Source organism: Exiguobacterium sp. s28 (genome assembly GCF_018618135.1).
GTDB classification, from domain to species: domain Bacteria; phylum Bacillota; class Bacilli; order Exiguobacteriales; family Exiguobacteriaceae; genus Exiguobacterium; species Exiguobacterium mexicanum_A.
The window spans coordinates 1-115,343 of record NZ_JACSLL010000002.1 but is presented as its reverse complement, the minus strand read 5'-3'; the positions used below and the strand labels follow the sequence as shown (position 1 = coordinate 115,343).

General features: G+C 53.4%; 120 protein-coding genes and 1 riboswitch (1 of these 121 running past the window's edge). Of the genes, 115 read left to right on the top strand and 5 right to left on the bottom strand.

Annotated elements, in window-relative coordinates:
* The 5 genes from pknB to KNP78_RS02940 all read left to right on the top strand — a co-directional run.
* A protein-coding gene (pknB, locus tag KNP78_RS02960) for a Stk1 family PASTA domain-containing Ser/Thr kinase (protein WP_214752682.1) crosses the window boundary here: on the top strand, window positions 1-308 show its end. 1,630 nt of this gene lie to the left of the window's left edge; 308 of the gene's 1,938 nt are visible here — the last part of the coding sequence; the start codon falls outside the window, past its left edge; it ends in the stop codon at window positions 306-308.
* 44 nt (window positions 309-352) lie between these two features.
* Window positions 353-1,237 carry a ribosome small subunit-dependent GTPase A gene (gene rsgA, locus KNP78_RS02955; RefSeq protein ID WP_214752684.1) on the top strand — a complete coding sequence of 295 codons (885 nt, stop codon included), beginning with the start codon at window positions 353-355 and terminating at the stop codon, window positions 1,235-1,237.
* Between the two features lies 1 nt (window position 1,238).
* Window positions 1,239-1,895: a ribulose-phosphate 3-epimerase gene (gene rpe / locus KNP78_RS02950; protein ID WP_034777139.1), complete on the top strand. Its 657-nt coding sequence runs from the start codon at window positions 1,239-1,241 to the stop codon at window positions 1,893-1,895.
* A gap of 19 nt (window positions 1,896-1,914) precedes the next feature.
* A riboswitch (TPP riboswitch) is annotated at window positions 1,915-2,015 on the top strand.
* Between the two features lie 76 nt (window positions 2,016-2,091).
* On the top strand, window positions 2,092-2,664 hold the full coding sequence (gene thiT / locus KNP78_RS02945) for an energy-coupled thiamine transporter ThiT (RefSeq protein WP_034777141.1): 573 nt from the start codon (window positions 2,092-2,094) through the stop codon (window positions 2,662-2,664).
* Complete coding sequence (locus tag KNP78_RS02940; protein ID WP_214823255.1) at window positions 2,664-3,251, top strand: thiamine diphosphokinase; 588 nt, start codon at window positions 2,664-2,666, stop codon at window positions 3,249-3,251. The genes thiT and KNP78_RS02940 overlap by 1 nt, the downstream gene beginning before the upstream one ends.
* Window positions 3,252-3,309: 58 nt before the next feature.
* On the opposite strand, the gene rpmB is transcribed toward KNP78_RS02940, so the two are convergent.
* Entirely contained in the window at window positions 3,310-3,498 is a 189-nt protein-coding gene (gene rpmB, locus KNP78_RS02935) for a 50S ribosomal protein L28 (RefSeq protein ID WP_015881349.1), read from the bottom strand.
* A gap of 253 nt (window positions 3,499-3,751) precedes the next feature.
* Between rpmB and KNP78_RS02930 the strand changes: the two genes are divergently transcribed.
* From KNP78_RS02930 to rnc, 11 genes are all read left to right on the top strand, one after another.
* On the top strand, window positions 3,752-4,114 hold the full coding sequence (locus tag KNP78_RS02930) for an Asp23/Gls24 family envelope stress response protein (protein WP_016509701.1): 363 nt from the start codon (window positions 3,752-3,754) through the stop codon (window positions 4,112-4,114).
* Window positions 4,115-4,136: 22 nt separating this feature from the next.
* The gene (locus KNP78_RS02925) at window positions 4,137-5,819 is read left to right on the top strand and encodes a DAK2 domain-containing protein (RefSeq protein ID WP_034777143.1); all 1,683 of its coding nucleotides are present in this window, start codon (window positions 4,137-4,139) and stop codon (window positions 5,817-5,819) included.
* Between the two features lie 63 nt (window positions 5,820-5,882).
* Window positions 5,883-6,545 (top strand): L-serine ammonia-lyase, iron-sulfur-dependent subunit beta, encoded by a 663-nt coding sequence (gene sdaAB, locus KNP78_RS02920; protein ID WP_034777144.1) that lies wholly within the window; start codon window positions 5,883-5,885, stop codon window positions 6,543-6,545.
* Window positions 6,546-6,557: 12 nt separating this feature from the next.
* Window positions 6,558-7,445, top strand: a complete 888-nt coding sequence (gene sdaAA, locus KNP78_RS02915) for an L-serine ammonia-lyase, iron-sulfur-dependent, subunit alpha (protein WP_034777145.1) — start codon at window positions 6,558-6,560, stop codon at window positions 7,443-7,445.
* The gene (recG, locus tag KNP78_RS02910) at window positions 7,432-9,462 is read left to right on the top strand and encodes an ATP-dependent DNA helicase RecG (protein ID WP_214823254.1); all 2,031 of its coding nucleotides are present in this window, start codon (window positions 7,432-7,434) and stop codon (window positions 9,460-9,462) included. Before sdaAA ends, recG begins: the two co-directional genes overlap by 14 nt.
* A gap of 92 nt (window positions 9,463-9,554) precedes the next feature.
* Window positions 9,555-10,124 carry a transcription factor FapR gene (gene fapR / locus KNP78_RS02905; RefSeq protein WP_021067087.1) on the top strand — a complete coding sequence of 190 codons (570 nt, stop codon included), beginning with the start codon at window positions 9,555-9,557 and terminating at the stop codon, window positions 10,122-10,124.
* On the top strand, window positions 10,121-11,110 hold the full coding sequence (gene plsX, locus KNP78_RS02900) for a phosphate acyltransferase PlsX (protein ID WP_214823253.1): 990 nt from the start codon (window positions 10,121-10,123) through the stop codon (window positions 11,108-11,110). The genes fapR and plsX overlap by 4 nt, the downstream gene beginning before the upstream one ends.
* 18 nt (window positions 11,111-11,128) lie before the next feature.
* Window positions 11,129-12,049 carry an ACP S-malonyltransferase gene (fabD, locus tag KNP78_RS02895; protein WP_214823252.1) on the top strand — a complete coding sequence of 307 codons (921 nt, stop codon included), beginning with the start codon at window positions 11,129-11,131 and terminating at the stop codon, window positions 12,047-12,049.
* Window positions 12,042-12,782, top strand: a complete 741-nt coding sequence (gene fabG, locus KNP78_RS02890) for a 3-oxoacyl-[acyl-carrier-protein] reductase (protein WP_034777149.1) — start codon at window positions 12,042-12,044, stop codon at window positions 12,780-12,782. Before fabD ends, fabG begins: the two co-directional genes overlap by 8 nt.
* A gap of 59 nt (window positions 12,783-12,841) precedes the next feature.
* Complete coding sequence (gene acpP / locus KNP78_RS02885; RefSeq protein WP_021067091.1) at window positions 12,842-13,081, top strand: acyl carrier protein; 240 nt, start codon at window positions 12,842-12,844, stop codon at window positions 13,079-13,081.
* A gap of 58 nt (window positions 13,082-13,139) precedes the next feature.
* The gene (gene rnc / locus KNP78_RS02880; protein WP_138859619.1) at window positions 13,140-13,919 is read left to right on the top strand and encodes a ribonuclease III; all 780 of its coding nucleotides are present in this window, start codon (window positions 13,140-13,142) and stop codon (window positions 13,917-13,919) included.
* Window positions 13,920-13,965: 46 nt separating this feature from the next.
* Here the strand turns inward: rnc and KNP78_RS02875 are convergent, their stop codons facing one another.
* A complete protein-coding gene (locus KNP78_RS02875; RefSeq protein ID WP_021067093.1) occupies window positions 13,966-14,160 on the bottom strand; it encodes a DUF1128 family protein in 195 nt (64 codons plus the stop codon).
* A 115-nt stretch (window positions 14,161-14,275) separates the two neighbouring features.
* Between KNP78_RS02875 and smc the strand changes: the two genes are divergently transcribed.
* The 85 genes from smc to KNP78_RS02450 all read left to right on the top strand — a co-directional run bounded on the left by smc (window position 14,276) and on the right by KNP78_RS02450 (window position 99,346).
* Window positions 14,276-17,833: a chromosome segregation protein SMC gene (gene smc / locus KNP78_RS02870; protein ID WP_214823251.1), complete on the top strand. Its 3,558-nt coding sequence runs from the start codon at window positions 14,276-14,278 to the stop codon at window positions 17,831-17,833.
* Window positions 17,830-18,831: a signal recognition particle-docking protein FtsY gene (ftsY, locus tag KNP78_RS02865; RefSeq protein WP_034777152.1), complete on the top strand. Its 1,002-nt coding sequence runs from the start codon at window positions 17,830-17,832 to the stop codon at window positions 18,829-18,831. Before smc ends, ftsY begins: the two co-directional genes overlap by 4 nt.
* 96 nt (window positions 18,832-18,927) lie before the next feature.
* Complete coding sequence (locus tag KNP78_RS02860) at window positions 18,928-19,251, top strand: putative DNA-binding protein (protein ID WP_214823250.1); 324 nt, start codon at window positions 18,928-18,930, stop codon at window positions 19,249-19,251.
* 11 nt (window positions 19,252-19,262) lie between these two features.
* Window positions 19,263-20,603 carry a signal recognition particle protein gene (ffh, locus tag KNP78_RS02855; protein WP_214823249.1) on the top strand — a complete coding sequence of 447 codons (1,341 nt, stop codon included), beginning with the start codon at window positions 19,263-19,265 and terminating at the stop codon, window positions 20,601-20,603.
* 81 nt (window positions 20,604-20,684) lie between these two features.
* Complete coding sequence (gene rpsP, locus KNP78_RS02850; RefSeq protein ID WP_021067098.1) at window positions 20,685-20,960, top strand: 30S ribosomal protein S16; 276 nt, start codon at window positions 20,685-20,687, stop codon at window positions 20,958-20,960.
* Window positions 20,961-21,013: 53 nt separating this feature from the next.
* Window positions 21,014-21,529, top strand: coding sequence for a ribosome maturation factor RimM (rimM, locus tag KNP78_RS02845; protein WP_214823248.1), 516 nt, complete (start codon window positions 21,014-21,016; stop codon window positions 21,527-21,529).
* On the top strand, window positions 21,519-22,235 hold the full coding sequence (gene trmD / locus KNP78_RS02840) for a tRNA (guanosine(37)-N1)-methyltransferase TrmD (protein ID WP_214707443.1): 717 nt from the start codon (window positions 21,519-21,521) through the stop codon (window positions 22,233-22,235). Before rimM ends, trmD begins: the two co-directional genes overlap by 11 nt.
* 114 nt (window positions 22,236-22,349) lie before the next feature.
* Window positions 22,350-22,703 carry a 50S ribosomal protein L19 gene (gene rplS / locus KNP78_RS02835; RefSeq protein WP_015881369.1) on the top strand — a complete coding sequence of 118 codons (354 nt, stop codon included), beginning with the start codon at window positions 22,350-22,352 and terminating at the stop codon, window positions 22,701-22,703.
* A gap of 82 nt (window positions 22,704-22,785) precedes the next feature.
* Window positions 22,786-23,328 (top strand): signal peptidase I, encoded by a 543-nt coding sequence (gene lepB / locus KNP78_RS02830; RefSeq protein WP_034777162.1) that lies wholly within the window; start codon window positions 22,786-22,788, stop codon window positions 23,326-23,328.
* Window positions 23,329-23,340: 12 nt separating this feature from the next.
* Window positions 23,341-24,201: a ribosome biogenesis GTPase YlqF gene (gene ylqF / locus KNP78_RS02825; protein ID WP_214823247.1), complete on the top strand. Its 861-nt coding sequence runs from the start codon at window positions 23,341-23,343 to the stop codon at window positions 24,199-24,201.
* Between the two features lie 41 nt (window positions 24,202-24,242).
* A complete protein-coding gene (locus KNP78_RS02820) occupies window positions 24,243-24,995 on the top strand; it encodes a ribonuclease HII (protein WP_214823246.1) in 753 nt (250 codons plus the stop codon).
* Between the two features lie 11 nt (window positions 24,996-25,006).
* Entirely contained in the window at window positions 25,007-25,855 is an 849-nt protein-coding gene (locus KNP78_RS02815) for a hypothetical protein (protein WP_214752704.1), read from the top strand.
* Window positions 25,852-26,121: an EscU/YscU/HrcU family type III secretion system export apparatus switch protein gene (locus KNP78_RS02810; protein ID WP_034777170.1), complete on the top strand. Its 270-nt coding sequence runs from the start codon at window positions 25,852-25,854 to the stop codon at window positions 26,119-26,121. Before KNP78_RS02815 ends, KNP78_RS02810 begins: the two co-directional genes overlap by 4 nt.
* Window positions 26,122-26,232: 111 nt before the next feature.
* Window positions 26,233-27,393 (top strand): ADP-forming succinate--CoA ligase subunit beta, encoded by a 1,161-nt coding sequence (gene sucC, locus KNP78_RS02805; RefSeq protein WP_034777171.1) that lies wholly within the window; start codon window positions 26,233-26,235, stop codon window positions 27,391-27,393.
* A 12-nt stretch (window positions 27,394-27,405) separates the two neighbouring features.
* The gene (gene sucD, locus KNP78_RS02800; protein ID WP_034777173.1) at window positions 27,406-28,323 is read left to right on the top strand and encodes a succinate--CoA ligase subunit alpha; all 918 of its coding nucleotides are present in this window, start codon (window positions 27,406-27,408) and stop codon (window positions 28,321-28,323) included.
* 55 nt (window positions 28,324-28,378) lie between these two features.
* Window positions 28,379-29,170 (top strand): DNA-processing protein DprA, encoded by a 792-nt coding sequence (dprA, locus tag KNP78_RS02795; RefSeq protein ID WP_214707451.1) that lies wholly within the window; start codon window positions 28,379-28,381, stop codon window positions 29,168-29,170.
* A gap of 66 nt (window positions 29,171-29,236) precedes the next feature.
* Window positions 29,237-31,333 carry a type I DNA topoisomerase gene (topA, locus tag KNP78_RS02790; protein WP_034777177.1) on the top strand — a complete coding sequence of 699 codons (2,097 nt, stop codon included), beginning with the start codon at window positions 29,237-29,239 and terminating at the stop codon, window positions 31,331-31,333.
* 2 nt (window positions 31,334-31,335) lie between these two features.
* A complete protein-coding gene (gene trmFO / locus KNP78_RS02785) occupies window positions 31,336-32,643 on the top strand; it encodes an FADH(2)-oxidizing methylenetetrahydrofolate--tRNA-(uracil(54)-C(5))-methyltransferase TrmFO (RefSeq protein ID WP_251128219.1) in 1,308 nt (435 codons plus the stop codon).
* A gap of 186 nt (window positions 32,644-32,829) precedes the next feature.
* Window positions 32,830-33,711, top strand: coding sequence for a tyrosine-type recombinase/integrase (locus KNP78_RS02780; RefSeq protein WP_214823245.1), 882 nt, complete (start codon window positions 32,830-32,832; stop codon window positions 33,709-33,711).
* Window positions 33,712-33,722: 11 nt separating this feature from the next.
* Window positions 33,723-34,271 (top strand): ATP-dependent protease subunit HslV, encoded by a 549-nt coding sequence (hslV, locus tag KNP78_RS02775; protein ID WP_214752711.1) that lies wholly within the window; start codon window positions 33,723-33,725, stop codon window positions 34,269-34,271.
* Window positions 34,268-35,638 (top strand): ATP-dependent protease ATPase subunit HslU, encoded by a 1,371-nt coding sequence (hslU, locus tag KNP78_RS02770; RefSeq protein WP_138859608.1) that lies wholly within the window; start codon window positions 34,268-34,270, stop codon window positions 35,636-35,638. Before hslV ends, hslU begins: the two co-directional genes overlap by 4 nt.
* A gap of 37 nt (window positions 35,639-35,675) precedes the next feature.
* Complete coding sequence (gene codY / locus KNP78_RS02765; RefSeq protein WP_016508279.1) at window positions 35,676-36,455, top strand: GTP-sensing pleiotropic transcriptional regulator CodY; 780 nt, start codon at window positions 35,676-35,678, stop codon at window positions 36,453-36,455.
* A 274-nt stretch (window positions 36,456-36,729) separates the two neighbouring features.
* Window positions 36,730-37,098 (top strand): flagellar basal body rod protein FlgB, encoded by a 369-nt coding sequence (gene flgB, locus KNP78_RS02760; RefSeq protein ID WP_034777185.1) that lies wholly within the window; start codon window positions 36,730-36,732, stop codon window positions 37,096-37,098.
* A gap of 2 nt (window positions 37,099-37,100) precedes the next feature.
* A complete protein-coding gene (gene flgC, locus KNP78_RS02755) occupies window positions 37,101-37,529 on the top strand; it encodes a flagellar basal body rod protein FlgC (protein ID WP_034777187.1) in 429 nt (142 codons plus the stop codon).
* A 13-nt stretch (window positions 37,530-37,542) separates the two neighbouring features.
* A complete protein-coding gene (gene fliE, locus KNP78_RS02750; protein WP_214823244.1) occupies window positions 37,543-37,827 on the top strand; it encodes a flagellar hook-basal body complex protein FliE in 285 nt (94 codons plus the stop codon).
* Window positions 37,828-37,848: 21 nt separating this feature from the next.
* Entirely contained in the window at window positions 37,849-39,417 is a 1,569-nt protein-coding gene (gene fliF / locus KNP78_RS02745; protein WP_034777191.1) for a flagellar basal-body MS-ring/collar protein FliF, read from the top strand.
* Window positions 39,418-39,422: 5 nt separating this feature from the next.
* Complete coding sequence (gene fliG, locus KNP78_RS02740) at window positions 39,423-40,430, top strand: flagellar motor switch protein FliG (protein ID WP_034777193.1); 1,008 nt, start codon at window positions 39,423-39,425, stop codon at window positions 40,428-40,430.
* The gene (locus KNP78_RS02735; RefSeq protein ID WP_214752717.1) at window positions 40,414-41,136 is read left to right on the top strand and encodes a FliH/SctL family protein; all 723 of its coding nucleotides are present in this window, start codon (window positions 40,414-40,416) and stop codon (window positions 41,134-41,136) included. Before fliG ends, KNP78_RS02735 begins: the two co-directional genes overlap by 17 nt.
* Window positions 41,123-42,442 carry a flagellar protein export ATPase FliI gene (gene fliI / locus KNP78_RS02730; protein WP_214823243.1) on the top strand — a complete coding sequence of 440 codons (1,320 nt, stop codon included), beginning with the start codon at window positions 41,123-41,125 and terminating at the stop codon, window positions 42,440-42,442. The genes KNP78_RS02735 and fliI overlap by 14 nt, the downstream gene beginning before the upstream one ends.
* Window positions 42,439-42,873: a flagellar FliJ family protein gene (locus tag KNP78_RS02725; RefSeq protein WP_034777199.1), complete on the top strand. Its 435-nt coding sequence runs from the start codon at window positions 42,439-42,441 to the stop codon at window positions 42,871-42,873. The genes fliI and KNP78_RS02725 overlap by 4 nt, the downstream gene beginning before the upstream one ends.
* A 4-nt stretch (window positions 42,874-42,877) precedes the next feature.
* Window positions 42,878-43,438 (top strand): MotE family protein, encoded by a 561-nt coding sequence (locus tag KNP78_RS02720; protein ID WP_214797026.1) that lies wholly within the window; start codon window positions 42,878-42,880, stop codon window positions 43,436-43,438.
* 20 nt (window positions 43,439-43,458) lie between these two features.
* On the top strand, window positions 43,459-44,511 hold the full coding sequence (locus tag KNP78_RS02715) for a flagellar hook-length control protein FliK (RefSeq protein WP_251128429.1): 1,053 nt from the start codon (window positions 43,459-43,461) through the stop codon (window positions 44,509-44,511).
* Window positions 44,483-44,914 carry a flagellar hook capping FlgD N-terminal domain-containing protein gene (locus KNP78_RS02710; RefSeq protein WP_034777205.1) on the top strand — a complete coding sequence of 144 codons (432 nt, stop codon included), beginning with the start codon at window positions 44,483-44,485 and terminating at the stop codon, window positions 44,912-44,914. Before KNP78_RS02715 ends, KNP78_RS02710 begins: the two co-directional genes overlap by 29 nt.
* 11 nt (window positions 44,915-44,925) lie before the next feature.
* The gene (gene flgG / locus KNP78_RS02705) at window positions 44,926-45,717 is read left to right on the top strand and encodes a flagellar basal body rod protein FlgG (protein ID WP_034777207.1); all 792 of its coding nucleotides are present in this window, start codon (window positions 44,926-44,928) and stop codon (window positions 45,715-45,717) included.
* Complete coding sequence (locus KNP78_RS02700) at window positions 45,717-45,935, top strand: flagellar FlbD family protein (RefSeq protein WP_034777209.1); 219 nt, start codon at window positions 45,717-45,719, stop codon at window positions 45,933-45,935. The genes flgG and KNP78_RS02700 overlap by 1 nt, the downstream gene beginning before the upstream one ends.
* Window positions 45,928-46,377, top strand: coding sequence for a flagellar basal body-associated FliL family protein (locus KNP78_RS02695; RefSeq protein ID WP_034777211.1), 450 nt, complete (start codon window positions 45,928-45,930; stop codon window positions 46,375-46,377). The genes KNP78_RS02700 and KNP78_RS02695 overlap by 8 nt, the downstream gene beginning before the upstream one ends.
* Window positions 46,378-46,386: 9 nt before the next feature.
* On the top strand, window positions 46,387-47,376 hold the full coding sequence (fliM, locus tag KNP78_RS02690) for a flagellar motor switch protein FliM (RefSeq protein WP_034777213.1): 990 nt from the start codon (window positions 46,387-46,389) through the stop codon (window positions 47,374-47,376).
* Complete coding sequence (fliY, locus tag KNP78_RS02685) at window positions 47,373-48,479, top strand: flagellar motor switch phosphatase FliY (RefSeq protein ID WP_214823242.1); 1,107 nt, start codon at window positions 47,373-47,375, stop codon at window positions 48,477-48,479. The genes fliM and fliY overlap by 4 nt, the downstream gene beginning before the upstream one ends.
* Window positions 48,480-48,491: 12 nt before the next feature.
* Entirely contained in the window at window positions 48,492-48,857 is a 366-nt protein-coding gene (locus tag KNP78_RS02680; RefSeq protein WP_021067131.1) for a response regulator, read from the top strand.
* On the top strand, window positions 48,854-49,348 hold the full coding sequence (locus KNP78_RS02675; protein ID WP_214823241.1) for a flagellar biosynthetic protein FliO: 495 nt from the start codon (window positions 48,854-48,856) through the stop codon (window positions 49,346-49,348). Before KNP78_RS02680 ends, KNP78_RS02675 begins: the two co-directional genes overlap by 4 nt.
* Complete coding sequence (gene fliP / locus KNP78_RS02670) at window positions 49,345-50,010, top strand: flagellar type III secretion system pore protein FliP (protein WP_034777218.1); 666 nt, start codon at window positions 49,345-49,347, stop codon at window positions 50,008-50,010. The genes KNP78_RS02675 and fliP overlap by 4 nt, the downstream gene beginning before the upstream one ends.
* Before the next feature lie 11 nt (window positions 50,011-50,021).
* On the top strand, window positions 50,022-50,294 hold the full coding sequence (fliQ, locus tag KNP78_RS02665) for a flagellar biosynthesis protein FliQ (RefSeq protein WP_034777219.1): 273 nt from the start codon (window positions 50,022-50,024) through the stop codon (window positions 50,292-50,294).
* Window positions 50,291-51,061, top strand: coding sequence for a flagellar biosynthetic protein FliR (fliR, locus tag KNP78_RS02660; protein WP_214752725.1), 771 nt, complete (start codon window positions 50,291-50,293; stop codon window positions 51,059-51,061). The genes fliQ and fliR overlap by 4 nt, the downstream gene beginning before the upstream one ends.
* A complete protein-coding gene (flhB, locus tag KNP78_RS02655; RefSeq protein ID WP_034777221.1) occupies window positions 51,058-52,149 on the top strand; it encodes a flagellar biosynthesis protein FlhB in 1,092 nt (363 codons plus the stop codon). The genes fliR and flhB overlap by 4 nt, the downstream gene beginning before the upstream one ends.
* 58 nt (window positions 52,150-52,207) lie before the next feature.
* Complete coding sequence (gene flhA / locus KNP78_RS02650; protein ID WP_251126271.1) at window positions 52,208-54,181, top strand: flagellar biosynthesis protein FlhA; 1,974 nt, start codon at window positions 52,208-52,210, stop codon at window positions 54,179-54,181.
* Window positions 54,182-55,261, top strand: a complete 1,080-nt coding sequence (locus tag KNP78_RS02645; RefSeq protein ID WP_034777225.1) for a flagellar biosynthesis protein FlhF — start codon at window positions 54,182-54,184, stop codon at window positions 55,259-55,261. It abuts the gene before it with no gap.
* Window positions 55,240-56,079: a MinD/ParA family protein gene (locus tag KNP78_RS02640; protein WP_034777227.1), complete on the top strand. Its 840-nt coding sequence runs from the start codon at window positions 55,240-55,242 to the stop codon at window positions 56,077-56,079. Before KNP78_RS02645 ends, KNP78_RS02640 begins: the two co-directional genes overlap by 22 nt.
* Before the next feature lie 19 nt (window positions 56,080-56,098).
* Window positions 56,099-58,072, top strand: coding sequence for a chemotaxis protein CheA (locus KNP78_RS02635; protein WP_034777229.1), 1,974 nt, complete (start codon window positions 56,099-56,101; stop codon window positions 58,070-58,072).
* A gap of 12 nt (window positions 58,073-58,084) precedes the next feature.
* The gene (locus KNP78_RS02630; RefSeq protein ID WP_034777232.1) at window positions 58,085-58,516 is read left to right on the top strand and encodes a chemotaxis protein CheW; all 432 of its coding nucleotides are present in this window, start codon (window positions 58,085-58,087) and stop codon (window positions 58,514-58,516) included.
* Entirely contained in the window at window positions 58,506-59,105 is a 600-nt protein-coding gene (locus tag KNP78_RS02625; RefSeq protein WP_034777234.1) for a chemotaxis protein CheC, read from the top strand. The genes KNP78_RS02630 and KNP78_RS02625 overlap by 11 nt, the downstream gene beginning before the upstream one ends.
* A complete protein-coding gene (locus KNP78_RS02620) occupies window positions 59,098-59,583 on the top strand; it encodes a chemotaxis protein CheD (RefSeq protein WP_034777237.1) in 486 nt (161 codons plus the stop codon). Before KNP78_RS02625 ends, KNP78_RS02620 begins: the two co-directional genes overlap by 8 nt.
* An 11-nt stretch (window positions 59,584-59,594) precedes the next feature.
* Window positions 59,595-60,365 (top strand): FliA/WhiG family RNA polymerase sigma factor, encoded by a 771-nt coding sequence (locus KNP78_RS02615; RefSeq protein WP_214823240.1) that lies wholly within the window; start codon window positions 59,595-59,597, stop codon window positions 60,363-60,365.
* A gap of 13 nt (window positions 60,366-60,378) precedes the next feature.
* Window positions 60,379-60,747 carry a hypothetical protein gene (locus KNP78_RS02610; RefSeq protein ID WP_034777242.1) on the top strand — a complete coding sequence of 123 codons (369 nt, stop codon included), beginning with the start codon at window positions 60,379-60,381 and terminating at the stop codon, window positions 60,745-60,747.
* Window positions 60,748-60,899: 152 nt separating this feature from the next.
* Window positions 60,900-61,640 carry a 30S ribosomal protein S2 gene (gene rpsB, locus KNP78_RS02605; protein WP_021067146.1) on the top strand — a complete coding sequence of 247 codons (741 nt, stop codon included), beginning with the start codon at window positions 60,900-60,902 and terminating at the stop codon, window positions 61,638-61,640.
* A gap of 117 nt (window positions 61,641-61,757) precedes the next feature.
* The gene (gene tsf, locus KNP78_RS02600) at window positions 61,758-62,639 is read left to right on the top strand and encodes a translation elongation factor Ts (protein WP_214823239.1); all 882 of its coding nucleotides are present in this window, start codon (window positions 61,758-61,760) and stop codon (window positions 62,637-62,639) included.
* 108 nt (window positions 62,640-62,747) lie between these two features.
* Window positions 62,748-63,473 carry a UMP kinase gene (gene pyrH, locus KNP78_RS02595; protein WP_034777246.1) on the top strand — a complete coding sequence of 242 codons (726 nt, stop codon included), beginning with the start codon at window positions 62,748-62,750 and terminating at the stop codon, window positions 63,471-63,473.
* The gene (gene frr / locus KNP78_RS02590) at window positions 63,470-64,030 is read left to right on the top strand and encodes a ribosome recycling factor (protein WP_034777248.1); all 561 of its coding nucleotides are present in this window, start codon (window positions 63,470-63,472) and stop codon (window positions 64,028-64,030) included. The genes pyrH and frr overlap by 4 nt, the downstream gene beginning before the upstream one ends.
* A gap of 83 nt (window positions 64,031-64,113) precedes the next feature.
* Window positions 64,114-64,851: an undecaprenyl pyrophosphate synthase gene (locus KNP78_RS02585; RefSeq protein ID WP_034777251.1), complete on the top strand. Its 738-nt coding sequence runs from the start codon at window positions 64,114-64,116 to the stop codon at window positions 64,849-64,851.
* 1 nt (window position 64,852) lies between these two features.
* Window positions 64,853-65,650, top strand: coding sequence for a phosphatidate cytidylyltransferase (locus KNP78_RS02580; protein WP_034777254.1), 798 nt, complete (start codon window positions 64,853-64,855; stop codon window positions 65,648-65,650).
* A 12-nt stretch (window positions 65,651-65,662) separates the two neighbouring features.
* Entirely contained in the window at window positions 65,663-66,808 is a 1,146-nt protein-coding gene (gene dxr, locus KNP78_RS02575; RefSeq protein ID WP_034777257.1) for a 1-deoxy-D-xylulose-5-phosphate reductoisomerase, read from the top strand.
* 16 nt (window positions 66,809-66,824) lie between these two features.
* Window positions 66,825-68,075 (top strand): RIP metalloprotease RseP, encoded by a 1,251-nt coding sequence (gene rseP, locus KNP78_RS02570; protein WP_034777270.1) that lies wholly within the window; start codon window positions 66,825-66,827, stop codon window positions 68,073-68,075.
* A 46-nt stretch (window positions 68,076-68,121) separates the two neighbouring features.
* Window positions 68,122-69,822 carry a proline--tRNA ligase gene (locus KNP78_RS02565; protein WP_034777271.1) on the top strand — a complete coding sequence of 567 codons (1,701 nt, stop codon included), beginning with the start codon at window positions 68,122-68,124 and terminating at the stop codon, window positions 69,820-69,822.
* Between the two features lie 75 nt (window positions 69,823-69,897).
* Window positions 69,898-74,190, top strand: coding sequence for a PolC-type DNA polymerase III (locus KNP78_RS02560; protein ID WP_214707473.1), 4,293 nt, complete (start codon window positions 69,898-69,900; stop codon window positions 74,188-74,190).
* Between the two features lie 119 nt (window positions 74,191-74,309).
* Complete coding sequence (rimP, locus tag KNP78_RS02555) at window positions 74,310-74,780, top strand: ribosome maturation factor RimP (protein ID WP_034777274.1); 471 nt, start codon at window positions 74,310-74,312, stop codon at window positions 74,778-74,780.
* Between the two features lie 12 nt (window positions 74,781-74,792).
* Entirely contained in the window at window positions 74,793-75,959 is a 1,167-nt protein-coding gene (gene nusA, locus KNP78_RS02550; protein WP_034777276.1) for a transcription termination factor NusA, read from the top strand.
* The gene (rnpM, locus tag KNP78_RS02545) at window positions 75,956-76,234 is read left to right on the top strand and encodes an RNase P modulator RnpM (protein ID WP_200881481.1); all 279 of its coding nucleotides are present in this window, start codon (window positions 75,956-75,958) and stop codon (window positions 76,232-76,234) included. The genes nusA and rnpM overlap by 4 nt, the downstream gene beginning before the upstream one ends.
* On the top strand, window positions 76,231-76,527 hold the full coding sequence (locus KNP78_RS02540; protein ID WP_021067159.1) for a YlxQ family RNA-binding protein: 297 nt from the start codon (window positions 76,231-76,233) through the stop codon (window positions 76,525-76,527). The genes rnpM and KNP78_RS02540 overlap by 4 nt, the downstream gene beginning before the upstream one ends.
* A gap of 21 nt (window positions 76,528-76,548) precedes the next feature.
* Window positions 76,549-78,783 (top strand): translation initiation factor IF-2, encoded by a 2,235-nt coding sequence (gene infB / locus KNP78_RS02535; RefSeq protein ID WP_214710613.1) that lies wholly within the window; start codon window positions 76,549-76,551, stop codon window positions 78,781-78,783.
* 18 nt (window positions 78,784-78,801) lie between these two features.
* The gene (gene rbfA, locus KNP78_RS02530) at window positions 78,802-79,152 is read left to right on the top strand and encodes a 30S ribosome-binding factor RbfA (protein WP_034777282.1); all 351 of its coding nucleotides are present in this window, start codon (window positions 78,802-78,804) and stop codon (window positions 79,150-79,152) included.
* Between the two features lie 48 nt (window positions 79,153-79,200).
* Window positions 79,201-80,109 carry a tRNA pseudouridine(55) synthase TruB gene (gene truB / locus KNP78_RS02525; RefSeq protein ID WP_214823238.1) on the top strand — a complete coding sequence of 303 codons (909 nt, stop codon included), beginning with the start codon at window positions 79,201-79,203 and terminating at the stop codon, window positions 80,107-80,109.
* A gap of 15 nt (window positions 80,110-80,124) precedes the next feature.
* Entirely contained in the window at window positions 80,125-81,051 is a 927-nt protein-coding gene (locus KNP78_RS02520) for a bifunctional riboflavin kinase/FAD synthetase (protein WP_034777286.1), read from the top strand.
* Window positions 81,052-81,175: 124 nt separating this feature from the next.
* Window positions 81,176-81,445, top strand: a complete 270-nt coding sequence (gene rpsO, locus KNP78_RS02515; RefSeq protein WP_015881433.1) for a 30S ribosomal protein S15 — start codon at window positions 81,176-81,178, stop codon at window positions 81,443-81,445.
* Between the two features lie 132 nt (window positions 81,446-81,577).
* A complete protein-coding gene (gene pnp / locus KNP78_RS02510) occupies window positions 81,578-83,794 on the top strand; it encodes a polyribonucleotide nucleotidyltransferase (RefSeq protein WP_214823237.1) in 2,217 nt (738 codons plus the stop codon).
* Between the two features lie 50 nt (window positions 83,795-83,844).
* Window positions 83,845-85,062 (top strand): M16 family metallopeptidase, encoded by a 1,218-nt coding sequence (locus KNP78_RS02505; RefSeq protein ID WP_214823236.1) that lies wholly within the window; start codon window positions 83,845-83,847, stop codon window positions 85,060-85,062.
* A gap of 83 nt (window positions 85,063-85,145) precedes the next feature.
* The gene (locus tag KNP78_RS02500; RefSeq protein WP_232939398.1) at window positions 85,146-86,606 is read left to right on the top strand and encodes a UDP-N-acetylmuramoyl-L-alanyl-D-glutamate--2,6-diaminopimelate ligase; all 1,461 of its coding nucleotides are present in this window, start codon (window positions 85,146-85,148) and stop codon (window positions 86,604-86,606) included.
* Window positions 86,607-86,609: 3 nt separating this feature from the next.
* Window positions 86,610-87,863, top strand: a complete 1,254-nt coding sequence (locus KNP78_RS02495; RefSeq protein ID WP_214752742.1) for a lipid II:glycine glycyltransferase FemX — start codon at window positions 86,610-86,612, stop codon at window positions 87,861-87,863.
* Window positions 87,860-88,513 carry a M15 family metallopeptidase gene (locus KNP78_RS02490; RefSeq protein WP_034777291.1) on the top strand — a complete coding sequence of 218 codons (654 nt, stop codon included), beginning with the start codon at window positions 87,860-87,862 and terminating at the stop codon, window positions 88,511-88,513. Before KNP78_RS02495 ends, KNP78_RS02490 begins: the two co-directional genes overlap by 4 nt.
* A 95-nt stretch (window positions 88,514-88,608) precedes the next feature.
* Window positions 88,609-90,276: a ribonuclease J gene (locus tag KNP78_RS02485; RefSeq protein ID WP_034777292.1), complete on the top strand. Its 1,668-nt coding sequence runs from the start codon at window positions 88,609-88,611 to the stop codon at window positions 90,274-90,276.
* Window positions 90,277-90,338: 62 nt separating this feature from the next.
* The gene (locus KNP78_RS02480; RefSeq protein ID WP_034777293.1) at window positions 90,339-92,516 is read left to right on the top strand and encodes a DNA translocase FtsK; all 2,178 of its coding nucleotides are present in this window, start codon (window positions 90,339-90,341) and stop codon (window positions 92,514-92,516) included.
* Between the two features lie 402 nt (window positions 92,517-92,918).
* Window positions 92,919-93,638 carry a GntR family transcriptional regulator gene (locus KNP78_RS02475; protein ID WP_034777294.1) on the top strand — a complete coding sequence of 240 codons (720 nt, stop codon included), beginning with the start codon at window positions 92,919-92,921 and terminating at the stop codon, window positions 93,636-93,638.
* A 128-nt stretch (window positions 93,639-93,766) separates the two neighbouring features.
* The gene (locus tag KNP78_RS02470) at window positions 93,767-94,852 is read left to right on the top strand and encodes a BMP family lipoprotein (RefSeq protein WP_034777296.1); all 1,086 of its coding nucleotides are present in this window, start codon (window positions 93,767-93,769) and stop codon (window positions 94,850-94,852) included.
* 61 nt (window positions 94,853-94,913) lie between these two features.
* Window positions 94,914-96,440: an ABC transporter ATP-binding protein gene (locus KNP78_RS02465; protein ID WP_034777297.1), complete on the top strand. Its 1,527-nt coding sequence runs from the start codon at window positions 94,914-94,916 to the stop codon at window positions 96,438-96,440.
* A complete protein-coding gene (locus KNP78_RS02460) occupies window positions 96,437-97,501 on the top strand; it encodes an ABC transporter permease (protein ID WP_034777298.1) in 1,065 nt (354 codons plus the stop codon). Before KNP78_RS02465 ends, KNP78_RS02460 begins: the two co-directional genes overlap by 4 nt.
* A complete protein-coding gene (locus tag KNP78_RS02455; RefSeq protein WP_034777299.1) occupies window positions 97,498-98,457 on the top strand; it encodes an ABC transporter permease in 960 nt (319 codons plus the stop codon). Before KNP78_RS02460 ends, KNP78_RS02455 begins: the two co-directional genes overlap by 4 nt.
* 91 nt (window positions 98,458-98,548) lie before the next feature.
* Window positions 98,549-99,346 carry a thermonuclease family protein gene (locus KNP78_RS02450; RefSeq protein ID WP_214823235.1) on the top strand — a complete coding sequence of 266 codons (798 nt, stop codon included), beginning with the start codon at window positions 98,549-98,551 and terminating at the stop codon, window positions 99,344-99,346.
* A 38-nt stretch (window positions 99,347-99,384) separates the two neighbouring features.
* Here the strand turns inward: KNP78_RS02450 and KNP78_RS02445 are convergent, their stop codons facing one another.
* Window positions 99,385-99,633: a ferredoxin gene (locus KNP78_RS02445; protein ID WP_021067177.1), complete on the bottom strand. Its 249-nt coding sequence runs from the start codon at window positions 99,631-99,633 to the stop codon at window positions 99,385-99,387.
* A 143-nt stretch (window positions 99,634-99,776) separates the two neighbouring features.
* Between KNP78_RS02445 and KNP78_RS02440 the strand changes: the two genes are divergently transcribed.
* From KNP78_RS02440 to KNP78_RS02410, 7 genes are all read left to right on the top strand, one after another.
* Window positions 99,777-100,799 (top strand): YpbB family protein, encoded by a 1,023-nt coding sequence (locus tag KNP78_RS02440; protein WP_232939409.1) that lies wholly within the window; start codon window positions 99,777-99,779, stop codon window positions 100,797-100,799.
* Window positions 100,783-102,210 carry a RecQ family ATP-dependent DNA helicase gene (locus KNP78_RS02435; RefSeq protein WP_214823234.1) on the top strand — a complete coding sequence of 476 codons (1,428 nt, stop codon included), beginning with the start codon at window positions 100,783-100,785 and terminating at the stop codon, window positions 102,208-102,210. The genes KNP78_RS02440 and KNP78_RS02435 overlap by 17 nt, the downstream gene beginning before the upstream one ends.
* A gap of 41 nt (window positions 102,211-102,251) precedes the next feature.
* Window positions 102,252-102,455: a hypothetical protein gene (locus tag KNP78_RS02430; protein ID WP_034777302.1), complete on the top strand. Its 204-nt coding sequence runs from the start codon at window positions 102,252-102,254 to the stop codon at window positions 102,453-102,455.
* 164 nt (window positions 102,456-102,619) lie between these two features.
* Window positions 102,620-103,477 carry a MerR family transcriptional regulator gene (locus tag KNP78_RS02425; RefSeq protein ID WP_034777304.1) on the top strand — a complete coding sequence of 286 codons (858 nt, stop codon included), beginning with the start codon at window positions 102,620-102,622 and terminating at the stop codon, window positions 103,475-103,477.
* A 61-nt stretch (window positions 103,478-103,538) separates the two neighbouring features.
* Window positions 103,539-104,120: an adaptor protein MecA gene (locus KNP78_RS02420; RefSeq protein ID WP_034777305.1), complete on the top strand. Its 582-nt coding sequence runs from the start codon at window positions 103,539-103,541 to the stop codon at window positions 104,118-104,120.
* Between the two features lie 96 nt (window positions 104,121-104,216).
* Complete coding sequence (locus KNP78_RS02415; protein ID WP_034777306.1) at window positions 104,217-105,134, top strand: D-alanine--D-alanine ligase; 918 nt, start codon at window positions 104,217-104,219, stop codon at window positions 105,132-105,134.
* 151 nt (window positions 105,135-105,285) lie between these two features.
* Window positions 105,286-106,554, top strand: a complete 1,269-nt coding sequence (locus tag KNP78_RS02410) for a Glu/Leu/Phe/Val family dehydrogenase (RefSeq protein WP_021067184.1) — start codon at window positions 105,286-105,288, stop codon at window positions 106,552-106,554.
* A 54-nt stretch (window positions 106,555-106,608) separates the two neighbouring features.
* Here the strand turns inward: KNP78_RS02410 and KNP78_RS02405 are convergent, their stop codons facing one another.
* Together KNP78_RS02405 and KNP78_RS02400 are read right to left on the bottom strand one after the other, a co-directional pair.
* Complete coding sequence (locus KNP78_RS02405) at window positions 106,609-107,616, bottom strand: YpdA family putative bacillithiol disulfide reductase (RefSeq protein ID WP_214823325.1); 1,008 nt, start codon at window positions 107,614-107,616, stop codon at window positions 106,609-106,611.
* 36 nt (window positions 107,617-107,652) lie between these two features.
* On the bottom strand, window positions 107,653-108,624 hold the full coding sequence (locus KNP78_RS02400) for an asparaginase (RefSeq protein WP_034777308.1): 972 nt from the start codon (window positions 108,622-108,624) through the stop codon (window positions 107,653-107,655).
* 108 nt (window positions 108,625-108,732) lie between these two features.
* Between KNP78_RS02400 and prsW the strand changes: the two genes are divergently transcribed.
* The 7 genes from prsW to KNP78_RS02365 all read left to right on the top strand — a co-directional run bounded on the left by prsW (window position 108,733) and on the right by KNP78_RS02365 (window position 115,237).
* Entirely contained in the window at window positions 108,733-109,389 is a 657-nt protein-coding gene (gene prsW / locus KNP78_RS02395) for a glutamic-type intramembrane protease PrsW (protein WP_034777310.1), read from the top strand.
* Window positions 109,390-109,409: 20 nt separating this feature from the next.
* Entirely contained in the window at window positions 109,410-110,075 is a 666-nt protein-coding gene (locus tag KNP78_RS02390; RefSeq protein WP_214823233.1) for a flagellar brake protein, read from the top strand.
* A gap of 74 nt (window positions 110,076-110,149) precedes the next feature.
* Window positions 110,150-110,827: a (d)CMP kinase gene (gene cmk, locus KNP78_RS02385; RefSeq protein WP_034777312.1), complete on the top strand. Its 678-nt coding sequence runs from the start codon at window positions 110,150-110,152 to the stop codon at window positions 110,825-110,827.
* Window positions 110,824-111,447, top strand: a complete 624-nt coding sequence (locus KNP78_RS02380; RefSeq protein WP_034777314.1) for a lysophospholipid acyltransferase family protein — start codon at window positions 110,824-110,826, stop codon at window positions 111,445-111,447. The genes cmk and KNP78_RS02380 overlap by 4 nt, the downstream gene beginning before the upstream one ends.
* Before the next feature lie 140 nt (window positions 111,448-111,587).
* A complete protein-coding gene (gene rpsA / locus KNP78_RS02375; protein ID WP_034777315.1) occupies window positions 111,588-112,736 on the top strand; it encodes a 30S ribosomal protein S1 in 1,149 nt (382 codons plus the stop codon).
* 129 nt (window positions 112,737-112,865) lie between these two features.
* Window positions 112,866-114,176 (top strand): ribosome biogenesis GTPase Der, encoded by a 1,311-nt coding sequence (der, locus tag KNP78_RS02370; RefSeq protein ID WP_034777316.1) that lies wholly within the window; start codon window positions 112,866-112,868, stop codon window positions 114,174-114,176.
* 17 nt (window positions 114,177-114,193) lie between these two features.
* A complete protein-coding gene (locus KNP78_RS02365; protein ID WP_034777318.1) occupies window positions 114,194-115,237 on the top strand; it encodes an NAD(P)H-dependent glycerol-3-phosphate dehydrogenase in 1,044 nt (347 codons plus the stop codon).
* Window positions 115,238-115,343 lie beyond the last annotated feature (106 nt).

Sequence of the window (115,343 nt, the reverse complement as noted above, 5' to 3'; positions counted from 1 at the left end):
GGACGGAACTGACCGTCATCGTGTCACAAGGGGTAGAACCGACGGACGTCTCGATTGAACGGGAAGTCAACGTCGAAATCGAGCCGCCCGCTGAAGGCGAAGAAGCCGAGGCACTCGAAGTCGTCATTCGGACGGTCGACGCCCGTGGCGAAGTCGAGGTGTTGCGTGATAAGATAACGGAGACAACGACTTACTCGTATACGCTCGTCATCGCACCGGACGAAGTCGGAACCGCGACGATTGAAGTCGACGGCGAAGTCGTTCGCACGGATACGGTGACTTACGCACAAGCAAAAGATTCACAATGAAGAGGTGGCGTGCGCGTCGCCTCTTTTTCTAAGGAGGGAATGGAATGAAAGGTACGATTATTCGATTACAAGGCGGATTTTATGACGTCATGACGGAAGAAAAACAAGAGATCCGTTGTCGCGCCCGCGGCAATTTCCGCAACCGGAACATCTCGCCGGTCGTCGGTGACGATGTCGACATCCAAGACCAAGGGGATGGTACCGGTTATATATTGGCTGTTGACGAGCGGTCGAACCATCTCGTCCGCCCGCCGATTGCCAACATCGATCAAGCGTTCTTGTTATTCTCGGTAAAAGAGCCGGCGTTCTCGTTCCATCTGCTCGACCGTTTCCTCGTCTTGATCGAGTCGAAGCAAGTCCATCCGATTATCGTTTTGACGAAAATGGATTTGTTGACGGAGGCGGAACGGGAGAAGATTCACGAAGCAGCGGCTTTATATCGTTCCATCGGCTATGAGGTCATCGAGACATCGACCGAGGACGGGTCGGGGATCGAAAAAATCCGCGGGTCGTTTAAGGAGAAGACGAGTGTGTTCGCCGGACAGACCGGGGTCGGTAAGAGTTCGCTCTTGAACGCGGTCGCACCGGAACTAGAACTTGCAACCGGGAAGATCTCGAAATCACTTGGGCGCGGTAAGCACACGACGCGTCACGTCACGCTGATCACGCTCGCTGACGGGCTCGTGGCCGATACGCCTGGTTTCTCGAGCCTCGAGTTCCCAGAAGAACTCGAAGTCGAAGAGATGCGCTGGTGTTTCCCTGAGTTCGTCGAGCGGCATGATGACTGTAAATTCCGCGGTTGTGCCCATTTGAACGAACCAGGTTGTGCCGTCAAAGCGGCCGTCGAGGCGGGAGAAATCGCTTCCACCCGCTATGAGAATTATGTTACGTTTATGGCAGAGTTAAACGATAGACAACGGAGGTACTGACATGATTAAAATTGCACCATCGATTTTAGCGGCGGACTTCGCCAATTTAGAGGCAGAAGTGAAGGCGGTCCAAGAGGCCGGAGCGGATTACATCCATTTTGACGTCATGGACGGTCAATTCGTCCCGAACATCTCAATCGGCCTACCGGTGTTAGCGAGCTTACGGAAGAAGTCGGACATGGTGTTAGACGTCCATTTGATGATCGACCAGCCCGAACGGTTCGTCGAAGATTTCATCAAGGCCGGGGCGGATATCGTCACGGTTCACGTTGAAGCGACGAATCATTTGCATCGCGTGTTGCAACAAATCAAAGCGGCCGGCGCCAAGTGTGGTGTCGTCTTGAATCCGCATACGCCGCTGTCATCGATTGAACACGTGCTCGGTGACGTCGACATGGTGCTCCTCATGACGGTGAACCCTGGCTTTGGGGGCCAGGCATTCATCGAATCGGTCGTCCCGAAAATCGCGGCGCTGAGCGAGATGCGCCAAGCGCGTCGTCTCGACTTTGAAATCGAGATTGACGGCGGTGTCAACGCAGAGACGGCGAAATTATGCATCGACGCTGGAGCTGATGTGCTCGTGGCTGGTTCAGCCATCTATAACGAGCCGAGCTATAAAGACGCAATCGATAGCATTCGTCACGCATCTCGTGTATAATCGTCGATAGAACAACAAATATTGTCGCAAGGGGTGTCACATTCTGTGGCTGAGAGGCATTTGCTAACCCTTTGAACCTGTTCCGTTCACACGGACGTAGGGATGTGGCGAAAATGCACGTTGCTACTCGATAGCAGCATGGCGTTTACGTCATGCTGCTTTTTGTCGTTCGCTCATATAATAAGGAGGGAATAAGATGAAACAACGTTTAAAACTACAGGCGCTCATTGAAATCTCATTGTTCGCCGCACTCGGCTTGATCTTTGATTTGCTCATCCCGTTCCGGATGCCGCAGGGCGGATCGATCAGCCTGGCGATGTTGCCGATCTTTGTGATGGCGTACCGCCATGGATTAAAAGGCGGACTGGCGACAGGAGCGCTCGTCGGAACGCTGCAACTGCTGTTCGGGGCTTACATCTTCACACCGGTCCAGTTCCTGCTCGACTACACGTTCGCTTACGGTGTCGTCGGGATGGCCGGACTGTTCGCTGGTCAAGTGAAACGGGCCGCCAAGGACGAGGCGAAAAAGACGCTCGTCGTCTACTTGGTGCTCGGGGCGCTCCTCGGTTCACTGCTTCGCTACGGCGCCCACGTCTTATCAGGGATCGTGTTCTTCGCCGAGTACGCGGAAGGGCCGGTCGTCGCCTATTCGTTCGCTTATAACATGACGTATATGTTGCCGTCCTTCCTCGTGTCGGCCGTCGTCCTCGTTCTCTTGTTCGTCTCGGCACCACGTTTCGCCACGCTCGCGACCCGGGGTCTCCGCTAATGCGGGTGTTGATTGTGGCGGCCAGCCCGGAACCAATCTCGGGACTCCCGCGTGACGTCGATTACATCATCGGCGTCGACGGGGGGTACGAGACACTGTTGAACCAAGGGCTGAACCCGGATCTCGTCGTCGGCGATTTCGATTCCTTCACGGGCGAAGTGCCGATTGACGCCGTCCGTTACCCATCTGAAAAAGACGTGACCGACCTCGAGATTGCGCTCGAGGCGGCCCGTGGACACGGGGCGACGGAGATGCTTGTGTACGGCGCTCTCGGTGGACGCCTCGACATGACGCTCGGCAATATTGGGCTGCTCGAGGCATATCCAGAGATGCGTTTGTTCACGGCCGGGCAAACCGTTCGTCTTGTTGGAGCTGGGCGTCACGAGCTCCCACGTCAAGCCGATCATTATTTGTCGCTCCTCCCGTGGAAGCGGGCGAACGTGTCAATCCGCGGCGTCAAATATCCGCTCGATCGTCACGATGTCGTCAGCCATGAGGCGCTCACGATCTCGAACGAGTGGGCCGGTGAGGCGGCGGACTTGATCGTGCACGAAGGAAAGGTGCTCGTGCTGTATATCAAAAAATGAACACAAAAAAATCCCATCGGCGAATGCCGCTGGGATTTATTTCGTTCGTGTATAAAAATTATACGCGTTCAACGAGACCTGATTTAAGAGCGCGAGCTGAAACCCAAACTCGTTTAGGTTTACCGTCAACGAGAATACGAACTTTTTGTACGTTTACACCCCAAGTGCGTTTTGTCTTGTTGAGTGCGTGCGAACGGTTGTTACCTGATTTAGGTGATTTACCTGTTACGTAGCATTTACGTGCCATGCGTTTCCCCTCCTTTTTTATGTGGGTTCGTCCTAATAGACACTCGTTTATATTAGCACGGGTTTTTTCACGATGCAACTAGAAAATCATAGGATGACAAGAAAAAAACTTGACATTACTGGAAAGGATTTTAATAATGAATGAGGGTTACGGCTACAATTGACCGAGTTTATGGAGCAGGTTCTTTTAATAACTAGGTACTTATTGTAGAATGTAGTGAAGGAATCATTCCGAATGAAGGAGGCTACTCCATATGGCAATTGAAATGAAGACAACATATGGCAATATTGACATCACGAACGACGTGGTCGCAACACTCGCAGGCGGTGCGGCGATGGAATGTTTCGGCGTTGTGGGAATGGCGTCTCAAGCTCAATTGAAAGACGGGATTGCAGAACTATTGAAGCGTGAAAACTACGCCCGAGGCGTGGTCGTACGTCAAGATGGAGAAGACGTACATATCGACATGCACATCATTGTGAGCTACGGGACGAAAGTGTCGGAAGTCGCATATAACGTGCAAAGCCGTGTAAAATACACGCTCGGTGAAACTTTAGGATTAAACGTTTCGTCGGTAAACATATTCGTACAAGGCGTTCGTCTGACGAATGACTGACGAGAACGAAGGAGGATTTGGTGTGGGTTTAAAACGTTTAGATGGATTGGTGTTCGCGAACATGGTCGCGAACGGTGCAGCCAACTTGAGCCAGAATGCGGATTATGTAGATTCGCTTAACGTCTTCCCGGTGCCGGATGGCGACACGGGGACGAACATGAATTTGACGATGACATCGGGTGCGAAGGAAGTGGCCGCACTCAACACGGCAAATATCGCTGACGTCTCATCGAAGTTTGCACGTGGTCTCTTGATGGGGGCACGCGGGAACTCCGGTGTTATTTTAAGCCAATTGTTCCGTGGCTTCGGTAAAGCGATCGAAGGAAAGACCGAAGTGTCGACAGTCGATTTCGCTGAGGCATTGAAACGTGGTGTCGACACGGCATACAAGGCGGTTATGAAACCGGTTGAAGGAACGATTTTGACGGTTGCTCGTGAAGCGGCCGACGAAGCGCTCCGTGCTTCAGAGTCGACGAGCGACTTCAACGAGTTCATGGAACGTGTGATCGTGGAAGCGAAAGCTTCACTCGAGCGGACGCCGGACTTATTGCCGGTCTTGAAAGAAGTCGGCGTCGTCGATTCGGGCGGCCAAGGCTTGCTCGTTATTTATGAAGGGTTCCTTGCGAGCCTCGAAGGAAAAGAGCTCGAGAAGCCACATGCACCGGTCATGGATGCGCTCATCGAAGCCGAACATCATGCCCACGCCGCGCAAGGATTCATGTCGACCGAAGACATCGAGTTCGGTTATTGCACGGAAATCATGGTTCGTTTCCAAGATGCGAAGTTGAAGGATGCCCCGTTCAACGAGGACGCGTTCCGCAACGAACTGTCTGAACTCGGGGACTCACTCCTCGTCGTCGCAGATGAAGAGTTGCTTAAAGTTCACGTTCACGTCGAGACGCCAGGCGACGTCATCACGAAAGGACAGCGTTACGGTGAACTCGTCGCTGTCAAAATCGAGAATATGCGTCAACAGCACTCGACCATCTTAGAAGAAGAGCACGGCGCGAACCAACATGGCGTCCAACCGACGGCTCCGAAGGCGAAAGCACCGTATGCGATCGTCACGGTCGCCATGGGTGAAGGCGTCAGCGACTTGTTCCGTTCACTCGGTGCGGCTCACGTCATCGAAGGCGGTCAGACGATGAACCCGTCGACGGAAGATATCGTCAAGGCGATCGAAGCGGCCAACGCGGACCATGTCTTCATCTTCCCGAACAACTCGAACATCATCATGGCTGCCGAACAAGCGGCATCGGTCGCACCTTGCGGCGTCTCGGTCATTCCGACGAAGACGGTGCCACAAGGACTTGCGGCAGCGATCGCGTTCAACCCGGAAGCCGATGTGGAGACGAACGAAAGCGTCATGAAGACGGCGGCTAGTACCGTCAAGTCTGGTCAAGTGACGTATGCGGTTCGTGATACGAGCATCGACGGTGTCGAGATTCGTAAAGACGACCACATGGCGATCGCCGAGAAGAAAATCGTCGCCTCATCGGCCTCGAGCCTCGAAGCGGCGAAGAAATTAGTCGACGCCCTCGTCGATGCCGACGACGAGATCATCACGATCCTGACGGGCGAAGGTTCGTCAGCAGAAGACGTGGAGGCACTCTCGGCGTACATCGAGTCGAAGAACGACGAGATCGAAATCGAGGTTCATGACGGGAAACAACCGCTCTACTCCTACATTTTTAGTGTGGAATAAGCTGTAACTCAGCCCTACCTTCTGTATAATGAAGGTAGGGTTTTTTTGAAAGGGGGAAATGCGATGAAATATCGCAGTGTGTTTGATATCATCGGACCGGTCATGGTCGGTCCATCGAGTTCGCATACGGCGGGCGCCGCCCGCATCGGTCTCATGGCCGGAAAACTGTTCGGGCGGACGCCACGGCTCGCGCACATCACGTTTTATGGGTCGTTCGCCGATACGTATCGGGGACACGGGACCGATGTGGCCATCGTCGGTGGCATCATGGGCTTCGATACGTTCGACTTACGGATCCCGCAAGCGCTCGATCTCGCGAAAGAACGTGGCATCGAGGTCGTCTTTGAGACGAGCGATGCGCTGACGGATCATCCGAACACGGCCCGCGTCCGCCTAGAAGACGAGGACGGCACGTTTGAGATCGTCGGGATTTCAATCGGCGGCGGGACGATCGAGATCACCGAGTTGAACGGATTCCCGCTCAAATTGTCGGGCGGCGGGCCGGCACTCGTCGTCTTGCACCACGATCGCTTCGGGGCGATCGCGGCCGTGACGGGGATTTTGGCCAGACACGAGCTGAACATCGGCCATATGGAAGTGAGCCGTCATGAGAAAGGCAAGCAAGCGCTCATGGCGATCGAGATTGATGATCATTTGTCAAAAGACGTGTTAGCGGAAATCGAGCGGTTACCTCAAATCGAGCGGGTAGCCATCTTTGGGGAATAAGGAGACACCAATATGTTTAAATCAGTAGAAGAATTAGTCAGAACGGCAACAGAGCGGGGCATCCCGATCTCAGAAGTGATGATCGAGCAAGAAGTGCACGTCAGACGCTCGACGCGTGAAGACGTCGTCGGCATGATGGAACGCAACCTCGAGGTGATGGAAGAGGCGGTTGCGCGGGCACTCGAAGGCGTGACGTCCGTGACGGGGTTGACGGGGAATGACGCCGTGCTCATGACCGACTATATCCGCTCGGGCAAGTCGCTCGCTGGGGATTTGATTTTAGACGCGGTCGCCAAAGCGATCGGGACGAATGAAGTCAACGCGGCGATGGGACGCATCTGTGCAACCCCGACGGCCGGTAGCGCCGGTGTCGTACCGGGTACGTTGTTTGCGGTCAAAGAACGTCTGGAGATGGACCGCGAGGCAATGGTCCGGTACTTGTTCACGTCTGGTGCGTTCGGGTTCGTCGTGGCCAACAACGCCTCGATTTCAGGGGCGGCCGGTGGTTGTCAGGCGGAAGTCGGTTCGGCGACCGGAATGGCCGCGGCGGCCATCGTCGAAGCAGCCGGTGGGACGCCGGAACAATCGGCGACGGCGTTTGCGATCGCCTTGAAAAACATGCTCGGTCTCGTCTGTGACCCGGTGGCGGGTCTCGTCGAAGTGCCGTGTGTCAAACGGAACGCCATGGGTGGAGCGAACGCGATTGTCGCGGCCGATATGGCCCTCGCTGGTATCACGTCTCGCATCCCTTGTGACGAGGTCATCTCGGCGATGCATGAGATCGGCCAGATGATGCCGACCGCGTTGAAAGAGACAGCCCGCGGCGGACTTGCCAATACGCCGACGGCCCGCCGTCTCGAACGAAACATCTTTGGAGAGAAAGAAAATGTCGAGAAGTGAGGCGCTGACGACGCTCAAAGGGGTCGGGCCAGAGATGGCCAAAAAATTAGAGACGATGGGTCTCGAACGAATCGAGGACGTGCTGGAGCACGTCCCGTTTCGTTATGAAAATTATAATAGCGGCACGGTGACGACGGCCATCCACGGCGATCTCGTCAAATGGAGCGGTACCGTCCAAGCGGAACCGCTCGTCCGTTATTACAGTAAAGGCAAGAACCGGCTCCAATTTCGGCTATTGCTCGAGGAACGCTACGTCGTCCACGTGACGATGTTCAACCGGGCGTTCTATAAAGACAAGCTCACGCTCGGCGCCACCGTGACGGTCAAAGGGAAATGGGACATGAACCGGATGACGATCAGCGCGACCGACCTCGAGTTCGGTGAACTGTCGGACGGGCTGCAACCGATTTATTCGCTTCGGGCCGGGTTGACCCAGAAGAACTTCAGCCGGATCGTCAAGCTTGCGTTTGAACAGACGACCTCGTTCGAGGACCGCCTGCCGGAATTGATTCGGCAACGCTATCGTCTCGAGGACCGGGAGGCGATGTTAAAAGGGATGCATTTCCCTGATTCGGTCGAGACGTACAAACAGGCACGCCGCAGTTACGTCTATGAAGAATGTCTGCTCTATCAATTGAAGCTTCAGGCGTTCCGGAAGATGGAACGGTCGGGTAAAGGCCGTGCCCTCACGCTCGATAAGCCTCAATTGAACGAATTCGTCAAACAACTTGCGTTTCCGTTGACCGGGGCGCAGACGCGTGTCATCCGGGAAATCGTCGGGGATTTAGAAGTGCCAGAACGAATGAATCGGTTGCTACAAGGGGATGTCGGGAGCGGAAAGACAGTCGTTGCCGCGATCGCCTTGTATGCGACGGTGAGCGCCGGCTATCAAGGGGCGCTCATGGTCCCGACCGAAATTTTGGCTGAACAGCATCTCGCCTCGCTTCAAGCGCTGTTTGAGCCGTACGGGATTCGAGTCGGTTTATTGACGAGTTCGGTCAAAGGCAAGGCCCGTACTGAGTTGCTTCAGGCCATCAAAGCGGGGGACGTCGATATCATCGTCGGGACGCACGCCTTGATCCAAGGGCCGGTCGAGTTCTCGCGCCTACATTTAGCCATCACCGACGAGCAACACCGGTTCGGAGTCGAACAGCGCAAGATGCTCCGTGACAAGGCGGAGCTCGCCGACGTGCTCTATATGACGGCGACACCGATTCCACGGACGCTCGCTATCAGTGCTTTCGGCGAGATGGACGTTTCGACGATCGATGAGATGCCGGCCGGCCGGAAACCGATCGAGACGTATTGGGCCAAGACCGACCAAATCGATCGGGTCCACGCGATGGTCGACCGTGAACTGACGCTTGGACGCCAAGCTTACGTGATTGCCCCGCTCATCGAGGAATCGGACACGCTCGAGGTCGAGAGTGCGACTGCGCTCTACGAAGTGTTGCGGGAACGTTTCCCAAACTACGCGGTCGGTCTCATGCACGGAAAACTGTCGAGCACCGAGAAAGATGACGTGATGAAGGCGTTCGCCAGCAATGCCCTCCAAATCCTCGTCTCGACGACGGTTGTCGAGGTCGGCGTGAACGTGCCGAACGCCTCGCTGATCATCATCCATGATGCGGAGCGGTTCGGCTTGGCGCAACTACACCAGTTGCGCGGACGCGTCGGTCGAGGCGCCGACCAATCTTATTGTATATTGGTAGGGGACCCGAAGTCCGATGTCGGCAAACTTCGTTTGAAAACGATGACGGAGACGAACGATGGATTCGTCTTGGCCGAGAAAGACTTGGAATTGCGCGGGGCCGGTGATTTCTTTGGGACGGCCCAGAGCGGTCTTCCGAGCTTCCGCGTCGCCGATCCCGTACTTGATTTAAAAGTGATGGAAGTGGCGATGCAAGACGCGGTTCGTCTGCTCGGGAGCGAGGCGTTTTGGAACGAGGCGACGTATGCCCCGCTCCGACACTATTTGAAACGACTCGACTTACTCGTCGGAGAACGATTGGAATGACAAACAACACTTGAAAATAAAATCTAAAGAATATATACTGCTATTAGTACCAGGTATTAAGTTCTTTAGCATAGAGTTTAGGAGGGAACTGAATGCGGGTACCTAAGAAAGAGCGGCAACGCTTATTGCAAGAAACGATTGATCGCAACCCGTTCATCAAAGACGAAGAGCTGTCGAAACAGTTTGCCGTCAGTATTCAAACGATTCGGCTCGACCGGATGGAGTTAAAGATTCCGGAAGTGAGAGAACGGATCAAGCACGTTGCCTCAGAACACCTCGATGAAGTGAAGTCGCTCGCCATGAGCGAGGTCATCGGTGATATGATTGACTTGAAGCTCGATGAATCGGCCATCTCGGTTCTCGACATTGAGAGAGAACACGTCTTTAGCCGCAACGAGATCGCTCGGGGACACGTATTGTTCGCCCAGGCCAACTCGTTAGCGGTGGCGCTCATCAATGATGAATTGGCGTTGACCACTAAAGCGGACATCCGCTTCAGTCGCCAAGTCCATCTTGGAGAGCGAGTCGTTGCCAAGGCTCGTGTGATCAAACTGCGTCGGGACGGAAGAACGGACGTCACAGTGGATAGTTATGTCGGCGAAGAGTGTGTCTTTAGCGGAGACTTCACGATTTATCGTCGCGGTGAGGAGGAACAGGCATGAAATTAGCAATTGATGCAATGGGCGGGGATCACGCCCCGAAAGCGATCGTGGAAGGCGTCAAGCAGTTTGCCGACGCATTCCCGAACGAATCGATGGAACTGTTTTTAGTCGGAGATGAGGTCAAACTCGCTTCGTACGGGTTGACCGACCCGCGAATCAAAATCGTTCCAGCGAGCGAAGTCATCACCGGGGACGACGAACCGGTCCGAGCCGTCCGTCGCAAAAAGGACAGCTCACTCGTCGTGGCGGCCCAACTCGTCAAAGACGGAGAGGCCGACGCACTCGTCTCGGCTGGGAATACCGGTGCTCTCATGGCGGCGTCACTGTTCGTCATCGGACGGATCCCAGGAATCGAGCGCCCCGCGTTGTCACCTACGTTCCCTACATATACGGGTAGCGGTGTCGTCATTTTAGACGTCGGGGCCAACCCGGACGCGAAGGCCGAGCACTTGGTCGACTATGCGATCATGGGCTCGCTCTATGCCGAGCACGTTCGCGGCGTCAAACGTCCGCGGGTCGCGCTACTGAACATCGGGACCGAGGCTGGGAAAGGAAACGCCCTCACGAAAGAGGCGTACCCCCTCCTTGAACAAGCCCCGGTCCACTTTGTCGGCAACGTGGAAGCGCGCGAGGCGATGTCCGGTGATGTCGATGTCATCGTCACGGAAGGGTTCGCCGGAAACATCTTGCTCAAAGGTGTCGAAGGTTCGTCGTCGATGCTCATGAAGATGATGAAAGAGCAGTTCACGAGCGATCTCGTCTCGAAGCTCGCCGCTCTCGTCTTAAAACCGAAGTTGAAGCGATTGAAACAAACATTAGATTATCGGGAACACGGTGGGGCCGGCTTGTTCGGAATCAACGCCCCGGTCATTAAAGCACACGGTTCGAGCGACGCGCTCGCCATCATGAGCGCGCTCAAACAGGCGAAAATCATGGTCGATCACGACGTCGTCGCGAAAATCAAACAAGCAAAAGCCACAAACTAATTCAAAGAAGGTGAGTACATGGGGAAAACAGCATGGGTATTTCCGGGACAAGGGTCACAAGCCGTCGGCATGGGCCAAACGTTCCTCGACAATCCTGAACAACTGCAAGCGATCGGCCGTCGCCTCGGATTTGATTTACTCGACGCCATGGCGGCAGGATCAAAAGAAGAGCTTCAACGGACAGAAGTGGCCCAACCGGCCATCGTGGCGCATTCGGCATCACTCGCACAAGCTCACGCCAAAACGGGGGCCACTCCAGACTTGGTGATCGGTCACAGCGTCGGAGAATATGCGGCACTCGTCGTCGCCGGCGTCATCGACTTGGAAGAAGCGAGCGTGCTCGTCCACGAACGCGGCAAGCTCATGTCAGAAGTGAAGGATGGGACGATGGCAGCCGTCATCGGTATGACCGATGTCGACGAAGCGTTCCATGTGACGGAGAAAATCAGTGCTAGCGGGAACCTTGTACAAATCGCCAACTACAACTGTCCGGGTCAGTTCGTCATCTCGGGTCATGTCGATGCGGTCAAACAGGCCGAAACAGACTTGAAAGAAGCAGGCGCGAAACGCGTCTTGCCGCTGAACGTCTCAGGGGCGTTCCACAGCTCCTACATGATGCCGGCCGCGACGCGGTTCAAAGATGTGCTCGCTTCTTCGCCGTTCAAACCGGCGGCGATTGGGATCATTTCCAACGTCGATGCGGATGTCCATACCGACCCGGAAAAATTGAAAGCACTTCTCACCGAGCAATTGTACGCCTCGGTCCGATTCGAAGCGTGTGTCCGCAAAGCGATCGACGCTGGCGTCGACACGTTCATCGAGTTCGGTCCGACGTCACCACTGTCAGGTCTTATCAAACGGATCGATTCGAAAGTGACGATCAAACAGGCGACGACGCTCGAAGAGGTGGCCGCGTTAGGAGGAGAAGTACGTGCATGACCAAGTAGCAATCGTGACAGGCGCATCTCGAGGAATCGGGGCCGCCATCGCGAAGCGTTTAGGGGAGGACGGCTTTCGGGTCGTCGTGAATTACTCGGGTAGTGTTGAGAAAGCGAACGCCGTCGTCAGCGAGATCGAAGCGAACGGTGGTGAGGCCATCGCCGTCAAAGCCGACGTCTCGAACAGTGATGATGTGAAAGCACTCATCAAGACGGCGGTCGACACGTACGGCCGCATCGATTGTCTCGTCAACAATGCAGGCATCACGCGGGACGGTCTGCTTATGCGCATGAAGGAAGCTGACTTTGACGATGTCCTGTCGACAAACTTGAAAGGTGCGTTCTTGACGTCGCAAGCCGCGACGCGGACGCTCTTGAAATCGAAGGCGGGCCGCATCATCAATATCGCTTCGGTCGTCGGGATCACGGGGAATGCCGGTCAGGCGAACTACGCGGCGGCGAAAGCGGGGCTCATCGGGCTGACGAAGTCGGTCGCGCGTGAACTCGCCGGACGTCACGTGACGGTGAACGCCGTCTGTCCTGGTTTCATCCAGACGGACATGACCGACGCGTTGACAGATGCGCAACGCGAGGCGACGCTCGGTCAAATCCCGTTCAATCGCTTCGGTCAGGTCGAAGATGTGGCGAACCTCGTCTCATTCCTCGCCTCTCACCAAGCGGCTTACGTGACGGGTCAGACGATCGCCGTTGACGGCGGCATGACGATGGCTTAAAATCAGAACTTTACCAATCGAAACACATTTTATATACTTTAATTTGGAGGGATTTTATCATGACAACAGAACAAATCTTAGTAGACGTACAAGCAGCAGTGGCAGAGAAACTCGGGAAAGATGTATCTGAGATCACAGCCGACAAATCATTCAAGGATGACCTCGGTGCGGATTCGCTCGAAGTAATGGAAATGGTCATGGACCTTGAAGACAAGTTCGATATCACAATCGAAGACGAAGATGCTGAGAAGCTCGCGACTGTTGGCGACGTCGTCGCTTACATCGAAACTAAATTGTAATCAAGCCTCCCACCGCTCGTCATGAGCGGTGGGCTTGTGCTTATACACGGAGGGAATTATGACAAAGGACAAGCGACGGTTTGACCGTCAAGGGTCGGCGCAACGGCGTCGGCGAAATGAGCTCGAGCGGTCACGGATTCTCGAGCAGTTTAAAGTACTTGAAGAACGGCTGTCGGTTCGATTCACGAACCAAGACCTATTGATGCAAGCGTTCACCCACTCCTCATACGTCAACGAACAACGCGGTCTGAAAAAAGACAATGAGCGCTTAGAGTTTTTAGGCGACGCGGTGCTCGAGTTGACGGTGTCTCGGTTTTTGTATGAGACGTATCCGGAGCGCTCCGAGGGGGAATTAACGAAGTTGCGGGCGGCCATCGTCTGTGAGCCATCACTCGTCAACTTTGCGGAAGCCTATGCTTTCTCTGATTTTATCTTGCTTGGGAAAGGCGAAGAGTTGACCGGCGGACGCAAGCGTCCGGCGCTACTCGCGGATGTGTTCGAGTCATACATCGGCGCGCTCTATCTGGACCAAGGGATTGAACCAGTCGAACAGTTCCTCGCCGAAGCGGTTTTTCCGAAAGTCTTGGCCGGTGTGTTTGAAGAACAGACCGATTATAAGAGTCAGCTCCAAGAAAGCGTCCAGCGAGAAGGTCTCGGGCCTGTCTCGTACACGATTATCGAAGAGCGTGGTCCGGCCCATAGCCGGGAGTTCGTCGCCCATGCCCGTCTGTCAGACGATATCGTCGGCGAAGGCATCGGCCGATCGAAGAAAGAAGCCGAGCAACTCGCGGCGAAAGAAGCGTTGATCGAATTCAACCGGCAGTACGCCGGCCTATAAGAAAAGGAGTGGACCTCAATGGGTCCACTCCTTTTCTGTCATCTCATCACGTCAATTGTCCGAGTTCTTCGACAATCCCATCCACTTCAGAGATCGACAGCGATGAGCGGTTCATCACGTAGTCGTAAATCTCTTTGACGGCCGAGGCGTCGGCACGGTTATATTCTTCCGCTTTGATGGCGCCGCGGTTGATGATGTTCATTTTGTCGAGAATTTCCTCAATCATTTGTTCGTTAGTCATCGGTCGTACCCCTTTCTACAGTTCTTTTTAGAATAGCATGATTCTAGCATTTTGACGAACTGGCAACTGTGGTAAAATAAACAAATGAATGCTTACTGAGGATAGGATGGTCACGATGCACTTAAAACGAATCGAACTCGCTGGCTTTAAATCGTTTGCCAAGCGGATTGAACTGGATTTTCGTCCCGGCGTCACAGCCGTGGTTGGGCCGAACGGGAGCGGAAAATCAAATATATCGGACGCTGTTCGCTGGGTACTCGGTGAGCAGTCGGCCAAATCGCTCCGCGGAGCGAAAATGGAAGACGTCATCTTTGCCGGCAGTGAAGGTGAGAACCATCGCAACGTCGCCGAAGTGACGCTCGTCCTAGACAACACGGACGCCCATTTGCGGTTGCCGTATGAAGAAGTCAGTGTGACGCGCCGCGTCACGCGGAGCGGCGACAGCGACTACTTCATGAACAAGAAGCCGTGCCGGCTTAAAGATGTGATCGACCTGTTCATGGATACGGGCCTATCACGCGATGCGTTCGCCATCATCGGGCAAGGACGGGTCGAGCAAGTCATCTCCGGGAAACCGGAAGATCGTCGGGCTGTCATCGAAGAAGCGGCCGGGGTGTTGAAGTACCGGCAGCGTAAAAAACAAGCCGAACGGAAGCTCCAAGACACCGAGTTGAACTTGTCTCGGGTCGATGACATTTTGTATGAACTCGCCGATCGGGTCGAACCGCTCCGAGAGCAGGCCGCGCTCGCACGCGAGTATCAAGTCGCCAAAGCGCGCCACGATGAGCTCGAGACGGGTATTCTCGGCGCCGAGATCACAGAACTTGGTACGGGCATCGCTCGTGTGTCCGAGCAACTGCAGACGGCCGAGACGAATCTCGCCGAGCAAGACGGCGCGTTGACCGCGATTTCAGAAGAGCGGACGACGCTTGAGGCGGCACTCGCCAAAGATCGAGAAACGCTCGACACGCTCCATCAAGAAGAACGGTCTCAAGCGACCGAGCTGGAACGGTTGACAGGTGAGATCAAGCTCGCGAAAGCCCGTGAAGAGCACGGGGCGGAGACGAAAGAACGCCTCGAACGCCAACGGGTCGAATTGGCCGAAGAGACCGAACAGTTGACGCAGAAGTTGAACGTGGCAAACGCGGATATGGCGTCAAAAGCTGAGGCGTTACATACCGTGGAAGCGTCACGTGCCGAACTTGACGCGCAATTGACGGCGGCGACGCGTGACTTTAACGCAGAAATCGAACAGCTTCAAGGCGAAGCGTTCGAGTTGGCGACGACACGGGCCACACTGAGCAACCAACAGAAGCGGGAACGGCGCGATATCGAACAAGCGGAAGAAGCGAAAGCTCGTCTGCTTCGTGAAAACAAGGATCGCCTTGACGTGCGGACCGAACAGACGGCATCACTCGAGGCCGAACAAGCTCGTCTCGACGAGGCTCGGGACACGTGGGAGACGCTCATGGCGGAAGAAGCTGATTTGACCGAACGGGAAGCGACGCTTCGAGACAAATTGTCGCGGGCCGAGCAGTCGTACCACGACCTTGACCGCCGGCGTCAGAAGACCGAGGACCGGATCGAGTTGCTCGAACGGATGAAACAGTCGTACGAAGGCTATTTCCATGCGGTCAAATTTGTCTTGAAAGAACGGGGACCGGGCGTGCTCGGTGCCGTCGCAGAATTGATTCGCGTTCTCCCGTCCTATGAGGCCGCCATCGAGACGGCGCTCGGTCAGACGCAACAACATATCGTCGTCGAGACGGAAGAGGTCGGACGCCGAGAGATTGAACGATTACGGAAAGCAAGTGCCGGACGAGCCACGTTCGTACCGATGACGAGCGTGAAGGAACGTTACGTCCCGAGTGAAGTCGCACACCGTCTCGAATCAGTCGACGGATTCGTCGGCATCGCCGCCGACCTCGTCGAGACGGACCCGGCCTACGAGAAGTTGAAACGGTCGCTCCTCGGCGCCGTGATCGTGGCTAATTCCCTCGAGGTGGCCAACCGGATCGCCAAGACGACGGGGTATCGCTATCGCATCGTCACGCTCGAAGGGGATATCGTCAACGTTGGCGGTTCGATGACCGGGGGTAGCCGGAAGCAAGGTGTCGCCTTGTTCACCCAGTCCCGTGAACTCGATGATTTGAAGCAAGGATTGACGCAAGGGTTGGCCATGCTTCACGAGCAACAGTTGCGGGTGTCGACGTACACCGATGAGATGTCCCGACTGCGTGCGTCGCTCCAGACGCTCAGGCTCAAGAAGCGCGAGGCCGAAGAGACGCTCCGTTCGACGGAACAGGCGTTTAGAAACTTGGAACGGGTGTCGCAAGACGCCAAAGCGCAACTCGAACTGTTCGACCATGAGATGGCGCGTTACGCCCAAACAATCGCATCCGCCACAAATGAGTTGACAAGGCTCGCCGAAGAACTCGAGGCGACTGATGCATTGCAAGCCTCGATTCGGACCGAACTCGAGGCGCTCCGCGGCGAGCAAGCCAAAGGCGCCGAGACGACGGGGCAACTTCAGACAGCCATTCGTCAAAATGAACTCGATCGTCAACGCAATATGCTCGACCTCGACCGCGTCCGCGCAGAAGTCGAGCGGCTCGAGGCCGAGGTCGCTAAACAGACGTCCCGTCTCGGACAGATCGAGCGTGAGCTCGAACATGTGGCAAGCGGCCGGGTCGTCTCGTCTGCCGAGCTCGAGCTCGAGCACGTCGAGGCGGTCAAACAGATGGACGGATTGAAAGAGCGGATGGCGTTGCATACGAAACAGCTCCACGCCGAAGAAGAGTCGTATCGCATCCTCAGACAGCGTGAACAACAGGCGTCGGACGTGCGTCGTCGGGTCGAGGCGGATGTCCGCAAGCTCGAGACCGAGGCGAACGAGCTCGAGTTGAAGCGGAAGTGGAAACTCGACGCGCTCGAGGAACGAGGGCTCGTCCTCGATTTGCTTCCGACCCTCACGATACCGCTCGATGAGGCGAAAGAAGAGTTCAAACTGCTCGTTCGTCAAATCGAAGAAATCGGACCGGTCAACTTGAACGCGATCGAGGAGTTCGACCTCGTCAATGAACGCTTCATGTTCTTGTCCGAGCAACGGGACGACCTCGTCAGCGCCAAAGAGGATTTATACGACATCATCACCGAGATGGACCGTGAAGTGACGCGCTTGTTCAAAGAGACGTACACGCTCGTTCGTGGTCACTTTAAACAGACGTTCAACGAGCTGTTCGGCGGGGGGGAGGCCGATTTGAAACTCGTCGACGAGTCCGACCTGCTCAACACGGGCATCGAGATCGTCGCCAAACCGCCCGGGAAGAAGTTGCAGACGCTCAGTCTGTTATCCGGCGGAGAGCGGGCCTTGACGGCGATCGCGCTTCTGTTCGCCATCCTGAAAACGAGACCCGTCCCGTTCTGTGTGCTCGATGAAGTCGAGGCGGCTCTCGACGAGGCGAACGTCCATCGGTTCGGGGAATATATCCGGACGCTCTCAATCGATACACAATTCGTCATCATCACCCACCGTAAAGGGACGATGGAGGCGGCGGACACGCTCTACGGCGTGACGATGCAACAAAACGGTGTCTCCGAGGTGCTTTCGGTCGAACTATCCGAAGCGAAGCGCGTCGTCGAGACGGAACAAGAGATGGAGGAATTAAGTTGAGTTTTTTTAAGAAGTTAAAAGATAAATTGACGACCTCGACACAAGAGGTGTCGCAAAAGTTTACAGACGGATTGACGAAGACACGAGACGGATTTGCCAGTGCCGTCAACGACCTCGTCTATCGGTTCCGCGAAGTCGATGAGGATTTCTTCGATGAACTCGAGGATTTGCTCATCCAGGCGGATGTCGGCGTGACGACGACGATGGACCTCGTCGAAGATTTGAAAGAGGAAGTGAAACGTCGCAATTTGAAAGACCCGGTCGCTGTCCGTGACGCCCTCGTCGAAGTCGTGGCGAACCGTCTCCAAGAAGACGAGGCGGATCGTGAGTTGAACATGCAGGACGGATTGACGGTCATCTTGTTCGTCGGCGTCAATGGTGTCGGCAAAACGACGACGATCGGCAAACTCGCCCATCAATTGAAGTCGGAAGGGCGTTCGGTCATGCTCGCGGCAGGCGACACGTTCCGGGCCGGTGCCATCGATCAGCTCCAAGTCTGGGGCGAACGCGTCGGAGTCCCGGTCATCCGTCAAGCCGAAGGGTCGGACCCGGCCGCGGTCGTGTTCGACGCTGTGCAGGCAGCGAAATCACGCGGCGTCGACGTCTTGATCTGTGACACGGCCGGACGTTTGCAAAACAAGGTCAACTTGATGAAAGAGCTCGAGAAAGTGAAGCGCGTCATCGAACGTGAAGTACCGAACGGGCCGCACGAGGTATTGCTCGCGTTAGATGCCACAACGGGACAAAACGCGATGGTTCAAGCGAAAGCGTTCAAAGAAGCGACGAACGTGAGCGGGATCGTCCTCACGAAGCTCGACGGGACGGCTAAAGGGGGGATCGTGCTCGCGATTCGAAACGAGCTCGATATCCCGGTCAAATATGTCGGTCTCGGTGAGAAAGTTGATGATTTACAGGCGTTCGACCCGGAACAGTTCGTGTACGGATTATTCGGGGACATCTTCGAAGAAAAACAACAGACAAACGATGACCTCGCCTAACTTTCACTGTTAAGAAAAAAACTTGACAAGAGGTGGGGACGGCTGTACTATTGGTAGTTGTAAAGGGATTTCACTTAACATGTGGAGGTGGAGGTCATGTCGCTCGAAAAGACGAATCGAATGAACTATCTGTTCGATTTTTATCAAGCGCTTCTCACACCGAAACAGCGCAACTATATGTCTCTTTATTACCTAGATGACTACTCGCTCGGAGAGATTGCGGAAGAGTTTGAAGTCAGCCGTCAAGCGGTCTACGATAACATAAAGCGTACCGAAGCGATGCTTGAGCAGTATGAGGAGAAGTTGGCCTTGTTCGAGAAATTCGAACAGCGGCAACGACTGCTTCAAACGCTCAAACGTCAAGTCGAGCACTCGCCCGATTTGACGGAAACGATTTCGGCGCTTGAGAATTTAGAGTAGGGGGCTGAAGCATGGCATTTGAAGGATTATCCGAACGGTTGCAATCGACACTGGCGAAAATGCGGGGGAAAGGTAAAATTTCCGAAGCAGATGTCAAAGAGATGATGAGAGAAGTTCGTCTCGCTCTCCTTGAAGCCGATGTCAACTTCAAAGTGGTCAAACAGTTCGTCAACGACGTGAAAGAACGGGCCATCGGCCAAGACGTCATGAAATCGTTGACACCTGGCCAACAAGTTGTCAAAATCGTTCATGAAGAGCTAACGAACTTGATGGGAAGCGACGTCGTCCCAATCACATTTAACCCAAAACCACCGACAGTCGTCATGATGGTCGGGTTACAAGGTGCGGGGAAAACGACGACGACCGGTAAGCTCGCGAATTTGATTCGCAAAAAGCATAACCGGAGTCCACTTCTCGTCGCGGCAGATATTTATCGGCCTGCGGCCATCAAACAGCTCGAGACACTCGGCAAGCAGCTCGATTTACCGGTGTTCTCACTTGGCGACCAAGTGAAGCCGGAAGAAATCGTCACGAAAGCGCTCGAGTACGCCAAAACCAATCATCACGATTTCGTGTTGATCGATACGGCCGGTCGACTTCATATTGACGAGACGCTCATGGGCGAGCTCGAAAACGTGAAGACGATTGCCAAACCAAATGAAATCTTCCTCGTCGTCGATGCGATGACGGGTCAAGATGCGGTCAACGTGGCCGATAGCTTCAATGAGAAACTCGGAATCACCGGCGTCGTGCTCACGAAGCTCGACGGTGACACACGTGGTGGGGCAGCCCTTTCAATCAAGGCAGTCACGGGAGCGCCGATTAAGTTCGTCGGTCTCGGTGAAAAGTTGGATGCCCTCGAACCTTTCCACCCGGAACGCATGGCGTCACGGATTCTTGGAATGGGTGACGTGCTCACGCTCATTGAAAAAGCCGAGTCACAGATGGACCAAGATGCCGCGAAAGAGCTTGAAAGCAAAATTCGCGACGCATCGTTCACGTTCGATGATTTTATCGAGCAATTGGGTCAAGTGAAAAACATGGGCCCGATTGATGAATTGCTCTCGATGTTACCTGGTGCAGGTAAGATGAAAGGGTTGAAGAACGTCCAAATCGACGAGAAGCAACTCGATCATGTCGAGGCGATCATTCGCTCGATGACAAAGTATGAGCGCTCCAATCCTGAAGTGCTCAACGCGAGTCGTCGCAAGCGGATCGCAAAAGGGAGCGGTCGCTCCATCCAGGAAGTGAACCGTCTCATCAAACAGTTCGATGACATGAAGAAGCTCATGAAGCAGATGTCAGGACAAATGAAAGGGAAGAAAAAAGGTCTCGGCCTTCCATTCTTCTAAGAAAACTTTTGTCAGTCGGACAAAAAAGCAGTATACTATTAAAGTTGTCAATTCTTAAACACATGATGGAGGTATATTACCATGGCAGTTAAAATTCGTCTCAAGCGCATGGGCGCAAACAAATCACCTTTCTACCGGATCGTTGTAGCTGATTCACGTTCACCACGTGATGGCCGCTTCATCGAGCAACTCGGTCACTACAACCCGGTTGCAAAACCAGAAGCAGAAGTTCGCATCAACGAAGAACTCGCTCTCAAATGGTTGGCAGACGGCGCGAAGCCATCTGACACAGTACGTAACTTGTTCTCTAAAGCAGGGATCATGGAGAAATTCCACAACGCGAAAAACGCGAAGTAAGGATGTGGCCGACCTTTTATGAGGTCGGCCCATTTTTGTGAGGAGGCATAACAATGGAATGGTTATACGTAGGTAAGATCGCCAACACCCATGGCTTAAAAGGAGAATTGAAGTTGCTCGCCGCGACCGATTTTCCGGCGGAGCGCTTCAAGAAGGGCGAGACGCTCTATTTAGACATCGACGGCAAGAAAGTTCCGTTCGAAGTGACGACGTATCGTCCACACAAGCAGTTCCATCTCGTCACGTTCAAAGGACTCGAGAACATCAATCTCGTCGAGAAATATAAAGGGATGAAGCTATACGTCCACGTCGAGCACGTCCACGAGTTGCCGGAACATGAGTTTTATTACCATGAGATTATCGGCTGTGAGGCTGTCGTCGAGGGTGAGGTCATCGGAGTCGTCGATGACATCTTCGAGACCGGCGCGAACGACGTCTGGGTCATCAAACGTCCTGGCAAGTCGGATGCGCTCATCCCGTACATCGAATCGGTCGTGAGCGACATCGATGTCGAGGCGAAACGTGTCGTCATCACCCCGATTCCGGGAATGATCGACGATGAAGATTGATGTCTTAACCTTATTCCCTGAGATGTTCGCCCCGCTCGATCATTCGATCGTCGGACGGGCGCGCACGCTCGGTCACGTCGAGATGGCGTTCACGAACTTCCGTGACTTCTCGACGAACAAGCACCACAAAGTCGACGATTATCCGTACGGGGGCGGGGCAGGCATGCTGCTCACCCCGCAACCGATTTTTGACGCCTTTGACGCGATCGCGAAGACGCGTCCCCGTGTCATCGTCACGACACCGACCGGACGCCGTTTTGACCAACGAATGGCAGAAGAGTGGGCGTCCGAGGAACACCTCATCTTTTTGTGCGGTCATTATGAAGGGTTCGACCAACGGATCCATGACGAGCTCGCGACGGACGAGGTGTCAATCGGCGATTTCGTCATGACCGGCGGTGAGCTCGCGGCGATGGTCATGATCGATGCGACGGTGCGGCTCATCCCGGAAGTGCTCGGCGATCAAGCGAGCCACGAGGACGACTCGTTTTCGACGGGACTCCTCGAATACCCGCACTATACGCGTCCAGCCGACTTCCGGGGCCTCAAGGTACCGGACGTCCTCTTGTCGGGCAATCATGCCAACATCGAGACGTGGCGCCGTGAACGGTCACTTGAACGCACGTATCGACGGCGGCCGGAACTGCTCGAGCAAATCGACCTGTCGAAGGCGGATAAAAAATTCATTGAATCGTTGCGCGATTGACCAAATTATGCTATGTTTGAGCATGTGGGTTAACCCCCACCGATTACCGATGTTCCGCTGTTGGATGCTTGGGCAGATGAAGATATGAACATTGAAGAAAAAGGAGAACAATTCATGAACACACAAAAACTGTTCCGTGAAATCACAGAAGAACAATTCAAATCGGACGTACCTGCTTTCCGTCCTGGTGACACAGTACGTGTCCACGTTAAAGTCGTAGAGGGAACGCGTGAGCGTATCCAGATCTTCGAAGGCGTTGTCATTAAGCGTAAAGGTGGCGGCATCAGCGAAACATTCACAGTCCGTAAGATCTCTTACGGCGTAGGTGTTGAGCGTGCATTCCCGCTTCACTCACCGCGTGTCGCGCAAATCGAAGTCGTTCGTTACGGTAAAGTCCGTCGTGCGAAACTCTACTACCTCCGCAACCTTCGCGGTAAAGCAGCACGTATTAAAGAAATCCGTCGTTAAGATGGGGATTAAGCTTGTCGCTTGCGACAAGCTTCTTTTTTTCTAGTACAATAAGTTCAAACGGACAGAGGAGTGAGGCAAGTTGAAAGAAGTGTTCAGTTGGCTTAAGGCGATCGTCGTGGCGCTCGTCATCGCGTTCGTGATCCGGACGTTCATCTTTGTACCTGTCATCGTCGAGGGAGAGTCAATGATGCCGACGCTCCAAAATGCCGATCGCATGATCGTCAGCAAAATTTCGAACTACGTCGGTGAGCTCGATCGGGGCGATATTATCGTCTTCCACGCGACGGAATCAAAAGACTATATCAAACGCGTCATCGCCATTCCTGGCGACACGCTCGAATATCGGGACGATACGCTTTACTTGAACGGCGAAGCGGTCGAAGAACCGTATTTAGAGGATTTCCAGGCCCAGATGAACGGCTTTCCTCTTACCGAAAACTTCACGCTCGAACAAGTGACGGGCGAAACAGTCGTCCCGGAAGGTTCGTACTTCGTGATGGGTGACAATCGACAAAACTCGAAAGACAGCCGTGAAATCGGCTTTGTCCCGAAAGAGGACGTCGTCGGCAAAACGAACTTCGTGTTCTGGCCGCTCGGCGATTTCGGGACCGTACAAGAATAAGGTGGTGTTTTTTTGGCAATTCAATGGTTCCCTGGCCACATGGCCAAGGCACGAAGACAAGTAACAGAAAAGTTAAAGCTCATCGATGTCGTCATCGAACTCGTCGATGCACGCGTCCCACAATCGAGCCGTAACCCGATGGTCGATGAGATCACAGAAGGCAAACCGCGTCTCATCGTCTTGAATAAAGCGGATATGGCCGATCCCGTCGTCACCGACGCCTGGCTCCGCGCCTTGAAGCGTGACGACGTCGAGGTCGTCGCCGTCGACGCGAAACATAGCAAAGGCTTGAAGCAGCTCATGTCGGGCGCCGAGAAGCTCATGCAAGAAAAGCATGACCGCATGCGTGAGAAAGGCCGGAATCCCGGTCCGATCCGCGCGCTCATCATCGGTATCCCGAACGTCGGGAAATCGACGCTCATCAACCGCCTCGCTGGACGCAATATCGCTGTCACTGGCGACCGTCCGGGTGTCACGAAGCGTCAGCAATGGATCAAGATGAAGGGCGGCGAGATGGAATTGCTCGATACGCCGGGTATTCTGTGGCCGAAGTTCGAGGACCAGATGGTCGGTTATCGCTTGGCGGCGACCGGTGCCATCAAGGACGATATTTTGAACCTTGATGATATCGCGCTCTATGCGGCCCGTGAGCTATCGGCCCGCTATCCGGTACAGGTGAAAGAGCGATTCAAAATCGATCAACTGCCGGAAGACGCCGTCGAACTGCTCGAATTGATCGGGAAGAAACGTGGACTCGTCAGCGGCGGCTACGTCGATTTCGAGAAGGCGAGCGAATTACTATTGAACGAACTACGTCATGAGAAAATCGGACGGGTCTCTCTTGAGACACCGGCCGACCATGACATGGCGTGAAGTCCTGTGCAAACAGGGCTTTTTTGAATAGGAGGAACAGCATGACGATTCAAGCGATTAAACAACGGCTACAGACGGTCCGATATGAAGAGTGGGAAGCAGTCCGGGCCGAACTGAAGGATGACCCGCGCGCAGGCGTCCAGACGTTGCTCAGGCAGCGTGAGCGCCAGTTCAAGGTCGAACGTGAGCGCCAGGACGATTATGCGGCCCGGAGCGTGTTCGAGGACGAGTTGAAGGCAAACGGTTATGTCCGCATCGGTGGCGTCGATGAGGTCGGTCGAGGACCGCTCGCCGGTCCGGTCGTCGCCGCGGCCGTCATCTTGCCGGACGGATTTTATCATCCGGGCTTGAACGACTCGAAACTGATGTCGCCATCAGCACGTGAAGTCGCGTATCGGGCCCTCATGGACGAGGCCATGGTCGGCGTCGGCATCGTCGACGCCGACGTGATTGACCGCGTCAACATTTACGAGGCGACGAAACTCGCGATGATGGAGGCGGTCCGGCAACTCGGTGAAGTCGATGCGCTCTTGATTGACGCGATGACGCTCGAGCTCGACGTCCCGCAACAATCGCTCATCAAAGGCGACGCCCGGAGCGTATCGATCGCGGCGGCGAGCGTCGTCGCCAAAGTCGTCCGTGACAACATGATGGAAGACTACGCTGTCCTCTATCCCGGCTACGGTTTCGAACAGAACGCCGGTTACGGGACGAAAGCGCACTTGGCCGGACTAGCGGAACATGGGATCACGCCAATCCACCGAAAATCGTTCGCGCCGATTAAACATATGTAGGAGGGGTCATCATGCGGATCGATCATCAAGGCGTCATGCCGTTCAAGGTCACGGAACAGAATTCGCGGCAATTGCTCATCGGCAATACGGTCGTCGGTCGGGTGCTCCAGCTGCTGCCGGGCGGCGAGGCGGTCATGCAACTGCCGCAAGGCTTGTTCCGGGTCGGGGTGAACGCTGACGTCAAAGAGAATGTCACGTACAAGATGGTCGTCACCGAGCTCGAACCGAAGCTCGTCTTGAAAGTCGTGCCGCAACAAGCAGAAGCCCTTGCGCAAGCCGCACGGTCCCCGCTCGCCCTTTTAAGTTCGGAACTCGGACGGCTCGCCCGTCAGCCGCTCGACACGCCTGAATCGCTTCAGGCGCAAGGGCGTCAACTGCTCGAGAGCGGAGCCGGGTCGGATGTGAAGCAACTCATCGGCGAATTGTTCAAAGCGAAAGGGGACCCGAAGTTCGAGCAGTTCGTCCGGGCTCAGGAGACGTTCAACGCCCTTCAGACGCCGCCGTACGTCGCTCAAGCATTTCACATACCGCAATTAGGACCGTTTGAACAAGTCCGATTCCGCCTCGAGGCGCCGAAGGGCGAGATGATTGACGCCGACCACGCACGCATCGTTCTATTTTTGGAGACCCCGAAGTTTGGAGAGACGGGCATCGATCTGCTCGTCCAAAAGCGACACGTCACGATCAAAGTGTTCAATGAACGGCACAATTTGAGCCCGTTCGTCAACGCTTATGAGCCGTCGCTCAGCAAGGCGCTTGAAGCGAGCGGCTATGAACTGTCACGCTTCTCGTTCGAAGAAAAGCGGGAATCCGTGCCAGACACGTTCGCCCCGCTCGGAAAGGTGGACCAACGCATATGACGGACCGTAAGCAAGCGATCGCCTTGTCCTACGAGCAATCGATGGATTCCCCGCGTGTCGTCGCCAAAGGGGGCGGACTCGTCGCCGAGCGCATGCTCGCGCTCGCGCAGGAGAACGGGGTCCCGATCCATGAGGACCCGGCGCTATTGTCACTATTGTCCGCTTTACAGATTGAGGAGCATATCCCGGACGACCTTTATCAGGTCATCGCCGAGCTTTTCGTGTTTCTTTATCAGATGGAACAAGGAAAAATCGAAGATGTCTAGGGGTAGATGTGAAAAAAAGATGAAAACTTAAAGCAAGAACGATAGACAGCGCTTTCAGTTTTTCGTTACAATAGACGTGCCGATATTAAAGGGGACTAAGGGGGAAACGAAATGAATATCCATGAGTATCAGGCGAAAGAATTGCTTCGTGCGTTCGGAGTGGCCGTACCTACGGGCTATCCGGCGTTTAGTGTTGAAGAAGCAGTTACAGCCGCTGCCAAGCTAGACGGTGAACTAAAAGTTGTCAAAGCCCAGATCCACGCAGGGGGCCGCGGGAAAGCCGGCGGTGTCAAACTTGCGAAGACGGATGAGGAAGTCAAACAGTATGCGTCAGAGATTCTCGGCAAGACGCTCGTCACGCACCAGACTGGACCTGAAGGAAAAGTCGTGCAACGCCTTTACATCGAAGAAGGATCTGCGATTGATCAAGAATTTTACTTAGGACTTGTGCTTGACCGTTCGATCGGCCGAATTGTCATCATGGGTTCATCAGAAGGCGGTATGGACATCGAAGAAGTCGCTGAACATACGCCAGAAAAAATTCATAAAGAAGTCGTCGACCCGGTCGTCGGACTCCGTCCGTTCCAAGCGCGCCGTCTTGCCTTCAAGATGGAAGTGCCGACCAAGCTCGTCAACAAGTTCAGTGACATGGTCATGAAACTGTACAAAGTGTATGTCGAGACGGATTGTACGATCGCAGAGATCAACCCGCTCGTCACGACGAAAGACGGAAACGTCATCGCCCTCGATGCGAAGCTCAACTTCGACAGCAACGCGCTCTATCGTCATACAGACATCGTCGATCTTCGTGACACGACGGAAGAAGACCCGCGTGAAGTCGAGGCGTCGAAACACGACCTCAGCTATATCGCGCTCGATGGAAATATCGGTTGCCTCGTCAACGGAGCCGGTCTCGCTATGGCGACGATGGATATCATCAAGCACTACGGCGCCGAACCCGCTAACTTCCTCGATGTAGGCGGCGGTGCGACGAAAGAAAAAGTAACGGAAGCGTTCAAATTGATTTTGTCAGACGACCAAGTCAAAGGCATTTTCGTCAACATCTTCGGTGGCATCATGAAATGTGACATCATCGCTGAAGGTATCGTCGCGGCGACGAAAGAAATCGGTCTCGATTTACCACTCGTCGTCCGTTTAGAAGGCACGAACGTGGATGCGGGACGACGCATTCTCGATGAATCTGGACTTGCGATCACTTCGGCGAGCTCGATGGCTGACGGTGCAGAAAAAATCGCGGCACTCGTTCGATAAGGGGGAAACGACATGAGTATTTGGGCGAATCAAGATACAAAAGTGATCATTCAAGGGATCACGGGGAAACAAGGTCTGTTCCACGGCGAACAGATGCTGGCTTATAACACAAAATTGGTCGGAGGCGTGACACCTGGAAAAGGTGGCACGACCGTACTTGACGGCGTACCAGTCTTCAACACGGTGTCAGAGGCCGTCGAAGCAACGGGCGCGAACGCATCGATCATCTACGTACCACCGGCCTTCGCAGCCGATTCAATCATGGAAGCGGCCGATAGCGGGATTGAACTGATCATCTGTATCACAGAAGGCATCCCGGTCATCGACATGATTCAAGTGAAACGTTACCTCGAGGACAAACCGGCCCGTCTCATCGGACCGAACTGCCCGGGAATCATTACGCCAGGGGAAGCAAAACTTGGCATCATGCCAGGCTATATCCATACGAAAGGCCACGTCGGTATCGTCTCGCGTTCAGGGACGCTCACGTACGAGGCGGTCCATCAGTTGACGACGGCCGGGATTGGACAATCGACAGCGGTCGGAATCGGTGGAGACCCGGTCAACGGGACGAACTTCATCGATACGCTCCAAGCGTTCAACGAAGATGAGGACACGAAAGCGGTCATCATGATCGGTGAAATCGGTGGAACGGCCGAAGAAGAAGCCGCCGAATGGGTGAAGGCGAACATGACGAAGCCAGTCATCGGCTTCATCGGTGGTCAAACCGCTCCTGAAGGGAAACGGATGGGCCATGCGGGCGCCATCATCTCAGGCGGAAAAGGAACGGCCGCCGAGAAAATCAAGACGTTGAACGCCAACGGGATCGAAGTCGCCGAGACGCCTGCCGTCATCGGAGAGACGCTCATCCGGGTGTTGAAGCAAGAAGGATTGTATGAAGCTTGCGTGACGGGTCAACCGACTACGTAAACCATTCGGAAATGAGGGATGCGCGCCATCCCTCATTTTTTTAGAGGTGATTGTGATGAATCAAACAATCGCTCGATTCGCGGCTGAACGGCTGCCTGTCGAGTTCGTCCATCATTACTTATCGCATCCGGGTTCGAGCACTCGTCCCTTCCATCCGAACGTCTGGAACAAAGCAAAACGGGCGCTTCGTTCAACGGTCACGTACGACCGTTTTTTGACGTGGGAAGACGACGCGTTCCCGCGCGCGTTGCTCGACATTCCGAACCCTCCGTATTGTTTGTTTTACCGAGGCGATTTAGAGGTACTACAACAACAAACGACTGCTTTGGTCGGAAGCCGTGAATTGAATCGCATCAGCCATCGTCTCGTCGAGCATTTCTACCCTTTAATAGAAGAAACTGTCTCGGTATCGGGCGGTGCGCTCGGCATCGATGGTCTCGTCCATGAGTTGGCACTCCAGCATAACCGTCCGACGATCGCTGTCCTCGGAGCGGGCTTTTCACACATGTATCCTCAAGCGCATGCGCCACTGTTCGAACGAATTTCGAGACACGGGTTACTCCTCACCGAATACCCACCGGAAACACCTGTCAAAAAATTTCAATTTTTAGAACGTAATCGTCTCGTCAGCGGACTCGGCGATCAGCTCGTCGTCATTCAGGCCCGTCAGAAGAGCGGGACGATGAATACGGTCGGACATGCGCTCGAGCAAGGAAAGACGGTGTTTGCGGTACCTGGAAGCCCGCTTGATCCGCTCGCGGCAGGTCCGAATCGATTGATTGAGGACGGGGCGATTCCATTGACGACTTCCGACCAAATTCTAATGCGTTCAAGGATTGGACGTTGACAAACGAGCGACAACATGAATATTATGGTAGGGATTTAAAACGACCTCTAAAAGGGGAGCAGATGTATGGCAAAATATTTGGTGATCGTCGAATCACCGGCGAAAGCAAAGACAATTAAACGTTATTTAGGATCGAATTACACGGTCAAAGCGTCAATGGGTCACGTTATCGATTTACCGAAAAGTCAACTCGGTGTCGACGTGGAACATGACTTTGAACCGAAGTACATTACGATTCGTGGAAAAGGCCCAGTTTTGAAAGAATTGAAGACGGCAGCCAAAAAAGCGACGAAAATCTTTCTCGCGGCTGACCCGGATCGCGAAGGGGAAGCGATCGCCTGGCATCTAGCGCGTGCCCTCGGTGTCGACGAAACGACAGAATGTCGGGTCGTCTTTAACGAGATCACGAAAGATGCGATCAAGGAGTCATTCAAGCACCCACGTAAAATCAATCACGATCTCGTCGACGCCCAACAAGCGCGGCGAATTTTGGATCGTCTCGTCGGATACGGGATGAGCCCATTATTATGGAAGAAAGTCAAAAAAGGCTTATCGGCCGGACGTGTCCAATCAGTGGCCGTCAAAATGATCATCGACCGGGAGCGGGAGATCAACGCCTTCGACCCAGAAGAGTATTGGACGATCAAACTCATGCTCAACCATGAAGGCGAATTGTTCGAGACATCGTTTTATGGGAAAGACGGGAAGAAACTGGAGCTCAAGAGCGAGGCAGACGCCGACGCGGTGCTCAACGCGATCGACGACTCGTTCAAAGTCATCGATGTCACGAAGAAAGAGCGGAAGCGGAACGCCTCGCTCCCGTTTACGACAAGTTCGCTCCAACAGGATGCGGCCCGTAAGCTCAACTTCCGTGCCAAGAAAACGATGATGCTCGCGCAACAGCTTTACGAAGGGATCGACCTCGGTAAGAAAGAAGGTACCGTCGGTTTGATCACGTATATGCGTACCGATTCGACACGGATCTCAGATTTGGCGAAAGAAGAAGCGAAATCGTATATCGAGTCCACGTTCGGTGAAGAGTATGTCGCATTGCAGAAACAAAAAGAGAAGAAGGCGGCAAACGCCCAGGATGCCCACGAAGCGATTCGTCCGACATCGGCGTTACGTGACCCGGCCTCGGTCAAAGCATACTTGTCACGCGACCAGCTCCGACTGTACAAGTTGATTTGGGAACGTCTCGTGGCGAGCCAAATGGCGCCGGCCATCCTCGACACGGTAAAAATCGACGTCGAATCGAACGGCATGATTTTCCGTGCCAACGGGTCGACCGTCAAATTCCCAGGTTTCATGAAAGTGTATATCGAATCGAAAGATGATGATATCGAAGATACGAATCCAGAAAAAGAAGGGTTGCTCCCACCGCTCGAAGTCGACGACCTCGTCAAGTTCGACACGATCGAGCCGAAACAGCACTTCACCCAACCGCCGCCGCGTTATAGCGAGGCACGGCTCGTCCGGGCGATGGAAGAGCTCGGGATCGGTCGTCCGTCGACATATGCACCGACGCTCGACACGATTCAAAAACGCGGCTACGTCGTCCTCGAAGAGAAGAAGTTCGTCCCGACGGAGCTCGGTGAACTTGTCATCGAGATGATTGACGAGTATTTCAACGATTTCATCACCGTACAGTTCACGGCCGACATGGAGACGCTCCTCGACTCGATTGAGAACGAGGAAGTCCAATGGACCGACGTCGTTGCCCCGATCTATCGCAGTTTCGAGAAACGCTTGAAACGGGCCGAGGCCGAGATCGAGAAGATCGAAGTGAAAGATGAACCGGCTGGCATCGACTGTGAAGTATGCGGTGCGCCGATGGTCATCAAAATGGGCCGCTACGGTAAATTTATGGCGTGCTCGAACTTCCCGAACTGTACGAACACGAAACCGGTACAAGTCGAGATCGGCGTCCCATGTCCGAGCTGCAAAGACGGACAAGTCGTCGAACGACGCAGTAAAAAAGGTCGTCTGTTCTACGGCTGCTCGAACTATCCAGACTGTGAGTTCGTCTCATGGGACAAACCGGTCGCGAAACCGTGTCCGGAATGTGGTAAGATGATGGTCGAGAAAAAAATCAAAGACGGCGTGAAATATCAATGTACGAACTGTACCCATGCCGAGGTACATCAGTTAGAGGAGGATTAACTTTGCAGCAACGTGTAACTGTGATCGGAGCGGGCCTCGCCGGCTCCGAGGCGGCTTGGCAACTCGCGAAGCGCGGGATTCAAGTCGATTTGTATGAAATGAGACCGGTGCGAAAGACGCCGGCACACCATACGGACCAATTCGCGGAATTGGTCTGCTCGAACTCGCTCCGGGCGAACGGGCTCCAAAATGCGGTCGGTGTCTTGAAGGAAGAGATGCGTACGCTCGACTCGCTCATCTTGAAAGCGGCGGATACGGCGAGCGTACCGGCCGGCGGCGCTCTCGCCGTCGACCGTCACGACTTCGCAGGATTCGTGACCGACACGTTGAAAAACCATCCGAACGTGACCGTGCACAACGAAGAGATCACGGCGATTCCGGACGGGATCGTCATCATGGCGACCGGGCCGCTCACATCGCCTGATCTTTCGGCTTCGCTCAAAGCGTTCACTGGTGAAGACTATTTATACTTCTACGACGCAGCCGCTCCAATCTTGGACGGCGAGACGATCGACCGGGACAAGGTTTACTTGAAGTCCCGTTACGATAAGGGCGAAGCGGCCTACCTCAACTGTCCGATGACAGAAGAGGAGTTCGACTTGTTCTATGACGAACTCGTCAAAGCCGAAGTCGTCCCGCTCAAAGAGTTCGAGAAAGAGATTTACTTCGAAGGCTGCATGCCATTTGAAGTACTCGCCCAACGCGGCAAGAAGACGCTCTTGTTCGGACCGATGAAGCCGGTCGGCCTCGAAGATCCGAAGACGGGCAAACGTCCGCATGCGGTCGTGCAATTGCGGCAAGATAACTCGGCCGGGACGCTCTTCAACTTGGTCGGTTTCCAGACGCACCTGAAATGGGGCGAACAGAAACGAATCATTCAATTGATTCCAGGTCTTGAGAACGCCGAGATCGTGCGTTACGGTGTCATGCACCGGAATACGTTCATCAACTCACCGAGCCTCTTGAAACCGACGTATCAGGCCCGCACACGCGACACGTTGTTCTTTGCCGGACAGATGACCGGTGTCGAAGGGTATGTCGAGTCGGCGGCCTCTGGTCTCCTCGCCGGGATCAACGCGGCGAAGCTGATCGCTGGGGAAGAGCTCGTCGTCCTCCCGCGTGAGACGATGCTCGGTTCGATGGCGCACTACATCACGACAACGGACGGGAAACACTTCCAACCGATGAACGCGAACTTCGGTCTCGTGCCGTCGCTTGAAGACGCTCCGAAGAAGATGAAGAAACAAGAACGTTACGAGCGCTACGCGAACCGTGCCCTCGAAACGATTGAACAGTATAAAGAGATTTAAGGGAAAGGAGCCATTTTTTGGCTCCTTTTTGATGAATCTAAATTTCAATTGTGTAATTTGTACAACACTTTGAAAATTTTCAGATTATTGAAGAGGTATCTATTGTCACCTCTGACTGTGTATGCTATGCTAATTTCGATTTGACGGGAACATGCGTTTTTAAGCTGAAAACGAGGAGGCGAGAGGATGAGATTCGTTGACGATCAACAATCGTTTTTGCGCTATTGCCAAGTCGAACGCCGACTGTCTCCTCATACAAAACGCTCTTACGAGCAGACGCTCGACCAGTACGCCGTTTATTGCCAATCGACACATCAAGATCCTTATGATGTGCAGTCGGCGCGGCGTTATTTATATGCTCTTTATGAGGCAGACACCGCCACGACGACGGTCGCCCAAAAAGTATCGTGTCTCAAACAATTCGGGAAATTTGTGGCACGTGAAACGGGCGGTGAACCGTTGTTTCATGGTTTGACGTCACCGAAACGGCGAAAGTCGCTACCGACGTTCGCCGTGCCGAGCGAGGTCGAACAGCTTTTGAAGGCAGCCGAAGGGCAAGACGACCCATTCCTACGGGCACGTGATGTCGCGATCGTCGAGATGTTGTACGGGACAGGCATGCGTGTCGCCGAGTTGTGCGGCATGGACGTGTCGTCTTACGATGCGGGCCTCGCGTTCGTCCATGTCGTTGGGAAAGGGAAGAAAGAACGTTACATCCCAATCGGACAGTTCGCCATCACGGCGCTCGACCGTTACGTAGACATGCGGCAAACGTGCGCGACGACTCAGGAAACGGCATTATTTCTCAGTCAAAAAGGGAATCGGGTGACAACGGACCAAATTCGCTACGTTATGAAGCGACTCCGGAAGCTGGGAGGCCTTCACAAGCCGTTGACGCCACACTCACTCCGTCACAGTTTTGCGACGGACCTGCTCGAGCGCGGGGCGGACCTTCGCGCCGTCCAGGAACTGCTCGGACACGAGTCGCTCTCCACGACCGGACGTTATACCCACGTCTCGACCGAGCGTCTGCGAGCGGTCTATCAAGCTACACATCCGAGAAAGTAGGAGGTCATCAGATGTTTCATGCAACCACGATTTTCGCGGTCCGCCATAACGGACACGGCGCGATGAGCGGAGACGGACAAGTCACGTTCGGGAACGCCGTCATCATGAAAAACAAGGCCAAAAAAGTACGACGTCTTTATGGCGGCAAAGTCGTCGCCGGATTCGCCGGCAGCGTCGCCGACGCGTTCACCCTTTTCGAAAAGTTTGAATCGAAGCTTGAGATGTATAACGGAAACTTGCCGCGTGCGGCCGTCGAGCTGGCCAAGGAGTGGCGTGGGGATAAGATGCTCCGCCAACTTGAGGCGTTGTTGATCGTCATGGACAGCGATCACTTATTGCTCGTGTCTGGGAACGGGGAAGTGATTGAACCGGACGACGGCATCTTGGCCATCGGTTCGGGCGGGAACTACGCCCTCGCCGCCGGACGTGCCCTCGTGCGGCATTCGCCGGAGAAAACAGCAGAAGACATAGCCCGTGCCGCTCTCGAGATTGCCGGGGAGCTGTGCGTCTACACGAACGACCAAGTCATCGTAGAAACGATCGGAGGCGATTCTGAATGAAACGTGAACTGACACCCCGCCAAATCGTAGCGGAGTTAGACCGCTTCGTCATCGGACAGAAAGATGCGAAGCGCGCGGTCGCGATCGCGCTCCGCAATCGCTATCGGCGTCAAAAACTGAGCGCCGACTTGCGCGATGAAGTGACACCGAAGAATATCTTGATGATCGGACCGACCGGTGTCGGGAAAACGGAGATCGCGCGACGGTTAGCCAAACTCGTCGGCGCACCGTTCGTCAAAGTCGAAGCGACGAAGTTCACGGAAGTCGGTTATGTCGGCCGTGACGTCGAGTCGATGGTCCGGGACCTCGTCGAAGATTCGGTCCGTCTCGTGAAGGAAGAGAAGAAAGAGGGCGTGAAAGAACAAGCCGAGGTCGCAGCGACCGAACGCATCCTCGACGCCCTGCAAGGGAAAGCCAAGGTCGAGCCGACCGCATCCAATCCGTTTGAGGCGCTGTTCGGGGGTCAAGGTCAAAAGACCGAGGAACCGACGAGCACACAGTCGTCCGATCGCGCGCAACTGCGCCGCTTGCTTGAACTCGGTGAGCTCGAAGAACGGTTGATTGAGGTCAACCTCGAAGAAAAACAGACCGTCGACCTGTTCCAAGGACAAGGCATGGAAGGGTTATCAAATCTCCAAGACATGCTCGGTCAAATCGTGCCGAAAAAACGGAAAAAGCGCAAACTGCCAGTCCGTGAAGCACGACCGCTCATCATCGCTGAAGAAGCGGAGAACTTGCTCGACATGAACGAGGTTCATGACGAGGCCGTCCGCCGCAGTGAACAGATGGGGATCATCTTCGTCGATGAGATCGACAAGATTGCGACGAAGTCGCAAGATCACGCCGGTGTCTCGCGGGAAGGGGTCCAACGTGACATTCTCCCAATCGTCGAAGGGTCGACCGTCGTGACGAAGTATGGCCCGGTCAAGACGGACCACGTGCTGTTTATCGCCGCCGGCGCATTCCATATGGCCAAACCGTCCGATTTGATTCCTGAACTTCAAGGTCGGTTCCCGATTCGCGTCGAATTGGGCAGCTTGACCGAAGAAGACTTCGTCAAGATCTTGACCGAGCCGTCCCAGGCACTCATCAAGCAGTACACCGCTCTTCTCGAGTCTGAGGAGATCAGTGTCGAGTTCACGCATTCGGCCATCGAAGAGATTGCTCGTATCGCCACGCACGTCAACCGAGAGACGGACGACATCGGTGCCCGCCGCTTGTACACGATCATGGAGCGCGTGCTTGAGGACTTGTCGTTCGAGGCGGCCGATATGCCGCAGACACACGTTCAAATCACACCGGCTTATGTGAAAGAAAAAGTCGGATCGATCGCGGAAGATCGAGACTTGAGCCAATTTATACTATAAGATTCTGTATGCACATACAGGGAGGAAAATAAGAATTATGAACTTACTAGACAAAACACGCCAATTGAACACGATGCTTCAACAAGAGGCAAGCGCACACGTTGATTTTAAAGAAATGGCGGACAAAATGCGCGAAGTACTCGAAGCGAATACGTTCATCGTGAGCCGTCGCGGCCGCTTGCTCGGTTTCGCGATCAAACAACAGATCGAGAACGAACGGATGAAGGCGTTTTTAGTCGACCGCCAATTCCCGGAGCCTTATGCCTCGAACTTGTTCAACGTGAAAGAGACGACAGAAAACATCGGCATCGACAGTGAATATACAGCCTTCCCGGTTGAGAACCGTGAACTGTTCCTCGACTCGATGACGACGATCGTCCCAATCATCGGAGGCGGCGAACGTCTCGGGACACTCGTACTCGGTCGTCTCAACAATGAGTTCACAGAAGACGACCTCGTCTTGGCAGAATATAGCGCGACGGTCGTCGGAATGGAGATTCTGCGTGAGAAAGCGGCTGAAGCCGAGGCGTCGGCCCGTAAGAAGGCGGTCGTTCAAATGGCGATCAACTCGCTCTCTTATTCAGAGCTCGAAGCGATCGAACATATCTTCGAGGAGCTCGGTGGAAACGAAGGGCTGTTAGTTGCTTCCAAAATTGCCGATAGAGTGGGAATCACACGTTCGGTCATCGTCAATGCGCTCCGCAAATTGGAAAGCGCAGGCGTCATCGAATCACGTTCGCTTGGTATGAAAGGAACGTATATTAAGATACTAAATGACAACTTCTTGTTCGAATTACAAAAGTTGAAATCGAATTGAAATAAAGACAATTCAGTATATGAATTATAGGAAAGTCTATTGAATTAGGACTTTCGACTTATAAAGTCGCTTCCGATACGTCGGGGGCGACTTTTTTTAGTGCAAAAGTAATTATTTTCAGAATTCGTCGTAAATTCGACAAAAACAGAAGATAGCATTTACCTGTTTTAACAAAAATATCTTTCAACACTGTTACAGATTTGTTTCAATGTAATAGTAGATTTTCCAAATAAGGTATATACATGCATTCTTTTGGTGAAAGTGAGTGAAACGCATGAATTGGATCGGCACCGACTATCAATTAATGAAGCAAGCGATCAATCATTCGGTCGTAAATCAGAAGGTCATCAGCCATAACCTGTCAAATATCGATACCCCGAACTTCCGGGCGAAACAAGCCGTGTTCGAACAGACGTTGAACAACGAGATGCGTCTCAAATTGGCGGGTGGACGTCCGAGCGAGCGAGCGGCAACGACAATCACGGACCGGGCCGGAGGAGCGATGCGAAGTGACGGGAACAACGTCGACCTCGACTATGAAATGAGCGAGTTGGCCCGGAACCAACTTCAATACGAAGCGATGATGGAACAATTGAACCGCCGGCTCGGCGGACTCAAGACCGTCATTAGAGGAGGACGTTAACGATGGGGATGTTTGATAGTTTTCATATCTCGGCGACGGCATTGACGTCACAGCGGCTTCGGATGGACACGGTATCCGCAAACATCGCGAACGCCCAGACGACACGAGGCAAACTCGTCGACGGAGAGTGGCAACCGTATACGCGGAAAATGACCGTCTTGCAGGAAGCACCGTTTCGACAACAGTTGTCCGCCGTCAGCGGCGGCGTCGAAGTATCACAAATCGTGGAAGATGAAAGCCCGTACAAGCTCGTCTATGACCCGAGCCATCCAGATTCGGATGACCGCGGCTACGTTCAAATGCCGAACGTCGACTTGTTGAAAGAAATGGTCGATTTGATGGGGGCCACCCGGTCATACGAGGCAAACATTGCTGCAATGAACGCCACGAAAGCGATGCTCGTCAAAGCGATGGAAATCGGTAAAGGATAAGGAGTGACAAACGATGCAAATTAAACCGATACAGTTGATCGGTACACAACCGACCGTCACGCCGACGGTAAAAGAGACACCGTCTCAGTTCGGTACGTATTTGAACGAGGCGATGCGCTCGTTGAACGATGTCCAACAAGCGACGAGTTCAGCCCGGGCCGACCTTGCTGTCGGCAAAGCGGATTTACATCAAGTCATGATTCAAAGTGAAGAGTCGTCGATTGCGATGCAACTCGCCATTGAGGTGCGAAACAAAGCGGTCGAGGCCTATCAAGAAATGATGCGAATGCAAGTTTAATGTAGAGGATGACGAGTTGCGATGAATGAAAAGTTAAAAGAACGATTCGGTTCACTGACCGGTTCCCTTCAAACGATGAAGACGAACCGTAAAATCTTTTGGGGCCTCGTCATCGCCGGCGTACTTCTCGTCGCGGTGGTCTTGACCGTCTGGCTGTCGCGCCCGAACATGGCTCCGCTTTATACGAACCTGTCCGCCCAAGAAGCGGGCGAGGTGACGGAGAAGCTGACGGCTGACGGTGTGAAAGCCGAAATTAAAGCGACATCGAACGGCGTGAGTGTATACGTACCGAGCGAACAGGTCGATCAATTGAAAGTCAGCCTCGCGGCAGCGGGCATCCCGAAGTCAGGCGCAATCGACTACAGTTTCTTCAGTGAAAATGCCGGTTTCGGAACGACCGACCGCGAGATGGCCGTCATCGAACGGAGTGCGATGCAGACCGAGCTCGAGCGGTTGATCACACAGATCGAAGGGATCAACCAAGCGAAAGTCATCATCTCGATTCCTGAGAAATCGGTCTTCTTGGCGGAAGACCAGGGCGAGCCGACGGCGTCGATTGTCTTAAATTTAGGAGCAGGTACGAATCTTGAACCGGCGACGGTCAAAGGGCTCTACCATTTGATTAGTAAGAGCGTACCGAACTTGAAACCAGAAAACATCTCGGTCATGGACCAATATTTTACGTATTACGATTTGGACCAAACGACGACGGCAGGAGGATCATCCACCGATCCGCTCGTCTTGAAGCGTCAAGTTGAGAAAGATGTCCGTCAACAGATTCAACAGATGCTTTCCGTCCTCTTAGGAGAGCGGAGCGTCCTCGTCTCGGTTACGGCCGATATCGACACGACGCAAGCGGCAGAAGAGCAGAACCTCGTGACACCTGTCAACGAGGACAGCATGGAAGGGATCGTCACATCGGCCGAACGAATCGCCGAAGCGTACACCGGCGGTACCGGCGCGGCGACCGCGGCGGGCACGGCCGAGAATGACACGGTCAATTTCCCGGCCGCCACCGGCACCGGGGAAGAAGAGAGCGAAAAGAATCATGAAATCATCAATTATGAAGTCAACCGCATCACGAAACAGATTCAAAACGCACCGTACTCGATTCGTGATCTCGGTGTTCAATTGATCGTCGAACCGCCGAACGGGGCGACGACGATTGACCCACAACTCGAAGGTGACCTCGAGACGATGATGTACTCGATTATCCGGACGTCACTCGCCAAGACCGGCGAGGCGCTCACAGAGGCGGAACTTGAACAGAAAGTCGTCGTCGTATCGCGTCCGTTCGCTGAGACGGAAGAAGCGGCTGCGGTCGAACAACCTACCCAGTGGTGGATGTATGCGGCAGCAGCAGGGGCCGTCGTCTTGCTCGCGCTCTTGTTCTTCGCGATGCGTAAACGCAAACGTGAACCGATTGCCGAAACGAACGAATGGGAAGTCCCATATGAAGACGAAGTACCGGACCTCGACCTTGAAGAACGAGGCGAAGGGGCCGTCAAGAAGAAACAGTTGGAGAAATTGGCAGAGAGCAATCCTGAAGAGTTCGCCAAACTTCTCCGTACTTGGATGTCTGAGGAGTGAGTACTGTGAATTACGCAAAACAAGCGAACCGGGAAAAAGCGGCCATGCTCATGATCTCGCTTGGACCTGAGGTGGCTGCGAACGTCTACAAACATCTGTCGGAAGAAGAGATGGAGCAGTTGACGTTACAAATCTCGGCCTTGAAGAAAGTATCGTCCGAACAAAAAGAAGCGATCATGGGCGAGTTCCACGAGCTCGCCATGGCACAAAGTTATATCACGCAAGGCGGGATCGGGTTTGCGAAAACGGTGCTCGAGAAAGCGGTCGGAGAAGAGAAAGCGATGGCCCTCATCCATAGGCTCACATCGACGCTCCAAGTTCGACCGTTCGAGTTTGCCCGTAAGGCCGACCCGAAGCAGTTGCTCAACTTTATCCAGAACGAGCATCCGCAGACGATCGCCTTGATTTTGGCGCATCTCGAACCGGTCAAGTCGGGACAAATCCTATCGGAACTCCCGCCTGAGATTCAATCGGAAGTCGCCAAGCGGATCGCGACGATGGATCGACTCAATCCGGACGTCATTCACGAGATTGAACAGATTCTCGAGAAAAACTTGTCCCAGACCGATATGCAAGACTACGCCCAGTCTGGTGGCATCGAAGCGGTCGTCGAAGTGCTCAACGGGGTCGATCGTACGACCGAGCGCACCATCCTCGATGCGCTTGAAATTGAAGACCCGGAACTGGCCGAGGAAATCAAAAAACGGATGTTCGTCTTCGAAGATATCGTCACGCTCGATTCGCGTGCGATTCAACGAATCATCCGCGAAGTGGCAAACGACGACCTATTGCTTGCCCTCAAAGTGTCGTCCGAAGAAGTCAAACAGATCATCTTCAAAAACATGTCACAGCGAATGGTCGAAACGTTCAAAGAAGACATGGAATTCATGGGGCCTGTCCGGTTGCGTGACGTCGAAGAAGCGCAAAGCCGTATCGTCGGCATCATCCGTCGCTTAGAAGACGTCGGAGAGATCGTGATCAGCCGCGGCGGAGGAGATGACATCGTTGTCTAACGTGATTAAACGCTATTATGCGACACCGCTCGAACCGCAACGGATCGACTCGAAACCGTTTCTTGAGCCGGTATCGGTGGAGCATGACGACCAAGAAAATGAGCAGTTGGAACAAAAGCGTGAACAACTCCGGTTAGACGAAGAAGCGCTTCAGAGTCGCCGTGCCTCGATGGAACAAGAACTCGCGGTGCTGAGAGAGGAAGTGTTGACGTCAGCCCGACAAGAAGGGTTTGACGCAGGGTTTGACCACGGTAGACGGGAAGGCAAGGCGGAGTACGACGAGTTGACGACGCGGCTGAACACCGTCGCCGTCGAACTTGAACAACTGTTCGATACGAAGTGGCGGGACGCGGAGCGGCAACTCGTCGCCCTCGCCCTCGAGGTCAGCGCCCGCGTCACAACAGAGCTTGTCCGGAAAGATGAGGCGTTGTTCGCCGACCGGATTCGAGAACAGTTGCTCCGTCAGCTAGATGCCGAGTCGTTGACGGTGTACGTCCATCCGACCCGTCTCGCTTCGATTCAACGTTTCGATTCGGAGTGGGCGACACCAGACGGTCCGCCTTTGAAATATCGGGCGGATGCCGGTTTGAGTGAGACGAGCGTCCGGATCGAGACACCGCACCACGGTGACGAACTCGATTTGACTTACAGCTTTGAACGCATCCAATCCAAAATCGAGGAGGTTTTGGCCGATGGTGCTTATTGACCACGTCCTTCAGTCGATCACGGCATCCGCCGAGGACGAATACGTCCGGAAAGTCGGCCGGGTCTGCCGAGTCGTCGGATTGATGATTGAATCGACGGGGCCGAGCGCTTTTATCGGAGAGCGCTGTCTGATCGAACTCCCGTCCGGCCAACATGTCGAGGCGGAAGTCGTGGGATTCAATGAGGCCCGCGTGCTCCTCATGCCTTACGGGGAGACGACCCAAATCGCTCCGGGCTGTATGGTCAAAGGGACGGGTCGGATGCTCCAAGTCCCGGTCGGTGACGAACTGATCGGACAAGTGCTCGATGGTCTCGGCCGTCCCTTGTCCGGTGAAGCAGTCACACCGGGAAAACGCTACGATGTCCTTCGGAAGCCACCGAACCCGCTCGAGCGACCGCGGATTTTAGATGTCTTGTCGACCGGCGTCCGCGTCATCGACGGTCTGTTAACGGTCGGTAAAGGGCAACGGGTCGGGTTGTTCGCGGGTTCAGGAGTCGGGAAGTCGACTCTGCTCGGGATGATCGCCAAACGCTCATCGGCCGACATAAACGTCATCGCTTTAATCGGTGAACGTGGCCGTGAAGTGAAAGAGTTCATCGAGAAAGAGCTCGGACCAGAAGGGATGGCCCGCTCGGTCGTCATCGTGGCGACGAGCGACCAACCGCCTCTCGTTCGATTGAAAGGGGCTTATACGGCGACAGCCATCGCTGAATACTTCCGGGACCATGGCAAGGAAGTCGTCCTCATGATGGACTCGGTGACCCGCTTTGCCATGGCGCAACGGGAAATCGGTCTTGCGACCGGTGAACCTCCGACGTCAAAAGGGTATACCCCATCCGTGTTCGCGATGTTGCCGCAACTGTTGGAACGAAGCGGTACCGCTGTGACGGGCTCGATCACCGCTTTTTACACCGTCCTTGTCGACGGGGATGATATGAATGAACCAATCGCAGACGCGGTGCGAGGCATACTGGACGGCCACTTCGTCATGGACCGTTCGCTCGCGAACCGTGGCCAGTTCCCGGCGATCCACGTCTTAAAGTCGATTAGCCGTGTCATGAACCAAATTGCGGGGCCGATGCACCGTGAGGCCGCCCAAACGTTCCGCGGCTGGTTGGCGACGTACTTGGACGCCGAGGACTTGATCAATATCGGGGCCTATAAAAAAGGGACGAACCCGGCAATCGATACGGCGATCGAGCAATACCCTGAGTTATTGACTTTTTTAAAGCAATCCATCGAAGAAGAGGCCCCGCTCGAGCAATCGCTCGAACGTTTGGCCAAGATCGTGCGAGGTGAACCATGAACAGACTATTGTTAGAACGCATCATGCCGATCGCGGAACATGAGAAAGAAGAGTCCGCGACGGAGATGAGACAACAGAAAGCACGGTTCGAGACGGAGATGGAGGCGCTCTATCGGCTCGTGTTGACGTACGAGTCGCTCATGAAGAGTCAAGATGAACAGGATGGCGTCATCGACCTGCTCATGTCGCAATATCGTGAGCAGACACGCGAACGGCTGAAACGTCAAATCGAGACGCAACAGCTCGTCGTCCAGCAGGCGCGCAATCGGTACCATCTGTCACAAGAGCGCTTGCTCGGAAAAGTCGTTGAGGAAAAGAAATATGTAACGTTGCATGAAAAAGTCAGTCAACATGAAGTGGCTGCGACGAAGCTCATCGAGCAACATTTCATCGATGAGCTGGCAGTGATTCATCACGGGAAAGGGAAGTAAACCGATGGAAAAAGACAACTCGAAGCGGGGAAGACAGCTACTGGTCGCGCTCGTTCTCGTCCCGGCCATCTTTCTACTCGTTGGAGGGATCGTCGTCATGAACTATGCGATGGACCGTCCGTTGTTATCGGTCCCGTTTCTAGAGATCGGTGCGAAACAAGAGCCGGAAGAAAAAGTGAAGACGGACGTGAACGTGACCGGGATCGACAACGATACCGCGAATCGTTTGAAAGTGGCGAACGCCGAGATTGAGAAGCTTCGGGCGGACAATGTCGAGTTGACGAACGAAGTGAAGGCGCGCCAAGAGGAAGTATCGAAGTTGATCAAAGAGCGTGACCGGCTCGTCGCGGAATTGGCGACGGCAAGTGCGGCGGAAGAAGAAACATCGGACGTCTCTCGCGTCTATGAAGAGATGTCCGCGAAACAAGCTGCTGCCATCATGAATGAACTCGAGAGCCCGCAAGTGGCCAACTTATTGAAAGAATTGTCACCGAAGCAACAAGCCGACATTTTAGGACGGATGGATGCCCAACAGGCCGCCGTCGTGACCCAGTTGCTCCAATGACAGGAAAGGAGGACGTGATGATGAATATCGCCTTACTCGCCCAATCGCTACAAGGGACGACCCAAAAAGGCGGGGAAGCGGCTGCGACCCCGACCGGACAGTTTTTGGAGTTACTCTCGGCGATGCTCGGGACCTCGACGCCATCTACAGAGGTGGCGGTCGCCACGGAAGACGAGGAATCGCTTCCGCTCGAGAATGTATCGAACCGATTGGAGCAATGGCTCCAACAGCCCGACAGCCTGCAATGGTTGAAATCACTGCCGGCAGATGCTTACCGAAAGTTTATGGATGCTTATATTGGGATTTTAAATCAAGTCGCCCCGGATCAGTCAGCGGCAACTCTTGAGACGACATCGGCCGTGACGCCCGCACTCCTAGCTGGACAAATGGCGGCGCCGACAATCTCGTTCACGCTGACGAAAAAGGAAACGGAAGCACTCGTTACACCCGTGCCGACCGATCAAGTGGAAGAGAACGTGCGCATCATCCAACAAGTCGTTGCGCAGTTTAAAGGGACGCTCGGACAGACCCCTAAATCTATACCCGGACTTACTCAAACCGAAACACAAGTTGCGCAATTGCAACCCTCGGTAAAAGAGACCGAATGGATGCCCAAAGGGATGACCTGGTCGAAACCGCAAATTGATTCGGAAATGGTGATGTATGCCTCAAAAGGTTCACTGCCGGAGAATTTGCAGGCCCGAATCGAAGCCGCTTTGCAACGTGCACCGTTCAAGAGCGGAGCCGACGGATCTAAAGTGTTCACGGTCCGCCTCTATCCTGAACAGTTAGGCGAGCTCGTCGTCAAACTCGAACGTCAAAATGGGGAACTCGTCGTCAAACTGTTTGCGAGCAACCAAGAAGCGAAGCAGTTGCTTCAGTCACAGGTCCAACAGTTGCAACAGACGCTTCAACCGTTGACGCAAAACGTCCGTGTCGAGATCAACTTGACCCAACAGGCGCTCGAGACGAAAGGATCCGGATTCAACGAGTTCGACCAACCGGAACCGGAGCAGCAGGAACAACCGAAAGGAGAACCAGAAGATGACGACCATCCAGCCGAAGACGAGTGACTATACGTTACCGGATCAATCGATGCCGAAAGCAACGAACCAATATGATCAAAGCATGTTCTTGAAGCTGTTGCTCGCGCAACTCGCCAACCAAGACCCGATGTCACCGATGGAAGACCGTGAGTTCATCTCCCAGATGGCCCAGTTCTCTTCTCTCGAACAGATGCAGACGATTTCGAAACAACTCGATTCGGCCCTTGTCGATCGGCAAATGGCTTCGATTTCGGAGTTCAGCAATATGATCGGTCAAACGGTCGATTATATGACGGAGACGGAAACCGAGACGATTGAAGGCTCGGGTCGTGTCCTCTCGATTTCGAAGACCGAAGCCGGCTATGTCGCCGACCTTGAGGACGGGACGTCCATCAACGTGTATAACATCACTTCCATCAAACAAGCATAGGAGGATTCATCATGTTAAGAGCAATGTACTCAGGAATCAGTGGTTTAAAGAACTTCCAATCCAAGCTTGACGTCGTCGGGAACAACATCGCCAACGTCAACACGTTCGGCTATAAAAAAGGTCGGGTCACGTTCAAGGACCTCGTCAGTCAGCAAGTCGGTAGTGCGACCGCGGCGAACGGAGTCAGCGGCGGGGTCAACCCGAAAGAAGTCGGTCTCGGGGGCACGATGGCGACCGTCGACAACGTCTATAACCAAGGAGCCATGCAAAACTCAGGGCGAGCACTTGACGTCGGGATCTCAGGAGAAGGATTCTTCGCCTTGGATGTGAACGGTCAAACGCAATACACGCGGGCCGGTAACTTCTATACAGATAACACGGGCGACCTCGTCAATGGAGATGGAGCCTACGTCCTCAGTACGACGGGTGACCGCCTCAACATCCCAGCCGGTGCGAAATCACTCTCGATTGGTAAAGACGGACAAGTCAGCTACGTGAACAATGCCGGGGAATCGACGGTCGTCGGTCAAATCCAAGTCGTCACGTTCGCCAACAATGCCGGACTCTCGAAAGTCGGAGCAAACAACTTCATTCAATCGCAAAACTCAGGTGAACCGAACGTCGGCATCCCTGGACAAGATGGACGTGGAGAACTCGTCTCGGGCGCGCTCGAGATGTCGAACGTCGACTTGTCGGAAGAGTTCACAGAAATGATTGTCGCTCAACGTGGTTTCCAAGCGAACACTCGTATCATCACAACATCGGACGAGATCCTCCAAGAACTCGTCAACTTGAAACGCTGATGATTCGCGTCACGACACTCCGGGGTGAAGAACTCGTATTGAACGCCTTGTTCATCGAGACGGTCAAGGCCGAACCGGATACGATCATTCACTTGTATAACGGAAAAACGTATATCGTCAGCGAGACGAAACAACAAATCATCGACCGGACGACGGCATTTTATGCCTCGATTGGTCTGATTGGAACGACAGGCATACGAGGTGAAGAAGATGAGTGAAGAAAAACAAAAAGGTGGCGCCATGAAGATGGTGCTCATCTTGCTAGTCGTCCTGCTCGTCATGGGCGGGGCCGGATTCATGACTTATAAATATTTGTTCGGAGACAACGTGACGGCGAAAACGAAACCGGTCACCGCCGAAGAGTTGGCCGAACGTAGCTTCACGACAGACGACATGACAACGAACATTCAAGATGAGCGTTTCATCAACGTCCAGTTCACGATCGTGACCGATGCCGCTGAAACGAAAGAAGATCTCGAACTTCGCAAGTTTCAAGTGCATAACGTCATCCTTGGTGATTTGGCCGGCATGACGAAAGCCCAGTTGACGACGAAGGAAGACATGCAGAAATTTGAGCAGTCGCTCCGTAAACAATTAAACGGACTGTTGGAGTCAGGTGAGGTCCAACGAGTCTATATGACGAAGAAAATCATACAGTGAGGTGGCATCATGGGAGAAGTCTTATCTCAACAAGAAATTGATGCCTTGCTATCGGCGTTAAGCAGTGGCGACGTCGAAGCCGACTCCTTTTTAAATCAAGAAGAAGAGCGGAAGGTTCGGCAATATGACTTTAAACGGGCGGTCCGCTTCTCGAAAGACCAAATCCGAAGTCTGACCCGAATCCATGAACATTTCACGCGCATGTTGACGACGTTCTTTTCGGCTCAGCTCCGGACGTACGTGCAGTTCACGGTCAATTCGGTCGAGCAGCTCCCGTACGATGAATTCATTCATTCCATCCCAAGTATGACGATGATCAACTTGATTGAGGCTCCGCCGCTCAACGGCCGCTTCATCATCGAGGTCAACCCGAACATCTCATATGCGATGCTCGACCGTCTGCTTGGTGGTCCAGGGGTCGAAATCGAAAAAGTCGAGAGCTTCACAGAAATCGAGATGCGCATCTTGACCCAGTTATATAAACGAGCGTTTGCCGGATACGGGGAGGCGTGGGAGTCGATTGCCGAGATTAAGTCAGAGATGACCGCGGTCGAGGTCAATCCGCAGTTTCTTCAACTCGTCTCGCCAAACGAGACGGTCGTCCTTATCTCGATCGGTGTCACCATCGGCGAAGTGAGCGGCACGATCAACGTCTGCTTGCCGTTCGTGACGATCGAGCCGGTGTTATCCAAACTGTCGAGCCATTACTGGATGCAGGAGGCCAACCGCCGCAATGCGAGCGGCAACAGCAAGGAACCGCTCAAAGCCCAATTGATGAACTCGACGGTTGAGGTCGTTTCTCTGCTCGGAGAGACGACGATCACGTTCGGTGACTTGTTACATTTAGAGGTCGGGGATTGTTTGACACTCGACCAATTGGTGAAAGACCCATTATCCATCATGGTAGGGGAAAATAAAGTGTTCAAAGGGCAAGTCGGTGTGAGCGGGAAGCGGATGGCCGTCCAAGTGCTCCACCGGGTGAAGGAGGAAGAGCAATGAGTGAGATGTTGTCACAAGATGAAATAGACGCGTTATTACGAGGGACGAGCGACTCGTCAAAACCAGAGGCGAAGCCCGAAGAGCATCTTGACTCGATGGAGAGCGACGCCTTAGGAGAGATCGGGAATATCTCGTTCGGTAACTCGGCGACGGCACTATCGACGTTACTGCAACAAAAAGTAGAAATCACGACCCCAATCGTCAGTGAAGTCACAATCGATGCGCTCCGTGAGCGTTATCCAACACCGCACGTGGCGCTTCGCGTCGGTTACACAGAAGGTTTGAAAGGCGAAAACGTCCTCGTGTTGACACGTGAGGATGCGGCCATCATCTCGGATTTGATGCTCGGCGGGAACGGGATCGATGTCGATCCGGAAGGGTTGGACGAAATTCGACTCTCGGCCGTGCAAGAAGCGATGAACCAAATGATGGGGGCAGCGGCGACATCTTTGTCGACGGTGTTCTCAAAAAAAATTGACATTTCACCGCCGCTCGTCGAAGTGTTCGATGCGACGAAGACCCAAACGATCATTGATCGTCTCGAACTTTGGGAGACGATGGTGTTGATCGAGTTCAATTTGAAAGTCGGTACGTTGATCGACTCAAAAATCGTTCAAATCGCACCGATTCAATTCGGGAAACAGCTCGTCAATGAATTGATGACGGCCACATCCCCTCAGCCGGTCGTACCTGCTGCGGCCGCCCCGAAGCAAGAAGCGCCAAAAGCACCAGCCGCACAGGCTCCCCAACAACCTGTACGTCAGGAAGTGAAGTCGGCACCGGAAGTCGCTGTCAGTCAAGCGGAATTCATGCCGCTGCATGCGCCTGCGACGAACGATTCGATTCCAGCAAACCTCGGTCTGCTGTATGACGTGCCGCTCAGCGTGACGGTCGAGCTCGGGCGGACGAAACGTTCGGTCCGCGAAGTGCTTGAGTTGTCGCAAGGCTCGATCATCGAACTCGATAAACTTGCCGGTGAGCCGGTCGATATTTATGTGAACCAACAACGGATTGCCCGCGGCGAAGTCGTCGTCATCGAAGAGAACTTCGGGGTCCGTGTAACAGAAATTATCCAACCGCACGAGCGGATTGGCATCGTTTAAGGAGGAAGAACAATGAGTGCAAAAATTTTGGTGGTAGATGATGCGGCGTTCATGCGCATGATGATTAAGGATATCTTGACAAAGAATGGATTTGAAGTCGTAGGGGAAGCGGAGAACGGCGTGGATGCGGTCGCAAAATATCGTGAACTCATGCCGGACCTCGTCACGCTCGACATCACGATGCCAGAGATGGACGGTTTGGCCGCTTTGAAAGAAATTCGTGGCTTTGATTCAAACGCGAAAGTAATCATGTGTTCTGCGATGGGACAACAAGCGATGGTTATCGACGCAATTCAAGCTGGGGCGAAAGACTTCATCGTCAAGCCGTTCAATGCGGAACGGGTCGTCGAAGCGGTTTCGAAAACGGTCGCACAATGAACAAGTGGTGGTTGATTATCCTTCTCGTGGTCGGGCTAAGCGCCCCGACCACGGTCGAGGCCGCCACCGTCGATCAACAGTTCGAGCAACAACAGCCAGACGCTGAAGACCAGCCGGTGAAATCGGCCGTCTCATCGGTCGGGACAGCGATCAAGCTCATCTTGAGCATGGTCGTTGTCATCGGCGGTTTTCTCGTCCTCGTGCGTTGGTTGAACGCACGCACGCAAGGCGTCAAAACGGCACAGCATTTGACACATCTCGGCGGGGTACCGCTCGGCAAAGACCGATCGGTGCAACTCGTCAAGCTCGGCGAACAAGTTTACGTGCTCGGAGTCGGTGACTCGATTCAACTGCTTGATCGGGTCGATGCCGAAGCGATGGATGAAGCGGTCCACGACGCGCCAGCCTTGAACAACTCGAACACATCGGCCTTTCTCGACACGTTTAAACAGCAATTGGCCCAGATTGAAGAAGTGAGGAAGAAACGATGACGACGATTGAACAACTGATCAACCTAGAGACGCCAGACAGCACATCGACTTCGATCAAATTGTTAGTCGTGTTGACACTGCTCACGCTCGCGCCATCTTTCTTAATCTTGATGACTTGTTTCACGCGCGTCGTCGTCGTACTTTCCTTTATCCGTCCGGCGCTCGGTACGCAGCAAACACCGCCGAACCAACTGATTATCGGGCTCGCCCTGTTCATCACGTTGTTCGTCATGTCACCGGTGCTATCGGAGTTGAATGACAAGGCACTCTCGCCATACATGGACGACCGAATCAGTCAAGACGAGGCGTTCGAAGAGGCGGGGAATACGATGAAGCGGTTCATGGCCCAATACACGCGCCAAGAAGATTTGCAATTATTCATTAAATATGGGAACTATGAGCAACCTGAGTCGGTCGAAGACGTCCCACTCCTCGCGATGGTCCCGGCCTATGCGATTAGTGAGCTGAAAACGGCGTTTCAAATCGGATTCATGATCTTCTTGCCGTTCTTAATTATCGATATGGTTGTGGCGAGTGTCCTCATGTCGATGGGGATGATGATGCTTCCACCGGTCATGATCGCCTTGCCGTTCAAACTGTTATTGTTTGTGTTGGTGGATGGATGGCACTTGATTGTGGAGTCCTTGCTTAGAAGTATGTAGGAGGAACGAATATGACGCAGGAAATGGTCATCTATTTGGCGACGGAGAGTGTGTGGACGTTATTAAAAATCTCGATGCCGCTCTTGTTGATTTCACTCGTCGTCGGTCTCGTCATTTCGATTTTACAGGCGACGACACAGATTCAAGAGCAGACGTTATCGTTCGTCCCAAAAATCGTCTCGGTGTTTATCGGGCTCGTCATCTTTGGGCCTTGGATGCTGCAACAGATCGAAGGGTTCACCCGATTGATTTTTGAACTGATGGTCGAGGTCGCCTCGAAATGAACGCGGTCGATTTTATCAGTCTATACGGTTTGACGTTCGCACGTCTGTCCGGTTTCTTCGTGAGCGTCCCGTTGTTTTCATCCCGACAGCTACCTGTCATGCATCGCGTCGCCTTCAGTGCTTTTTTAGCCTACTATGCGATGTTCACGGTGACGGAGCCGCTCGAGCTCGGGCAAGCCTATATCTTGCAAGTGTTATACGAAGTGCTGATCGGCTTGGTGCTCGGCATATTGATCAATATTTTGTTCTTTGCGCCCCAGATTGCGGGAGGGGTCATCGATTTGCAGCTCGGACTCGCGATGGCATCGGCCTATGACCCGATGTTCGGAGGCCAGTCGCCATTGATCGGACGTTTTTATTACATCTTCACATTGTTTATCATGCTGTCGAGCAATTTACATTTACTGCTGATCGATGGCATCTATTATAGCTTTCAAATATATCCACCGGGCCAGCCGATCATCAACTTTAGTGAAGCGTCGCTCATGATGGCCGTGAAGGTCGTCACGATGACGATGATGGTCGCTTTACAGCTCGCCTTTCCGCTCATGGCATCGCTCTTGCTTGTCGACATGGCGCTTGGGTTCTTGGCGAAATCGGCCCCGCAGTTCAATATTTTTGCGATCGGATTCTCATTCAAACTGATTGCAGGTTTCTCGGTCATGGTCGTCATGATGGGGTTGACCTTGAACGGCATCAGCCAGTTCATCCCGATTTTACAAGAAGTGTTGCGTGATTTTATGAAATTGCTAGGAGACGCCTCATGAAGCCTCTATATACCTTATCGGTCGATCTTCAATTTTTTGCAGGAGAAAAAACCGAAAAAGCGACCCCGCGTAAGCGGGAGGACTCGCGCAAGAAAGGACAAGTCGCCAAGTCGGCCGATTTGACCGGCGCGTTCGCCTTGTTCGCGATGTTTCTCATGTTATCGTTTTTAGGTCCGTATCTCGGCAAGCAACTGTTCGGGTTGACGAAAGATTTGCTCGGTACGAGTTACTTGTTGTTCGACTTATCGAATGGATTGTCCGGGATGCTTACCGACTTGTTGCTTCGTGTCGGTTTGATTGTGGGACCGTTCTTCGTCGTCGCGGTCGTGTTCGGGATCTTAATCAACTATCTTCAAATCGGGACGTTGTTCTCGGCAGAGGCGATCCAACCGAAACTCGAACGCATCGACCCGATCAAAGGGGTCAAGCGGATTATCAGTATGAAAGCGGTCGTCGAATTTTTAAAGTCCTTATTCAAATTATTGATTATCCTGACGACTGCTGTTGCCGTGCTCTGGCAAAACCAAAAAGAGCTGTCCCGGATGGCTGTCGAACATGTCCGTGAATCGGTTATCGCGCTCGCGAGCATCACGATCGAACTTGGACTATGGGTGAGCGTCGCCTTGCTCGCACTCGCGTTGCTCGACTTTTTCTATCAACGATTCGATTTTGAGAAATCGATTCGCATGTCGAAACAAGATGTGAAGGACGAGTATAAAAACAGTGAAGGTGACCCGCTCATCAAGTCTAAAATCAAACAACAACAACGGGAGATGGCGATGCGCCGCATGATGCAAGAGATTCCGAACGCGGACGTCGTCATCACGAACCCGACCCATTATGCCGTCGTCATTCGCTATGACGACACGAAAGACTTTGCGCCGCTCGTCGTCGCCAAAGGCGTCGACCAAGTCGCCTTCAACATCCGCGACGTGGCCAAAGAACATGACATCCCGATTGTGGAAAATAAACCGTTGGCCCGCGCACTTTACGCCCAAATGGATATCGGGGAAGTCGTTGACGAGTCGTTTTATCAGGCGATCGCTGAAGTGCTCGCGTTCGTCTATCAATTGAAACAACCGTCTTGAGGAGGAGTATGTGTTGGCTGTAAAAGCGAAAGATTTCGCGGTATTGATCGGCGTTCTTATGATCGTCGTCATGCTCGTCATCCCGTTACCGGGGTTCATATTAGATTTTTTAATCATTGTTAATATACTGATCGCCTTGCTGATTTTGCTCGTCGCGATGAACGCCCGCGAAGCGCTCGACTTCTCAGTCTTTCCTTCGCTCTTGTTGATCGTGACGCTGTTCCGGCTCGGATTGAACGTGTCGACGACGCGGTCGATTCTTTCGACCGGGTACGGGGGAGAAGTTATTGCGACGTTCGGGAACTTCGTCGTCGGAGGAAACGTGCTCGTCGGGTTCGTCGTCTTCCTCATCCTCGTCATCATCCAGTTCGTCGTCATCACGAAAGGGGCGGAACGCGTGTCGGAAGTATCGGCTCGCTTCACGCTCGACGCCATGCCTGGTAAACAGATGGCGATTGATGCCGACTTGAACTCAGGATTGATTGACGACAAGGACGCTCAAATCCGTCGGAAAAAAATTCAAAGTGAAGCCGACTTTTACGGATCGATGGACGGGGCCTCGAAGTTCGTCAAAGGGGACGCCATCGCCGGGATCATTATCGTCGTCATCAACTTGATTTTTGGAATCATCATCGGGACCGTCCAAATGGGCCTCCCGGTCGGTGAAGCGTTCCAGACGTTCTCACTCATGACAATCGGGGACGGGCTTGTCGGTCAAATCCCGGCGCTCCTCATCTCGACGGCGACCGGCATCATCGTCACCCGTGCCGTGTCGGATGGGAATTTAGGAGAAGACGTCGTCGACCAGCTCGGTCAAAATCCGACGCTCCTCTATATCGCCGGCTCGATTGTGATCATGCTCGGGTTTATCTCACCGAGTCTGCTCCCGGTGACGGTCATCATCGCCGGTGTCGCTTTCTATGGGGCGTATGCGATGCGCCGCAACATGAAACGAGTCATCGATACACCGCTACCGGAAGAAGAACCAATGGCACCGACCGAGACCGTCGTGTCGCTGTTACAAATCGATGCCATCGAGTTCGAGTTCGGTTACGGACTCATCCCGCTCGCCGATGAGTCGCAGGGCGGCGACCTGCTTGACCGGGTCGTCATGATTCGTCGTCAGCTCGCGCTCGAACTCGGCTTCATCTTGCCGACGGTCCGAATTCGAGATCATTTGCAACTGTCTCCGAACGCGTACCGCATCAAAGTGAAAGGCAACGTCGTCGCTGAAGGGGAGCTGTTGCTCGATCATTACTTGGCGATGAGCCCTGGCATTGAAGACCCGGAAGTATACGGCATCGAAACGACGGAACCGGCGTTCGGCCTCCCGGCTCTCTGGATTGACGAAGAGACGCGGACCCGCGCTGAAATGAGCGGGTACACCGTCGTCGATCCGCCATCGGTCGTCGCGACGCATTTGACGGAGACGCTCAAGAAACATTCGGCAGACCTTCTCGGCCGTGAAGAGACGAAACAACTCGTCGAACACTTGAAAGAGACGCACCCGGTGCTCGTCGAAGACGTGACACCATCCGTCCTATCGATTGGCGACATTCAAAAAGTGCTCCGTCATCTATTGAAAGAACACGTCTCGATTCGCAATTTACCGCTCTTGTTCGAGACGATGGCCGACTATGGAAAAGTGACGAAAGATGCCGATATCCTCGGCGAATATTGCCGCCAAGGCCTGTCCCGTCAATTGACGGACCAAGTCAGCCCGCCGGACGGACCGCTCTACGTCGTCACACTCGGTGGCCAGACCGAACAGCTTATTCAAGACGCCGTTCAAAAAACCGAGTTCGGGAACTATTTGGCGCTCGACCCGGAACAGGCGCGCGAGATTATCGAACGCTCGGGTGAGCAACTGTCGATGTTCGAACGCTACGGGGCTTCGGCCGTCATTTTATGCTCGCCGACGATCCGTTTGTTCGTGAGACAACTGCTCGAACGATATTATCCGGACGTGCCGGTTCTCGCCTACAACGAGCTGCTCAGCTCGATTGAAGTGAAAAGTATTGGGGTGATTTAAATGCAAATCAAAAAATATACCGGCAAGACGATGGCGGAAGCGATGGCGAAAGTCAAACAGGAGTTTGGTGACGACGCCGTGATTTTGAACTCCCGTCAAGTGAAGAAAGGCTGGCTCGGCCTGTTCGCATCGCAACACGTCGAGGTCATCGCCGCGCTCGAGAAAGCACCGCTCGCTGTCAAACCGCGTGCCGCGACGAAACCCGTCGCACCATCGAAGCCCGTGAAGGCTCCGACGCGTCCACCGCAACAAACGAACGAATCAAGTCAGGCGGCGACCGTGTCGACGTCGAGACGGTTGCCCGCAGCGCTGGCGCATGTCGAATCACTGCTCGCCTCCGAGTCGTTCCGTGGTGAGACGTGGGACGAAGCGATCAACGAGCTGTATTACACGACAAAATCGGTGGAAGTCGTCGAACGCTACGTGCGTGATCAAATCCGGAGTTCCTTCTTGGCTGTCCCTGAACCGAAACGGTATATGATGCTCGTTGGTCCGACCGGGGTTGGCAAGACGACGACGCTCGCCAAACTTGCCGCTCACTACAAACTCGAGCATGGGCTCTCGGTCGGTCTCATCACGACGGACACGTACCGGATTGCGGCAATCGAACAATTGAAAACGTACGCCGAGATTTTAGACATCCCGGTCGAGGTCGCCTACGACTTCAATGACTTCAAACGAGCGAAACAACTGTTCGCACGGAAAGACATCATCTTGATTGATACGGCCGGTCGCAACTTCCGCGACGAGGCGTACGTCGAACAGTTCGAGCGACATCACGATTTCTCGGAAACGAGCTTGTCGCTCGTCCTCAGCTTGACGTCGAAGATGCGGGATATGGACATGATCTATCGCCAATTCGAACCGTTGCCGCTCCAGTCGCTCATCTTCACGAAAGCCGATGAGACGAGTGACATTCACGCGATGTATCGGATGGTTCGCGAGAGCGGACTGCCGGTCGCTTGGCTGACGGATGGACAAGAAGTGCCGGACGACCTTGTCGCCGGAGAGCCGGACCGATTGACGGATCGTTTACTTGAGAAAGAAGGGTGGACCCAATGGACCAAGCAAGACGTCTGAGGGCGAAAACGGAGACCGCACCGACGACAATCGCTTTTGCGAGCGGGAAAGGCGGGGTCGGTAAAACGAACGTCTGCGTCAATACGGCCATCGGTCTCGTCGAGCTCGGGAAACGTGTTTTGATCGTCGACCTCGACATCGGGATGGCAAACGTGCACATCTTATTGAACGCGTCGCGGTCACGAACGATGATGGATTCGGTAAAAGCGCGAATTCCGCTCGCCGCCTCGGTTCAGAAAGACGTGCATGGTGTCGATATATTACATGGGGGAAGTGGGCTCGACGAACTAGTCCAATTCTCACATGCAGATATGCAATTTTTTATGCGTGAACTCGAAGTGCTGACCGAATACGATTATGTGTTATTCGACATGGGGGCCGGTGCGACAGACACGTCGCTCCAGTTCATCGAAGGATGCGATGAGATGTTCCTTATCTTGACGCCTGAACCGACCTCGCTCATGGATGGATATGCCTATACGAAGCTCGTTCATCGTCAAAGTCCGGACTTACCGCTCGGTGTGATCGTCAATCGGGCCCAATCGGGTGAAGAAGCGCTGCAATGTTTTGAACGAATGGAAGTTGCATGTGAGCAGTTTTTAAAGAAATCGATTCGATTCCTCGGGTATTTACCAGATGACGCCACGGTCAGACGAGCGGTCATCGCCCAAGTCCCGTTTTATCATCTGGACCGGAAGAGTGACATCAGTTGGCGGCTTGAACGGATTTTAACGACATTGACCGGGACACCGCCGAAGCCGCGTCATTTTATGGAACGCTTGATGGGGAACTTGAAACGTCAGTGGAACCGAGTCTAACGACAGGGAGGCATTATAGATGGACGTGAACGAATACTTAGGATTGTTTTTAGACGAATCTCAAGAACATATCCAATCGGTTAACACCCAGCTGTTGAAACTAGAACAGACGGGCAGTCAGGAAGCGATTCAAGAGATTTTCCGCTCGGCACACACGCTCAAAGGGATGTCGGCGACGATGGGATACGAGAGTGTCGCCAACTTGACGCATGAGATGGAGAGCGCGCTCGATTTGGTTCGAGCCGGAAAGAAAGAGAGCAACCAGTTGTTGCTCGATACGATGTTCTCGGCAATGGAACAAATCGAAGAGATGATCGCTGATATCGAGACGGGAGGCAGAGGCGCAAACATCGATGTGACGGCGACAGTGTCCGCGTTCCAGTCATTTATCGGTAGCACTCCGAAAGCAGTCGAGGTGGTCGATGAGACGGTCTTCACGGCCGACCTATATACCGATTCGGTCATCACGCAAGCGAAAGAGACCGGCTTCGAAGCGTTCCAACTTCATGTGAAGCTATCGGATGCCGTCGTGTTGAAAGCGGCGCGCGCCTACATGGTGTTCGATCGCCTCCAAGAACTCGGCGAAGTCGTCCGGACGGTTCCTGAGACCGAGGCGATCGAGCAAGAACAGTTCGATCTCTCATTTGACGTCTTGTTCGTGTCTCAGGAGTCAGCGGACGTGATTGAGCATGCCGTGTCCCAAGTGTCGGAAGTCGAGCACGTCCAAGTGACACCTTACACGAGTGCGGCGGCCGGTGCGCCGGAAGTCGCTGTCAGTGCCGAGAGCGTCGCCGTGGCCGAAGTGAAACCGAAAGCGGTGGAGACGGACGAACCGAAAGAACAGGCCGTCGCACAAGCGAAGACGATTCGTGTCAACTTAGAGCGGATCGATCGTCTGATGAACTTGTTCGAAGAATTCATCATCGATCGCGGTCGTCTTGAGCGGCTCGCCGACGAAGTCGGTCAACCTGAACTGAACGAAACGGTCGAGAAAATCAAACGCGGTACGAACGAACTTCAATCGCTCGTCTTGACCCTCCGCATGATGCCGATCGAGCAAGTGTTCAATCGCTTCCCGCGCATGGTGCGTTCGGTCGCGAAAGATATCCATAAAAAAGTCCAACTCGAGATCACCGGTGCTGAGACCGAGCTCGATCGGACAGTCATCGATGAGATCGGTGACCCGCTCGTCCATTTGATTCGTAACGCCATCGACCACGGCATCGAGTTGCCGGAAGTCCGCCTCGAAGCCGGGAAGCCGGAGCAAGGTCGACTCGCGCTTCGCGCTTACCATGGCGGCAACCGTGTCTTCATTGAAATCGAGGATGACGGGGCAGGAATCAATGTCGATAAAGTCCGCTCAAAAGCACTCGAACGAGGCGTCATCACGCCTGAAGAAGCGACGGCGATGACGGACAACGAAGTAGCCATGCTCATCTTCGCACCTGGATTCTCGACGGCAGACGTCGTCACCGATCTTTCAGGTCGCGGCGTCGGACTAGACGTCGTCAAAAACAAGATCGAATCGCTCGGCGGGGTCGTCACGCTCGAGACGGTCGTCGGACAAGGGACGAAATTCCAAGTCAGCTTGCCACTCACGCTCTCGATCATCTCGGCGATGCTCGTACAAGTCGGCGATGAGACGTACGCCGTTCCGCTGTCATCGATTCTCGAGACGACGCTCCTCGACGAGGCCGACATATTGACGGCCCATCGCGAACGCGTCTTCGACTTCAGAGGTCAGCTCGTCCCGCTCGTTTACTTGAAAGAAATGTTCGCGATCGAAACGGAAACGAAGACGCAATTCCCGGTCGTCGTCGTCCGCAAAGGAAACAAGCTCGTCGGTGTGGTCGTCAATGACTTGATTGGCCAACAAGAGATCGTCATGAAGCCGCTCGGAACTTATCTCGAGGGCATTCCGGCCATCTCTGGTGCGACGATACTCGGAGACGGGCGTGTCGCCTTGATTGTCGACAGCAACGATCTGTTCTAAGGAGGAAGAAGGATGGAACAAAAATGGGTAGTCTTTTCATTGGGATCGAACACATACGGAATCGATGTCCAGTCAGTTCGCTCGATTGAACGGGTACAACCGGTCACACGCGTCCCGAACGCACCGGCTCACGTCAAAGGTGTCATCAATCTGCGCGGGGTCGTCACACCGGTCATCGACCTTCGGCTCCGTCTCGGTTACGAGGCAGTCGAACCGACCGAAGAAACACGGATTTTGATCGCTTCACTCAATCAAGGCGATGCCGGCTTTATCGTCGACCGGGCCAACGAGGTCGTGGAAAGTGAAGACGTTCGCATCGAGCCGATTCCGGAGTCGAGCCGAGACATGTTGTCGGCTCACTTGACGGCGATCGCCAAAGGTGAGGACAAATTGTTCTCGCTCCTCGATGCCAACGCATTATTCGAGGAACAGCATGCTGAGTGAGTTCGAGCAAGATTTATTGAAAGAACTCGGCAATATCGGTTCTGGTCATGCCGCGACGGCATTGTCGACGCTCTTGGGCAAGCCGGTCACGATCACCGTCTCCTCGGCGGAGATGGAACCGATCACGTATTTGCCGGAACGCGTCGGCGGGCCGGAACGTCACGTGGCGTCCGTCTTGTTGGAGCTCGGCGGTGACATTAGCGGCATGATTCTCATCTTGTTTCCGGTCGATGATGCCGAAACAATGGTCGCTTCCCTCATCGGAAGCACGTTCTCGTTCCAATCGGCGGACGAGCTCGGCCAGTCGGCATGGGAAGAAATCGGAAACATCATGAGCGGGGCTTACGCCCGGGCACTCGGGGATTGGCTCGATACCCCAATCTCCATCCAAGTCCCGGCGACAGCGGTCGACATGGCGGGTTCGATCGTCGAATTCGTCGTCACGTCGGTCCAACCTGAGGAAGATGCGGCACTCTACATCGATACGACGTTCCGCATCGATGAGAAAGTAAGTGCTGGGCATGTGTTGTTCCTACCGACGCATGGCTCGCTCGAACGGATACAACAGCGGTTGATTGGCCATGGCTGAAGTCATCAAAATCGGCATCGCGGAATGGAAGCAGACGACCGCGCCGAACAAATTGCGAACGGCAGGACTCGGTTCGTGCGTCGGCGTCATCTTGTATGACGTCCGGCTCCAAATCGCGGCGATGGCCCATGTCATGTTGCCGGATTCGGCGATTGCCCGGAAACACCAAACGGTTGAAGTAGGAAAATATGCGGATACGGCCATCGATGCGCTCGTCGCGTCGTTGAAACGGGCCGGAGCGGGTCGGCTGCAAGCGAAGATGGCCGGCGGCGCCCAAATGTTTCAATTCAAGTATGAGAACGAGGCGATGCGGATCGGTGAACGAAACGCCGAAGCCGTGCGCAACGCACTGAAAGCGCACCGTATCCCGCTCATCGCAGAAGACTGTGGCGGACATAACGGACGGACGATCGAATTTGATGTGGCGACTTGCGTCCTGTCGATTCGAACGGTCAGCGTAGGAACTAAGGAAATCTAGGGGGGATCGACATGACGACTCAGCTTACCGAGTTGTGGGATCGTTGGAACACTGACCGCGATATGGATACAGCGAATGAACTATTGACGCACTACGAGTTCCTCATCCATTATCACGTGCAACGAATGATCGTGACGCTCCCGAAGAGCGTCGAACGCGACGAATTGAAAAGTTTGGGTTACATGGGATTGTACGATGCCCTCATGAAATATGATCCAGAACACAACAACAAGTTTGACACGTACGCGGCGTTTCGGATCCGTGGCGCCATCATCGATGGGCTGCGGAAAATCGATTGGTTACCGCGTTCGGTGCGCGAACGCGTGAAAAAAATTGATCACATCGCCGAACAACTCGAGCAGAAGTTGCACCGGGCCCCGACGAAAGAAGAACTCGCGAGCGCCTGCGAACTGCCGGTGTCGGAAATCGAGAAGGCGATGGCGGAAGGGTACTTCGCGAACATGTTGTCGATCGATGAAGCGGTGACGCTTCAAGAAGAAGGCAAGGTCATGTCCGTCACGTATTTCGACCCTGACTCTGAGAAACCGGAGGATACGCTATTGCAGCGCGAGCTGCTCGACGTGCTGACGACCGAAATCGAGCACTTGTCCGAGAAAGAACGTCTCGTCGTCTCGTTGTTCTACTTCGACGAGTTGACGTTGACCGAGATTGGCGAAGTGTTGGAACTGTCGACGTCACGTATCTCCCAAATCCATTCCAAGGCGTTAAAGACGTTAAAGCTTGCACTTGGACGTTCGTATTTAGAAGAAAAGACATCGTGAAGGAGGGGTGGAGATGACCATCGTATATATCGCAATCGCCTGTATCGTCGCTTACGGACTGCTGATCTTATTTCGTCAAGTCCAAGCGTTGACCGCTCGCGTCACGCAACTCGAGCACGAGAAACGTGAGACCGAGGCCCTCCTGTTGTCGTTCATGGAATCGATGAACGATGTCGTGAAACAACCAGCGTCCTCAAACGAAGAGGTTACAGGTGCTCAGTCGATCCATGCGGAGCCAAAGCGAGAGACATCGGACGACGATACGCAATCAGCCCCGCACGTGGAGGATGTGTTATTGCACCATTCGGTCCGGGAGACGGCCCGACTCCTCGGAAAAGGCGAAGGAGAAGTCGCCTTATATGCCAAACTTCGTAAAAAGTGAGAGTTGCCGGATTGGCGGACATATGCTATAGTATTTTTTGGTGTTAAACACATCACACACGTCTCGGGATGGTATTCCTCGGTGCCGAAAGGTCGGAATACAACGATGAACGAGGCGGAGGACTTTTTTAAACCACAAGGAGGAAATTTATCATGGCAGTAATTTCAATGAAGCAATTGCTCGAAGCTGGTGTACACTTCGGTCACCAGACACGCCGTTGGAACCCAAAAATGGCGAAATACATCTTCACGGAGCGTAACGGCATCTACATCATCGACCTTCAAAAAACGGTCAAAAAAGTAGACGAGGCGTACAACTTCGTTCGTGAACTCGCGGCAGAAGGCGGAAACGTCCTCTTCGTAGGTACGAAAAAACAAGCTCAAGACACAATCAAAGAAGAAGCACTCCGTTCAGGTATGTACTTCATCAATGAGCGTTGGTTGGGTGGAACACTCACAAACTTCTCAACAATCAAAAAACGTATCAACCGTTTGAAGCAGCTTGAGAAAATGGAAGCTGACGGTACGTTCGAAGTACTTCCTAAGAAAGAAGTCATCATCTTGAAAAAAGAAATGACACGTCTTGAGAAGTTCCTCGGCGGAATCAAGGACATGCCAGGTGTTCCTGATGCCCTCTTCATCGTTGACCCACGTAAAGAGCGGATCGCGATTGCAGAAGCTCACAAATTGAACATCCCAATCGTTGCGATTGTCGACACAAACTGTGATCCAGACGAAATCGACTACGTCATCCCAGCGAACGACGATGCGATTCGTGCGGTTAAATTGCTCACTTCGAAGATGGCAGATGCAATCATCGAAGCGAAACAAGGCGAAGAAGAAGTAGCTGAAGAAGCGGTAGCTCCAGAAGCTGAAGCGACAGAAGCTGAGTAATCAGTCAGACAACAGGTGATAAAGGGAAAGCCTTTTATCACCTTTTTTTAGGACACGTATATAAAGCCTTAGTGCTTTTTCTTAAAAATTCGTAAGTTTTACAAGGAGGAATTTCCGATGGCAGTTACAGCAGCAATGGTAAAAGAACTTCGTGAAAAAACAGGCGCAGGTATGCTCGATTGCAAAAAAGCACTCACTGAAACAAACGGTGACATGCAAGCAGCAATCGACTTCCTTCGTGAAAAAGGGATCGCGAAAGCAGCAGCTAAAGGCGACCGTATCGCAGCAGAAGGTTTGACGGCAGTAGCGGTTGACGGCAACAAAGCTACGCTCGTCGAAGTTAACTCAGAAACAGACTTCGTTGCGAAAAACGAGAAGTTCCAAACACTCGTTTCAGACGTAGCAAAAGCTGTTCTCACTTCAGGCGCAACGACAGTTGAAGCGGCACTCGCTTCTGAATTCGTAGCTGGTAAAACGCTTGAAACACACATTCAAGAAGAAGCTTCGACAATCGGAGAGAAAATCTCACTCCGTCGCATCGCTGTCCTTGAAAAAGCGGACGATGCAGTCTTCGGCACGTACCTCCACATGGGCGGCCGCATCGGTTCAGTCGTTGTCCTCGACGGTACAACAGACGAAACAGTTGCAAAAGACGTAGCCATGCACGTAGCAGCAGCACGCCCACTTTACGCGACACGCGACGAAGTATCGGCTGAAGAAGCAGATCGTGAGAAGAAAGTCTTGACTGAGCAAGCCCTCAACGAAGGCAAGCCTTCCAACATCGTCGAGAAGATGATTGCGGGACGTATGAACAAGTACTTCGAGGAAATCTGCCTCGTCGACCAAACATTCGTTAAAGACGCTGACTTCAAAGTTGGGAAATACGTAGAGTCTAAAGGCGGCCGTATCAACTCATTCGTACGTTACGAAGTTGGAGAAGGTATGGAAAAACGCGAAGAAAACTTTGCTGAAGAAGTAATGAACCAACTTAAAAAATAATCTGCATCATTCACATGGTGCTATCAAAATTGGGAACACGTCTGTATAACCTTGAGTTAGTTCGTTAAGGGAGCGTGTTCCCTTTTTTCAAGCAAGAGGAGGCAAAGTATGGAACCGAAATATAAGCGAATTGTGTTAAAATTGAGTGGGGAAGCGCTCGCTGGAGATCAAGGGTACGGGATCGACCCGGCCATCGTCAATTCGATCTCTGGGCAAATTAAAGAATTGGTCGCCATGGGCGTCGAAGTTGCCGTCGTCGTAGGCGCCGGCAACATCTGGCGCGGCAAGACCGGTAGCGAGCTCGGCATGGACCGAGCGAATGCGGATTACATGGGCATGCTCGCCACGGTATTGAACTCGCTCGCGCTACAAGATAGCCTTGAAACGAACGGTGTCCAAACACGCGTCCAAACCTCAATCGAAATGCGCCAAGTGGCTGAACCGTACATTCGTCGCCGGGCGATGCGTCACCTTGAAAAAGGTCGCGTCGTCATCTTCGCGGCAGGGACGGGGAACCCGTACTTCTCAACAGACACGACAGCGGCACTCCGCGCAGCGGAGATTGAAGCTGACGTCATCTTGATGGGAAAAAACAACGTCGACGGCGTCTATTCGGCCGATCCGAAACTCGTTCCGGATGCAGTCAAATACGACACGCTCACGTACTTGGACGTCTTAAAGGACGGTCTCCAAGTGATGGATTCGACAGCCACGTCACTATGTATGGACAACCATATCCCACTGATTGTATTCTCATTGCTTGAAGAAGGAAACATCAAACGTGTCGTACTCGGGGAACATATCGGGACGGTAGTAGGAGGAATCAATTCATGAGTGTAAATGACGTATTGAAAACTGCTGAAGAGAAAATGGAGAAAGCCGTTTCCGCGCTGAAGCGTGACTTCGGGACACTTCGGACGGGACGTGCGAGCGCGTCGATCTTGGACCCGGTTCAAGTCGATTACTACGGCGTACCGACACCGCTCAATCAAGTAGCGAACATCAATACACCGGAAGCACGCCTTCTCTTGATTCAACCATGGGACAAGTCGATGGTGTCTGACGTTGAAAAAGCGATCCAAAAAGCCGACCTTGGTCTCTCGCCGTCGTCGGACGGGACCGTCATTCGTCTCGCCATCCCAGCTTTGACGGAAGAGCGTCGCAAAGAGCTCGTGAAAGTGACGAAGAAATATGCGGAAGAAGCGAAAGTCGCTGTCCGTAACGTTCGTCGTGACGCCAACGAAAACTTGAAGAAGCTTGAAAAAGATGGGGACTTGACTGAGGACGACCTTCGCGGTTACGCGGATGACGTTCAATCGTTAACGGATTCGTATATCAAAAAGATTGATGAATCTGCAGCGACGAAAGAAAAAGAAATCATGGAAGTGTAATCACGGAAGTGGTATACCAAAAAGCTGTGTGGGGACCCTTTTACTGAGAGGGTCCCTCTTTCATACAATCAGGAGGATAGAGTATGTTTAAATGGGTGAATCCTAAAACGAAGACCGAGGCGGAACTGAGCATCCCCGAACACGTCGCCATCATTATGGACGGCAACGGCCGTTGGGCGAAGAAGCGTGGACTCCCTCGCATCATGGGTCACCGGGAAGGGATGAAATCGGTCCGGGAAGCGGTTCGCACCGCCCAAGAACTCGGGATCCGTTCGTTGACGCTCTATGCGTTCTCGACGGAGAACTGGACGCGTCCGGAAGAAGAAGTCAACTTCTTGATGAAATTGCCGAAACAATTTTTAGAGACGGACTTAAAAGAACTGGACGAACAAAACGTTCGCGTCCTCGTCGCAGGTGATGTGTCAAAATTACCGCGCGGCACGCGGGATGCAGTCGATGAGGCTCGTACGCGCACGGCGACGAACACAGGTCTGGATCTCGTCTTTGCCTTAAACTATGGTGGCCGCGACGAGCTCGTACAAGCGATGCGCCACATCGCCAGCGATGTAGCGGCAGGAAAAATCCAACCGGACGACATCGATGACGCCATGATCGGACAGCGTCTCATGACAAATATGCAAGACGTCGATTTGATTATCCGGACGAGCGGGGAACAGCGTCTCTCGAACTTCTTGCTCTGGCAAGGGGCGTACGCTGAACTCCATTTCACAGACGTGTTATGGCCTGAGTTCAAACGAGACCACTTCGTCGAGGCAATCGAAGCGTATAACGCGCGGACGCGCCGGTTTGGTGGGGTGTGACATGAAGACTCGAATTATTACCGGTCTTTGGGCCGGTGCCATTTTTGTCAGCTTGATCGCCCTCGGGGGCAGTCCGTTCGTCATCTTGATGGGTGTGCTCGCCTTGATTGGACTGAGCGAGTTCACGATGATGCGCAATCACAAGTTGACGGCGTTTCCGTTCCTTGTGACGTCGCTCCTTGTAGCCTTCCCGTTCGTATTGATGTTGCTTGAGCGACAGCTTGTCATGGGCGAGATGCCGATGTCGACGAATCAATGGATGGTGCTCGGTTTAATGCTCCTCCTGTTTTGGACGGTCGTCACAAAAAACCGTTTCACGTATGAAGACGCGAGTTTTTATTTTGTATCTGCTGTCTATCTCGTCATCGGTTTCTCTAGTTTTGCGCTCGTCCGTCTTTCAGAGGATGGGCTCGTCAAAGTACTTCTCGTCCTGTTCATGATTTGGGCGACCGACTCGGGTGCTTACTTCACGGGCAAAGCAATCGGTAAGACAAAACTGTGGCCCTCGATCAGTCCGAACAAGACGATTGAAGGGGCGGTCGGTGGGATCATCTCGTCTATCGTCGTCGGTCTCGTCTACGTCCTCGTCGAACCGGTGTTGCCGATTCTCGAAGTATTGGTTCTCGCGGTCGTCGTATCCGTCGTCGGGCAACTCGGGGACTTGGTGCAGTCGGCGTATAAACGTCAATTCAACGTAAAAGATTCGGGTCATCTGTTACCGGGACACGGTGGCATTTTGGACCGCTTTGATAGTATGATCGCGGTATTCACCGTCATCTGGGTATTTAATTTGTTATAAAGGAGTGTCAAGATGAAGCGAATCAGCTTAATCGGGGCGACTGGTTCGATTGGCGTACAGACATGTGACGTCATCGAACAGCACCCCGACTTGTTTGAACTTGAGGCCTATGCCTTCGGAACGAATGTAGATGTAGCCGAGGAATGGATCAACCGCCTGCGGCCGAAATACGTGTCCGCCAAAGACATCGAAGTGCTCGAACAACTCAAACCACGACTTACATACGAACCACTCTTTTTTATCGGACTTGAAGGGTTGATCGAATGTGCGACCGCAGAGCGGGCTGACATCGTCGTCACAGCCGTCGTCGGGGCTGTCGGTCTTGAGCCGACGCTCGCTGCCATCGAGGCAGGTAAAGACATCGCTTTGGCGAACAAGGAGACGCTCGTCACGGCGGGCCATCTCGTCACGGCAGCCGTCAAGAAGCATGGGGTCAGCCTGCTTCCAGTCGATAGTGAACATTCAGCCATCTATCAATGTTTGAACGGTGAACGCCGAGAGGACGTCTCGAAAATCATCTTAACGGCATCAGGCGGGAGTTTCCGTGACAAGTCGCGGGATGAATTAGACGGCGTGACCGTCGCAGAGGCGCTCGCACATCCAAACTGGTCGATGGGGGCGAAAATCACGATCGATTCGGCGACGATGTTCAATAAAGGACTCGAAGTCATCGAAGCGCACTGGTTGTTCGATATCGATTATAATGATATTGAAGTGGTGCTACATCGTGAGTCCATCATCCACTCGATGGTCGAATTCAAAGACGCCGCCGTCATGGCGCAGCTTGGAAATCCGGATATGCGGGGACCGATCCTCTATGCGCTCTCAGGCCCGAAACGTCTTGAAATCGACGGGAACAAGCGGTTAAACTTGAGAGAAATCGGAACGCTTCACTTCGCAGAAGCCGACTTGACGCGTTATCCGGCCTTACGCCTCGCGTATGAGGCCGGGCGCGCCGGTGGTTCGATGCCGACGGTGCTTAATGCGGCCAACGAGGCGGCTGTCGAGCTGTTCTTGAACGGGGAGATCGCTTTCCTCGATATCGAACGGATCGTTGAACAAGCGATGGAGACACATACGGTAATTGCAGAACCGACGCTCGAACAGATCCTTCAAGTCGACCGAGCGGTTCGAGAACAAATTCAGCAAGGAAAGTGAAGGTGGGGAATAGACAATGACGACTTTTATCGCCATCGTTTTGATGTTTGGGGTACTCATATCGGTTCATGAATGGGGACACCTCGTCATGGCGAAACGGGCAGGGATTCTCTGTCATGAATTTGCAATCGGGTTTGGACCGAAAATCCTCTCGTTCAGAAAGAATGAGACGCTGTATACGATTCGCTTATTGCCAATCGGTGGGTATGTCAAAATGGCAGGAGAAGATTTTGAGCCGATCGAAGTGAAAGCCGGTCAACACGTCGGGTTACGCCTGACGAACGCTGGCACGGTCGATCGTGTCTACTTCCAGCCGGACCAGGCAAAAGACGTGCACATCGTCGGGACGGTCGACAAGTTCGATTCGATTCGCGAATTGAAGATCCAGTTACTCGTCGATGATGAGGTCCGTGTCTATTCACTTGAACGGGACACGCTTCTCGTCGACCAAGGCATGGAAATTCAAATTGCCCCATACGACCGCACGTTCGGAGCTCAATCGGTATGGAAACGTGTGCTCGCGATTGCAGCCGGCCCAGCGATGAACTTCGTCCTTGCCTTCATCTTGCTTGTCATCGTCGGTCTCGTCCAAGGGACGCCAACGGACGATGGACGAATCGGTACGGTGCAGCCAGATTCGGCTGCAGATCAAGCAGGTCTTATGGCGGGAGATGAAATTGTCTCCATCGAAGGCGAGACGATTGATGACTGGCTCGACCTTCGGACTGTGCTTGCCGACCGGGCTGACACGCCAACCGAAGTGACGTATATTCGAGATAATGCAGAACAAACGGTGACGCTCACGCCGCAAGCGGTCGAACAAAACGGCGAGACGGTCGGGATATTGGGCGTGACGAACGCGCTCGAGCGTTCACCGACGAAAGCCTTCACGACTGGGGCTGAGACGACGTGGACGATGTCGACGCTCATCTTTTCCGCGGTCGGTGATTTGGTTACCGGTCAAGTCGGCGTCGACCAATTGGCCGGACCGGTCGGGATTGTCCGCATGACCGATGAAGTGGCGGCGAGCGGGCTCATCATGCTCCTCAACTGGACGGCACTTTTATCAGTCAACTTGGCCATCTTTAACTTGTTGCCGCTTCCGGCACTCGATGGAGGACGACTCATCTTCCTCTTGTTCGAAGCGGTGCGCGGACGGCCGATCGATCCGAAAAAGGAAGGATTCGTCCACTTTATCGGGTTCGCTTTGCTCATGCTCCTCATGTTGATCGTCACGTGGAATGATATTCAATCATTCTTTAAATAATAAAAGTAAGATCTAATCGGGTTATAGAAGGGAAACGTTGATACCTATGAAACAATCGAGACTGTTCATGCCTACGCTTCGAGAAGTGCCGGCCGACGCAGAAGCCGTCAGCCATCAACTTCTCGTCCGCGGAGGCTTCATGCGCCAAAACGCCGCTGGAATTTATTCGTATCTTCCACTCGGCCACCGCGTGTTACAAAAGATTCAAACGATCATCCGCGAAGAGATGAACCGGGCCGGTGCCCAAGAATTGCTCATGCCAGCGATTCAACCGGCGGAACTGTGGGAAGAGACGGGTCGCTGGGGTATTTATGGTCCTGAACTTATGCGATTGACCGATCGTCACGATCGTCGCTTCGCCCTCGGTGCGACGCACGAGGAACTCATCACGTCAATCGTGCGCGATGAACTCAACTCCTACAAAAAGTTACCGGTCAACTTGTATCAGATTCAAACGAAATATCGCGACGAGCGTCGTCCACGTTTCGGACTGCTCCGGGGTCGTGAGTTCTTGATGAAAGATTCGTATTCGTTCCACGCCACACAAGATGACTTGGACGACGAATACAAGAACATGTATAACGCCTATTCCAACATCTTTGACCGCATCGGTCTAAAATATCGCCCGGTCGTAGCTGACTCGGGTGCCATCGGCGGGAAAGACACGCACGAATTCCAAGCGCTTGCCGATATCGGGGAAGACACGATTGTCTATACGGACACGTCGAACTACGCCGCCAATATCGAGATGGCAGAAACGCTCGACCGCTATGACATGCAAGCGGCCGAAGTGCTTGCCCTCGACAAGGTCGACACGAAAGACAATAAGACGATTGAAGATGTGGCGCGCTTCTTGAACGTCGACACGAAGACGACGATCAAGTCGGTCCTCTTCAACGTCGATGGCGAGACGGTCATGGCCATCGTTCGAGGTGATCACGAGGCGAACGACGTCAAAGTGAAGAACGCCCTCGGCGGACTCGACATCCAAATGGAAGAAGAAGCGACGATCATCGACTTGTTCGGCTGTGAGCCGGGCACGCTCGGACCGATTCATGCACCGGTCAAAGTCGTGGCCGATTACGCCGTCAAATATTTGGTCGACGCGGTATGTGGCGCCAACGAGGCGAACACCCATTATACGCACGTCAACGCCGAACGCGACTTGTCGCATTTGACGTATCATGACCTCCGTTTCGTCGTCGAAGGCGACATGGCACCTGACGAGTCGGGTCCGGTCCGCTTCGCTCGCGGGATTGAAGTCGGGCAAGTGTTCAAGCTCGGCACGCGCTATTCAGAAGCGATGGGTGCGACGTTCTTGAACGAAGAAGGTCGGGCCGAACCGCTCATTATGGGTTGCTACGGCATCGGCGTCTCACGCACATTGTCGGCCGTCATCGAGCAACATCATGACGATCGCGGTATCGTTTGGCCGAAGAGCGTCGCTCCGTTCGATGTGCACTTGATTGCCATCAACACGAAAGACGAAGCGCAAGTCGAACTCGCGAACCGTTTATACGATGAGCTGTCATCGACGTACGATGTGTTGTATGATGACCGTAAAGAACGGGCTGGCGTCAAATTCGCCGATGCTGATTTGATCGGTCTTCCGATTCGTATCAACGTCGGGAAAAAAGCGAGCGAAGGTATCGTCGAAGTGAAAGTACGTGCCACTGGCGAAGTCCTTGAGACGACGGTAGATGAGTTGCCACGTGTGATCACGGCGCAACTGAACGAGGCAAAATGATCGATGAAGGTGACGGTTTCTTGCCGTCACCTTCATTTTTCGACATCGAATGATAAAAGGGGGGACTTCTTACCCGTGGAAGCTAATCAAAAAATGCAATTGCTCTTGACCGATCTCGGCATCACGACCGAGACGGAACAATTCGACGATGCGGAATTGACGCGACTTGTCGTCAACAAGCAGCGCCGGACGTGGACGTTTTATTTCCAGTTGCAGCGCGTGTTGCCGTACGAGGTGTATCAACTGTTCATGAGCCGAATCGAGAGCCGGTACGCGACGTTCGCTGACGAGGTGTACGCGCGTTTCACGACGACCTCAGGCGGTGCCGAACAGGATTATATCGACTATTGGCCGCGTATCGTCAGTGAACTCAGCCAAGTGTCGGGTGCGATGCGCAGTTATTTCGCATCGGTCTCACCGCGCTTTGAGCAGAACAAATTGCTCATCCCGGTGCGCTCGGCCCCTGAGGCGAACTATGTCGATAAAGAGTTATGCCAAGAAGTCCAAGCGCTCTATAGCGCCTATGGCTTTATGAAGAAACCTTGCCAAGCGCTGTTCTCGGAGAATGAAGAAGCAAACCAAGCGCTCCGCGAACAAGTCGTGCAAGAAGATTTGGAACAAGCGAAGCTCGCCCTCGCAGCGCAATTCGCGAAGGCGACCGAGACGAACGACGAACCGGTCACCGAGGTACGGATGGGCGCCTTGATCAAAGACGAGATCGTCCCGATTAAGACAATCATCGAAGAAGAACGACGCGTCGCCATCCGAGGCCTCGTCTTCTCGGCCGAACGGAAAGAACTGAAGAGCGGGAAGAAACTGTTCACGTTCAAGATGACGGACTATACCGATTCACTCATCGTCAAAGTGTTCGCACGTGATGACGATGATGACCGGATGCTCAGCGCCGTCAAAAAAGGCATGTGGATCCAAGCGGCCGGCCGGGTCGAGGATGACAGCTTCATGCGCGAACTGTGCATGATGGCATCGCAACTGCAAGAAGTGAAAGTCGAACCGGCCCGTGACGAGTGGGCCGGTGAGAAACGCGTCGAATTACACGCGCATACGCAAATGAGCCAGATGGACGCGGTCACGAACGTGTCGGCGCTCGTCGCCCGGGCGGCCAAATGGGGCCATCGCGCCATCGCCATCACCGATCACGCCGGAGTCCAGTCGTTCCCGGAAGCCTATTACGCCGGGAAAAAGAATGACATCAAAGTGCTGTTCGGGGTCGAGGCGAACGTCGTCAATGACGGCGTGCCGGTCGCGTATCACCCGACCGATGTCCCGCTCGATGATGCGACATATGTCGTCTTCGACGTCGAGACGACCGGACTTTCGGCCGTCTACAACAAAATCATCGAACTTGCCGGGGTCAAAATTAAAGACGGTGAAATCATCGACCGGTTCGAGGCGTTCGCCGATCCGAAACATCCGCTCTCGGCTACGACAATCGAGCTGACGGGCATCACGGACGACATGGTCCATGGCCAGCCCGATCCCGAAGTCATCGCCAAACAGTTCGTCGATTGGTGCGGGGACGGCATCCTCGTCGCCCATAACGCATCGTTCGATATGGGCTTCTTAGAAGCGACGCTTCGGAGCGGGGGGCACGAGCCGGATGACTATCCCGTCATCGACACGCTCGAACTCGCCCGGACGATTTTACCGACGCTCAAAAACCACCGCCTCAACACGCTCGCGAAGCGATTCGATATCGAGTTGACCCAGCATCACCGGGCCATCTATGATGCGGAGGCGACGGCGTACTTGCTCATGAAACTGCTCGAACTCGCCAAACAGATGTTTGAGATGCAGACGCATCGCTCACTGAACGCGAAAGTCGGAAGCGACGTCTCGAAAATCCGTCCGTTCCATGCGACGATTTATGCGAAAACGAAAAAACCGGGACTTCGTCACTTATACGAACTAATCTCGTTGTCCCACATCGATTACTTGTTCCGGATGGCACGCATGCCGCGCTCGGAAATCGTGAAGCGTCGTGAAGGACTCCTCATCGGTTCGGCGTGTGACAACGGTGAAATTTTTGACGCCGCCCTGAACAAGTCAGACGAAGAGCTTGAGAAGATGATGGCGTTCTACGACTTCATCGAGATTCATCCCCCGGCGCTCTATATGCATTTGATCGATAAAGAGATCGTCGCCAACGAGCTCGAGTTACGGGAAATCATTAAGCGGATCATTCGCGTCGCCGGACAGGCCGGCCTGCCGGTATGTGCGACCGGAAACGTTCATTACCTTGACCGGACAGACCGCTCGTACCGAGAGATCTTGATTCGGACGCAAGGTGGTGCCAACTTCATCAACACGCGGAAAGAACTCCCGCACGCCCATTTCCGGACGACGAAAGAGATGATGGAAGAGTTCAAGTTCCTCGGGGACGAACTCGCCCGCGAAATCGTCATCACGAACCCGAATGCGATCGCCGATCAAATCGAGTCGATTCAAATCATTCCGGACGATTTGTACACGCCGAAGATTGAAGGCGCAGACGATGAGGTCCGGAACATGAGTTACGACATGGCCCGTTCGATTTACGGAGAACAACTGCCGGAAATCGTCGAGGCCCGGCTCGAGAAAGAGCTGAAATCGATTATCGGACACGGCTTTGCGGTCATCTATTTGATTTCGCATAAGCTCGTTAAGAAATCACTCGACGACGGCTATCTCGTCGGTTCACGTGGTTCGGTCGGCTCTAGTTTCGTTGCGACGATGACCGAAATCACCGAGGTCAACCCGTTGCCGCCGCATTACGTCTGTCCGAAGTGTCAACATTCCCACTTCTTTGACGACGGATCGGTCGGGTCCGGGTATGACTTGCCAGACAAACAATGTCCGGAGTGTGGGACTTGGTATACGAAGGACGGGCACGATATCCCGTTCGAGACGTTCCTTGGGTTCAAAGGGGACAAAGTACCGGATATCGATTTGAACTTCTCGGGTGAATATCAACCACACGCCCACGCCTACACGAAAGTGTTGTTCGGTGAAGAGTATGTGTATCGTGCCGGTACAATCGGGACGATTGCCGATAAGACGGCGTATGGATATGTGAAAGGTTATGCGACCGAGAACGATAAGATTTATCGGAACGCCGAAGTCGATCGGCTCGTCTCGGGCGTCACCGGCGTCAAACGGACGTCGGGACAACACCCGGGGGGGATCATCGTCGTCCCGGATTATATGGACATCGCCGAAATTTCGCCGATCCAATATCCGGCCGATGATAAGTCATCCGAGTGGAAAACGACCCACTTTGACTTCCACTCGATTCATGACAACTTGCTCAAACTCGATATTCTCGGTCACGATGACCCGACCGCGATCCGCATGCTGCAAGATTTATCGGGCATTGATCCGAAGACGATTCCGACAGACGATCCGACGGTCATGAAAATCTTTTCATCGCCGGAAGTACTCGGTGTCACGCCGGAGCAAATCGAATCGAAGACGGGTACGCTAGGGATTCCAGAGTTCGGGACGAAGTTCGTCCGGCAGATGCTCGAAGAGACGAAACCGTCGACGTTCTCCGAACTCGTTCAAATTTCGGGACTGTCTCACGGGACAGATGTCTGGATTGGGAACGCCAACGAGCTCATCTATAACGGGACATGCGAACTGAAAGACGTGATCGGTTGTCGTGACGACATCATGGTCTACTTGATTTATGCGGGCCTCGAACCGTCATTCGCCTTCAAAATCATGGAGTCGGTACGGAAAGGGAAAGGCTTGTCGGAAGACATGGAGACGGAGATGCGGGCCAACGATGTCCCGGAATGGTACATCTCGTCTTGTAAGAAGATCAAGTATATGTTCCCGAAAGCGCACGCCACGGCGTACGTGCTCATGGCCGTCCGGATCGCCTACTTCAAAGTGCATCATCCGATTCTGTATTACGCGACGTACTTCACGGTCCGTGCCGGGGACTTCGACTTGTCGGCCATGATCAAAGGGTCACAGGCCGTGCGTAAAGCGATGTCGGATATCCGTGAAAAAGGATTTGAAGCCACGGCGAAAGACAAAGGGCTTCACACCGTGCTCGAGCTCGCACTCGAGATGTTAGAGCGCGGCATGAAGTTCCAGAACATCGATTTGTACCGTTCGAGCGCGACCGAGTTCTTGATTGAAGGGAACACGCTCATCCCGCCGTTCAATGCCGTCGATGGTCTCGGTACGAACGCGGCGAAAGCCATTGTCGAGGCGCGCGCCGAAGGCCAGTTTCTATCGAAAGAGGATTTGCGCAAACGGGCTAAATTATCGAAGACGATTGTCGAGACGCTCGATACGATGAAATGTCTCGAAGGCCTCCCGGATGAGAACCAACTCTCGTTCTTTGATTTTGGGGTGTAAGTTGCGAAAAACCGGGAAAATATGATATATTGGTATCGAACAATGTTGGATACTACGACGGAAAGGAGTAGGGAACCCTACTCCTTTCTTGTATGTAAAAGCCAGAAGGAGGGATGAGAGTGTCCAAAATAACAGAAGTCGTCGAAGCGATCGCGTTGCCGATCGTGGAGCGTGAGAACATGGAATTGGTCGATGTCGAATTCGTGAAAGAAGGGCCAGATTGGTTCTTGCGCGTCTATATCGACAAGCCGGGGGGCGTCGATTTAGATGATTGCGTCAACATCAACGAACAACTCTCGGAAAAACTAAACGATAGCGATCCGATCGAACAAGCCTATTATCTTGACGTCTCGAGTCCCGGTGCCGAGCGACCACTGAAAAAGCCGACCGACTTTGAACGTGCGATTGGGAAGAACGTCTATATCAAGACGTTTGCCCCGATTGAAGGTGCCAAAGAGTTCGAAGGCATTTTGACGGAATATGACGGCGAGACCGCCGTCGTCGAGACGCGCATCAAGACAAGAAAAAAAGCGATATCGCTACCGGTAGACAAAATTGCACAAGCCCGCCTAGCGGTCACGTTTAGTTAAGGAGAGGTAAAGATGGGGCCACAATTACTCACAACAATCGAACAGATTGCTAACGAAAAAGGAATCGAGAAAGAGATTATCATCGATGCGCTCGAGCAGGCGCTCATTTCGGCATATCGTCGAAACGTCGCCAACCCGAATGAAAACGTAAAAGTTGAATTCGACCAAGTGACTGGTGATATTCGTGTCTTCGCACTTCTCGAAGTCGTTGAACGTCTCTCGCATCCGGAGCAACAATTGTCGCTCGAAGAAGCGCATGAGATTGATCCGAACTACGAGTTAGGGGACTTCCATAAAGAAGAAGTCACACCGAGCGACTTCGGTCGCGTCGCGGCGATGACAGCCAAACAAGTCGTCACGCAAAAGATGCGGGAAGCCGAGCGCGAGCGCATTTATAATCACTTCGTCGATAAAGAAGACGAGATCATGACGGGGATTGTGGAACGGTTCGACCCACGCAACTTGTATATCGGTCTTGAAAACAATATCGAAGCGGTGCTCACACCGAACGAACAGATGCCGAATGAATCGTACCAGATTCATGACCGTATCAAAGTTTACGTGACGAAAGTCGATTCGACGACGAAAGGTTCTGGCGCAGCCATTCAAGTCTCGCGGACGCATCCAGGTCTGTTGCGTCGTTTGTTCGAGCTCGAAGTGCCAGAAATCGCGAGCGGTACGGTCGATGTCATGTCGGTCTCACGTGAAGCGGGTGATCGTTCGAAGATTGCCGTCCATTCAGACATCGTCGATCCAGTCGGCGCTTGTGTCGGTCCGAAAGGGCAACGTGTCCAAACGATCGTCGATGAGCTCAACGGTGAGAAAATCGATATCGTTCGTTGGTCGAACGATCCGAAAGAGTTCGTGAAAAACGCACTCAGCCCGGCTCAAGTCGTTGACGTGTACGTCAATGAACCGAATAAGTCGACGACGGTCGTCGTGCCAGACTATCAATTGTCACTCGCCATCGGGAAGCGTGGTCAAAACGCCCGTCTTGCCGCTAAATTGACGGGATGGAAAATTGATATCAAGAGCGAGACGGATGCAGAAGGCATGGACTTGTATGATACGTACGCCGAAAAAGTTGAACCGGAGCCAGAAATTGTTCACAATGAAATGGAACAAACTGACTCGGTTGACGTCGCCCTCGAGCCGACAACGGTGAAAGAAGAGGAATGACCATGAAGCAAAAGAAACTTCCTTTGCGCAAATGTGTGGTCACGCAAGAAATGTTACCGAAACAAGCGTTGATTCGTGTCGTTCGGACGCCGGAAGGCGATGTCGTCATCGATACGTCCGGTAAATTGAACGGGCGTGGAGCGTATTTGTCGAAAGATGCGGATGTGATTCGTTTAGCAGAGAAAAAACGGACACTCGATCATCATTTAAAAGTCAAGACGAGTGACACGCTTTATGAGCAGCTGCTTCAAGCTGTTGCAGGAGCCGAATCATGAGTCAGTGGGAATCATTGTTAGGCCTCGCCGCACGGGCGAGGAAAGTAACGATGGGAGAAGAGTTTGTGTTGAAGGATGTGCGAGCTGGCCGAGCCAAACTCGTCATCCTTGCCGGAGACGCTGGAGCGTCTACGAGAAAACGGGTTACCGACAAATGTACATCGTATGGTGTTCCATTGATTGAAGTGAGCGACCGATATACGATCGGGGCTGCTTTAGGTAAAGACATGCGAGTCGTCGTGTCTGTGACAGAATCCGGATTTGCGAACAAGCTTAAGCAACTTCTCTCTTAACTATTAACGGAGGTGGATGCTTTGGGAAAACGCGTCTATGAATTTGCAAAAGAACAGAATGTAACAAGTAAACAAGTCATTACTCAGCTCGAGAAAATGAACAAGCCAGTGAAAAACCACATGGCTGTCTTAGATGAGGAATCGGTCAAGCAACTCGATCGTGTCTTCAACCCTGAGAAATACCGCTCGGCTGACAAGCAAGAAAAACCAGCTGCAACGAAACCAGCTGAAACGAAGTCTGCCGAGTCAAAACCGGCTGACGCGAAACCTGCTGCCAAGCAAGAAGCACCGAAAGCACGCCCACAAGCGTCTGGCGGTCAAAGCAACCAAGCGGGCAACCGTGGTGGCAACCGCTTCGGCAACAACCGCAACGACAACCGCAACAAGAAACGCGGTGGTAAATTCAAAGGCAAACCTGCGAAAGCAGCCGTGCCATTGGAAGCGGATCCGAATTCGAAAACGAGTCAACGTAAAGCAGCTCGTTTAGCGCAAGAGTCTGAAATGGGCAACGTCATCAAGTACGATGATGTCCTCAGCGTATCGGACCTCGCTGCGAAGATGGATAAAAAGCCAAACGAGATTATCATGAAGTTGATGGGTCTTGGTGTCATGGCGACGATCAACCAAACGCTTGATGACGAGACGATTGAGTTGCTTGCAACTGAATTCGGTTACGAAGTTGAGAAAGAAGTACTCATCGATGAGACAGACTTTGAAGAAGTGGAAATCGACTTCTCTGAGTACGAGCTTGTTGAGCGTCCTGCTGTCGTCACAATCATGGGTCACGTCGACCATGGTAAGACAACACTTCTTGACTCGATCCGCAACACGAAAGTCGTTGCTGGTGAAGCCGGCGGAATCACGCAGCACATCGGTGCTTATCAAGTTGAAGTCAACGATAAAAAGATCACGTTCCTCGACACACCAGGTCACGCCGCCTTTACGACGATGCGTGCCCGTGGAGCCGAAGTGACAGATATCGCGATTATCGTTGTCGCAGCGGATGACGGCGTGATGCCACAGACAGAAGAAGCCATTTCACATGCGAAAGCGGCAAACGTGCCGATCATCGTCGCCGTGAACAAAATGGATAAAGAAGGCGCAAACCCTGACCGCGTCAAACAAGAATTGACAGAGTTCGGTCTCGTACCGGAAGAGTGGGGCGGCGAAACGATTTTCGTACCGATCTCAGCTTTGAAAGACGAGGGGATCGATGAGTTGCTCGAGATGATCTTACTCGTATCAGAAGTCGAAGAGTACAAGTCGACGCCTGAAATGCCAGCTCGCGGTTCGGTCATCGAAGCGAAGCTCGATAAAGGCCGCGGTCCTGTCGCCACGCTTCTCGTTCAACATGGGACACTCCGGATCGGTGACTCAATCGTCGTCGGCAGCACGTTCGGACGCGTCCGGGCCATGGTCAACGATATCGGTCGTCGTGTGAAAGAAGTCGGTCCATCGACGCCAATCGAGATCACAGGATTGAACGATGTCCCACAAGCCGGGGATCAGTTCATCGTGTTCGAAGATGAGAAAAAAGCACGTGCAATCGGAGAAAAACGTTACCAACGTTACCTCGAATCACAGCGTCGCGAATCGGCTAAAGTTAGTCTTGATGACTTGTTCAGCCGCATTCAAGAAGGCGAAGTCAAAGATTTGAACGTCATCATCAAAGCAGACGTTCAAGGTTCGGCTGAAGCACTCGCTGGTTCACTCCGCAAAATCGACGTCGCAGGCGTTAAAATCAACATCGTCCACCAAGGTGTCGGTGCAATCACAGAAGGTGACGTCATTCTCGCTTCGGCGGCAAATGCGATCATCATCGGATTCAACGTTCGCCCAGATGGTAACGCCCGGTCGATGGCCGAGCAAGAGCATGTTGAAATGCGTCTGCACCGCATCATCTATAACGCGATCGATGAAATCGAGAGCGCGATGAAAGGGATGCTCGACCCTGAGTTCGTTGAAGAAATCACAGGACAAGTTGAAGTCCGTGACGTCTTTAAAGTCTCGAAAGTCGGTACGATTGCCGGCTGTTACGTCACAGAAGGTAAAATCTCACGCGACGCCGGCGTCCGCATCATCCGTAACGGGATTGTTGTGTACGAAGGAAAACTCGATACGCTCCGCCGCTTCAAAGACGACGTCAAAGAAGTCGCGACAGGTTACGAGTGTGGGATTAAAGTAGAGAAGTTCGACGACATCAAAGTGGAGGACGTTATCGAAGCGTTCATCATGAAAGAAGTCGAACGTAAATAAAGCGAGGAGGGAACACGTATGAACATTCGTGCCCAACGCGTCGCAGAGCAGATGCGTAAAGAGATTACAGATATCTTGCTCCGTGAAGTCAACGACCCACGTACGAAGAACGCTACAATCACGAGCGTCGATGTGACGGGAGATTTGCAGCAAGCGACAGCCTACTACACGGTGCTCGGAGACGACGCCGAAGTGAAGGCTGAGACGCAAGCTGGTCTCGATAAGGCGAGCGCATTTATTCGCCGCGAGATCGGGAGCCGCATCCGTCTTCGGAAAACGCCAGAATTGTCGTTCGAATACGATTCATCGGTCGCATATGGTAGCCATATCGATTCATTGATTCGTGACTTAAATCGGAACGACCAATAAATTGAAGGGGGGACTCGCGTCTCCCCTTTTTTGATGGGAGGAATCCAGATGGAACCAACAGGTGTATTGATTTTAGATAAAGACAGCGGCATGACGAGCCACGACTGCGTGTTCAAGCTCCGTAAATTGTTCCAAACGAAGAAAGTCGGTCATACCGGCACGCTCGACCCCGAAGTGACCGGTGTCCTGCCGATTTGTCTCGGCCGGGTGACAAAGCTGTCACGTTTTCTGACCGATGAAGGCAAACGGTACGCCGCCGAGATTACAATCGGGACGGCGACGATGACCGAGGATGCCCATGGCGAGGTCGTCGAGACGCGCGAAGTCGGTCCAGAGGCGTTCACTGCTGCAGACATCGATCGCGTTCTCGAGACGTTGACAGGAAAAATCGAGCAAATCCCACCGTACTTCTCTGCCGTCAAAGTGAACGGCAAGAAATTGTACGAATACGCCCGGAAAGGTCAGACGGTGGAACGACCGCGCCGCATCGTCGAGATTCATCGCATCGTCCGGACGAATGACCCGGTCATCGAAGACGGTGTCTGCCGTTTTCGTGTCGACGTCGAGTGTGGCAAAGGCACATTCATCCGGACGCTCGCCGTCCAAATCGGGGAGCGTCTCGGCTATCCGGCCCATATGAGCGACCTGCGGCGGACGCGGTCTGGTTCGTTCGAGGAGACGGCCGCTGTCACGTTGCAACAACTCGCCGACCTCGAGACGGTCGAGGAACGCATGAACCACCTCATCCCGCTCGAAGAGGTCATCAAACGTTGGCCTGCCATGACGATTCCAGCCAATCGGGAGCGGTATATTCGAAACGGGGGACGTTTGAACGACGTCTCGCTCGAATTTGAACTGTTTACTGTCTATAATGAAGAAGGAATTCCACTTGCCCTCTATCGACGGCTTGACGGAACAACAGACGCAAATGTCGAGGTCATGTTGACCATCGACTAAAGGGGAGATTGAAGTATGGAAACGATCCATCTGACGTATCCTGAGACACCAGACCTGGTCCCTTCGGTCATGGTGCTCGGATTTTTCGACGGCGTCCACACCGGACATCAGGCCGTGATTCGGCATGCACAGGCGCAAGCGAAACAGCTCGATGTACCCGTGACCGTAATCACGTTCGACCCGCACCCGAAACAAGTGCTCTCAAACAAACCGGATGCGGTCCGTTATATCACACCGCTCCAGCGGAAATTGAACCGAATTGCCGGACTCGGTGTCGAACGGTGTATCGTCATCACGTTCACGAAAGAGTTGGCGAGCCTGTCACCGCAACAATTCGTGGATGACTATTTGATCGGTGCCGGTGCGGTCCACGTGACGGCAGGTTTTGACTACTCGTACGGTAAATTTGGCGAAGGGACGATGGAGACGCTGCCGTATCATGCGCGCGGTCGCTTCACGACCTCGGTCGTCGCCGAACAGACGAGCGGCGGCGAAAAAGTGTCGTCGACGCGGATTCGTCAATTGCTCGGTGCCGGTGACGTCGATGTGGCGAGCGAGTTGCTCGGTACGCCGTACGTCATCTGCGGGGAAGTCATCCACGGCGACGCCCGTGGCCGGACGATCGGTTACCCGACAGCGAACGTCGTCATGGACGCATCGTATGTCATGCCGCGTCTCGGTGTCTACGCGACGCGTGTACGGCTTCAGGACGGCCGGACGTTCGATGCGATGACGAACGTCGGGCGGCGGCCGACGTTTTATGCGACCGGGGACGTCTCGATCGAGAGCCACTTGTTCGATTTCTCAGAGGATCTATACGGGCAACTGATCGAGATCGAATGGATGCATTACTTGCGTGACGAGCGGGCGTTCGACGGACTCGACGCACTCATCGCTCAACTCAAGCAAGATGAGACAGCCGCCCGGGCAATCCTGTCTTGACTTTGAATGGGTGGTACGGTATCCTAATTTGGTACGCAAAGTACACCGCTTCGCTTGGCTGGACGATTCACCAACGACGGCTCGGCAACGCGGCAATTTTCTATTAAATGGAGGTGGAGAGGCAATGGCACTCTCAAAAGAACGTAAAAACGAAATCATCGCGGAATACGCGACAAAACAAGGTGACACTGGTTCACCGGAAGTTCAAGTTGCAGTATTGACTGAACAAATCAACACTTTGAACGATCATCTTCGTACACACAAGAAAGACCACCACTCACGTCGCGGTCTTTTGAAAATGGTTGGACGTCGCCGTAACTTGCTTACGTACCTTCGTAACAAGGACGTTACACGTTACCGTGAATTGATTCAACGCCTTGGTCTCCGTCGTTAATCCGAACGGACCATGTGACGGACTGGGACACTTGTTCCTAGTCCGTTTCTTCTTTTTTGGGAGGAAAATCATTAGACATTCATATGAATGAGTTACATAATAAACTAGATAAGGTTTGAGAGGAGAATGTTCATGTTAGGTACGAAACAAGTCTTTTCTACTAAATGGGGCGGTCGTCCGCTATCTGTAGAAGTCGGGCAACTTGCGAAACAAGCAAACGGCTCGGCACTCGTCCGTTATGGGGACACGGTCGTGCTCGCCACGGTCACAGCATCGAAAGCGCCGAAGGATTTAGATTTCTTCCCGCTCACGGTCAACTATGAAGAAAAATTATACTCGGTCGGTAAAATCCCAGGAGGTTTCCTCCGTCGGGAAGGACGTCCTGGAGAGAACGCGATTTTGACATCACGTCTCATCGACCGTCCGATCCGTCCGCTTTTCCCTGACGGATTCCGTCACGATATTCAAGTCATGATCTACGTCATGTCGAACGATCCAGACTGCTCGGCTGAAATGGCCGGTATGCTTGGAACGTCGATCGCACTCTCGATTTCGGACATCCCGTTCGACGGGCCGATCGCCGGAGCGACAGTCGGACGTGTCAACGGTGAGTTCGTCGTCAACCCGACGACAGCTCAACTCGAACAGACGGACCTTGAGCTCCAAGTCGCCGGAACAGCAACTGCGATCAACATGGTTGAAGCAGGCGCGAACGAAGTACCGGAAGACGTCATGCTCGAGTCAATCTTGTTCGGTCACGAAGAGATCAAGAAATTGGTCGCGTTCCAAACAGAAATCGTCGAAGCTGTCGGGAAACCGAAGTTCGAATATACGGTATCGAAGTTTGATGACGCTTTGTCGGCTGAGCTCGAAGCAGCACGTCCAGAAATCAACGCCGCGGTTCAAGTCGAAGAGAAGCATGCACGTGACGCAGCAATCAACGAAGTGATTGCCAAATACGTAGCTGCATACGAAGAATCACTCGCTGACGAACCGGCCAAGTTGAAAGAAGTATCTGGCATCTTGAACAAGTTCGTCAAAGACGAAGTCCGCCGTTTGATCACGGTCGACAAAGTTCGTCCGGACGGTCGTCGCCCGGAAGTCATCCGCCCGCTCGCATCAGAAACGGGCTTGTTGCCACGCGCCCACGGTGTCGGTTTATTCACACGTGGACAAACACAAGTCATGTCGGTCGCGACACTCGGCGTCATCGGAGATGCTCAAATCATCGACGGCATCGGGTTAGAAGAGAACAAGCGCTTCATGCACCACTATAACTTCCCGCCGTTCTCGGTCGGAGAAGCTCGTCCGGTGCGTGCGCCAGGTCGTCGTGAAATCGGTCACGGTGCCCTCGGAGAACGTGCACTTCTTCCAATCATCCCGAAAGAAGCCGACTTCCCGTACACGATTCGTCTCGTCTCGGAAGTACTCGAGTCGAACGGTTCGAGTTCACAGGCGTCAATCTGTGGTTCGACACTCGCCCTCATGGACGCAGGTGTGCCGATCAAGGCACCAGTTGCCGGGATCGCAATGGGTCTCATCATGGAAGGCGAACACTATACGGTCCTCACTGACATCCAAGGTCTCGAAGATCATCTCGGAGACATGGACTTCAAAGTAGCAGGAACGAAAGACGGGATCACGGCGCTCCAAATGGACATCAAAATTGCCGGGATCACGCGTGAGATCTTGGAAGAGGCACTCGAACAAGCACGTTCAGGCCGTCTCCATATCTTGAACCATATGCTTGAGACGCTCGACGCACCGCGTCCGCAGTTGTCGAAGTATGCACCGAAAATCGTGACGATGACGATCAATCCGGACAAGATCCGCGACGTGATCGGACCGGGCGGGAAGATGATCAACAGCATCATCGACCAAACGGGTGTCAAAATCGATATCGAGCAAGACGGTACAGTCTTCATCGCGTCGACCGATCAAGAAGGCATCGACATGGCGATGGCGCTTATCGGCGACATCGTCCGCGAAGTCGTCGTCGGCGAAGAGTTCGATGCGACGGTTCGTCGTATTGAGAAATTCGGCGCTTTCGTTGAGTTGTTCAAAGGGAAAGACGCGCTCGTCCACGTCTCTGAGTTCAGTCTTGATCGCGTCGCGAACGTCGAAGACGTCGTTAAACTCGGTGATACAATTAAAGTCCGCGTAACGGAAATCGATGACAAAGGCCGAGTCAATGCCTCGCACAAAGTGCTCATCCTTGAAGGATTGTCACCGGAAGAACGCGAAGCATACGAAGCGAAACGTAAAGCGCAGCGCGAGAGCCGTCCACCACGTGACAGCCGTCCGCCGCGTCGTGACGGAGACCGTCGTCCGCCACGCCCGACAAACTAATCATGATGGCCATCGTCTGGTGCGATGGCCTTTTTCATAGGAGTGATAACATGGAATGGATCACATTAGACAACGGCGTCCGCATCGTGATTGAACCGATGGCGGATGTCCGCAGCACGTCGACCGGTGTCTTTATCAAAGCTGGCACTCGCACCGAAGGCATGACCGAGATTGGCATCAGCCACTTGATTGAACATATGCTATTCAAAGGAACAAAGACGAGAACGGCAAAAGAGATCGCGTCGTTCTTTGATGAACTTGGCGGAAGCGTGAACGCGTTCACGTCAAAAGATCATACGTGCTATTACGTGAAGACGCTTGACGAGCACGCGGTCATCGCCTTCGACGCGCTCGCCGACATGCTATTCGATTCGTTGTTTGATGAGACGGAGCTCGAGAAAGAAAAGCGGGTCGTCTTAGAAGAGATTAAAATGTATGAGGACACCCCGGAAGATCTCGTCCACGAGCTGCTCGCGAAAGCCGTCTATAAAGATGATATTCTCGCCGAACCGATTCTCGGGACGGAAGCGAGCGTCCTCGGACTATCTCGGGAGCAATTGCTCCGCTACGTCGCTTCGACGTATACAGGCAACCGTGTCGTCGTCTCAATCGCCGGCCACGTGCCGCAAGAGTTGGTCGAGGCGGTCACGAGAAGGTTTGCCGACCTTCCATCAGGGGAATCACCGAAAGAATCGACGACGCCGATCTTGTATAGCGACGTGGTGAAAAAACAGAAAGAGACGGAGCAAGCGCACCTGTGCTGGAACTTCGAGGCGATTGCCGCCAAAGACGATCGATTGCCGCATTTGGCCTTGTTGAACAATGCGATCGGGGCGACGATGTCGTCACGGCTGTTCCAGTCGATTCGAGAAGAGGAAGGCCTCGCCTACTCGATTTACTCGTACTATACGACGTTCGACGACCACGGGACGTTCACCATTTATATCGGAACGTCACCAGAAACGCTCGCGCAAGTCGAGACGATCATGACGCGTGAGCTCGAAACGTTAAAAGCGGATGGGCTGTCCGATGAGGAAGTCGAGAAAGGGAAACGACAACTAAAAGGGTCGCTCGTCCTTGGGAACGAGAGCACGAGCGCACGGATGAACCGCAACGGACGCAACCTCGTCCTGCTCGATGAAGTCGAGGATTTGAACGAAGTGCTCGACAAAGTTGATCGCATTGAAACGCGTGACGTCAACACCCTCATCAATGAGGTGCTCGGCCACGCCCCTGCCAAATCATATGTCCTTCCGTCCGAAGACTGACTTGAAACCGAATTGTAAGTTCTCTACACTGATTAAGAGGTATTCTTTACTTTGGACAGGAACAGGTGAAAGAAGGGAAAGACTTGAACTTAACGGATTTAGCTAACCACATACAATTGATTAATCAACCAAACCTACAAGGCATCACGGTGACCCATGTGACGACCGACTCGCGTGAAGTCGTCCCAGGGACGCTGTTCGTCGCCATTAAAGGCTATACGGTCGACGGTCACGACTACGCTGATTTAGCAGTCACTAAAGGCGCAGTCGCCGTCGTCAGTGAACGGCCACTCTCTTTGAGTGTGCCGAACTTGATCGTGCGTGACAGCACACGTACGGTCGGTCTATTGGCGTCCGCGTTCTATCAATATCCGTCTGAGCAGATGCGTCTGTTCGGGATCACGGGAACGAACGGCAAGACGACGACGACGACCATTTTACGTGATGTCCTCACCGAGCTCGGACATAGCACCGGCTTGATCGGCACGGTCGAGGTACGCATTAACGATACGGTCGTCCCGAGCAAAAACACGACACCGCAAAGCTCTGAGCTGCAACAGTTGCTCGCCCGGATGCACGAAGAAGGCGTCACCGATGTGATGATGGAAGTGTCATCGCACGGACTCGAACTCGGTCGCGTCATCGGTACGGACTTCGATATCGTCGGCTTCACGAACTTGACGCATGACCATCTCGATTTCCATGGTACGTTCGAAAACTATGCGCGGGCGAAAGGCTTATTGTTTGCTCAACTCGGACAGATGGCGTCGCGTCACAAAGTTGCCGTGTTGAACGCGGATGATCCGTACAGCAAGCTGTACGAGACGATGACGGGCGCCCGAGTGATCACGTATGCAATCGACGAGATGGCCGATGTGACGGCATCAGATATCGTTCAGACGCTGTCAGAGACGAGTTTTAGCCTCAACTACCAAGGGGAGAGTCATCCGTTGACCGTTCAATTCATCGGAAGGTTCAACGTGTACAACATCTTGCTCGCGACCGGGTGTTTGATCGCTGCCGGCTATCGTTTGCCCGAGATCGTTCAAGCACTCGAGTCGATTCATCCTGCCAAAGGGCGGATGCAACGTCTCGACGTACCAGGGTATAACGTCTATGCGGACTATGCGCATACACCGGACGGCATCGAGCAATGCTTGAAATCACTCGTCGGTGTCCCGAAAGAGAAGATCGTATTCTTGATCGGTACAGGCGGGAACCGTGACGTTACGAAGCGGCCGACGATGGGAGAGATGGCCTCGAAATATGCGGGAACGGTCGTCATCACGACGGATGACCCGCGTTTTGAAGCGTACGACTCGATCACGAGCGGAATCGCCGCCGGGATGACCCACGATAATTTCGTCGAGATTGGGGACCGGGAAGAGGCTGTCCGTTATGCGGCTCGGTTGGCCGAACCGGACAATATCGTCGTCTTGGCCGGAAAAGGGCATGAGAAATATCAAATCATCGGTAATGAGAAAATTCCGCTAGATGAAGAAGCAATCGTCCGAGCGACAATTTTGAAGACGGAGGAAATATGATTTATGGCAGTACAACCGATCACCTTGACAGAGAAAGAGCATGACGATTTCGTCAAAACACACGACCGTGGGGACTTGCTTCAGCTTTCGAGTTGGGCCGACGTCAAACGACAAAACGGCTGGTTCGCCGAGCGGGTCGCCGTCGCGAACGATGGGGTGACGAGCGGGGTGGCATTACTCTTATTCAAACGTGTGCCGAAGCTCCCGTTCACACTCTGCTATGCGCCACGCGGCTTCGTCGTCGACTATGACGACGTGGCTTCTTTACGGGCATTGACCGAGGAGGCGAAGCGGGTCGCCAAGGCGAACAAAGCGATCGTCGTGAAAATCGATCCGAATATCGATCGAGATGAAGTGCCAGGTCTATTGACCGAGATGGCGAGTCTCGGCTTCGCCCATAAAGGATACGGCGGTGGGTTTGATTACGCCCAACCGCGGTTCACGATGGAGACGGATTTACGCCCGAGCGAGAAAGACATCTTCGGCAAATTCCATCATAAATTCCGCTATAACGTTCGCTTGGCCGAACGGAAAGGGATCGTCTGCACGGAAGTCGGGCGCGACGGGCTTAAGACGTTCGCCGACTTGATGAAAGTGACGGGCGAGCGTGACGGTTTTGCCATTCGTGGACTTGACTATTTCGAGAACCTATACGATTGTCTGCAACCTGATGACGCCCGTTTGTTTTTGACGAAACTCGAGCCGAAACTCGCACTCGACCAACAGATGGCCACGCTCAAAAAAGCGGAGCGTGACCTTGGGAAAATCGAACGGTCACTCGAGACGGAAACGGTCGAGAAGAAACGGACGAGCTTGTTGAACCGTCAAAAGCAGACACGTGAGCAAATCGAGAAGATTCAAGCCGCGTTACCTGAACTGACGGAGTTACACGAGAAATACCCGAACGGTCTCGTCTTGTCGGGCGGTCTGTTGACGCTTGCCGGACGACGCTCGTATTATCTGTACGGGGCATCCTCGAACGAGTTTCGTGAGTTCATGCCGAACCACCTCATGCAATGGACGATGATGCAAGCAGCCAAGGCGAGCGGGGCCGAACGCTACGATTTCGGTGGCGTATCGGGTAGCACGGAGCCTGATGACGAGTATGCAGGGCTTTATGCGTTCAAGTCGGGCTGGGGAAGCGATTTGATCGAGAAAGTCGGCGAGTTCGACCTCGTCTTGAATCGTCCGCTCTATTTCGCCCTCGAGACGGGATTACCGCTCGTCAAAGGACTCCGTAAACGGTTGCGCCGATGAAATGGACCGGCGTTTTGACGTTCGCGATGACGGCGTTTTTAGTCGGAATCTTTTTAGCGTACACGTTGTCACGTCCGGGCCCGATGCCATGGGTCGATGAACCGACATTTGAAGCGGGAATGTGTGAACGCAACCCGCGCTCGGAAGATGTCGTCGTCGAGCGGAGTGAACAGGCGTTCGCGAAGCTTCATCCGCACGTCCGCGAACGGAGCGAATCGTTCGTGCGCCTGGCCTACTCTTGCCTCGGCCTCGAGGTCCGTCTGACGTCGGGGTATCGGTCGGCCGATGAGCAGAACGCGCTCTATGCCCAAGGGCGCTCGAAACCGGGACAAGTCGTGACGAACGCCAAGGCGGGACAAAGTTACCATAACTATGGGCTCGCCGTCGATTTCGTCATCATCCACAATAACCGTGCCGATTACAATCTCGAGTCGGACCACAACCGATCGGACGAACCCGATTGGCAAGAGTTAGGAGAACTCGGCAAAGCACTCGGCTTCGAATGGGGCGGGGATTGGAGAAGTTTTCCGGATTACCCGCATTTACAAATGGACTTCGGCTTGTCGATTCGCCAACTCGCTTCCGGGAAACGTCCGGACGACAAAGCGACGATGCCACTCGCCGATGTGATGAAACCTCTCGTCAATTGAACGGAAATGTTGGCATATCAGCAGTTTTCCGATACAATATTCAGTAGCGATAAGTGGACGAAACAGAATATGCAACATCTAGGAGGTTTTTGTTAGTGTCAAAGAAGAAGACAGAGAACGTTAGCGTCTTTGCGCTTGGAGGCGTAGGCGAAATCGGGAAGAACATGTACGTCGTGGAACTAGACGACGACATCTTCGTCATCGATGCCGGCCTTATGTTTCCAGGCGATGAGATGCTCGGGATTGATATTGTCATCCCAGACATTACGTATTTAAAAGAAAATAAAGATCGGGTACGCGCGATTTTCATCACCCATGGTCACGAAGACCATATCGGTGGGCTCAGCTACGTACTCCGTGATTTGAAGCACGTTCCCGTGTATGGGACGAAATTGACGCTCGGTTTAATCGAGCTCAAATTGAAAGAGGCGGGCTTGTTAAAAGAAGTCGACCTCCGATTGATTGACGCCAAAACGAAATTGACTATCGCTGATCATTTCATCACTTTCTTCCGCGTCAACCACTCAATCCCGGATTGTGTCGGTGTCTGCATTCAAACGTCACAAGGCGCCATCGTACACACGGGCGACTTTAAGTTTGATTACACGCCAGTCGATGGGAAACAGTCGGACTTTAACAAGTTGGCAGCCATCGGCCAACGCGGCGTCCTCTGCTTATTGTCAGATTCGACGAATGCGGAACGCCCTGGCCAAACTGGTTCGGAGTCGCTCGTCGGCGCCGAGTTGAACGATGTCATCTATCAAGCTGAGGGCCGCGTCATCGTCGCCTCTTTCGCTTCGAACGTGCACCGTCTTCAACAAGTGTTCGCGGCAGCCGAGGCGAACGACCGCAAAGTCGCCGTCGTCGGTCGCAGCATGGTCAATATCGTCGAAGTGGCGCAGAAGCTCAACTACCTTCGCTTCAAGCCGAAGACGCTCGTCGAGCTGTCGCAAGTGAATCGCTTGCCTGACAACAAAGTCGTCATCTTGACGACCGGTTCGCAAGGCGAGCCGATGGCGGCCTTGACGCGCATGGCGCGCAACGCCCATAAGCAAGTGAACATCCGCTTGAACGACACGGTCGTCATCGCGGCGACACCGATTCCTGGGAACGAGAAGTCCGTCTCGAAGACGATCGACCTTTTGTTCCGCTCAGGAGCGAACGTCATCTATAACCAACGGAAAGTACACGTCTCGGGACACGGTTCGGCCGAAGAGCTCAAGCTCATGCTGAACCTCGTCAAACCGAAGTACTTCCTTCCGATTCACGGAGAATACCGGATGCAGATGGCCCACTCGAAACTCGCCGAGCAAGTCGGTGTGAAATCGAACAACATCTTCATCGTCGAAAAAGGGGATGTCGTCGAGTTCACGGGACGTAAAGCTCGGATGAGCCGGAAAGTACCGGCCGGCAACGTCTTGATCGATGGGATTGGCGTTGGGGACGTCGGGAACATCGTCCTCCGTGACCGTCGTCTCTTGTCACAAGACGGTGTCGTCCTCTGTGTCGTCACGTTGAACCGGAAACAGAAGAAATTGATTTCAGGACCTGAACTCATCTCGCGCGGATTCGTCTATATGCGTGAATCCGAAGAGATGATCTCAGAAGCGAACCGCATCGTCACGAAACAGATCGAGAAGAGTCTCCAGGCTGGAAGTGATTGGACCGAGTTGAAATCAAATATCCGCGAGCGGCTCAGCGTCTACTTGTTCGAACAGACGAAACGTCGTCCGATGATCTTGCCGATCATCATGGAGATTTAAGGAATTGAGATTGAGGCAAAAGTCATCAGACTTTTGCCTCGTTTTTTTAGGAGGAATCTAAGGTGGCACAAAAATCGAGAAAAACTCCGGCGAAGCGGAAGCGACCGACGACAAGGCGTGCGAAAAAACAGCCAATCCCACTACGTACATATGGCTGGGTCATGTTCGTCATGTCGATCACGGCGTTCATCTTCTCCTTGTTCGACTTCGGTTGGGTCGGGAATCAGACGTCACTCCTCGCGACGACGTTATTCGGAGGCTGGGGGGCACTCACGTATTTGGCAATCGCATTCACGTTGCTCGTCTTTTTAAACGAATTTCGTCCGATGCAACGGACGGGCATCCTGTTCCTGTTCGTCTCGTTTCTCATGTTCGGAGATTTGGTATGGGGAGCGGAACGGGGGACGATCAACGGGGCGCTGTATCAGCTCAACCAATACTTGCTCTCCGACTTTGGGATCATCTTTTTAGGCGTGCTATGCATGATCATCGGGATCTCGCTCTTATCGCCGACGATTTGGCGGACGATCGGGTCGCGCCTGCTCGAGACCGGTACGGCCATCAAACAAGAGTGGCGCGACCGGGAGCGGGTCAAACCGGCTCCGGTGTCCAATCGGAAGAAGGCGGTTTCGGCACCGGCAAAAGTTGAATCGAAGCCGGTCGAAGCCGAGCCTGAAGCAGACGCGGTGACGATGCATGACATCCCGATTGTCGGGTTCAGCGAGAAAGTCGTCGCCGAGAAACGTCCGAAAACGGAAGAAGTGGCCTCGACGGAGGAAGTGACGGAGCTACCGACCGAGGACATGATGATGACGGCGTCACAAGACGTGTCGGACACGTATGAATTGCCGACGTTCACCATCCTCAGCGAACCGGTCGTGACCGACCTGTCCGGCGAGAACGCCCGTTTGAAAGCAAATGCGACAAAACTCGTCCAAACGCTCAAATCGTTCGGCGTCGGTGTGAAGGTGTTAAAGATTCATCTTGGTCCGACCGTGACGAAATATGAACTGCAACCGGATATCGGGGTCAAAGTGAGCCGCATCACCTCGCTCAGCGATGACCTTGCCCTTGCGCTTGCCGCCAAAGACATCCGGATCGAGGCGCCGATCCCAGGAAAGGCCGCCATCGGGATTGAAGTGCCGAACCAGGAAGTGGCCCCGGTCTGTCTCCGTGAAGTGCTCGAGGCCGATCCGGTCAAGCGGGAGCAGTCGCCGCTCCTCGTCGCCCTTGGGCGCAGCATCAGTGGCGAGACGGTGACGATCGCCTTGAACAAGATGCCGCACTTGCTCGTCGCTGGTTCGACCGGTTCCGGGAAATCGGTCTGTATCAACGGCATGATCGTGTCGCTCTTGATGCGGACTCGTCCTGATGAAGTCCGGCTCATGATGATTGATCCGAAAATGGTCGAGTTGAACGTCTATAACGGTGTCCCACACTTGCTGACGCCGGTCGTGACGGATCCGAAGAAAGCTGCCCAAGCACTCAAACAAGTTGTCGCCGAGATGGAGCGGCGCTATGAGTTGTTCAGCCGTTATGGTGTGCGGAATATCGAAGGCTATAACGAACTCGTCGATAAATCGGACGATGAGGACGCCAAACGTCTGCCGTTCATCGTCGTCATCGTCGATGAGCTCGCCGATTTGATGATGGTCGCCTCGAACGACGTCGAGGACGCGATCATGCGTCTTGCCCAGATGGCACGGGCGGCCGGCATCCACATGGTGCTCGCCACCCAGCGTCCGTCTGTCGACGTCATTACGGGCGTCATCAAAGCGAACATCCCGTCCCGCATCGCGTTCGCCGTCTCGTCGCAGACGGATTCACGGACGATCCTTGACGGGGGAGGTGCTGAGAAGTTGCTCGGCCGGGGTGACATGCTCATGCTCGCCAACGGGATGAACAAACCGATCCGTGTGCAAGGTGCGTTCGTGTCGGACCAAGAAGTCGAAACGGTCGTCAATCATGTCATCGCCCAGCAACGGGCCCAATACGTCGAGGCGATGATGCCGAAAGAAGAAGAGGTCACGACCATTGATTCGGACGATTCATTGTTCGAAGAAGTCGTTCAATTCATCTTGACGCAAGAGACGGCGTCCACTTCGATGATTCAACGAAGATTCCGCATCGGTTATAACCGGGCAGCCCGCTTGATCGATTCACTCGAACAAGCCGGATATGTCGGGCCGTCAGAAGGCTCGAAGCCGCGGAAAGTGCTCATTAACCAACCAGAGGGTTAATAAATAAAACGAACGATTAGGTATAATCAATCCTAATCGTTCGTTTTTTATCTAATTTCAGATAATCCGGTTCAAACGACACGATCGGGGTCGACGTCATGTTGGGACGAACTAATATAGCACATCTGACCTATTTGATTCATTAGGACATACTACTAAAAATGTTGAACCGCTTTCATTTTTTAATACCGTTTTCATTTTACGATTTCTTTTCAAAGCCTGCCAGAACAGGTAATATAGACTATGAAGTGTACATAATCCCTTCACTTTAAAATATTTCCCTGATTCCGAACAAAAAGTATTGCGTTCTATTTCTCGAATCCCTATACTTAATATTGGCAAGGACATTCATACGTCAGATGTCTGAGCACTGGTAAGAAATAGGTAAAGGTGGTGAGGCCCATGTCGATCAAGCTCGATCATCGCTTGCTCTATCTTCGCGTGATTGAGAAAATCAAGCAAGATATCGACGATGGTGTCTATCGTGAAGGAGAGAAACTTCCTTCAGAATTCGAGTTATCGAAGCAACTAGGAGTCAGTCGAGCGACACTCCGGGAAGCACTTCGTATTCTCGAAGACGAGAAATTTGTCGTGCGGAAACATGGCGTCGGGACATTCATCAGTTCAAAACCCCCGTTTACTTCAGGGATTGAAGAGCTGTTCAGCGTCACGGACATGATCATGCGCGCCAAAATGACACCAGGAACGAAAGTGTTGGTGGCCGAAAAGGTTCTAGCGACCGAGAGAGAAGCCGAGCGTTTAAAAATCGAACCGAACTCACCGATTTATCGGATCGTCCGGATTCGATATGCGGATGAGACACCAGTCGTCTACTGTGTCGATAAAATCCCAGCCCATCTCGTCTCGAATCCGAAGGCGTTGACGGAAGGAAAGTCATTGTTTGATGCGCTCGAAAAAGAGGTAGGACGTCGGGTCGCATATGCGATCACGCACATCGAACCGAGTGTGAACGCTGAAATTTCGACGCAACTTCAAACGGACCAACCGTTACTGGCATTGAAACAATTGCATTACGATGAGAGCGACTTACCGCTGCTCGATTCGGCAAACTTTTTCCGAGCGGACCGCTTCGACTTCCACGTCGTCCGCAAACGCGTTTAAGCACGTTCGTTTTATCCGGAAACGGTTATTTTTGGGGAACAGCGTGAAAGCGCTTTCTTATACCGGTGTAAAGACTACTGATGACATGACAACCTTAATTGTTATGATCCGAAAGGGGAAACACGACGATGAACAAGAAAAAAACAATTCTCTCAGCTTTAGCAGCAGGTCTCACACTCTCGACAGTACTCGCAGCATGTGGCGGGGATGACAATGAAGGGGCATCGAACGGCGAAGGCGGCGGCGAAGGCAGTGACTTCAAAGTAGCGATGGTAACCGATACGGGCGGTGTCGATGATAAGTCGTTCAACCAATCAGCTTGGGAAGGTCTCACGAAGTTCGGGGAAGACAACAACTTGACTGAGAACGAAGGATTCAAATATCTTCAATCATCGAAGCAAGCAGACTACCAGCCAAACTTGCAACAATTGGCACGCGATAACTTCAACTTGATTTACGGAATCGGCTTCTTGATGGGCGAAGACATCCAAAAAGTTGCTGAGCAGTTCCCAGACAACAACTTCGCGATCGTCGACATGGTCGTTGATGCACCGAACGTCGCATCGATCACGTTCAAAGAGCAAGAAGGTTCGTTCCTCGTCGGTGTTGTCGCTGGTCTTACTACGAAAACTGACAAAGTTGGATTCGTCGGCGGCGTTGAGTCTGACTTGATCAAGAAGTTCGAGAACGGTTATAAAGCTGGCGTCATGGCCGTTAACCCGGATGCGACAATCGACGTGAAGTACGCTGAAGATTTCAACTCAGCTGAAAAAGGTACAGCAATCGCTTCAGGTATGTACGGAGCAGGCTCTGATATCGTGTACCACGCAGCAGGCGGTACTGGGGTTGGGGTATTCACAGAAGCGAAAAACCGTAAGAAGAACGGCGAAGATGTATGGGTCATCGGTGTTGACCGTGACCAATACGAAGAAGGTCTTCCAGAAAACGTAACGCTTACTTCAATGGTCAAACGTGTTGACACGGCTACTTACGAAGTATCGAAACTTGCGATGGAAGATAAGTTCCCAGCAGGCGAAATCGTTGAGTTCTCTTTGAAAGACGATGGTGTAGGGATTGCTGAAACATCTGATGAGAACGTTTCAGCTGACGTCCTCGCAAAAGTTGAAGAGTACCGCACACAGTTGATCGACGGAGACATCACGGCTCCAGCGACTGACGCTGAGTTCGAAGAGTTCATGAAAACAGTAAAATAATTCATTGAGTTAGGGGGGACCCATGCGGTCTCCCTTTACTTAAAGTTAGGGGTGGACTTTCTTGGAATATGTAATTGAAATGCTCAATATTCGCAAAGAGTTCGGAACGTTCGTTGCCAACGACAATATCACCCTCCAATTGCGCAAAGGAGAGATTCATGCGTTGCTCGGCGAGAACGGGGCCGGAAAATCGACGCTCATGAACGTCCTGTTCGGTCTTTATCAGCCGGAAGGCGGGGAGATCCGCGTGCGCGGGGAGAAAGTGAACATTGAGAATCCGAACATCGCCAACGACCTTGGGATCGGTATGGTACACCAACACTTCATGCTCGTTGAGAAGTTCACGGTGACCGAGAACATCATCCTCGGCTCAGAGCCGAAGAGTGGACTGACGGTCGACCGGGCGACGGCGCGTAAAAAAGTCATGGACATCTCGGAACAGTATGGTCTTCGGATCGATCCGGATGCGAAAATCGAGGATATCTCGGTCGGGATGCAACAACGGGTCGAAATTTTGAAGACGCTCTATCGCGGGGCCGAAATTTTGATCTTCGATGAGCCAACCGCTGTACTGACGCCGCAAGAGATTCAAGAACTCATTCAAATCATGAAGCGTCTGATTGAAGAAGGTAAATCGATCGTCTTGATCACGCATAAGCTGAAAGAGATCATGCAAGTCGCCGATCGCTGTACGGTCATCCGTCGTGGACGTTATATCGGTACGATTGATATCGATGAGACGGTCAATGAAGATCGTTTGGCAGAAATGATGGTCGGGCGTGAAGTTAACTTTGATGCGGAATATTCCAAGGCAGATCCACAGCAAGTCGTCCTCGACGTCCAAAAACTTGTCGTCAAAGACAGTCGCGGGCTCAAAGCCGTCGACGGCTTGGATTTACAGATTCGTTCAGGGGAAATCCTCGGGATTGCCGGGATTGACGGGAACGGACAAACCGAATTGATTGAAGCCATCTCGGGCTTGAAGAAACCCGAGTCTGGAAAAGTGATGTTGAACGGGAAAGACGTGACCGGGTTCACGCCGCGCAAAGTGACGGAGTCTGGTGTCGGCCACATCCCGCAAGACCGGCATAAACATGGCCTCGTCCTCGATTATACGATTCGCGACAACATGGTGCTCCAAACGTATTATAAAGAGCCGTTCTCGAAGCGCGGTTTGATGAACTATAAAGCCGTGGCTGAGAAAGCGAAAGCGTTGATTGAGAAGTTTGACGTCCGAACTCCATCGGTCGATGTACCTGCCCGTGCCTTGTCGGGTGGTAACCAACAGAAAGCCATCATCGCCCGTGAAGTCGACCGGTCACCTGACTTGTTGATCGCGGCGCAACCGACGCGAGGTCTTGACGTCGGGGCAATCGAATTCATTCATGAACAGCTCATCAAAGAGCGTGAAAAAGGACGCGCCGTCTTGTTGATCTCGTTCGAGCTCGAAGAGATTTTACACGTCGCGGACCGAATCGCCGTTTTGTATGAAGGGAAGATTGTCGGAATCCGTGATCCGAAAGAGACGACGGAGCAAGAACTCGGCTTCTTGATGGCCGGCGGTAAGAGAGGAGAAGAAACAGTATGAATAAACTAGGATTTAATCGACTGCTCATCCCGCTCTTGTCGATCTTGATGGGACTTCTCGTCGGGGCGATCGTCATGCTCATCGGTGGCTATGACCCGATTCGAGGGTTCTCGTCACTGTTTGAAGGCATGGTCGGCAGCCCGTACGCAATTGGTGAGACGCTTCGCGCCGCAGCGCCGCTCATCTTCTCAGGTTTGGCCGTCGCGTTCGCGTTCCGGACCGGCCTCTTCAACATCGGGGTCGAAGGCCAAGTGTTGATTGGCTGGGTGGCAGCGGTGTATGTCGGAATCAACTTTGATTTGCCGATGTTCATCCACTTGCCGCTCGCGCTTCTCGCGGCCATGTTCGCCGCAGCGCTCTGGGCGTTCGTACCTGGTTTCTTGAAAGCCAAGTTCCACGTCCACGAAGTTATCACATCGATCATGATGAACTATATCGCGCTCTACACGACGAACGCGATTTTGCGCAGTGTCATCGGGGTAACGAACGAACGCACCGAATCCATTAAAGATTCGGCGTCGCTCGCGTCACCGATGCTTCAAGAATTGACGACGTTCTCGCGCTTGCATTGGGGTGTCCTCATCGCCGTGCTCGCAGCGATCGTCTATTACTACATCTTGCAACGGACGACGCTCGGTTATGAGCTTCGTGCCGTCGGTTTCAACAAACACGCATCACAGTACGCAGGAATGAGCGTCAACCGGAACATCATTCTCTCATTCGTCATCTCGGGTATGTTCGCAGGACTCGCAGGGGCGATGGAAGGTCTCGGTACGTTCAACGGCATGACGCTCAGCGCCTCGTTCACCGGAGTCGGTTTTGACGGGATCGCCGTCGCGCTCCTCGGTGCGAACACGGCCGTCGGTGTCGTCTTGGCAGCTATCTTGTTCGCTGGACTCAATATCGGCGGACTCGCGATGCAGCTCGGTGCGAACATCCCATCTGAGCTCGTCAAAGTCATCATCGCCGCGATTGTCATCTTCGTGGCTTCAGGTTACGCCTTTAACTACGTGATTGACAAATTCAAAGGAAATCGTAAGAAAGGAGTGGAGAAAAAATGAGCTTCTTAGAAGTCCTCTACATCGTCGTGCCGGTTGCCTTAGCCTATGCGACTCCACTCATCATCGCGGCGCTCGGCGGCATCTTCAGTGAACGTTCGGGTGTCGTCAACATCGCCTTAGAAGGCATCATGGTCATCGGTGCTGCGACAGGAATTATCACGACGCTCACGTTGACAGATATGGGGCTGGGCGGTCTCAGTCCATGGATCTCACTTTTGGTCGCTATGGTCGTCGGTGCGCTCTTCTCGCTCTTCTTGGCGGTGCCGGCCATCCTTTGGCGGGCTGACCAGACGGTACTCGGGGTCGCGATCAACATGCTCGCGATCGGACTCGCCATCTTCGTCGTCCGTGTGCTTTACAACAAAGGGCAGACCGACTTCATCGAGTTTCGGATTGCCAAAGAGAACGTGCCGATTCTATCGGATATCCCGGTGCTTCGCATGTTCTTCATCAACGTGCAGTATACGTCGTTCATCGCGATCATTCTCGCGTTCGTCGTCTGGTTCGTCATCTTCAAGACACCGTTCGGTCTTCGTCTCCGTTCGGTCGGGGAACACCCGATGGCGGCTGACACGATGGGGATCAACGTCACGAAAATGCGCTTCATGGGCGTCATGCTCTCAGGAGCGTTCGGCGGACTCGCTGGTGCAGTGTACGCTGTCACCGTCACGACAAACTTCAGCGGGACGACGATCGTCGGTCAAGGTTTCTTGGCCATCGCCGCCATGATTTTCGGGAAGTGGAATCCGCTCGGCGCGCTCGGTGCCGGTCTGTTCTTCGGATTCGCCCAAGCGTTGTCGATCATCGGTAGCAACTTGCCGGTCATCAGCAATGTGCCGCAAGTGTTGCTCTTGATTGCGCCGTATGCGCTCACGATCCTTGCCCTCGCAGGTGTCGTCGGACGTGCGGATGCACCGAAATCGGTCGGTATCCCATATATTAAAGGGAAACGCTAATCATCAAAAGGACAAATGTCCATTTCATCCAGGTTGTTTGACGCTTAAGTCAAACAACCTTTTTTGTTATACTGGTGTAGAGGTGAGATAATTGAAAAAATGGTGGCAACTGCTGATCGCCGTCGTGCTGAGCGTTTCGCTCGCGGGCTGCTCCGTCGATGACTGGTTCGCCGAACAAATCGACCCGCCGGAATCGCTCGTCGAACTCGAGGCCGATTTTCCGTCGGCGTCGGTCGCGCAACAAGTCGCACGGCCGCTCGGCAAGACCGAGACGGTCACGCTCGACCGCGTCATCGACGGAGATACGCTCAAAGTCGAGTTTGAGAACGGAGCGACCGAATCGATTCGTCTCTTGCTCGTCGATACGCCAGAGACGAGCCATCCGACGCTGCCGGTCCAACCGTTCGGAGAGGATGCGAAATCATTCGTCGAGCGTTGGCTGCCAGAAGGAGATACGATCACACTCGAGTATGACGTCGGGCGCTACGATCGCTATCAACGGACACTCGCCTACGTCTGGTATGACGAAGCGATGTTGAACGAGGAATTGTTGCGCCGCGGGTTGGCGCGTGTCGCCTATGTATACGCGCCGAACACGCAACACGTCGATGCGTTTCGGGAGGTCGAGCAGGCCGCGCGTCAGGAATTGCTCGGGATTTGGAGTCTTGAGGACTACGTGACCGGCAACGGCTTCGACCATGAGGCGACCGAGCCGGCCCAGCCGAAACGTGACACGGATGGATGTGACATTAAAGGGAATATCAATCGGGACGGAGAGAAGATTTATCACGTTCCGGGCGGGGCGAGCTATGAGCGAACGATCCCAGAAGAGATGTTCTGTACAGAGGAAGAGGCGCGTGAAGTGGGTTTCCGGAAAGCGACGCGATAAAAAAAGACATGTGCGCCCTTCAGGCACACATGTCTCTCTTATTCGTACTTGAGTGCGTCGCCATCGAATGATTCGTCCGCGACTTTAATTGAGTCGGTCGGGCATCCTTCGAACGCGTCCATCAAGTCCTCATACAATTCGTCCGGGACTTCGATCGTGCCCGTGTTGTCGTCCATCAAGTTGAACGCGAGGCCTTCGTCGTCATAGTCGAAGATGTCTGGGGCGGCTGCTCCGCAGGCCCCACATGCGATACATGTATCTTTATCAACAATCGTAAATTTTGCCATTTGTAACCCTCCATACGTTTCGTCTCTCTGCATAGAAATGATTTTCTACTGACTATGAGTAATTGTAGTCTACATACCCAAATATTTCAATGAGGAAACGAATAACGTTTTGGAAGCATAATTTTGACCGAGGAGGTGGAACGATGGTTCATTTAGCGGACGGGGTGTTGTTGCTTTCGATTGAGCGCTTGAAAGGGGAGCGCAGCGAGCGCAGTTTGTTTCATGTGTTGAACGGCAAACGTTCGGCGACGACACTGCAAGATGCCTTTTTTTATGACTTGGAACCGATTTTCGGATTGTTCCCCTATACGAAGTACGACTATGAGAAACTGCTCGCCTCGTTCGAGAAGCGAGGCTGGCTCAACCGTTCGAGCTTCACGTTGACCGAGGCCGGCAAGATGCTCGCTTCGCCGGAGGCGGTCAGTGAGCTGTTCGACCGTCTCGGCGGTGAGTATCGGGACTATACGACGATGACGTGGAAGCGGCTCAGTTTGTTCGTCCAGACGTTCATGTCGCTCGAGCATGAGCGGACGTTCTATCCGGTGCAGGCCGATCGGTTGGCCGAACGCTGGGTCAAACAGATCGTCCGGACCGAGCGGGAGTGGCAACCGCTGATCCACAGCTTTCACCAGGAGCTTGAAACGGCGCTTGAAGAAGTGGGGGACCCGTACGCGACCGCCGTCGTCTATCGGTTCACCGGTGCGTTCGAGACAGGATACACGTATGAACAAATCGCCTCGCTTCTCGATGTCGATGCGCGCACGGCGCGGCTCTATTTTTTGGCCGGGTGGAATGCGCTCCTGTGGAAATTGCCAAGGGATGCCAAGTTGCTTGGCTTCGCGCACGGCTTGTCGAGCGAGCGGATGACGTTGTCGGCGCGCGAGTCGTATGAGCAGTTTTCGGCTGGTCGAACGTTCCAACAAGTCCAGTCCCAGCGACGGTTGCGCACGAGTACGATTGAAGACCACGTCGTCGAGATGGCGATGTATTTAGATGAGTTCCCGCTCGACCAATTTGTTCCGTTTGAGCAAATCAAGCAAGTCGAGCAGTTGCGTGACGAGTCGAGCTGGGCGCTCAAGCCGATTTTTGAACAAATCGACGGGATCAGTTACTATCAAATCCGATTGGTGTTCGCGAGATTGAAACGAGGTGAGACATTTGTTTGAGAAGACGTTGAAGCGGGTGTTCGGCTACGACAGCTTCCGTCCCGGTCAACGGGATGTGATCGAAGCGGTCGCCGACGGCCAGGACGTGTTGGCGATCATGCCGACCGGAGCGGGCAAGTCGTTGACGTTCCAACTCCCGTCCTATCTTAAAAATGACGGGCTGACCATCATCGTGTCACCGCTCTTGTCGCTAATCGAAGATCAGATGCTCCACATCCGTGAACGGGGCGAGCGGGGAGTGGCGCGATTGACATCGATGGAGACGCTCGAGGAGAAACAAGACATCTTGAACCATTTGAAGCGTTATCGCTTCTTATATTTATCGCCCGAACAACTCGCCGTGCCGCACGTGACGCGGGCGCTCGCTCGGACGCGGATTCAAATGCTCGTCGTCGACGAGGCCCACTGTATTTCGCAGTGGGGCCATGAGTTTCGACCCGAGTATGCCCGTCTAGGCGAGTTGCGTAAACAACTCGGCAGCCCGCAGTGCATGGCCGTCACCGCGACGGCCCCGGAGACGGTGAAACGGGATATCATCGAGAAGTTGGCGTTGTTCTCGCCGGCGCAGTTCGTCCATTCGGCAAACCGGCCTGAGATTCGACTCATCGTCGAACGTCTCGAGTCCGAGGACAAGATGCGGCGGTTGAGCGAGCTCGTCCATGACGTCCCGAAACCGACCGTCATCTATACGGCGACACGGCGTGAAGCCGAAGCACTCGCGCTTCATCTTGACGACGCCTTGTTTTATCACGGTGGCATGTCGACTGAGGACCGCCGGCTCGTGCAATCGCAATTTTTGCGAGATGAAGTCGCGATCATGGTATGTACGAGTGCGTTCGGGATGGGTGTGAATAAAGACAACGTCCGTTCGGTCATCCATTATCAAATCCCGGCCACGCTCGAGGCGTACATGCAAGAAATCGGGCGTGCCGGACGAGACGGCGAACCCGCATTTGCCGTCTTGCTCTATGCCGAAGGCGACGAACGCATTCAACAGTTTTTAATCGACCAACAATATCCGAAAGACAAAGACATCCGTCTCGCGTATTTGGAACGCGACAACGGCACGAGTCTGGCCCAACTGCCGCGTCTCTTGCGGTTGAACGAGGAAGACCCGGTTTGGGGATTGTTGAACCAGATGCTCGCCGAGCGGACGCTTGCCGAGGCGATTGATTGGGTAAAAGATAGAAAGCGGGCCCGCTATCGCCAGCTCGGACAGATGATGGACTACGCCCTCATCAAGACGTGCCGGCGTGATTACTTGTTGAACTATTTCTCGGAACAACCGGTCAAACAAGCCGATTGTTGCGATGTCTGTGGGGAGATCGTGTTCCCGCCGTCGGTTCAAATTGTGTCTAAAAATGTGACAGATTGGAAACATCGTTTATCTCGTATCTTCTCCTTTGATTGATATCATAGTAAAATGATAAAAAAGGTAAAGGAGGGCACACGTTGCGACATCGGAACCAAGCGGACTCACTTCGTGAACAAGTGGTGGACACGTTGCCGTCTCGCGCTGAACGACAAGAGCATGAGCGGAAAGAAAAATTGAACGACAATTGGCTGAAACGGCCGCTCGCTATGATGCTGACATTGACGATGTTTGCCATTATTCTCGTATTTTTATATATAGGTCGTCATACAATATTTTTCTGACAATACGACGGGGACGTCGTATTTTTTTATGAGCAATCTCTGTTTTGTCGAACCAATCGCACAATCTCACCAATTTCTCACAGGAATTGCACAATAAAACAGGTAAAGCGCTTCAGATGGGTCTATACTAAATAAGAAGAACTTGTAGGAAAGGAGGGGCTGCTGTGCCGAAGTACTCCATTAAGACGGTCGCGTCGCTCACCGGGGTCAACCCGACGACGATTCGAGCGTGGGAACGCCGCTATCAATTCATCGTGCCGAGCCGGACCGAATCCGGCCACCGATTGTATTCCGACCAAGACGTCGAAAAGATTAAATGGGTCGTTGAAAAACAACGGGAAGGCTTGACCGTTTCCCAAGCGATTCAACAACTTCATGAAGCCCCGAAGCCGAAGCCTGCCCGCCTCTATGACGAGGAGCTCATGGACGGGTTGCTCGAGGCGTTACTTTCATTTGACGAACGCAAGGCGCACGATTTGATCAATCGTGCCTTTAATACGTTCAGTTTTGAGAAGGTCACGAAAGATATCATTGGTCCGTTGTTGATGGAGATCGGGACGCGTTGGGAGAATGGGGACATCACGATCGCGCATGAGCATTTTGCGACCGCTTTTTTGCGGGCCCGATTGTCGACCCTCTCGCTGCAGATGCCGATGAACCCATTTTTACCGCGGATCATTTGTGTGTGTGCCCCGGGCGAGATGCACGAGATCGGTCTGTTGTTCGTGACGCTTTACTTGCGTCAATATGGATACGACGTGATTTTCCTTGGTGCGGGCTTCCCGAAAGAGGATTTAAATGAGGCGTTGCACGATATCGACGCCAAGTGCTTGATTTTCTCCTGCACGTTGACGGAACATCTCGAGGACCTGAAAGAGGCGATGCGATTTATCCAAGCGGATCATCCCGATCTCGTCATCGGGGCCGGCGGATATGCCGTCAGCCTTCACGCGACCGAGTTTGAGTCGGCCTTCCTTGGAGATACGCCCGAAGCATGGACCGAGTGGTTGTCAACTATTTGACAGGTTGCACAAACGAGAGTAGCTTATAAAGTAGGATTGATTAATCTTTGGAGGTTTTCGTTTGAGATTTGAAAAGCAAACTAAAGAACATTTAAGGGTATATTTGACGGCGAGTGACCTTTCGATTCGAGGGATTGCCATCGATACGATCGTTGGCGAGAGTGGTCAAGACTTGTGGCGGGAATTGCTCGAGACGGCGGAAGCGGAATTCGGTTTCATGCCCCAAGGCACCGTCGACTTGAACGTGACAATGTTTCCCCGTGATGGGCTCGTCATCGACGTCCAAAAAGTCGAGGCAGCCGTCCCGGATGCGGATCAAGAACAAGTCGAGATCCGTTTGACGATCGATGTGATTCATCATCTGATTTATCAGTTTGATGATATCGAGGACGTCATCAACGCCTCGGTCCGTTTGTTCCCGCACATGCAGGATACGGAGCAGGGCGGGGCGCTCTACCATTATGACGGACACTATTATTTACACTTCGTCGAAGTGCTCAAACCGGACGTCGAAGAGCGGTTGGCCGCCATCTTGTCGGAATACGGCCGCACGACGACCGTCAGCCCTTACGTCATGATGGAGTATGGCAAGACGATTCAAACTGAACAAGCCGTGAAACAGCTGTACGATACGTTCGCGTAAGTACGGCTTTTTTACTGTTCTGTTTCTATTGTTTTCGGCCGACACATGGTATGATAAAACTTGAATTTTTGAGAAGTTAGCCGAAGGAGAGATTTGATGAAAGTCGCGGTATTATATGGTGGTGTATCAGGTGAGCGGGAAGTGTCGCTCACGAGTGGTAAAGGAATGATTGAAGCGCTCGAAGCACGGGGTCACGACGTCGTGGCGATTGATTTTCACCCGGACCGGGCCAATGAGCTGTTGACGCTTCAAGCCGACGTCGTCGTCAGCGCCCTGCATGGCAAATACGGCGAAGATGGCCGTGTTCAGTCGCTCTTAGAGATGGCCGGATTGCCGTACACGGGGTCGGGCGTTTTGGCATCAGCGCTCGCGATGGACAAAGCCCGTGCGAAAATTATTTTCGCCGCTGCCGGCATTCGCATCGCCCGTGACGTCCTCATCGAGTCGGGCGACGACATCGACGCAAAAATCGTCGAGTGGGGCAGTGAGTTTCCATGTGTCGTCAAGCCGGCCCAAGAAGGGTCATCGAACGGATTGACGATCGCGATGGACGAAGCGATGCTCCGTGAAGGGATTGATAAAGCGTTCGCGTGCGATACGGCTGTCTTGGTCGAGCAATATATTAAAGGCCGTGAGTTGACGGTACCCGTCCTTGGGAATCACGGGGCTGAGGCCGCACTCCCGGTCATCGAGATCATCCCGAAAAATGAATTTTATGACTATGAGTCGAAGTATTCAGAAGGTGGATCGATTCACGTTTGTCCGGCCGAGTTGCCGGACGCGTTGACTGAAGAAGTTCAAACGGCTGCCATCAAAGCGCACCGTGCCCTCGGTTGCAGCGGTTATTCTCGTTCGGACTTCCTCGTCTCTGAAGATGGGCTCGCTTATATTTTAGAGACGAACACGCTTCCGGGTATGACACCGCTCAGCTTGTTCCCGGACAGCGCCCGGGCCGTCGGGATCTCGTACGGTGAGCTGTTAGAGCGATTCATCGAACTGGCACTAGAAAAGTAAGAAGGGAACTCCCCCTTCTTTTTTCATTTTAGAAAACGCTTTCATTATTTTTGTAAAAGCCTTTCAAATTGGGCGCGTATCAGCTATACTTTTAAACGAATACGAGGTTGATTCTTGGGGGAGAATTGACAATTTAGGGGAGGAAACCTTCATGATTACGGATCAAGAAAAAGGTCATCAAAAACGAAAAAACATCCTTGAATCGACACAAGAAGTGATACACGAGGCGCTTGATAAGCTCGGGTATCCAGAAGAGATGTATGAGCTCTTGAAAGAGCCACTTCGGATGTTGACCGTCCGCATCCCGGTACGTATGGATGACGGATCGACAAAGATTTTCACAGGATACCGGGCGCAACATAATGACGCGGTCGGACCGACGAAAGGTGGGATTCGCTTCCACCCGAGCGTGACGGAGGTCGAAGTGAAGGCGTTGTCGGTCTGGATGAGCTTGAAGGCCGGAATTGTCGACCTTCCATACGGTGGCGGTAAAGGCGGGATCGTCTGTGATCCGCGTGAGATGAGTTTCCGTGAAATCGAACGATTGAGCCGGGGTTATGTCCGAGCCATCAGTCAAATCGTCGGACCGACGAAAGATATCCCAGCGCCGGACGTGTTCACGAACTCGCAAATCATGGCGTGGATGATGGATGAGTATAGCCGCATCGATGAATTCAATTCGCCGGGCTTCATCACTGGTAAACCGCTCGTGCTCGGTGGCTCGCATGGACGTGAGACGGCGACGGCAAAAGGTGTCGCCATCATGATCCGGGAAGCGGCGCTGCGCCGTGGGATCGAATTGAAAGGGGCGCGTGTCGTCGTCCAAGGGTTCGGGAATGCTGGTAGCTTCTTGTCGAAGTTCATGCATGACGCCGGGGCGAAAGTGATCGCCGTCAGCGATGCATATGGTGCGATCCACGATGAGAACGGGCTCGATATCCCGTATCTTCTCGATCGTCGAGATTCGTTCGGGACGATCTCGACGCTCTTCAAGAACACGATCTCGAACAAAGAAATGTTAGAACTCGACTGCGACATCTTGGTCCCGGCCGCGATCGAGAACCAAATCACCGAAGACAACGCCGACAACATCAAGGCGTCCATCGTCGTCGAGGCCGCCAACGGACCGACGACGAACGAAGCGACCCGCATCTTGACAGAGCGCGGCATCCTGCTTGTCCCGGATGTGCTCGCTTCGAGCGGTGGGGTAACCGTCTCGTATTTCGAATGGGTTCAAAACAATCAAGGATACTATTGGACGGAAGAGGAAGTGGAAGAGAAGCTTGAGAAAGTGCTCGTCCACTCGTTCAATACGGTGTATAACACGTCATCGGCCCGTAAAGTCGACATGCGTCTCGCCGCCTATATGGTCGGTGTACGCAAGATGGCGGAAGCATCGCGTTTCCGCGGTTGGGTATAATTAAACAGCAAAAAGAGGGAGAACCTGGCGCCAGGTTCTCCCTCTTTTTGTCGATTACGTTGTCACACCGTTACGCTCCCGAAGCGTCTCGGCAATCGCTTGGCCATGGAAGCGGCCGTTCTCGATAAAGATCTTATTGGCGTCATTTCCGGCGGCGACGACACCGGCGATGAACAAGCCGTCGACGTTCGTCTCGAACGTCGTCTCGTCAAACGAGGGCACACCGGTCTCCTCATCGACTTGGACCCCGGCATCGGCGAACAGCCCATGGTCGGGCAAGTAGCCCGTCATGGCGAGGACGTGGTCGGTCTCGAGCCGATGTTCTTCACCATGCTGACGATAGACGACGTGATGCGGTTCGATTCGAACGATCTCCGCTTCGAGCTCGAGTCGCACCTTGTCATGACGGACGAGCGAGTCGAACGTCGGCAGGACCCACGGTTTGACAGACGGACTGTAGCCGTCCCCGCGATAGAGTACCGTGACGTGGGCACCGGCCTTCTCGAGCTCGATGGCCGCGTCGACCGCGGAGTTCTTTCCGCCGATGACCGTCACACGTTGTCGGTAAAACGGATGCGCTTCTTTGAAATAATGCGTGACGTGCGGCAACTCTTCACCTGGGACGTCCAACGTACGAGGACGGCCATAATACCCGGTGGCCAAGATGACATAATCGGCTTGGCGTTCTTTGACGCCGTCGCGATCATGGCGTGACCGAACGATGAACCCGTCCTCGGAACGCGCGACCGTTTCGACCGTCTCGAACGGTTGGACGTCGAGACCGGTCCGGCTGACGACTTCCCGATAGTAGACGAGCGCGTCTTGACGACGCGGTTTCAAATCTTTACAGATAAACGGGATATCCCCGATTTCGAGTAAGCTGGCAGAAGAGAAAAATGTTTGATGGGTCGGGTACCGATAGATGGCATCGACGATATTGCCGCGCTCGATGACCGTGCACGAGATGCCGATCCGTTCTAATTCGATCGCAGCCGACAGTCCGCATGGTCCGGCGCCGACGACGATAGCATGTTTATTCAATGAAATCACCTCATCCCTCATTGTATGGAAGGACGAAACGGTTGGCAAGCCGCCAACTCACTGTTGGAAGCTGAAGCTATGTTCCATGACCGCTTGGGACGAACCTGCCTCGAGCTCGACAAGGAGGCGAAGTCTCGCTTTTTGTGAGTTCAGACCGTTCGAGAAGATGATGCCCATCTCTTTCAGTTGCTGGCCGCCGCCGACGTAGCCGTACACGTCTTGCACGATTCCGTTGAAACAACGGCTGACGATGACGACCGGCATCCGTTCGACGAGCATCTCGAGCGCGGGGACGATTGACGGTGGGACATTCCCTTGCCCGAGTACTTCAAGGACGAGCCCGTCATAGCCGAGCGCGAGCACCGCCTCGAGCAGGTCCGGCTCCATCCCGGCGACGACTTTCAGCACCGCGACCCGTTTCGTGATTGATGGAATCATTTTCGGTTGTTTTGTCGTCGGCTGACTATAAATGAGGACGTGATCTTTCGTCACCATACCGACGTTGCCGAAGTGGACCGATTTGAACGTGTCGACCGAGGACGTGTGCGTCTTCGTGACGTTGAACGCGGAGTGGATTTCACCATTGAAGACGACGAGCACGCCTTTGCCGCGTGCCACATCACTTTGGGCGACCCGAAGCGCCGTGATGAGATTGAATTCGCCGTCCGAGCCGACCTCGTTTGACGAGCGCATCGCTCCGGTCAATACGATCGGTACCGGTGCACCAAGCGTGATTTGTAAGAAGTAGGCCGTCTCTTCGAGTGTGTCCGTCCCGTGAGTGATGACGACCCCATCGTACGTGTCTTGTGTCAATTGTTGATTGATGAACTGGGCGAGCTCGAGCATTTTCTCGGGCGTCATGTGCGGCGACGGGATGTTCGAGAAATGTTTCGTTGTGATATTCGCGATGTCCGTCGCTTTCGGTAACGTCGCGTCGATCGGATTGACTTCGCTCGGCATGACATGTCCCGACCCCGATTGAGACATGGCGATTGTGCCGCCGGTGTGGATCAGTAATAAATGGTTCATAAACAGACCTCCAACTTTTTTGTTCGTTTCTTCCAATTTCTAGGTGCGACCTACTTTTTCTTTCCTCTATTTCAGTGTATGCTTAACGTGAGAAAGGAGAGATGCATCATGATTGCAATCGCCTTGTCTGCGGTTGCGCCAGGGTTCGCCCTTCTTTCCTACTTCTATCTCCGGCATGAATTGGAAGCGGAACCGCTCGGCTATGTGATCCGTTCGTTCGTCGCCGGGGCCATTCTCGTCTTTCCGATCATGTTCGTGCAGTATGCGTTCGTGGAAGAAGGGGTGCTCGTGGGCCCGTTTTGGAAGGCGTTCGTGGCCACCGCGCTATTAGAAGAGTTTTTTAAGTGGTTCATGATTTATTATACAATATACATACATAAAGTCTTTGATGATTACTACGACGGGATTCTCTATGCGGTCGCCTGTTCACTCGGCTTTGCCACGTTAGAGAATTTTCTATATTTATGGGTGTACGACTCGATTGAAATCGCCATTTGGCGTGCTGTGTTGCCGGTGAGCGGGCATGCGCTCTTCGCTGTCGTGATGGGGTTTTGCCTCGGCCGGGCCAAACATTCCGCCCATGAGCGCTTCTGGCTGTTCACGGCCGTCATGGCGGCGACATTGTTGCATGGCATGTTCGACTATATCTTGCTCGTCGAACCGATGAACAAAGTGCCGGCTGTCGTCTACATCGTCGTTCTTTGGATGGTCGCGCTTTTGCTCGTGCGGACCGCCAATCGCTCCAACCATCGCCAGTACAAATAGAATAAAAGGGGAATCGTTTCATGTTAAAAGTAGGACAAGAGTTACGGGTAGAAGTCGAAGGGAGAAAAGAAGGAAAGACAAAAATCGCGGCTATCAACGACCAAGTCGTCTGGATCGAGTCCCCGAGTGAGACGGATACGTTAAAGACGTTTTTCTTGCACGAAGATGAATCGATGCGTGTCTATTTCTTCGTAGGAGAAGAGCAGCTCTATGCGTTTGATACGGTCATAACGAGACGGGTGAGCGATGCGCAACTGACGCTTCGCTACGCCTTCGCGTTGCCGGATGAAAAGAAAATCAAGCGCGTGCAGCGCCGTGAATATTTGCGTGTCCCTGAAATGATCAATGTGACCGTATCCGCCGAGGACGGCCAGGCGTTCCCATCGTTTGAGACGACGTCGCTCGACGTGTCGGCCGGCGGTATGCGAATCGTGGCTAACCGAGCTCCGGTCGCGGTCGACGAGTCGATCATCGTCACGTTCCATATTAATGATGACCGGGGCGTGCCGCAGACGTTCCGCGTCAAGAGCCGCCTCGTCCGCATCCATGAACAGACGGCCAAACAAGAGTTGTCGCTTTGCTTTGAAGAGTTATCACACCGGGACCAGGAGACGATTTTACGTTATTGCTTCCGAGCCCAGCTCGAAGCGAGAAAACGGACCGGCTCCGTATTTTCTTCACGATAAAAAACTGGTATGATGTTCTCGGAACAAATGACCGAGAGGAGGCGGGTATCGGGATGAGCCGATACCCAATTTTTATGAATAAACCATTACAAATCGCATTAGATGGACCGGCTGGGGCCGGCAAGAGCACGATCGCGAAAACGCTCGCTAAAAAACTAGGATACGTCTATATCGATACGGGTGCGATTTATCGCGCCGTCACGTATCGCGCGCTTCAAGACGGCGTCGGTCTCGAAGACGGTCCGATGCTCGCTGAGATGATCGACAAGATGGATTTACGTCTCGTCCCGTCTGAGAACGGTCAACGCGTGTTCGATGGCACGGAAGAAGTGACCGATGTCATCCGGACGAGCGAAGTGACGAACAACGTCAGTTTCGTCGCGCGCCAGCCGGAAGTACGGGCTGCCCTTATGGATTTACAGCGTGACCTCGCGAGTAAAGGCGGAATCGTCATGGACGGCCGTGATATCGGCACGCACGTCTTACCAGGCGCCGACTTGAAAGTGTTCATGACGGCGACGGTCGAAGAACGGGCCCGCCGTCGCCACGAAGAGAACGTGGCGAAAGGGTTGCCGAGCGACCTCGGACAGTTACAGCTTGAGATTGCCCTCCGCGACAAGCGCGACTCGGAACGAGAGGTCGCTCCACTTCGCCAAGCGGACGACGCGCACTACCTCGACACGACCGAGCTGTCGATCGACGGGGTCGTCGAGGCGATCGAACAATTGATGAAGCAGGTGATTGAACGATGAGACCACTCAATAATGGGCCGTTCGGCATGTATCGTCTCGCGGTGGGCGTCGTCAACATCATTCGCCGGTTGAGTTTCCGCGTCGAATATATCGGACGGGAAAACGTCCCGCTCGACGGGTCGATGATCGTCTGTTCGAACCATCAATCGAACTGGGACCCGGTACTTCTCGCCGGGGCGATGCCGAAACAACGCCAACTCCGCTTCTTCGCGAAAAAAGAGTTGTTTGAAGTACCGGTATTGAAACATATCTTGAACCGCGCTGGTCAAATCCCTGTATCACGCGGGGAAGGCGACCGCCAGGCACTCCGGGTCGTCTTGCAAAAGTTGAAGGAAGACGAGGTCATCTCGATCTTTCCGGAAGGGACACGCTCGAAAGACGGGACGCTCGGCAAAGCCCAGGCCGGAGTCGGGTTCTTTGCGCTCCGCTCGGACGCCTCGGTGCTTCCGGTAGCCATCATCGGCACATATAAGTTCCGTTCGAAGCTTAAAGTCGTGATCGGCAAGCCAGTCGACTTGAGCGGGCTAAAAGCGGAGAAGGCGAGTGCTCAAACCGCGGCCGATTTGATTATGGCGACGATCGGTGATTTGTACATGCAGCATTCACGGAACGTTCGTTAATTTCAGGTTTAATCTCGCGCCAGGAAAGGAACTAACCTGATAACACCTTGACAAATCTTTCGAATTATAAGAAGTTTATACTAGGTGTAAGCGCCTTAGGGCGTTCCTTTTTGTACTCATCGTGAGGGGGTAGTGTTGGAATGGTCGAAGAAATGAAAGATATGCCTGATTTTGAGATTAATCGAGGTCAAATTGTGACCGGTACTGTCGTCAAAATCGAGGACAAACAAGCGTTGATCGATATCGGTTATAAAACCGAGGCAATTTTACCAATCAGCGAAGTATCAAGCATGCATTTAGACGATTTAAACGAATCACTCCATGTTAACGACGAAATCCGTGTCAAAGTGAAAAAGGTCACGGACGAAGAGGTGGTCGTTTCGAAGAAAGACGTGGATGCCGAGGCAGCTTGGGATCAAATCGTCGAGAAATTCGAATCTGGCGAAGTGTTCGAGGTCATGGTAAAAGACAAGGTCAAAGGTGGTCTTGTCGTTGACATCGGTATCCGTGGATTTATCCCGGCTTCACTCGTAGAAAACCACTTTGTCGAAGACTTCTCATCCTACTTGAATAAACCGATTACGGTTAAAGTCGTCGAGATTGACCGCGAGAAAAATCGCGTCATCTTGTCGCATAAAGCGGTTGCTGAAGCTGAAATGAGCGCGAAGAAAGCGGAGACGCTCGAATCGCTCGAGGTCGGTCAAATCATCGAAGGGACGGTTCAACGTCTCACTGATTTCGGTGCATTCGTCGATATCGGCGGCGTCGACGGACTCGTCCACATTTCGGAAATGGCCCATAGCCGGGTAGAGAAACCGAGCGATGTTGTGACTGAAGGAGACAAAGTCAAAGTGAAAGTGCTTGGACTTGACCTCGACAACGAGAAAGTGAAGTTGTCGATCAAAGAGACGCAACCTGGACCGTGGGAATCGGTGGAAGGTAAAATTCAACCGGGCGACGTGATCGACGGGAAAGTCAAACGTCTCGTCACGTTCGGTGCTTTCGTCGAAGTCGCGCCGCAAGTCGAAGGTTTGCTACACATCTCGCAGATTGCGAACCGACACATCGCGACGCCGTCTGAAGTGTTGTCAGAAGGCCAAGACGTGAAAGTGAAAGTGCTCGATGTCCATCTTGATGAGAAGAAAATCTCACTCTCGATGCGTGCGCTCGAGTCGAGTGATTCGACGCGTGAAGACGCGGACCAATCACTGCTTGACGAGTATAGTGACCAAGGAGGGTTCTCAGTCTCTGAATTGACAGGAGAAGAGACCTCGGACGATTCTAAATAAGACGGTCGTTCAAGCGGGAGCCAGACTCCCGCTTCTTTTTGTATGGTCACGGAAATAGCGCTGTGATATGATAGTACAGTTGCAATTAGAAACGATCAGTTATTGAATGAAAGTTAGAGAGGTGTTTATATGGGAATTCCAGCAGTGGCCATCGTAGGCCGCCCGAATATTGGGAAATCCACGATTTTTAACCGGATTATCGGAGATCGCGTGTCGATCGTCGATGATAAACCGGGGGTAACACGCGACCGCATTTATGGGACGGGTGAGTGGTTGAACCGTAAGTTTCATTTAATCGATACAGGCGGGATCGAGGTCGGTGATGAGCCGCTTCTCGTTCAAATGCGCCACCAGGCCGAGCTTGCGATCGATGAGGCGGACGTCATCATTTTCATGGTGAACGGACGCGAAGGCATTACAGCGGCAGACGAAGAAGTGGCGAACTTGTTGTTCCGTTCGAACAAACCGATCGTCCTCGCCGTCAACAAAGTCGATAACTTCGAGATGCGCGAACTCATGTATGAGTTCTATTCGCTCGGATTCGGCGACCCGTTCCCGATTTCGGGGACACACGGACTCGGGCTTGGAGACTTGCTCGACAAAGTTCTCGATTTGGCGCCAGATAAAGATGACTATGAATACAATGAAGAAGTCATCCAGTTCTCGCTCATCGGACGTCCGAACGTTGGGAAATCGAGCTTGACGAATGCGATTCTCGGTGAAGAACGCGTCATCGTCTCGGATATCGCGGGGACGACTCGTGATGCGATCGATACACCGTTCACACGGGATGGGCAAGAGTACGTCATCATCGATACGGCCGGTATGCGTAAACGCGGAAAAGTGTATGAATCAACCGAGCGTTATAGCGTCATGCGTGCCCAAAAGGCAATCGAACGTTCGAACGTAGTCCTCGTCGTCATCGACGGCGAAGAAGGCATCATCGAGCAAGACAAACGCGTCGCCGGCCTCGCCCACGAAGCGGGGAAAGCCATCGTGCTCGTCGTCAACAAGTGGGATGCCGTCGACAAAGACGATAAGACGATGAAGAAGATGGAAGAGAAGATTCGTAAAGAGTTCTTGTTCCTCGACTACGCGCCGATCGTATTCTTGTCGGCTCTCACGTCGAAACGTCTTCAGACGTTGCTTCCGGTCATCAAGGAAGTGGCCGAGTCGCACCGTCGTCGGATCTCGACGAGCGTGTTGAACGACGTCATCGTCGACGCGGTCGCGATGAACCCGACACCGACGGACAAAGGACAGCGACTCAAGATCAACTACGCGACGCAAGTGGCCATCGAGCCGCCGACGTTCGTGTTGTTCGTCAACGACCCAGAGTTGCTTCACTTCTCGTACAAACGTTATCTAGACAACCAGATTCGCCGCGCATTTGACTTCACTGGTACACCGATTCATATCGTGGCGCGTCAGAAAAACTAGTAATGGGGGTGCCTTCTATGGCAAAAGTTGCTGTCATCGGCGCAGGGAGCTGGGGAACGGCGTTATCACTCGTCCTCGCTGACAACGGACACGACGTCCTGCTCTATGGACGTGAAGAAGAGCATGTGCATGAAATCAATACCGACCACACGAATTCGACGTATTTGAAAGATGCGCCGTTACCGACCTCGATTCGAGCGACGACGGACTTGGCAGAAGCGGTCGCCGGCCGCTCCATCGTGTTCCTCGTCGTCCCGAGCTCGGCGATTCGTCCGGTGTCTCGTGAATTGAACGCACTTCTCACAGAGCCGGCCGTGCTCGTCCATGCCGCTAAAGGGATCGAACCGAAGACGCACAAACGTCTGTCGGAGATCATCGCCGAAGAAATCGATCCGGCGAAACGCCGGGCCATCGGTGTTTTGACCGGCCCGACCCACGCGGAAGAAGTGGCGGTCCGTAAATTGACGACCATCACGATCGCCTGCGAGGACTTGGACGTGGCCGATGAGATTCAAGAGTTGCTCACGAACGATCAGTTCCGGGTGTATTTGAACTCGGACGTCATCGGAGCGGAGTATGGTGGTGCCCTTAAAAACATCATCGCGCTCGCTGCGGGGATGACGGACGGCCTCGGTTACGGCGATAATGCCAAAGCGGCGCTCATGACGCGCGGGATCGTTGAAATCGCGCGACTCGGGGTCAAACTCGGTGCCAACCCGGCCTCGTTCTCGGGATTGACCGGGATTGGTGATTTAATCGTCACGGCCACGTCTCAGCATAGCCGTAACTGGCGTGCCGGGAATGCGATCGGCCGCGGTGAAAAACTCGAGGACGTGCTCGGTCATATGGGCATGGTCGTCGAAGGTGTTCGTGCCTGTGAGGCGGCGCATACGCTCGCTCGGGAAGCCGGTGTCGAGATGCCGATCACGGAAGCCCTTTACAACGTATTGTTCGAAGGCAAGAGCCCGCATGATGAAGTACAAAAGTTAATGAGACGCCCGCAAAAGCATGAGATGGAAGAAGTATTCCATTTCGAAGGCGGCGAAGAGCAAAGGGACTGACGTTTTCGTTCAGTTCCCAGATTGTAGACAAAGTCACGTTTCAGGCGAACTGAAACGTGACTTTGTCGTTTTCGGGCCTTTAGGCGCTCTGCCCGAGCCCCTTTTC

Excerpts from the sequence above, each read along its gene's own strand:
- rsgA (WP_214752684.1), top strand. The coding sequence starts at position 353 with ATGAAAGGTACGATTATTCGATTACAAGGCGGATTTTATGACGTCATG.
- rpe (WP_034777139.1), top strand. The coding sequence starts at position 1,239 with ATGATTAAAATTGCACCATCGATTTTAGCGGCGGACTTCGCCAATTTA.
- thiT (WP_034777141.1), top strand. The coding sequence starts at position 2,092 with ATGAAACAACGTTTAAAACTACAGGCGCTCATTGAAATCTCATTGTTC.
- KNP78_RS02940 (WP_214823255.1), top strand. The coding sequence starts at position 2,664 with ATGCGGGTGTTGATTGTGGCGGCCAGCCCGGAACCAATCTCGGGACTC.
- rpmB (WP_015881349.1), bottom strand. The coding sequence starts at position 3,498 with ATGGCACGTAAATGCTACGTAACAGGTAAATCACCTAAATCAGGTAAC.
- KNP78_RS02930 (WP_016509701.1), top strand. The coding sequence starts at position 3,752 with ATGGCAATTGAAATGAAGACAACATATGGCAATATTGACATCACGAAC.
- sdaAB (WP_034777144.1), top strand. The coding sequence starts at position 5,883 with ATGAAATATCGCAGTGTGTTTGATATCATCGGACCGGTCATGGTCGGT.
- sdaAA (WP_034777145.1), top strand. The coding sequence starts at position 6,558 with ATGTTTAAATCAGTAGAAGAATTAGTCAGAACGGCAACAGAGCGGGGC.
- recG (WP_214823254.1), top strand. The coding sequence starts at position 7,432 with ATGTCGAGAAGTGAGGCGCTGACGACGCTCAAAGGGGTCGGGCCAGAG.
- fapR (WP_021067087.1), top strand. The coding sequence starts at position 9,555 with ATGCGGGTACCTAAGAAAGAGCGGCAACGCTTATTGCAAGAAACGATT.
- plsX (WP_214823253.1), top strand. The coding sequence starts at position 10,121 with ATGAAATTAGCAATTGATGCAATGGGCGGGGATCACGCCCCGAAAGCG.
- fabD (WP_214823252.1), top strand. The coding sequence starts at position 11,129 with ATGGGGAAAACAGCATGGGTATTTCCGGGACAAGGGTCACAAGCCGTC.
- acpP (WP_021067091.1), top strand. The coding sequence starts at position 12,842 with ATGACAACAGAACAAATCTTAGTAGACGTACAAGCAGCAGTGGCAGAG.
- rnc (WP_138859619.1), top strand. The coding sequence starts at position 13,140 with ATGACAAAGGACAAGCGACGGTTTGACCGTCAAGGGTCGGCGCAACGG.
- KNP78_RS02875 (WP_021067093.1), bottom strand. The coding sequence starts at position 14,160 with ATGACTAACGAACAAATGATTGAGGAAATTCTCGACAAAATGAACATC.
- smc (WP_214823251.1), top strand. The coding sequence starts at position 14,276 with ATGCACTTAAAACGAATCGAACTCGCTGGCTTTAAATCGTTTGCCAAG.
- KNP78_RS02860 (WP_214823250.1), top strand. The coding sequence starts at position 18,928 with ATGTCGCTCGAAAAGACGAATCGAATGAACTATCTGTTCGATTTTTAT.
- ffh (WP_214823249.1), top strand. The coding sequence starts at position 19,263 with ATGGCATTTGAAGGATTATCCGAACGGTTGCAATCGACACTGGCGAAA.
- rpsP (WP_021067098.1), top strand. The coding sequence starts at position 20,685 with ATGGCAGTTAAAATTCGTCTCAAGCGCATGGGCGCAAACAAATCACCT.
- rimM (WP_214823248.1), top strand. The coding sequence starts at position 21,014 with ATGGAATGGTTATACGTAGGTAAGATCGCCAACACCCATGGCTTAAAA.
- trmD (WP_214707443.1), top strand. The coding sequence starts at position 21,519 with ATGAAGATTGATGTCTTAACCTTATTCCCTGAGATGTTCGCCCCGCTC.
- rplS (WP_015881369.1), top strand. The coding sequence starts at position 22,350 with ATGAACACACAAAAACTGTTCCGTGAAATCACAGAAGAACAATTCAAA.
- KNP78_RS02820 (WP_214823246.1), top strand. The coding sequence starts at position 24,243 with ATGACGATTCAAGCGATTAAACAACGGCTACAGACGGTCCGATATGAA.
- KNP78_RS02815 (WP_214752704.1), top strand. The coding sequence starts at position 25,007 with ATGCGGATCGATCATCAAGGCGTCATGCCGTTCAAGGTCACGGAACAG.
- KNP78_RS02810 (WP_034777170.1), top strand. The coding sequence starts at position 25,852 with ATGACGGACCGTAAGCAAGCGATCGCCTTGTCCTACGAGCAATCGATG.
- sucC (WP_034777171.1), top strand. The coding sequence starts at position 26,233 with ATGAATATCCATGAGTATCAGGCGAAAGAATTGCTTCGTGCGTTCGGA.
- sucD (WP_034777173.1), top strand. The coding sequence starts at position 27,406 with ATGAGTATTTGGGCGAATCAAGATACAAAAGTGATCATTCAAGGGATC.
- dprA (WP_214707451.1), top strand. The coding sequence starts at position 28,379 with ATGAATCAAACAATCGCTCGATTCGCGGCTGAACGGCTGCCTGTCGAG.
- topA (WP_034777177.1), top strand. The coding sequence starts at position 29,237 with ATGGCAAAATATTTGGTGATCGTCGAATCACCGGCGAAAGCAAAGACA.
- KNP78_RS02780 (WP_214823245.1), top strand. The coding sequence starts at position 32,830 with ATGAGATTCGTTGACGATCAACAATCGTTTTTGCGCTATTGCCAAGTC.
- hslV (WP_214752711.1), top strand. The coding sequence starts at position 33,723 with ATGTTTCATGCAACCACGATTTTCGCGGTCCGCCATAACGGACACGGC.
- hslU (WP_138859608.1), top strand. The coding sequence starts at position 34,268 with ATGAAACGTGAACTGACACCCCGCCAAATCGTAGCGGAGTTAGACCGC.
- codY (WP_016508279.1), top strand. The coding sequence starts at position 35,676 with ATGAACTTACTAGACAAAACACGCCAATTGAACACGATGCTTCAACAA.
- flgB (WP_034777185.1), top strand. The coding sequence starts at position 36,730 with ATGAATTGGATCGGCACCGACTATCAATTAATGAAGCAAGCGATCAAT.
- flgC (WP_034777187.1), top strand. The coding sequence starts at position 37,101 with ATGGGGATGTTTGATAGTTTTCATATCTCGGCGACGGCATTGACGTCA.
- fliE (WP_214823244.1), top strand. The coding sequence starts at position 37,543 with ATGCAAATTAAACCGATACAGTTGATCGGTACACAACCGACCGTCACG.
- fliF (WP_034777191.1), top strand. The coding sequence starts at position 37,849 with ATGAATGAAAAGTTAAAAGAACGATTCGGTTCACTGACCGGTTCCCTT.
- KNP78_RS02735 (WP_214752717.1), top strand. The coding sequence starts at position 40,414 with ATGACATCGTTGTCTAACGTGATTAAACGCTATTATGCGACACCGCTC.
- fliI (WP_214823243.1), top strand. The coding sequence starts at position 41,123 with ATGGTGCTTATTGACCACGTCCTTCAGTCGATCACGGCATCCGCCGAG.
- KNP78_RS02725 (WP_034777199.1), top strand. The coding sequence starts at position 42,439 with ATGAACAGACTATTGTTAGAACGCATCATGCCGATCGCGGAACATGAG.
- KNP78_RS02720 (WP_214797026.1), top strand. The coding sequence starts at position 42,878 with ATGGAAAAAGACAACTCGAAGCGGGGAAGACAGCTACTGGTCGCGCTC.
- KNP78_RS02715 (WP_251128429.1), top strand. The coding sequence starts at position 43,459 with ATGAATATCGCCTTACTCGCCCAATCGCTACAAGGGACGACCCAAAAA.
- KNP78_RS02710 (WP_034777205.1), top strand. The coding sequence starts at position 44,483 with ATGACGACCATCCAGCCGAAGACGAGTGACTATACGTTACCGGATCAA.
- flgG (WP_034777207.1), top strand. The coding sequence starts at position 44,926 with ATGTTAAGAGCAATGTACTCAGGAATCAGTGGTTTAAAGAACTTCCAA.
- KNP78_RS02700 (WP_034777209.1), top strand. The coding sequence starts at position 45,717 with ATGATTCGCGTCACGACACTCCGGGGTGAAGAACTCGTATTGAACGCC.
- KNP78_RS02695 (WP_034777211.1), top strand. The coding sequence starts at position 45,928 with ATGAGTGAAGAAAAACAAAAAGGTGGCGCCATGAAGATGGTGCTCATC.
- fliM (WP_034777213.1), top strand. The coding sequence starts at position 46,387 with ATGGGAGAAGTCTTATCTCAACAAGAAATTGATGCCTTGCTATCGGCG.
- fliY (WP_214823242.1), top strand. The coding sequence starts at position 47,373 with ATGAGTGAGATGTTGTCACAAGATGAAATAGACGCGTTATTACGAGGG.
- KNP78_RS02680 (WP_021067131.1), top strand. The coding sequence starts at position 48,492 with ATGAGTGCAAAAATTTTGGTGGTAGATGATGCGGCGTTCATGCGCATG.
- KNP78_RS02675 (WP_214823241.1), top strand. The coding sequence starts at position 48,854 with ATGAACAAGTGGTGGTTGATTATCCTTCTCGTGGTCGGGCTAAGCGCC.
- fliP (WP_034777218.1), top strand. The coding sequence starts at position 49,345 with ATGACGACGATTGAACAACTGATCAACCTAGAGACGCCAGACAGCACA.
- fliQ (WP_034777219.1), top strand. The coding sequence starts at position 50,022 with ATGACGCAGGAAATGGTCATCTATTTGGCGACGGAGAGTGTGTGGACG.
- fliR (WP_214752725.1), top strand. The coding sequence starts at position 50,291 with ATGAACGCGGTCGATTTTATCAGTCTATACGGTTTGACGTTCGCACGT.
- flhB (WP_034777221.1), top strand. The coding sequence starts at position 51,058 with ATGAAGCCTCTATATACCTTATCGGTCGATCTTCAATTTTTTGCAGGA.
- flhA (WP_251126271.1), top strand. The coding sequence starts at position 52,208 with ATGATCGTCGTCATGCTCGTCATCCCGTTACCGGGGTTCATATTAGAT.
- KNP78_RS02645 (WP_034777225.1), top strand. The coding sequence starts at position 54,182 with ATGCAAATCAAAAAATATACCGGCAAGACGATGGCGGAAGCGATGGCG.
- KNP78_RS02640 (WP_034777227.1), top strand. The coding sequence starts at position 55,240 with ATGGACCAAGCAAGACGTCTGAGGGCGAAAACGGAGACCGCACCGACG.
- KNP78_RS02635 (WP_034777229.1), top strand. The coding sequence starts at position 56,099 with ATGGACGTGAACGAATACTTAGGATTGTTTTTAGACGAATCTCAAGAA.
- KNP78_RS02630 (WP_034777232.1), top strand. The coding sequence starts at position 58,085 with ATGGAACAAAAATGGGTAGTCTTTTCATTGGGATCGAACACATACGGA.
- KNP78_RS02625 (WP_034777234.1), top strand. The coding sequence starts at position 58,506 with ATGCTGAGTGAGTTCGAGCAAGATTTATTGAAAGAACTCGGCAATATC.
- KNP78_RS02620 (WP_034777237.1), top strand. The coding sequence starts at position 59,098 with ATGGCTGAAGTCATCAAAATCGGCATCGCGGAATGGAAGCAGACGACC.
- KNP78_RS02615 (WP_214823240.1), top strand. The coding sequence starts at position 59,595 with ATGACGACTCAGCTTACCGAGTTGTGGGATCGTTGGAACACTGACCGC.
- KNP78_RS02610 (WP_034777242.1), top strand. The coding sequence starts at position 60,379 with ATGACCATCGTATATATCGCAATCGCCTGTATCGTCGCTTACGGACTG.
- rpsB (WP_021067146.1), top strand. The coding sequence starts at position 60,900 with ATGGCAGTAATTTCAATGAAGCAATTGCTCGAAGCTGGTGTACACTTC.
- tsf (WP_214823239.1), top strand. The coding sequence starts at position 61,758 with ATGGCAGTTACAGCAGCAATGGTAAAAGAACTTCGTGAAAAAACAGGC.
- pyrH (WP_034777246.1), top strand. The coding sequence starts at position 62,748 with ATGGAACCGAAATATAAGCGAATTGTGTTAAAATTGAGTGGGGAAGCG.
- frr (WP_034777248.1), top strand. The coding sequence starts at position 63,470 with ATGAGTGTAAATGACGTATTGAAAACTGCTGAAGAGAAAATGGAGAAA.
- KNP78_RS02585 (WP_034777251.1), top strand. The coding sequence starts at position 64,114 with ATGTTTAAATGGGTGAATCCTAAAACGAAGACCGAGGCGGAACTGAGC.
- KNP78_RS02580 (WP_034777254.1), top strand. The coding sequence starts at position 64,853 with ATGAAGACTCGAATTATTACCGGTCTTTGGGCCGGTGCCATTTTTGTC.
- dxr (WP_034777257.1), top strand. The coding sequence starts at position 65,663 with ATGAAGCGAATCAGCTTAATCGGGGCGACTGGTTCGATTGGCGTACAG.
- rseP (WP_034777270.1), top strand. The coding sequence starts at position 66,825 with ATGACGACTTTTATCGCCATCGTTTTGATGTTTGGGGTACTCATATCG.
- KNP78_RS02565 (WP_034777271.1), top strand. The coding sequence starts at position 68,122 with ATGAAACAATCGAGACTGTTCATGCCTACGCTTCGAGAAGTGCCGGCC.
- nusA (WP_034777276.1), top strand. The coding sequence starts at position 74,793 with ATGGGGCCACAATTACTCACAACAATCGAACAGATTGCTAACGAAAAA.
- rnpM (WP_200881481.1), top strand. The coding sequence starts at position 75,956 with ATGACCATGAAGCAAAAGAAACTTCCTTTGCGCAAATGTGTGGTCACG.
- KNP78_RS02540 (WP_021067159.1), top strand. The coding sequence starts at position 76,231 with ATGAGTCAGTGGGAATCATTGTTAGGCCTCGCCGCACGGGCGAGGAAA.
- rbfA (WP_034777282.1), top strand. The coding sequence starts at position 78,802 with ATGAACATTCGTGCCCAACGCGTCGCAGAGCAGATGCGTAAAGAGATT.
- truB (WP_214823238.1), top strand. The coding sequence starts at position 79,201 with ATGGAACCAACAGGTGTATTGATTTTAGATAAAGACAGCGGCATGACG.
- KNP78_RS02520 (WP_034777286.1), top strand. The coding sequence starts at position 80,125 with ATGGAAACGATCCATCTGACGTATCCTGAGACACCAGACCTGGTCCCT.
- rpsO (WP_015881433.1), top strand. The coding sequence starts at position 81,176 with ATGGCACTCTCAAAAGAACGTAAAAACGAAATCATCGCGGAATACGCG.
- pnp (WP_214823237.1), top strand. The coding sequence starts at position 81,578 with ATGTTAGGTACGAAACAAGTCTTTTCTACTAAATGGGGCGGTCGTCCG.
- KNP78_RS02505 (WP_214823236.1), top strand. The coding sequence starts at position 83,845 with ATGGAATGGATCACATTAGACAACGGCGTCCGCATCGTGATTGAACCG.
- KNP78_RS02495 (WP_214752742.1), top strand. The coding sequence starts at position 86,610 with ATGGCAGTACAACCGATCACCTTGACAGAGAAAGAGCATGACGATTTC.
- KNP78_RS02490 (WP_034777291.1), top strand. The coding sequence starts at position 87,860 with ATGAAATGGACCGGCGTTTTGACGTTCGCGATGACGGCGTTTTTAGTC.
- KNP78_RS02475 (WP_034777294.1), top strand. The coding sequence starts at position 92,919 with ATGTCGATCAAGCTCGATCATCGCTTGCTCTATCTTCGCGTGATTGAG.
- KNP78_RS02470 (WP_034777296.1), top strand. The coding sequence starts at position 93,767 with ATGAACAAGAAAAAAACAATTCTCTCAGCTTTAGCAGCAGGTCTCACA.
- KNP78_RS02460 (WP_034777298.1), top strand. The coding sequence starts at position 96,437 with ATGAATAAACTAGGATTTAATCGACTGCTCATCCCGCTCTTGTCGATC.
- KNP78_RS02455 (WP_034777299.1), top strand. The coding sequence starts at position 97,498 with ATGAGCTTCTTAGAAGTCCTCTACATCGTCGTGCCGGTTGCCTTAGCC.
- KNP78_RS02445 (WP_021067177.1), bottom strand. The coding sequence starts at position 99,633 with ATGGCAAAATTTACGATTGTTGATAAAGATACATGTATCGCATGTGGG.
- KNP78_RS02440 (WP_232939409.1), top strand. The coding sequence starts at position 99,777 with ATGGTTCATTTAGCGGACGGGGTGTTGTTGCTTTCGATTGAGCGCTTG.
- KNP78_RS02415 (WP_034777306.1), top strand. The coding sequence starts at position 104,217 with ATGAAAGTCGCGGTATTATATGGTGGTGTATCAGGTGAGCGGGAAGTG.
- KNP78_RS02410 (WP_021067184.1), top strand. The coding sequence starts at position 105,286 with ATGATTACGGATCAAGAAAAAGGTCATCAAAAACGAAAAAACATCCTT.
- KNP78_RS02405 (WP_214823325.1), bottom strand. The coding sequence starts at position 107,616 with ATGAGGGATGAGGTGATTTCATTGAATAAACATGCTATCGTCGTCGGC.
- KNP78_RS02400 (WP_034777308.1), bottom strand. The coding sequence starts at position 108,624 with ATGAACCATTTATTACTGATCCACACCGGCGGCACAATCGCCATGTCT.
- prsW (WP_034777310.1), top strand. The coding sequence starts at position 108,733 with ATGATTGCAATCGCCTTGTCTGCGGTTGCGCCAGGGTTCGCCCTTCTT.
- KNP78_RS02390 (WP_214823233.1), top strand. The coding sequence starts at position 109,410 with ATGTTAAAAGTAGGACAAGAGTTACGGGTAGAAGTCGAAGGGAGAAAA.
- cmk (WP_034777312.1), top strand. The coding sequence starts at position 110,150 with ATGAATAAACCATTACAAATCGCATTAGATGGACCGGCTGGGGCCGGC.
- KNP78_RS02380 (WP_034777314.1), top strand. The coding sequence starts at position 110,824 with ATGAGACCACTCAATAATGGGCCGTTCGGCATGTATCGTCTCGCGGTG.
- rpsA (WP_034777315.1), top strand. The coding sequence starts at position 111,588 with ATGGTCGAAGAAATGAAAGATATGCCTGATTTTGAGATTAATCGAGGT.
- der (WP_034777316.1), top strand. The coding sequence starts at position 112,866 with ATGGGAATTCCAGCAGTGGCCATCGTAGGCCGCCCGAATATTGGGAAA.
- KNP78_RS02365 (WP_034777318.1), top strand. The coding sequence starts at position 114,194 with ATGGCAAAAGTTGCTGTCATCGGCGCAGGGAGCTGGGGAACGGCGTTA.